The sequence below is a fragment of the Actinoplanes sp. L3-i22 genome (assembly GCF_019704555.1).
Lineage (GTDB): Bacteria > Actinomycetota > Actinomycetes > Mycobacteriales > Micromonosporaceae > Actinoplanes.
Window position 1 is genome coordinate 3,437,603 of record NZ_AP024745.1, and the last position, 113,707, is coordinate 3,551,309.

Genomic DNA, 113,707 nt, shown 5'->3' on the forward strand with positions numbered 1-113,707 from the left:
AAACGGCGAAGGGACTTCCGTGCGGATGCTGGGTGGGCGCTATCAGCTGGTGCACCGGATCGGGCTGGGTGGCATGTCCGAGGTGTGGCGCGGCCACGACCAGGTCCTGGACCGCCCGGTGGCGGTGAAGATCATGGCCCCGGCGGTGGAGGGCACCCTCGGCGCGGCCGGGGCCGAGCTGATCCGGGCCGAGGCGCGGTCGGCGGCGCGGCTGGCGCACCCGAACGTGGCCGGCGTGCACGACTTCGGCACGTCGCCGGCGCCCGGGCGGCCGGACGTGCCGTACATCGTGATGGAGCTGGTCGAGGGCCAGACGCTGAGCCAGCACCTGCGGACGGGCCGGCTCGACTGGCGGATCGGGGTGCGGATCTGCGCCGAGGTCGCGGCCGCGCTGGCCGCCGCGCACGCCGAGAACGTGGTGCACCGCGACATCAAGCCGGCCAACGTGATGCTCACCCCGAGCGGCGCCAAAGTCCTCGACTTCGGCATCGCGGCGGCGGTCGGCGCGCCCGAGTCGGACCCGGACGGGCCGGTGATGGGCACCCCGGCCTACGTCGCGCCGGAACGCTTCGAGGGGCACCCGGCCGGGCCGGCGTCGGACATGTTCGGCCTCGGCTCGCTGCTCTACCACTGCCTGGCCGGCCGGCTGCCGTGGACCACCACGTCGCACACCGAGCTGATCCGGGCCCAGCGCTACCACGACCCGGAGCCGCTGCCGCACCTCGAGGGCGTGCCGCCGGAGGTGCTCGACCTCTGCTACCGCTGCCTGCGCCGGGACCCGGCGGACCGGCCCACCGCCCTGGTCGCCGCGCTGCTGCTGGCCGAGGCGGTGGACGCCCGGGTCTACGTGCCGATGATGGACCTGAGCGCGTCCGCGCCCGCCTGGGACCAGCGGGCCGCCGACGAGCCGACCTACGCCGGCGACCGGCCGGTGGTGAACTCAGGCGCGCGGCACCACGACGAGCGGACGGCCCGCCCGTCGCAGAAGCCGGCCCGACACGCCGCCGAGTAGCACCCGCCGGGCCGGGCCGTAGCCGCGCGAGCCGCAGAACAGCACGTCCACGTCGGTCATCCCGGCGAGCTCCTCGACCACGTCCCCGGAGCGCAGCTCGCACACCACGGTCACGTCCGGGACGGTGTCCGCGGCCTTGCGCAGCGCCTCCTCGTAGATCTCCCGCGCGGTGTCCAGGAACGCCCGCTCGGCGTCGTCCCCGATCATGAACGGCAGCGCGGCGTCCCCGCCGGCCGCGACCGTGACCAGCCGCAGCGGGCTGCCGGTCCGCCGGGCCAGCTCGGCCCCGGCGGCCAGCGCCGCCCGCCCGTCCGGGGTGTCCACGTAGGCGACGCCGATCCGGCCGGCCGTGCCCGGCGCAGCGCCACCGCCGGCCGGGGTGACCGCGACCGGGCAGACGCTGCCGGCCAGCAGCCGCTCGGCGGTGCTGCCGGCGAAGATCCGGGCGGCCGGGGCGGCCGCGCCGGAGCCGACCACCAGCAGCGCGGCGCCGGTCTGCTCGGCGAGGTCGTGCAGGCCGTGCGCGGCCGAGCTGGACGCGACGATCCGGTAGTCGACGCCGGGCGGGTCGTCCAGGGTGGAGCGGGCCTCGTCGAGCACCCGCTCGGCGGCCCGGTGCCGGTCGGCGATCCACTCCGCGTCGACCCGGCCGGCGCCGATCGCGGACGGCACCGGATGGACCACCGCGACGATCAGCGGCGCCGCGGTCCGCTCGGCCAGCCACCGGCCGAGCGCGAGCGCGTCGGCGGTGCCGGCGCTGTGGTCGGCCCCGACGATCACCGGGGCGGTCATGACTCCGGCCTCCGCTCGGCCTCCTGGCGCACCCGGGAGTGCCGGTAGCCGTAGAGCCCGTAGATGATCAGGCCGACGACCAGCCACACCCCGAACCGGATCCAGGTGTCCACCGGCAGGTCGGACATCAGGTAGACGGCGAACCCGACGCCGAGCAACGGCAGCAGCGGCGACCACGGCACCCGATAGGGCCGGGGCATGTCCGGCCGGGTCCGGCGCAGGATGATCACGCCGATGTTGACCAGGACGAACGCGAACAGCGTGCCGATGTTGACCAGCTCGACGATGGTGCCGAGCGGGACCAGCGCGGCCAGGATCGCGATCAGCACGCCGAGCGTGACGGTCAGCCGGGCCGGGGTGCCGTACCGCGGGTTGACCTTGGCCATCCGGCGTGGCAGCAGGCCGTCCCGGCACATCGCGAAGAAGATCCGGGTCTGGCCGTAGAAGATCACCAGCACCACGCTGGTGATCGCGACCACCGCGCCGAGCGCGAGGATCCCGGCCGCCCAGCTCATCCCGGCGCCCTGGTCCAGCGCCGCCGCGAGGGGCGCGTCGCTGTCCTTCATCTGGTCCGGGCTGGCGATGCCGAGCGCGGCGACCGCGGTGAGGATGTAGAAGACCGTGCAGATGGCGAGCGAGCCGATGATCGCCCAGGGCAGGTCGCGGGCCGGGTTGCGGGCCTCCTCGCTGCCGGTGGAGACCGCGTCGAACCCGATGTACGCGAAGAAGATGATCGCCGCGGCCGCGGTCACCCCGTCCATGCCGGCCGGCGCGAACGGGTGAAAGTTGCCGGTGCCGAAGTTCGCGAACGCCACCACCAGGAAGAACACCAGCACGGTCAGCTTCACCACGACCATCACCAGGTTCGCCCGGGCGCTCTCGGTCACGCCGCGGATCAGCAGCAGCGTGATGGCCAGGACGATGAAGACGGCCGGCAGGTTGATGATCCCGCCGTCCTCGGGGGACTTGGCGATGGCGTCCGGCAGGGCGACGCCGAACGCGGCGTCCAGGAACGCGTTGAGGTTGCCGCCCCAGCCGATCGCGATGCCGGCCACCGACACCCCGTACTCCAGGATCAGGTCCCAGCCGATGATCCAGGCGACCAGTTCGCCGAGGGTGGCGTAGGTGTAGGTGTAGGCGCTGCCGGAGACCGGGATCGAGGACGCCAGCTCGGCGTACGACAGTGCGGAGAACACGCAGGCCACCGCGGCCAGCGCGAAGGACAGGATGACGGCCGGCCCGGCGATGCCGGAACCCTTGCCGATCACCACGAAGATGCCGGTGCCGATGATCGCCCCGACGCCCATCGCGGTCAGCTGGGTGACGCCGACCGCCTTCTTGAGCTCGGTGCCCTCCTCGGCGGTCTCGTGGATCAGTGACCCCACGTCCCGGATCGCGAACAACCCCGACCTGGCCATGCCGTTCCCCTTCCGACGCGTCAGATCACCGTCATCCCGCGTTCCGGGCCGCGCAAGCCGCGGGCCCGGCTGATCAGCGCGATGTGTGAACTTCGCCCGTTCAACTTGCGAATCCGCACCCGGCGTACGCGTTGTGCGGCTCCTCCGGTAAACCGCGCGGCAGCCTGCGAGGAGCACACCGGGACGGGTACGGTGGGGAGATCGGGCAAATCGCCCGACTCGTTTATTCGGTGGGCGAGGTCGCGATGGGCGAGGCCGTGATCACCACACGGCGGCAGGCCGACGGCTCCATGATCGTCGATGTGCGTGGCACTCTGGACTCGGCCACCGTGGAGTCACTGCGGGACACGCTCCTGGAGACGCTGCAGCGGGACCGGCCGACCCTGCTGGTCGTCGACCTGACGTTCGTGACGTTCATGGACTCGGTCGGCATCGGCGCCCTGGTCGCCGGCCAGCGCGCGGCCCGGGACGTGGGCGCCGGCTTCCAGCTGCGCAACCCGAGTGAGTTCGTGCACCATCAGTTGCGCGTCACCGGTCTGACCGAGCTGCTCGGCCTGACCGGGACCCGTCACTTCAGCCTCTGACGTCACTGTTCGCCGTGCTGTCCCGCGTGCTCCGTGGACGCCAGGACGTGAAGCATCCTTGTGATAGCGTCCGGGCCCGCAGCTGTGAGAGTCGCCCCGCCGTGTGTGCGGCCCGACCGTGGCTGTGTGACCACGGGGGGAAGACAGGATGTTCTCGTCGCGCGCGGCTCGCCGCTCGTTTCTCGGGACGCTCGCATTCGGGGCGACGGCACTCGCCGCCGGCCTGAGCGTCGCGCGCAAGAAGCCGACCCAGCGGCGCTGGCCGGACCGGTCGTCGATCAGTCCCACCATCCTGGAGAACCGCGCCGAGGGCGACGGCGGCTGGCGCCCGAACGAGACGGTCAAGGACCGGGCCCGCGAGATCCAGGGGTACGCCTCGACCACGTCGGTGAACGCGGGCGAGTGGATCGACTTCCACATCGCGGTCGCCGACGCCCAGCCGTTCACCGTCACGCTGCACCGGATCGGGCACTACGACGGTGCCGGCGGCCGGATCATGCACTCCACCGGCGAGCTGACCGGCAGCCCGCAGCCGCTGCCCGAGATCGACCCGGAGACCGGGATGATGGACTGCCGGTGGCCGGCCACCTGGACGTTCCAGATCCCCGAGGACTGGGCCTCCGGGCTCTTCCTGGCCACCTTCGCGACCCGCGACGGGCTGCACCGGGCGAGCACGCCGTTCGTCGTGCGCAACGACGACCGGCGGCCGGAGTTCCTGGTCGTGGTGCCGTTCACGACGTACGCCGCGTACAACACCTGGCCGCTCGACGGGGTGCACGGCAAGAGCCTCTACAAGGGCTACCGGCCGGACGGGTCGCTCGGCGGCCTGCCCGAGCGGGCCCACCGGGTGTCCTTCAACCGGCCGTTCTTCAACGGCGGCCGGCCCACCTGGTTCGCGCTGGACGTCGCCGCCGCACAGTGGATCGAGTCGCACGACTACGACGTCGGTTACGTGACAAGCGTCGACCTGCACGAGGGCCGGGTCGATCCGGCCCGGCACCGGGCGCTGGTCTTCTCCGGCCACGACGAGTACTGGTCGCCGGCCATGCGCCAGGTGGTCGAGACGGCGATCCGGGACGAGACCCACTGCGCGTTCCTGACCGCGAACAACGTCTACTGGAACATCCGCCTCGACGCCGACCCGCAGGGTGTCCCCGGCCGGGTGGTGACCTGTTACAAGGGTGCCCCGGACCCGGCCCCGGAGGAGCCCGGCCCGACGGTCCTCTGGCGCAGCGTCGGGCACCGCCGCAAGCACGCCGAGGCGCGGCTGCTGGGCGTGGCGTACAACGGGATCCTGCGCCAGCCGGTCCCGCTCGTGGTGAGCAAGGCCGACCACTGGTTCTGGTCCGGGACCGGCGTGCGCGACGGCGAGGAGATCCGGGACCTGGTCGCGGTCGAGGCGGACGGCTGGTGGCCGGCGCTGCCGACCGACTACGAGTCCGCGCAGACCCTGCTGTCCCGCAGTCCGTACCAGGACAAGCTCGGCCGCGGGTACCAGATCCAGCACACCAGTCTCTGCGAGACCCCGAAGAAGACGATCATGTTCGTCGCCGGGACCTTCCACTGGCCGCTGGCCCTGGCCGAGTCGAAGTACACCGACCCGCGGATCCAGCAGGCCACGAAGAACCTCTTCGACCGGTTCCGCAAGTCCACATAGGCCGGTCAGCGGGCCGGTGCCGGACGGGCCGCCGGGCGGGGCGTGGACACCGCCAGCGACAGCGGGCCGCGGATGATGCTGGCGTTGCGGCGGCGCAGCGCCCCGGCCCGGCGCAGCCCCGGCATCCGCTCGGCCAGCATCCGCAGCGCGATCCCGGCCTCCAGCCGGGCCAGCGGCGCCCCCACGCAGTAGTGGATGCCGCCGGAGAAGGCCAGGTGATCGGCCTCCGGCACGCGGTGCAGGTCGAACCGGTCGGCGTCGGCGTAGACGGCCGGGTCCCGGTTCGCGCCGCCGAGCAGGCAGACGATGAACTGGCCGCGCCGGACCGGCCGGCCGGCGATCTCGACGTCCTCCCGGGCGCACCGCGCGGTCCGCTGCACCGGCGGGTCCCAGCGCAGCGTCTCCTCGACCGCGGCGCCGGCCAGCCCGGCCGGGTCGGCGCACAGCGCGTCCCACTGCGCCGGGTGGTCGAGCAGCGCGTTCACCGCGTTGCCGATCAGGTTGACGGTGGTCTCGAAGCCGGCCACCAGCAGCAGCCGGCACATCGGCAGCAGCTCGTGCGACTGGATCTGGTCACCCTCGGCGGCCAGGATGCGGCTCACCGCGTCGTCGGCCGGCTCGCGTCGGCGCAGCGCGAACAGCCGGACGAACACCTCGTCCATCGCGTTGCTGGCGGCCCGCAGCGCCGCCGCGTGCCGCAGCGACCGGACCCCGTCGAGCGCGCTGCCGACCACCGCGCCGTGCTCGGCGAACGCGTCGGCGTCCGCGTCCGGGATGCCCAGCAGGTCGGAGATCACCGCGATCGGCAGCGGCGCCGCGAAGTCGTGCACCACGTCGAACGTCCCGGTGGCGGCGGCCGCGTCGAGCAGGTCGCCGACCACCCGCTCGACCCGCGGGCGGTAGCCGGCGATCTGCTTCGGGCTGAACGCCGGCTGCGCCAGGCGGCGCAGCCGGGTGTGCTCCGGCGGATCCTTGTCCAGCATCGACATGTCGATCTCGTCGCCCGGCGCGCCGGGCCCGTTCATCGCCACCGCGCGCGGACCGAACCGCCGGTCCCGCAGCACGGTGTTGCACACCGCGTGGGTCGCGGTGGTGAAGTCGCCGAGCCGGGTCGGCATCAGCGGCCCGAACGCCCGGACCTCGTCGTAGACGGCGTACGGATTCTCCCGGCCCTCGGCCAGGTGCAGCCGGGACAGCGGGTCCCGGCGCACCCGGCCCCAGTAGTGGATGGCGAGTTGGCGCCGGTAGAGCGCGGCGGCGAAGCGCAGAGCCTGCATATTCCGCACGTTACTGCACGAATCGCCGCCGTCACTCCACGTCAACTAGCGGATTTCCGCCACGTAACCGCTGACCCAGGCCAGCGCCGCGTTCCAGTTGATCGTCAACTCGTTCGTGGACCACGACTGGATGTCGTCGATGTAGCAGAACTGGCCCACACAACCCGTCAGCTTCTCCTGGGCCAGGGGGTCCTGGATCGAGGAGTTCGGGCCGCCGGCCAGGCTGCCGACCGGCGGGTGCGGCAGCGCCGGGTCCAGCTCGGCGGCGTACCAGCGGCTGTGCTCGTTCTGCGCGCTGACCTCGCCGTACCCGGTGACGTAGGAGCGGTTCAGCGCGTTGCGGCCGAACAGCCAGTCCAGGCCGGTCAGGACGCCGTCGCGGTAGCGGTCCCGGCCGGTCAGCTTCTGCGCGGCGGCGAGCACCACCAGGTTGTTGGCGACGATGCTGGCCGAGCCCCAGTCCCACATGTTGTTCGCGGGGGAGTAGGCGACGCCGTACGCCTGCGCCCGCTGGATCGCCAGGTACTTGTCGGCGCCGGCGACCACCTGTGCCTTGACCGTGCCCAGGCCGGGCAGTTTGTTCGGGAGCAGGGCCAGGTCGATCTTCGCGGCGGCCGCGGTGGACGCCCAGTCGAAGGCGACCGGGCCGAACACGTCGGCGGTGTGCTCCGGGGAGGCGGTCACGTCGGTCGCGTACGTCTTCTCGCCGGTGGTGAGGAACAGCTCGGCGGCCGCCCAGTAGAACTCGTCGGACACCTTCGCGTCGTTGTACGCCCCGCCGCCGACCCCGTCGGACTCCGGCGCGAGCGCGATCGGGTTCGTCTTCGCCGCGGTGTACGCCTTCCGGGCCGCGGCCAGGGCGCGCTTGGCGAACGCCGGGTCGAACTTGGCGTAGACCCGGGCCGCCTGGGCCGCGGTCGCCGCCAGGTTCAGGGTCGCCGCGGTCGAGACCGGGTGCAGCTCGCGCGGCTGCGGGTCCTGGGCGGGCAGCAGCGGCAGCCCGGTCCAGGCCTGGTCGTGGATCTTGTGGTGCACCATCCCGTTCGGCGCCTGCATGCTGAGCAGGAAGTCCAGCTCCCAGCGGACCTCGTCGAGGAGGTCCGGCGTGCGGTTGCCGCTCTCCGGAATTTTGAGATCAACTTTGCGTACGGCCTGGGACTGCTCGTACTCGCTGAGCAGTTCCCACACCGAGATCCCGCCGTTGACGACGTACTTGCCGTGGTCGCCGGCGTCGTACCAGCCGCCGCGCACGTCCAGCGTGTAGTCGCAGACGCCGGGCTGGCAGGGCACGTTGCCGTCGCCCTGGTTCGGGGCGACGTCGACGTGCCCGGCCGCGCGGCCGTAGCCGGGGCGCAGGTCGTCGCGGATCTCGATGCCGGAGCGCTGGGTGTAGTAGAACTTCAGCGCGTCGGCTCTCAATCCGACATAGGCTGATTTGTCGATGTCGAACGGGCGGGACGTCTCGCCGTCCGCGGTGATCGTGAAGCCCGTTCCGGCTTTCGTGTAACGGCTGAAGTCGATCGTCTGGACGTTCTGCCCGGAGCTCGGGTCCACGCCGTACGGCGAAGTCTTGCCCTTGAATGCGATTTTTCCGTTTTTATCCGACAAAACCCAAGGCAGCGGTGTCGTGGTCTCGGTGACCAGCGTCGCGGCCTTCGGGCCGGACGGCAGGTAGGCGACCTGGTTGACCCGGACGCGCGGCCCGGTGTCCGGCACGTAGACCTCCGGCGGCACGCCCCCGACCAGCGAGACGTTGTCCACGCAGAAGTGCCAGGGGTCGGCGCTGCCACCGATCTGGAACGCCACCTGCCCCTGCGCGGTGCTGGTCGACGCGGTGAACGTGTACGCGTAGTGCTGCGTGTCGCCCAGCACCGGTGACTGCTCGAAGTACGTGTCGTAGGGGCTGACCGCGAGCCCGGTGATCGCCCGGGCGACATGCCCGGCGTCCCCGCTCGCGTCGAAGCTGAACCGGTACGTCTCGCCGGCGACCAGGTCGATGTCGTTCTGCCCGATCGCGGCGTCCCAGCGGTTGGTGGTCCCGCCGGGCACGTCCACGCAGGCCCGGCCGTCGGTCAGGCTGATCGGCATGCCCGCGGTGGACCAGAACGGGTCGGCGGTGCCGTCGAATCCGCCGTTGACGACCTGTTCGACTTCATCGGCATGCGCCGGAGCGGCGGCTCCGACCAGGAGGAGTGCCGCAAAAGCGGCGATTGCGCGGGAGCGCTCCCATAGATGCATGGAGACATATTGATTACCCGCGTGTTACCGCGTCAACGCCCCTGGTCGCGGATCCAGGCGTCGATCAGGCCGCCGAAGTGGGCGAGGAACTTCTCGTGCTCGTGCACCGGGAACATCGCGCGGACCGTTTCGCGCAGCAGCGAGCGGAACTCTTCCGAGGTCACCCACGCGTAGACCACCTCGTCGACGTGCGCGAGATGCTTGTCGCAGAACTCGCGGTAGCGGTCGATGTCGAAATATCGGTCCGCAAGTTCCCGATAACCCGAAAGTCTTTCCTGGTACGACCGGTCCGGGTCGTCGGCGACCGCGAAATAGTCGGCCATGTCGGTGTCCAGGCGCATCCGCCGGCCGGTCACCACGCAGAACGTCGTCCACCGCAGCAGCGCCGTCATCGCCCACGGGAAGTAGTAGTGCAGCGAGGTCAGCGCCACGTCCGGGCACGCGTTCGCGTAGTCGATCGGGTAGACGTCGTCGCCGCGCACCAGCGACTCGCACGAGTTGAACTCCCACCGGAAGAACGCGTTCACCAGCCGGGAGATCGTCACCACCTCGTCGCCGGCCGGGTCCGAGAGGAAGTGGTGGTCGACCTCGTAGCGCGCGTGCATCGGCTGATCCGGGCGGAACCGCATCACCATCGTCTCCGGGCCGATCGTCAGCGACCGGGCGAACACGTCGTAGTCCTCGACCGACGCCTGCAGATGCATCAGGCGCTCGCCGGACGCGTCGTACGCCGCATGCAGTTCGTCCGGGTTTCTGATCTTCGACACGCCGACCCAGGCGCCGCCGTCGTACGGCTTCATGTACAGCGGATACCCGATCGACGCGGCCGTCGCCTCCAGGTCGAACGGCCGGTTGTAGCGGGCCGCCGTGTACGCCCAGCGGGAGTTGTCGAGCGGGTTCTTGAACGGCACCAGCACCGTCTCCGGCACCTTCAGCCCGAGCCGCATCATCGCGCAGTACGCCGCGTGCTTCTCCAGCGACTGGAACGTGAACGGGCTGTTCAGCAGGTACACGCCGTCCATCAGGGCGATCTTCTTGAGCCACTCCCGGGGGTGGTAGTACCAGTACGCCAGCCGGTCGATGACCAGGTCGTGCTGCGGCCGGTAGCGCAGGTTGAACGGCTCGATGGTGACCCGCACCGACCGCGACCGATGCGAGCGGCCGTCCGGCCCGGTGACCGTGCCGAGCCGGCGCAGCAGCGACTCGTAGGCGCGTGGCCAGTCGTCCTCGGTGCCCAGCAGTAGTCCGATGGTGTGCTCGACGTCGGCCACGGTCGCCTCCCTGTCCCGTTGTCAGTCCCGCCATGCCCGGTTCAGCAGCGTCGTCAGGTGCGCGTTCAGCGCGGTGCGCCAGGTGTCCCAGTCGTGCCCGCCCGGGCCGACCTCGAAGGCGACCGGGTAGCCCTGCTCGCGCAGGGCCCGCGCCATGTCCCGGTTGTTCGGCAGGTTCTCCTCGGTGGCGCCGCAGGTCATCGTGATCGGCACGGCCGGGCCGCGCGGGGCGGTGCGGACCCGGCGGACGTACCGGATGATCCGCGGCCAGCGCGCGAAGCCGGACTCCTGCCGGTCGTGCCGCGGCTGGAAGAAGCTGCCCGACTGCAGGAACAGGCCGGCGAACCCGGCCGGGTGCGAGCGCTGCGCGTGCAGCATCGCGAGCGCGCCGAGACTGACCCCGGCCCCGACGGCGCGCCGGGCGCCGAGCCGGGCCCGCAGCCGGGGCAGAATTTCCAGACCCAGGGCCTTCGCGTACGCCGGGCAGGCCGAATACCACTCGTCGCGGTGCTCCGCCGGGAGCAGGGCCAGGTGGTAGTCATTCGCCAGCGCGGCGTGCTCGGCGAGGCCCGCGTAGTCCGGACCGTCGTGGGCGATCACCAGCCGGTCGGTGTCCGGGCCCGGTGACCAGACGCGGGCCGTGATCGTCGCCCGGAGGGCGGGCAGCGGGAGGCGAATCCGTCGCCAGCGGCCCGCTCCCATGAACGTACGTTAACGCCGCGCCGTGGTTTTCGCCGTGTTCTTCGGTCCGGTCCCGGCCGGGCCCTTCCGCGGGTCAGGTGCCGGGCCGCCGGGCCCGGGCTCGCCGCCGATCTCGGTGATCCGGGTGGTCACGTCCCGGACCAGGGCCGGGTCGCCGGTCGCGCCGGCCGCCGCCAGCAGCACCACCAGTGCCGCGGCGCTCCGCTCGGCCGGGCAGTCCGGCAGCAGGGCCGGCAGCCGGGCGGTCATCAGCTCCACCGCGGCCCGCGGCCGGTTCCGGCGCCGGTGCAGGAAGCTCCCGCGCATGGTGGCCGCCTCCAGGGCGTTCTCCGGCGCCACCGCCCCGTGCCCGGCCACCTCGGCGGCGTGCCGGGTCAGCCGGTCCATCGCCTCGGTGTCGCCGCGCATCTCCGCCGCGTCCACCCGGTTCAGCACCGAGCGCAGGTAGTCGTCGACCCCCTCCGGCAGCACGCTCCGGAACAGCCGCTCGGCCGCCGCGAAGTACGTCTCCGCCTCGCCGAGCCGGACCCGCGCCCGGGCCCGATCCGGATCCGGGGCGGCGGCGCGGGCCAGCTCGACCTCGACCACGGCCAGGTTGTCGTAGGTGATCGCCCGCCCGACCGGGTCCCCGACCAGCGGCCCGACCTCCAGCGAGCGGACCAGGCAGCGCCGGGCCCGGTCGAAGTCCCGCTGCTGGTACGCGGTCAGCGCGAGGTTGTTGAGGATCGCCGAGTGGGTTCCCGGATCCGGGTCGCCCACCACGCCGAGCGCGGCCAGCGCCCGCTCGAAGTGGCCGGCCGCCTCGCCCGGCCGCCCGGCCCGGCGCAGCATCTCGCCACGTTCGTTCTCCGCGGCCGCGACGGCCCCGGCGGCGTGCACGCTCCGGTAGATCTCCGCCACCCGACCTCCACGGCTCCCGCTCCCACCTAGATCAAGTATAAAAGCGACAAATGCGAAAAACGGCCCGGCGTGGCCGCGATGTCAGCCCCCTCCGGCGTGCGGATCACGACTGGCTAGGTTGGTGGGATGAGCGAGGCGCCGGAGTGGCTGTCGGAACGGGCCGCGGCCGCCGAGCGGGAGACCGGGACCACCTTCGACCTGACCGCCTGCGTGCGGGAGCCGATCCACCGGCTCGGCGGGGTGCAGTCGTACGGCGCGCTGGTCGGCGTCCGGGCCGGGCGGATCGCGGTGGCCAGCGCGAACGCCGCCGCTCTCCTCGGCCGGGCGGGCCCCGGCGACGGGCTGGTCGGCGAGCCGATCGGGACGCTGCTCGACCCCGGGCAGATGGATCGGCTCGAGGCGCTGGCCGACGCGGACGCCGGGCAGACCGCGATGATGCCGGTGCGGCTGACCGGCAGCGATCAGCCGTTCGACGTGACCACGCACCGGGCCGACGGCCTGCTCGTGCTGGAGTTCGAGCCGGCCGCCGCCGGGGCGGGCGCCGCCGCCACCACGATGCTGGTGCGGCAGGCGCTGATGCGGATGCAGCGGGCGGCCACCGTGGCCGAGGCGACCGCGGCCGCGGTCCGTGAGATCAAGGCGATCACCGGCTACGACCGGGTGGTCGCCTACCGGTTCGAGTCGATCGACGGCCCCGGCGAGGTGCTCGCCGAGGACGTGGTCGCCGACTGGGAGCCGTGGCAGGGCCTGTGGTTCCCGGCCACCGACATCCCGCCGCAGGCCCGCCGGCTCTACGAGCGCAACTGGATCCGGGTGATCGCGGACGTCGCCGACACCACCGCCCGGCTCGTCCCGGCGACCCTGCCGGAGACCGGCGAGCCGCTCGACCTGTCCCTGTCGGTGCTGCGCACGGTCTCCGAGTTCCACCTGGAGTACCTGCGCAACATCGAGGTCACCTCGTCGATGTCGGTGTCGCTGCTCGCCGACGGCCGGCTCTGGGGCCTGATCGCCTGCCACGGCCGGGCCGCGAAGGCGCTCAGCCCGCAGGTCCGGGCCGCCTGCGAGTTCTTCGGGGTGGCGCTGTCGCTGCACCTGGCCGGGCTGCGGGAGCGCGACGAGGCGGCCGCCCGGGAACGGTCCCGGATCGCGATCGCCCGCCTGCTGGAGCGGATCTCGATCGACCTGGCCGCGGGCCCGTCGCCGGCCGGCCTGGAGCGGGTCGTCGAGTGCGATGCGGTGGCCGTCCGGTTCGCCGGGGTGGTGACGGTCGCCGGTGACCTCCCGGCCGGGGCGGTCGAGGAGCTGCTGGCCGGGGTGCCCGCCGGCGAGCTGTGGCACAGCGACCGGCTGGGTGGGGACGGGATCGCCGGGGCACTGGTGCTGCCGGTCGGCGGCGCCGGGGACTGCGTGGTCTGGTTGCGCCGCGAACGCACGGTGGCCCGGCGGTGGGCGGCCGACCCGCGTACCCCGGTGGTCCTCGGCCCGAACGGCCGCCGCCTGACGCCGCGCGGCTCCACCGCGGTCTTCCTCGCCACCGTGCGCGGCCGCAGCACCCCGTGGACCGTCACCGACCTGGCGATGGCCGCCGAGCTGGGCCGGTCGCTGACCGAGATCGCGCTGGCCCAGGCGCGCCGGCTGGCCGCCGTCAACATCGAGCTGACCCGCAGCAACGTGGACCTGAACGCGTTCGCGCACGCGGCCGCGCACGACCTGAAGGAGCCGCTGCGCGGGATCGCCAACTACGCCACGTTCATCGCCGAGGACACCGCGGGACGGCTGGACGAGCTGACCGAGCGCCGGCTGGCGTCCATCCAGCGGCTGGCCGGGCGGATGGACGAGCTGCTCAACGCGCTGCTCTACTACTCCCGGCTGGGTCGTACCGAGCTGCACCGGGAACGGATCGACCTGCGCGCCGCGGTGGACCGGGCGCTGGAGGTGGCCGGCCCGCGCCTGGCCGAGCAGGACGTCCTGGTCGAGCTGGCCGGCGACCCGGAGCCGCTGTCGGCCGACCCGGTCCTGTTCGACGAGATCCTGGTGAACCTGCTGGTCAACGCGGCCAAGTACGCGCGCGAGGACGGCCCCCGCCGGGTGGTGATCGGCTCCGAGGGGCCGGCCCTGTTCGTCCGGGACAACGGCATCGGCATGCCGGACCACCTGCGGGAGCAGGCGTTCGAGCTGTTCCGGCGGCTGCACCCGGGCGCGGACGGCTCGGGCGCCGGGCTGGCCATCGTGCGCCGGATCGTGGAGCGGCACGGCGGTCAGGTCTGGGCGGCGGAGTCCCCGGGCGGCGGCACCACGATGTGGGCGACGTTCCCCCAGTAGTCCAGCGTCTGCCGCAGCACGGTCTGGAACAGCGCGAAGTTGACCGGCTTGTAGATGTAGCTGTCCGCCCCGGCGGCGAAGCAGGCGTCCGCCTCGGCCTGGTCCTCGGACGAGGTGAACACGACGATTCGGAGCGCGTTCCAGGCCGGGTCGGCGCGCACCTGCCGGAGCACCGCCAGCCCGCCCTCGCCCGGCATGTTCAGGTCGAGCAGCATCAGCCAGGGTGGGACGGCGCCGGCCGCGGCCAGCCGGGGCAGCACCTCGCCGCCGGAGCGCAGGAACTCCAGCCGCGCGCCGGGGTGGGAGCGGCTGATCGCGCGTTCGATCGCCTCCACGTCCTCCGCCGAGTCCTCGACGACCAGGATGGCTGCGGTCACGGTGAAACCCCGATCGCTAGTACGGCGATGTCGTCGGCCCCGGTCACGCCGAACCCGGCCGCGGCCGTGCTCAGCTCGCGGACCAGCCGCTCCGGTGGCACGTCCCGGAGCTGTGCGAGCACCTGCGGCAGCGCGGCGTCCTCGAACATCCGGCCCTCGGCGTCCCGGCTCTCGGTCAGCCCGTCGGTGTACATGATCAGCGTGTCGCCGGGGCCGAGCCGCAGCCGGGACCGGCCGACCCGCAGCCGCGGCAGGACCCCGATCGGGGTGCCGCCGCCCCGGCCGCGCTCCGCGGGCGCGCCGCGCCGCAGGATCAGTGGCACCGGGTGCCCGCACGACATCCACTGCACGGTGAACCCGTCGCCGTCCGGCCGGAACAGGGCGATCCCGGCGGTCAGGAACCGCCACGAGTCCTCCCGGCGCAACGACGTGTTGAGCCGGCCGAGCGCCCGGGCCGGGGACAGCCCCTCCTGCAGCAGCGCGCCGAGCGTGTGCCGGGCCATCCCGGTCAGCGCGGCCGCGTCCACGCCGCGCCCGCAGACGTCGCCGATCAGGGCGCCGACCACGCCGTCGCCGCGTACCACCACGTCGTAGAAGTCGCCGCCGACCTCCACCACCCGGTCGCCGACCGTGTAGGAGGCGGCGAACTCCAGCCCGGGCACCGCCGGCAGCCGGCGCGGCAGCAGGTGCTGCTGCATCGCGACCACCTCGCGGCGCCGCTGCTCGTAGAGCTCGCCGTTGTCCAGCGCGAGCGCGGCCCGGTGGGCCAGGTCGCGCAGGAAGTGCGCGGGCGGCACGTCACCGGGGTTCCGGTCGAACATGAAGATCAACACCCCGGAGGTACGACCCCGGGCCCGCAACACCTGCACGTCGACGAACCGGGCGCCGGGGACGGCGGTCTCGGCCCGCAGGCCCGGCCGCCCGGCCACCGCGTCGGCGGCCAGCGCCGCCAGCCGCCCGGCCACCGCCTCGTCGGCGAGCAGCGCGGACAGCCGCCGCATGTCGATGTGCACCCAGCTGCGCAGGTCCAGCCGGTCGTCGTCGGCGAGGTAGACCAGACAGCCCTCGGCGATCGCCGGCACCGCCATCCGGGCCACCCGGCGCATCGTCTGCGCCCGGTCCAGCACCGCGTCCATCTGCAGCGACGCCTCGGCGAGCAGCGCGTCCCGGGTCTGCTGGGCCTGCTCGGCGCGGTGCGCGGCGAGCCGCCGGACCGCCTCCCGGGTGACGTCGGCGACCTGGTCCAGGCAGACCTGGGCGCGCCGCGGGTCACCGGTCCCGTCGAGCAGCACCATCATCGTCCCGCCGACGTCGCCGGCGCCGTCGAACCGGGTGACCACGACGTGCCGTACGCCGTGCTCCTCGAGCCAGTCGTGCTTGTCGTCGCCGGCCGCGCAGGCCAGCGCGACCGGCCGGGCGTCGCCCTCCAGGGGCAGGCCGGCCGAGCGGTAGACGGTGATCGCCGCCCCGGTGGTGTGCCGCAGGCCCCACACGCCGACCGCGCCCGGCACGTCCAGCAGCGGCGGCAGGACCAGGCCGGCCAGGTCCTCCCGGGATCCGATGGTGGCGACGCAGGCCCAGAGGCGGTGGATGGTCGCCGCCCAGTCGGGTTGCTCCGTAGTCACGGGTGGCGACTGTACAGGCCTATCGTGGGGCGCATGCGGATCCGGATCGAGGGGCGGGATCTTCCGCAGTCCTCGGAGCTGCGGCTGAACAACGTGCACGTCGGGATGCAGCGCAGGGCCGAGGTGGTCGGCCGGGTCCCGGTGACCGAGCCGGCCGCGACCTGGGAGCTGGAGGTCGCCGCCCGCGAGGTCGACGGCCTGCTCGACGTGGGCGGCCCGTGGGTGCACGGCCGGCCCGGCGCCCGGTTCCTCTACCTGAACTGGGGCGCGGTGACCGGCGACGTCTTCGCCGGGTTCCGCCGGGCCAAGCTGATGTTCGGCGACGTCCCCGGCCCGCTGCTGCGCGCGGCCGTCGAGGATCCGGACGTCGTCCTGGTCGGCCGGCTCGGCCTGACCGACGAGGTGGGCGGCCCGCGCTGCGCGCGCGTCCGCCCACCGGTGATCAGCTGGTCGCTGGAATGACCCCGACGACCTTGCCGCTGACCCGGTTCGCCTCGATGTCGCGGTGCGCCTCGGGGATCAGATCCAGGGGGTACGTCGTGACCGGCCCCAGCGAGAGCGACCCGTCGGCGAGCCGGTCCAGCACGCTCTGCAGCACCGCGGCCGGCAGGTTCGCGGCGTCCCCGCTGTAGGACGTGAGCCGCACCCCGGTCGGCAGGTACGCGATCGGGTAGAAGTCCTTGACGATCCACTCGTCGGCGAGCATCCCGGCGAAGCAGACCGTGCCGTGCACCCGGGTCGCGGCCAGCGTGTCCGGCAGCGTGGTGGTGCCGACCAGCTCCAGCGCCGCGTCCACGCCCGCCGGGACGAGCTCGCGGACCCGGGCGGCCACGTCGCCGTCGTCCAGGACCGGGTGGTCGACGCCGTGCGCGGCCAGCTCGGCGAGGCGCTCCGGGCGGCGGGTGGTGGCCAGGACGGTGGCGCCCAGGTCCCGGGCGAGCGCGGCGGTCGCGTAGCCGAGCGCGGACGTGCCGCCGCGGATCAGCAGGGTCTGACCGGCCCGCAGGTCCAGCCCGGTGGTCAGCGAGCCGTACGCGGTCTGCAGGGTCTCCGGGACCGCGCCGAGCACGTCCCACGGCAGGTCCGAGCGGAACGGGATGACCTGCGAGCGGGGGACCACCACGTATTCCGCGTAACCGCCGTCGAAGGCCCGGCCCATGCCGCCCATCATCGCCGCGACCTGCTGCCCGGGGGCCAGGACGCCGTCCGGGTCGAGGTCGAGCACGCCGGTGGCCTCGATGCCGGGGACGATCGGGAAGTGGGCGTTCTCCGCGTAGCCGAGCCGGAGGTGCAGCTCGGAGCGGTTGAGACCGAAGGCGCGCACCTGGATCCGTACCCAATCGGGTTGGGGGTCGGGTTTTTGCCAGGCACGGACCTGGAGGTTGTCGGCGGGCCCGGCACCGGAGAGCACGATCGCTCGCATCGTCGTCATGCCCGGGAAAACTACATGCCTGGGAAGATTATTCCGTGGCAGCGAAAATCTCGACCGGCTCCGGACGGCCGAAGTGGTAGCCCTGCAGCAGGTGGAAGCCGAGCTCGGTGAGCGTCTCCGCGGTCCGCTCGTCCTCCACCCCCTCGGCGACCAGGGTCAGCCCGAGCCCGTGCGCCATCCGGGCGACCGACTCGACGATCACCCGGTTCGCCGGCTGGTGCACCCGGGTCACGAAGGAGCGGTCCAGCTTCAGCTCGTCCAGCGGCAGCTGGGTGAGCAGGCCCAGCGACGTGTTGCCGGTGCCGAAGTCGTCGATCGCGACCCGGACGCCCATCGCCCGCAGTGTCCGCAACCGATCAGCGCTCTCGGCCGGCCGGGTCATCACCGCGCTCTCGGTCACCTCGACGATCAGCGCCTCGGCCGGCAGCCCGGTCCCGGCCAGCAGGTCGCCGATCGTGGCCACCACCCGGTCCGAGGCGAGGACCGGGGCGGCGAGGTTCACCGCCACCGGCACGGTCCGGCCCGCGCGGTGCCAGCGCGCCGCCTGGTGGACCGCGTCGTCCAGCACCGCGGCGGTCAGCAGGTGGATCACGTCGGAGCGCTCGGCCTGCGGCAGGAAGACGCCCGGCGGCAGCAGCCCGCGCCGCGGGTGCGACCAGCGGACCAGCGCCTCCACCGAGGCGGTCGCCCGGGTCCGCGCGTCGACCAGCGGCTGGTAGTGCAGGACCAGCTCGCCGTCGCGGATCGCGGCCCGCAGGTCGGTGTCCAGCTCCAGGTCGATGGCGTCGGTGGCGAGCGCGGCGTGCCAGAGCTCGATCCGGGTGCGGTCGCGCTTGGCCGCGTACATCGCGGCGTCCGCCCGGGCCACCAGGTCGCCCAGGTCCCGGCAGCCGGTCGGGCCGATCACCGCGATGCCCATCGAGGCCTCGACCGTGATCGGGACGCCGGCCACCGCGAACGGCCCCTGGATGGCGTGCAGCAGCTTGTGTCCCGCCTCGGCCGGATCGGTGCCCGGCCAGACGTCGGCGTCCGGGGTCAGGACCACGAACTCGTCGCCGCCGACCCGGAACGCCCGGGCCGGGGCGCACGCGCCGGTCAGCGCGTCGGCGACGTGCCGCAGCAGCTCGTCGCCCCGGCTGTGGCCGAGCGAGTCGTTGATCTCCTTGAACCGGTTGAGGTCGATCACCCAGGCGGCCGCCCGCGGGCCCGGGGCCGGCTGCTCCAGCAGGCCGCGCCGGTTGCCCAGCCCGGTCAGGTCGTCGGTGTGCGCCATCGCCTGGTACCGCCGGCTGAGGTGCTCGACCAGCGGGCCGACCGGCGCGACCCCGACCGTGCCGTCGCCGAACCGCACCACCAGCGGGATCGCCTTGACCGTGTCCGGCCGCTGCATCGCGGCGCGCGCCGCGTCCCCCCAGCCGGTGCCGGCCGGGAGCACCAGGGCCGGCCGGCGCAGCAGGCTGCGCAGCGGCTTGCGCTGCAGCAGGGCGCGACCGTAGCCGAGCCGGCCGGCCAGGATCAGGTCGAGGAAGCCGCGGTCGACCAGGTAGAGCTCGCCCTCGGCCTCGGTGACGACGCCGAGCAGCTCCGGATCGCCGCGCAGGGCGGCCTCGATCTCGCCCATCGGGGTGTCCGGCGGGGTGATCGGCACCGGTGCGGCCAGGTCCGCGAGCACGGGGGTGTGCACGTGCCCGCCTCCCCTCGACCCGCAACCATCGTGAACCGCCGATACGCCACCGGACCGGCGGATCACGATTATGCCCGGCTGTCCGATGCGCGGGCAGACTTGTAATGAATCGTTTTCGGAACGGTTGCTTGCGCCCGGCCCGCTTTCGCTTTCCGGACAGTTCGCCGCGCGCACCGGCCTTCCCGGAACTTGTCGGAGGGTCGGCCTAGAGTCGTGCGCGTGCCCGAGCTCCGCGCGATTCCTTCCTTCAAGATCAAGATCAAGACGATGGCGACGTACGCGTGAGCACCGTCCTGCCCAGCGGCGAGTCCGGCGTCCGGGTCCTGCACGGGTTCGTGAGCCGGGACGGCGGCCTGAACCTGTGGGCCGAGGCGGGCGCCCCGCTCGACGTCCCGCCGGCCGGCCGGGGCGTCCCCTGGCACCCGTTCGCCGTCCCCGCCGGTGACCTGCCGGCCGGCGACCGGCGCGAGCCGGCCCTGCTCACGCTCCCGTCCACCGGCGCCGGTCCGCTGCCCTCCCCGCAGGTCGGGCTCCCGCCCCGGCGCGGCGCCCGGCGCGCCCGGGTGTGGCGGGTCCCGTCGGTCGGCGTGCCGTTCCTCGACACCGACCTGGCCGCCGAGTTCGACGGCCGGGTCTCCCCGGCGGTCCGCTGGCTGATCGAGCTGTGCGGGTTCGCCGCGAGCCTGGTCCGGCGCGGCCGGGTGCTGCCCGGCGTGCGGCTGGACGGCCCGCGCCCGGCGGCCTGCTGGCGGCCGGTGCTGATCGGCGCCGACGCGGCCCGGCACGCCACCCTGCTGGACCGGATGCCGCCGGCCTGCCGCGCCGAGACCGCCGCCGGCGCCGAGACCCGCCCGGCCCGCCCGGGCGACCACACGCCGGACGTGGCCGCCCCGGCCGGCCTGCTCACCGCCGCGCTGGACCGGCTGGTCGACGGCCTGACCCGGATCCGGCTCGCGGAGTCCGAGGTGACCCTCGCCGACGGCGGCTGGCTGGGCGCGCTGACCGGCGAGCCCGAGTTCACCGCGCCGCACGACGAGCTGGACGAGCTGATCCGCACCCTGGACGCCTGGTTCGCGCAGGCCGCCCGCGGCGCCGAGGTGCGGGTCTGCTTCCGGCTCGGCGACCCGCGCGAGCACGAGCCGGTGCTGCCCGGCGAGGTGCGGCTGCCCAACGACGCCTGGCGGCTGGAGTTCCTGCTGCAGGCCGCCGACGAGCCGAGCGTGCTGGTCCCGGCCGCCGACGTCTGGCGCGACGCGTCCGCCCCGCTGCGCCGGTGGACCTCGCACCCGCAGGAGCGGCTGCTCGCCGGGCTGGGCCGGGCCGCCCGGCTGTGGCCGGCGCTCGGTGACGCGCTGCGCGCCGCCCGCCCCGCCGAGATGATCCTGGACACCGAGGGCGCGCACGGCTTCCTCAGCCACGCCGCGGTGCTCGAGGAGGCGGGGTACGGCGTGCTGCTGCCGGCCTGGTGGCGCCGCCGCTCCGGGCTCGGCCTGTCCCTGCGGGTCCGCACGCCGGAGACGGTCGCGCACGTGATGCGGGACCGGACGACCGGGCTGCGCGACCTGGTCGACTATCAGTGGGGGCTGGCGCTCGGCGGGCGCACGCTGACCGAGGACGACCTCGCCGACCTGGCCAAGGCCAAGGTGCCGCTGGTCCGGTTGCGCGGGCGCTGGGTGTTCATGGACGCCGACCGGCTCGCGGCCGGGCTGGCGTTCCTGCGCCGGGGCGGCGGGACGATGACGGCCGGCGACGCGCTGCGGATGACCCGGCTGCTGCCGCCCGAGGGGCTGCCGCTGCCGATCACCGACGCGCGCGGCGAGGGGTGGCTGGCCGACCTGCTCAGCGGGGAGCTGGACCAGCGGCTGGAGCTGATCGATCCGCCCGACGGGCTGAACGGGGTGCTCAAGCCGTACCAAATCCGGGGTTTCTCCTGGTTGGTCTTCATGGACTCGCTGGGACTCGGCGCGTGCCTGGCGGATGACATGGGCCTCGGCAAGACCGTGCAGTTGCTGACCCTGCTGCTGCACCGGCGGGACGGGCCGGCACTGCTGATCTGCCCGCTGTCGGTGCTCGGGAACTGGCAGCGCGAGGCCGCCCGGTTCGCCCCGGCGTTGCGGGTCACGGTGCTGCACGGCGCCGACCGGTCGGTTTCCGTCGATTCCTTCGATGATGTCGATCTGGTGCTGACCACCTACGCGACCGCGGTGCTCGACGCGGACAAGCTCGCCGAGATCTCGTGGGACCGGGTGGTGCTCGACGAGGCGCAGCACATCAAGAACAGCGCCGGCGCGGCGTCCAAGGCGGTCCGGCGCTTCCCGGCGCGGAACCGGATCGCGCTGACCGGCACCCCGGTGGAGAACCGGCTGGCCGAGCTCTGGTCCATCCTGGACTTCGTCAACCCGGGGCTGCTCGCGTCCGCGCACACGTTCCGCGCCCGGTTCGCGGTGCCGATCGAGCGGTACGAGAACGAGGAGGCCGCCGCCCGGCTGCGGCAGGCGACCCGGCCGTTCCTGCTGCGTCGCACCAAGGCCGACCCGGCGATCGCCGGCGACCTGCCGACCAAACGCCAGGTCCGGCACCTGTGCGGGATGACCACCGAGCAGGTCAGCCTCTACCAGGCGGTCCTCGACGACATGCAGGAACGCCTCGCCGACTGGAACCAGGAGCGGCACAAGGGCGTTGTGCTGGCCGCGATGACCAAGCTGAAACAGGTCTGCGTGCACCCGGCGCTGCTGCTCAAGGACGCGTCCCCGCTGCCCGGCCGGTCCGGCAAGGTGGACCGGCTGGAGGAGATCCTGGACCGCGCACTGGGGGCGGGGGAGAGCGCGCTGGTCTTCACCCAGTTCGCCCGGTTCGGCGGAATGCTCGCGCCGCACCTCGCCGCGCGGTTCGGGGTGAAGGTGCCGTTCCTGCACGGCGGCACCCCGCGCGGGGCCCGGGACGCGATGGTCGCCGAGTTCCAGGCGGCCGAGCAGCCGGGGGTGTTCGTGCTGTCGCTGAAGGCCGGCGGCACCGGGATCAACCTGACCGCGGCGAACCACGTGGTGCACGTCGACCGGTGGTGGAACCCGGCGACCGAGACCCAGGCCAGCGACCGGGCGTTCCGGCTCGGGCAGCGGCGGGACGTGCACGTGCACACGCTGGTCTGCCTCGGGACCCTGGAGGAGCGGATCGACCAGCTGCTGGTGGACAAGGGCGTGCTGGCCGAGCGGGTGGTGGGGTCGGGGGAGGGCTGGTTGACCGCGCTGTCCGCGACCGAGTTGCGGGATCTGTTCGCACTGGCTCCGGAGGCAATCGTTGACTGACTTCGCTCCCGCTTTTCTGGGCATGTTCGAGTCGCTGCGGATGGGGCCGACCTTCGCCCGGGGCCGGCGCGACGAGCGGGCCGGGCACGTGCGCAGCCTGACCGTCTCCAGCAGCCTCGCGGTCGCCCAGGTCCGCGGCCCGGACGACCCGGTCGCGTTCCGGTCCCGGATCGCGGTCCGCGCGTTCGGCGCCGCCGAGTGGGCCCGCGTCGAGTCCGCCCTGGTCAGCGAGGCCCGGTTCGTGGCCGGCCTGCTCGACGGCCGGATGCCGCCGGGCATCGAGTCGGTCTTCGACGACGCCGGGCTGACCCTGCTGCCGCTGTCGCTGGACGAGGTGGCGATGGACTGCACCTGCGAGCGCTGGCCGGTGCCGTGCATCCACCTCGCGGCGACCATCTATGCCCTGGCCCGCGCGTTCGAGGCGGACCCGTTCGAGGTGTTCACCTGGCGCGGGCGGCACCGCGACGAGCTGCTGATGCGGCTGCGGCGCCTGCGGGAGGCCGCCGCGGTAAACGCGGCCGAGGTCACCGATGATGCGAAAACGGCCACCCGGGCGGAAACTCCCGCCGAGCCGGAGGCGCCGCTGATCGATCCCGACGATCCGGCCGCGTTCTGGGGGCGCTCCCTGGATCTTGGCGAATCACCTGTTCAGGACGGGTTCGGCGGGCGTTCCGACGCGCTGCTCGACCAGCTCGACCCGCCGCGGCTGACCCATCACGGGCGGCCGTTGAACGAGGTGCTGCGGCCCGCGTACCTGCACCTTCCGGACACGTCGGGGGTCGGTCGAACGGACTAGTTCCCCGGAAACGCCGGAAGGCTCCGGACGGGCGTGATGCGCTAGTTGGGTATTGACGCTATGTCCGGAAAAGGTGTGACATGAACAGAGCACAGCGTTTCCTCGCGCTCACCGGCATGAGCCTCGCCGCCGGCGCGATGATCGGCGCGGGCCCGGTGCAGGCCGCCCCGTCCACCGGCCAGTCGTCCACCAGCGGGAGCACCGCCGGCCGGGCGTCCGGCTTCGGCGACGAGAACGTGGTCGGCTACTACCGCACCGAGTGGGCGTGCGAGCGGGCCGGGTTCACCGGCCGGCGGTTCCACGCGTGGGACGACTACGACTGCGATCCGATCCACTACGGCTGGCGGGGCTGGGTGTTCCAGCTGGTCGTCGACGATGACGACTGGGTGTGGGACGACTGGCGCGGGTCGTGGCCCGGTGGCTGGCCGTACCGGCCGGACTTCGCGGGGCGGCCCTTCCACATCCGTGGGGGTGACGGCCCGGGGCCGCACGGGCGGCCGATGAACTTCCCGCCGCGGGACATGGGTGACCGTGGGCCGCGGGACATGGGTGACCGTGGGCCGCGAGACATGGGCGACCGGGGGCCGCGGGACATGGGTGACCGTGGGCCGCAAGGTCCGGGCGATCGCGGACCGCAGGACATGGGTGACCGTGGGCCGCAGGGTGGTCAGGGGCCCAAGGGCTGGCCGAGGCCGTGACGCGTGCGGGCCACACTCCCGGCCGGGGTGTGGCCCGTTTCGCTTTTATCCGTTTTTATCGGTGTATTACCAGGCCACTGGCGCGTAGTCCTTGAGGAAGCAGCCGTACACGTCCTCGCCCTGCTCGCCGCGCACGATCGGGTCGTACACCCGGGCCGCCCCGTCGACCAGGTCCAGCGGCGCGTGGAACCCTTCCTCGTGCAGCCGCATCTTCGTCGGATGCGGGCGCTCGTCGGTGATCCAGCCGGTGTCCACACTGGTCATCAGGATGCCGTCGGCGAACATGTCGACGGCGCTGGTGCGGGTCAGCATGTTCAGCGCGGCCTTCGCCATGTTGGTGTGCGGGTGACCGGCGCCCTTGTAACCGCGGGCGAAGATGCCCTCCATCGCGGAGACGTTCACGACGTACCGTCGAGGGAATTTTGATTGGGTCATCGCCGGACGCAACCGGCTGACCAGGATGAACGGCGCGGTCACGTTGCACAGCTGAACTTCGAGCAGTTCCAGCGGGTCGACCTCGTGCACCCGGTCGCTCCAGCTGTTCGTCGGCGTCACGTCCGGCACCAGGCCGCCCGCGTCGATCGCCACCGACCGCGCGGTCAGCGCCAGCTCGGTGATCTGCTGCGCGGTCAGGGTCGAGTTCCCCGAGGTCAGCACGGCCGCCGGGGAGATGCCGGCACTGCCGAAGTACTCCAGCTCGGGCAGCTTGCCGGAGGGCAACGGCTCGGACTCGGCGGCCGCGATCGCGGCGTAGGAACCGGCCGTCCGCCGCACCGTCTGCGCCGCGTTGTTGACCAGGATGTCCAGCGGCCCGCGCGCCGCCACCGAATCGGCCAGGCCCACCACCTGCGCCGGATCCCGCAGGTCGATGCCGACCACGTGCAGGCGGTCGATCCAGTCCGCACTGTCCGGCATCGCGGTGAACCGCCGGACCGCGTCGTGCGGGAACCGCGTCGTGATCGTCAGATCCGCGCCGTCGCGCAGCAGCCGCAGCGCGATGTACATCCCGATCTTCGCCCGCCCGCCGGTGAGCAGCGCCCGCCGCCCGGTCAGATCGGTGCGCGCGTCCCGGCGCTCGTGGTTGAGCTTCGCGCAGTCCGGGCAGAGCTGGTGGTAGAACGCGTCGACAACGGTGAACCGCTGCTTGCACACGTAACACCCGCGCGCCTGCTTCAGCACCCCGGCGCTGGCCCCGACCGTCGCGCTGGTCAGCGGAATCCCGGCCGTCTCGTCGTCGATCCGCCCCGGCGCCCCGGTCGCGGTCGCCTCGGTCACCGACCGGTCGTTCTCCAGAACCGCCTGCCGCCGATCCTTGCGCCGCTGGAGCTTCGCGGTCTTGAACAGCCCCGCCGTCGCCCGCCGCAGTTGCACCGCGTCCGGATGCTCCACCGGCAGAGCCTCCGCCTCGGCCAGCACGGCGAGGCAGACCGCCAGGCGATCCGGGTCCACGCCAACGGTCGGGTCACTGCCGGTCATTCGTTGCTTCTCCTCTGCAGCCGCACTTCCGCAGGCACTTTATTACGGGCGGTCCTATCGGCCGCCATCCGGTTTGCCTTTGGTTGCGGTCGCTGCTTTCTCACGGTCCGTCCGATTGCTTGGGGGTACGGCGGTTAGCACGTCCCCTCGGATGCGGCCTGAGCAGCCAGTTCCCGGGTTTGGTGGGCTCTCTTCGGGTGGTGGCGTGCCGGCTCGGGTGTGGCGCTGAGCACGTCGGGCTTTTCGTTGCGGCCCGCCCGGGTGGTGGCCGGGCGGGCACGCTCACGCTCAGTTCGCGCTGGTCGTCCAGTTCGCGCTGGTCGTTCGGGTCGCGCTGGTCGTTCGGGTCGCGCTGGTCGTTCGGGTCGGGCTGCTCAGGACGCGGTCGGGTCCGGGTCCGCGTGGCGTTCGGCCGCGCCGGGGCCACCGTTCGTGCCGGGGCCATCGTTCGTGGGCCGGTCACCGTTTCCGGCCTGCCCGGGTCCGCCGTTGGATCGGCGGCCCCGATCCTTGTCGGGCGTGTGGTCGGCGAGCGTCGCCGGCCGGCGCCCCGGAGTCGGCGGCTTGCCCGGCAGATCACCGAGGCTCTGCGGACGAGGCAGATCCCCGAGGTTCCGGGGCCGTTGCGTCCCGGCCTCACCCGGCCCCCGCCCCGAACCAACCTGCCGGCTGTTGTCACCCTGCGGGCCACCGGCCGTCTCACCCCGAGGCCCAGCCGAGCTGCCCGGCCGGCTCTCCCCGGTCACGTTGCCTGACCCGTGCGGGCGCGGCCCGGCGGAGCTGACCGGCCGGTTGTCGCCGGCCATCCAGTCGTCGAGGCTCTGCGGACGCGGTTGCGCCGGACTTCCGTGCAGCCATTCGTCCAGCGTCTGCGGCCGCCGCATCGGCGCCGAACTGACCGGAACCGAACTGACCGGAGCGACATCCCCGAGCGTCTGCGGCCGCCGCCCATACCCGGCTCCGCTGACCGCCGCCGGACTGCTCCCATCCGCAGCCGACTCCTCGACCCCGTCACCCGATTCCTCAGCAGCCGCCTGCTCCGCCGGCCCTTCCACGACCGACTCATCAGCCGGTTCCCCTGAAACCGCCGTCTCAGCCGGTTCTTCCGAGGCCGTCGTCTCGGCCGGTTCTTCTGCGGCCGTCGTCTCGGCCGATTCTTCCGAGACGGTCGTCTCGGCCGGTTCTTCCGAGGCCGTCGTCTCGGCCGGTTTTCCGGAGACCGTTGCCTCGTCCGATTGATCGACGACCGCAGCCTCAGCCGATTCGCCAGTTTCCGCTACGGAGACAGCCTTGGGACGCCGAGGCCGCGCCGGAAGGTCCCCCAGAGTCGCCGGCCGGCTCGCCCGCGCCCCCGTCTCCTCCTCAGCACCGGTCACCGATTCCTGATCGCCAGGAATCTCCTGCCCGGAGCCGGCCGCGTCGTCCGCAGAATCGGTAGCCGCCGAGATGGTAGGCATCGCAGCGGTAGCGGCAAGCCACGTGAAATCCGGATCCGCGTCAGCCTCAGCGTCCTCAGCCCCACCCAGGATCCCGGCGATCCTAGGATCCGACACCCAGGTAAACGCATCCGCCACCTCAGCCGGAATCGCACCGGCCGCCCCAGCCCCAACACCCGCATCCAGCTCGGCTGCGCCCGCCTCTGCATCCGGCTCGGCTGCGCCCGCCTCTGCATCCAGCTCGGCTGCGCCCGCGTCTGCATCCGGCTCGGCTGCGCCCGCGTCTGCATCCAGCTCGGCGGCGCCTGCGCCTGCATCCGGCTCGGCGGTGTCCACGACTGCATCCGGCTCGGCGGCGTCCGCATCCGCATCCAGCTGGGCGGCGTCCGCATCTGCGTCCAGCTCAGCAGCTTCCGCATCCGCAACCAGCTCGACGGTGTCCACGTCTGGGGTCTGCTCGTCGGTGTCTACCTCCGCGACCTGCTCGGAGTCGTGCACGTCCGGGATCTGCTCGGCGGCGTCCGCCTCCGCCGCCTGGTCCGGAGTAGCGGTCTCTTCATCCGATACTTCGGCTTCCAGGGCCGGGGCACTCTGCGTGTCCTCCGGCGTGGCGGGCAGCTCCGGAGTGGCTGGGGTAGCGGCCTCCGGGACCGTAGGAGCGGCTGTCCTGGGTTCAGCCGGCCCATCTGTCGCCCCGGGTTCGTCCGAAGCCTCAGGGCTGATGAGCGGAGCTGTCTCGCCGTCCGACGGAAGCTCTTCGCCGGACTCCGGAGCCGTGCCGGCAGCGGTGTCCACCTCGGCCGCGACGCTGGTCTCCGTCGTGGAGGCAGTCTCTGAGACCCAGTCCTCTACCGACATTTCGGAAATGTCGGATGGGTCGGCCGGCGACTTGGGCGGGTCAGCGGCTACCGCCTCGGCGCCTGCGGCCAGAGTGGCCTCGACCTGCGCCCAGAGCGTCTCACTGTCGAACGATTCAGCCGCCTTCGCGCCGCTCTCAGGCGCCTCGTCGGCCGCCAACTCAGGCGCCTCGTCAGCGGCCAACTCAGGCGCCTCCTCAGGCGCCTGGTCAGCGGCCAACTGCGCCTGGTCAGCGGCCAGCTCCGGCGCGTCGTCGGCCGCCAGCGCAGCCTCCGGCTCGGCTTCCTGCTCCGGCTCGGCTTCTTGCTCTGGCTGGGCGTCTTGCTCTGGCTCGGCGTCTTGCCCCGGCGTAGCGTCCGCGACCTCGGCCGGGGTGGTGGCGGGGGCGGCGTTGAGGTCGTTGTCGGCGGGAGAGGCGGCCGGGCCGGTGTCGAGGTCGTTGTCGGCTGGGGTGGTAGCTGGGCCGGTGTCGAGGTCGTTGTCGGCCGGGGTGGTGGCCGGGCTGGTGGTGGCCGAGGCGGTGGCGTCGGTGAACCTGCGAGCGGCCTGGTAGATCGGCATTATCTGGGTGACGTCGAAGGCGCCGCTGCCGGCCAGGGCAAGGGAGGCCGTGTCCGTCGTCGTGGCGGCGTCCTCGGAGGTCGGATCCTGGGACGCTGTGTCCTGGGAGTGGACACCGTCCTGAGCGGCCTTGTCCTCAGACACCGTGCTTTCGGCGGCCAGGTCCTGGGAGAGCTCGTCCTGGGATGCGGCGGAGTCCTGGGAGGCCTCGTCCTGGGATGCGATGGAGTCCTGGGAGAGCTCGTCCTGGGACGCGGCGGAGTCCTGGGAGAGCTCGTCCTGGGATGCGATGGAGTCCTGGGAGGCTTCGTCCTGGGAGAGGGCCTCGGGGGCGGCCGTGTCCGAAAGGCTCGTATCCGCGGGGAGGGCGTCCTCATCGGGAGCTGACGGGCCGCCGGTCTCGGGGGAGAGGGATGCGGCCGCGTCGGTGGGGTCGGCTTCCGGGGTGGTGTCCTCGTCGGGGTCCCAGACGATGATCGAGGTTTCGTCCGGGGCCGTGACCAGCGAATCCTCGTCGTCCTTGATTACCGGCAGGAGGGTCGTCGCGTCGTTCGAGCCGGCGAGTGACTTCTCCGCCAGGTGTGCGGCGATCTCGTCGTAGTGCAGGATCTCGGTCTCGGGATCGCCGGCCCCGGACAAAGCGCCAGTCCCAGACAAAGTGCCGGCCCCGGACAAAACGCCAGCCCCAGATAGAGCGCCAGCCCCGGACAAAGCGCCGACCGTGGTCAACGCGCCGGCCGAGGATGAGGCTGCGGCTGAGGACAAAGCTGCGGGCAGGGCGGCGTGCAGGGCTGCGGGCTCGCCGGCGTGTTCGGCCAGGCCGGCCCGCTCCTGCAAGCGCCGCAGCGGCCCCGGCGCCCACCACGCCGCGTCACCCAACAGCGCCAGCACCGCCGGGACCAGCAGCATCCGGACCACCGTCGCGTCCAGCACCAACGCGATGATCATGCCGACGCCGACGAAGCGCATCGTGGTGATCGTGGAGAGGGCGAACGCCCCGGTGACCACGATCAGCAGCAGGGCCGCGGCGCTGATCACCCGCCCGGTCCGGCTGAGCCCGACGGTGACCGCCTCGGCCGTGGTGGCGCCCTTGGCCCGCGCCTCCACCATCCGGGACAGCAGGAACACCTCGTAGTCGGTGGAGAGCCCGAAGACGACCGCCGCCATCAGGACCACGATCCCGGCCTCCAGCGGCGCCGGCGTCACGTTCAGCAACCCCGAGCCGTGGCCCTGCTGGAACAGCCAGACGAGCAGGCCGAACGTGGCGCTGAGGCTGAGCGCGCTCATCACCACCGCCTTGATCGGCAGCAGGATCGAGCCGAAGGCCAGGAACATCAGCAGCAGGGTGGCCCCGGCGAGCAGGGCGACCATCAACGGCAGCTGGTCGCCGATCGCCTTGAGGCTGTCGACGTTGCGGGCGGTGACGCCGCCGACCAGGACCTGGGTGCCGGCCGGCGCCGGGAGCGCCCGGATGTCGGCGACGACCTTGCGGGCCGGCGAGCTGAACGAGTCGCTGCTGGCCAGCGCGGCGTTGAAGACCGTGACGTCCTTGCCGGCGCCGGACTGGTTGACCGACGCGACCCCGGGGATCTTGGCGAGCCGGTCGGCGAAGGTGGCCGAGGAGTCGGCCGGGCCCTGCAGCACGACCTGCACGCCGTCGCTGCTGAACTGCGGGTACGACAGCTTCAGCGTCTCGATCGCGACCCGGGACGGGTCCCCGGCGGGCAGCACCCGCTCGTCGTTCTCGCCGAACCGGACGTGCGCGATCGGCAGCGCGAGCACGATCAGCCCGGCCAGGATCGGGATCGCGACGACGACCGGGCGGCGCAGCACGAACCCGGCGAGCCGCTGCCAGCCGGTGCCGGCGCCGGCGGATCCGGGCAGCCGGACCGGCAGCTTGTCGACGCGCGGCCCGAGGATCGCGAGGATCGCCGGCAACAGCGTCAGCGACAGCAGCGCGGCGAGGAAGACCGCGGCCAGACCGCCGTACGCCAAGGATTTGAGAAAGCCCTGGGGGAAGAGCAACAGCCCCGCCAGCGCGGTCATCAGCAACGTCGCGGAGAAGACGACCGTGCGGCCGGCGGTGGCGACGGTGCGGCGGACCGCCTCGGCCGGGTCGTGCCCGGCGGCCTGTTCCTCGCGGAAGCGGCCGACCATGAACAGCCCGTAGTCGATCGCCATGCCCAGCCCGAGCAGGCTGGCCACGTTCACCGCGAACGAGTTCACCTCGTGTCCGACAGCGATCGCGTTCAGCACGCCCAGCGAGCCGAGCACCGCGCAGCCGCCGACGATCACCGGGAGGGACGCGGCGACCAGCGAGCCGAAGATGAACAGCAGCAGGATCAGCACGATCGGCATCGAGATCAGCTCGGCGGACCCGAGGTCGTCGGTGGATCGCTGGTTGGAGGTGTGCGCGAGCGGGATGCCGCCGGCGAGCTGCACGGTGGCGCCGTCGACGCTGAACCGGTTCTCGATCGCGCCGTACGCCTCGGTCTTCTCGCCGTCGTCCGCGCCGGCCAGCGTGATGATCGCGACCGCGCTGGACTTGTCCTTCGCGGCGTAGGCCGCGTTCCGTTTGTCCCAGTACGACAGCGTCCCGGTCACCGACGACTTCGGCAGCGTGCCGAGCCGCTCCTTGATCCGCCTGGTCAGCGCCGGGTCGTTGATCGTGACGCCCTGGACCGGGGTGTAGATCGCGATGACGTCGCCGCCCTGGCCCCCGGTCGCCGCCGCGACCACGTCGGCGGCGCGCGCCGACTCGCTCTGGGGATCGGCGTAACCGCCCTCGGTGAGCTGTCCGAAAACGCCCATGCCCCAGATTCCGGCGCCGATCACCACGGCCAGCGTGACGATCAGTACCGGCCATCGGAAGCGGGCGACCCGCGATCCCCAGCCCGCGAACACCCTGTCCCCTTTCCCGGTGGGTGGCGAGGCACGCGCACCGGTTCGTACAGAAATAAATCTTGGAAAAAATGTCTAGAAGAGAGTCGCCGCTTCGAGCGCGACTCCACCGCAGTCCGAGTCGAAGGACTTCTCGGTGATCCACTCGATGGAGATCTTGCCAGGCTTGGTGGAGCGGTAGCTGATCGTGTACTTGGCCGTCGTCATGGAACTTTTCTCCTCGACGATCCGCGAGGTGACCGAGTCGCCGCCGGTGATCAGCGAGCCGGTGGTGAGCTTCAGCTTGAGCAGGCCCTCCGCGCCCGAGACGCCGAGGTAGAGGCGCAGCTTGCGCGGTTCCGGCGTGGCCGGCGCGGAGAGGGTGAAGCCGTTGCCCGCGCCGCACGTGCGGACGCCGCTGGTGGTGCCGGCGTTGTCGGCCGCCGGGGCGCCGCCGGTCCAGCGGAACCGTTCCGGGCTGAGGGTGTGCCGCTGGCGGGGCGCGGACGGGGTGCCCTCCAGGATGGCGAACCCGCCGGTGGCGTTCCGCTCCAGCGAGTAGAGGCCGTTCTCGCCCCAGTGCACCCAGTCGATCTTGCCCTCGTCGCTCAGATCGACGATATCGGGCACGGTGCCCTGCTCGATGGTGATCGCGTTGATCGGCGCGGGGCTGGTCGAGACGGACGGACTGGGCAGCGGGATCGGGACCTGGTCCAGGGTCGGGTCGATCAGCGCACCGGCCGCCGGGTCGGCGTCCGAGTGGCCGCTGTTCCGGCTGACCAGGGCGGCGATGCCGACCAGGACCACGACAAGAACGCCGACCATGATCACCATGGCCGGGCCGAGATGTTCGCGCCACTGGCGTTTGCCGGGCTTGAGCAGCACATCCGGCACCTCGAGGCGACGACGGCGCAGCAACGGGTCTCCAAGAAGGGAGGAAAGATCGGACGGCAGCGGGTGAAACGATCTCATCTTCATCGGAGTGCGTGAAGGGCGGGATCAGGTACGGCCCGTACGGTTGATCATCCGCATCGGCGATTCGGCGGAGGTTTCCCGCGGCATCCCCGGCCGATCCGAGTACGGTGTCCGGAGTTTCCCCCTTTGATCGATCCCCGTCCTGACCGTCCCGAAGGAGTCAGCAGATGAGTGACCGGACCGCCGCGGCGGCCAAACGCCGCAGCCAGGCCATCATGGGCGGACTGGCCGGCGCGCTCGTCTTCGTCGTGCTGGTGGTGGTGTTCGTCGTGGTCCGCGCGGGCGGCGACGACAAGCCGGCCGCGACCACCAACGCGGCCGCGACCACCTCGGCGGCGGCGGCGGTCCCGCCCGCCCCGGCCCCGGCGTCGGCCGGCGCCGTCCCCGCCGAGCTGTCCAAGGAGCCGGACGTGCAGGCCGGCACCGGCGGGCCGCTCACCAAGCTGGTGATCACCGAGCTGGTCAAGGGCACCGGGCCGGTCGTCCAGGCCGGGCAGACCGTGACGTTCAACTACAAGCTGATCCCGTACAAGGGTGGCGCCGTGATGGACTCCTCCTGGAGCCGCGGCCAGCCGTTCACCTCGCAGATCGGCGCCGGCCAGCTCATCCAGGGCTGGGACCAGGGCATCCCGGGGCAGAAGGTGGGCAGCCGGATCCAGATGGACGTGCCGGCCGCGCTCGCCTACAAGGACCAGGACCTGCGCTTCGTCGTCGACATCCTGGACGCGAAGTAACTTCTACAGTTCCGCCACGACGACGTCGAGCTGCCGCGGCTTCCCGGCGGCGGCCGGCTGCTCCTCGACCGTGAACTTCAGGTCGCGCAACATCGTCACCAGCTCGTCGACGCTGGCCGGCGCCGCGCCCTCCACCGCGAGGGCGCGGACCAGCCGCCCCTTGGTGGCCTTGTTGAAGTGGCTCACCACCGACCGCTTCGGCACCCCGCCGACCACGCGCTCGTGCAGCACCCGCAGGGCCGCGGCGCGGCTCGCGCTCGCCGCCGGCGGCGCCCACATCGCCGCATAGGCGCCCGAGCGGAGATCCAGCACAGGTCCGCCGGCGGCCGCCTGGTCGAGGGCCTTTTGCAAACCCTTCTTCCAGTACGGCGTCAGCCCACCGACCGGCGCGGGCAGCGTGACCCCGACCGAGCACCGATAGGCCGGGATCCGGTCCCCGAGCCGGACCACGCCCCACAGCCCGGAGAAGACGATCGCCCGCTCGAACAGCCATGCCCGCGCGGCGTCATCGAGCGTCGCCGCGCCCAGCGCCTCGTAGAGCACCCCGGTGTAGACCTCGGCCGCCGGCGCCGCGGCCGCCTCCGGCAGCTCCGCGTTCCGCGCGATCTCGCCGCGCTGCCCCTCGCTGAGCCCGAGCACCCGCAGCGAGTCGGCGACCGAACGGGCACTGCCGCGCCGGCACATCGCGACCAGCCTGGTCAGCACCCGGTTGCGGGCCGGGCCGAGCTGGGGGAGCCACAGCTCGGCCGGGTCGACCGGGGACCCGGCGGTGGCGGGGGTCTTCCCCTCGGAGGGCGGCAGCAGAATCAGCACGTCGCGAGACTAGTCGCCGGGGGAGGGCGGCCCAGGAAAGCCCCGCCCGTAAAAAACAGGACCGGCCCAGAAAGCCCCGCCCGTAAAAAAACAGGACCCGCCCTCCCTGAGGGGGGCCACCGCCTCTGCCGTAATTGTCGCCCGGATCCCCAAGATCGTGCCGCCCGCCTGTGGACAGCCCCGCGGTGTGGACAACTCACCGCACCTGTCACCGCACCTGCGGCAGCACCTCCGCCGCGATCAGCTCCAGATGATCAAGGTCGCGCTGGTCGATGATCTGCAGGTAGGCCCGCCCCACCCCATACCGCCCCAGCCGGTCGACCACTTCGCCCGGCGTCCCCACGAGGCCATTTTCCCGAAGAAAAGCACCATCCTTCCCGTACGCCATGAGCCGCCGCCCGACCTCGGCGTCGTCCCGCCCCACGATCGTCGCGTGTGCCACCGACAGCGCCAGCGTCCCCGGATCCCGCCCGGCCGCACCGCACGCCGCCCGCACCCGCTCGAACAGCTCCGCACTCTCCCCGGGCGAGGTGAACGGCGCGTTGAACTCGTCGGCATACTTCGCGGCCAGCGCCGGCGTCCGCTTCTTCCCCTTGCCCCCGATGATCACCGGCGGCCGGGGACGCTGGGCGGGTTTGGGCAGCCCGGGATTGTCCTCGATCCGGTAGTGCTTCCCCTCGAAGCCGAACCGCTCCCCATCGGGGGTGTCCCACAGCCCGGTGACGATCTCCAGTTGCTCCTCGAGCCGCGCGAAGCGCGTCGCCGCGTCCGGGAACTCCAGCCCGAACGCCCGGTGCTCGGCCTCGAACCACCCGGCCCCGAGCCCCAGCTCGACCCGCCCGCCGCTCATCAGGTCGACCTGGGCCACGGTCAGCGCCAGCGTCGCGGGATCACGGAAGGTAGCCGAACTGACGAGCGTCCCGAGCCGGATCCGGGACGTCTCGCGGGCCAGCCCGGCGAGCGTGAGCCACGAGTCGGTGGGGCCGGGAAGACCGTCGCTCCAGTCGGTTTGCCGCAGGTAGTGGTCGCTGCGGAAGAACGCGTCGAACCCGCACTCCGCGGCCTGCCGGGCCAGCCCCACCTGGTCGTCGTAGGAGGCGCCCTCCTGGGGCTCGGTCATGATTCGTAGTAACACTCGGTAATTCTACTGTGGTCACTCCCGGACCGCGGTGACCGCGACCGTGACATATCGCATGGTGAAGCCGCCGCCCATCCGGTCGATCACCGCGCCGACCGTCGCCTGCAGTTCGGCGATCTGCTCGGCGGGCAGCCGGGTCAGCGCGCCCGAGGTCGGCATCTGGTCCAGGTACTCGTCCCGGGTGTACGCCTTCTCCCACGCCTCGTGCCACTCCTCGGGCTCGGCGAAGCCGCCGGCGGCCCGGATCCCGTCCGCCGCCGCGGTCAGGATCGGCCGGTAGCCGTCGAGCGCGGACCCGGCCGGCCGCTTTCCCGGGTCGAACGGCGAGTCCGGCACCAGGCGCCGGAACGTCGCCCCGAACGTGTCGGTCAGCTCGTCCGGCGGGGTGAACACGTGCCACAGCGGCGCCAGCCGGCCGCCGGGCACGAGCACCCGGGCGGCCTGCCGCGCCCCGGCGACCGGGTCGATCCAGTGCCACGCGGTGCCGGCCGTGACCAGGTCGAACGTGCGGCCGGCCGGCTCCCAGTCCTCGAGCTTCGCGAGCTCGACCGGGATGCCGGTGGCGCGGGCGAACGCGGCCATCCGCGGGTCCGGCTCGACGCCGAGGACGGTGCAGCCGAGGTCCCGGAACTGGCGCGACTCGATGCCGGTGCCGCAGCCGGCGGTCAGCACGCGCCGGCCGGGCGACGCGGCCAGGATCCGGTCGAGCAGGGCGACGGGGTACGGCGGGCGGGTGCGGTCGTACCGCGCGGCGTCGTTGCCGAAGGACTCGGCGGCCGCACGAAGATGATGAGTGGGCATGCGCCCACTTTAGTGGGCAAGCGCCCACTCGGGAAGCCGGTAAGTTGGGCGACGGGAAAACCGCAGAAGGGAACGCCGGTGCCGACAGGGGTCGCCCTCCGTGACGTACGTCGTCAGCTGTTCGACGCCGCCGACCGGATCCTGCTGCGTGACGGGCCGAGCGGCCTGACCAGCCGCGCCGTGACCACCGAGGCCGGCTGCGCCAAGGGCGTCCTGCACCGGCACTTCGAGGACTTCGACGCGTTCCTCGCCGACTACGTCCTGGACCGGGTCGAACGGCTCGCCGTGGAGGCGGCCACCCTGGAGTCGCGGGCCGGCGCCGGCACCGTCGCCGGGAACCTGACCACGGCCCTGATCGCGGTCTTCGAGTCGGTGGCGGTGGCGATCGTCGCGCTGATCACGTTCCGGGACGGGCTGCGGGCGCGGCTGCGGCGCACCTGGCCGGCCGGGGTGCCGGTGCTCACCGAGGCCGCCGAGATGATCGCTGCCTACCTGGCCGCCGAGCGCGAACGGGGCCGGATCCCGGCAGGCGCCGAGGTGGACACGCTCGCCGCGATCCTGATCGGAACCGGCCACCTGCTCTTCGCCGACCGCACCGGCGCCCGCCCCACCGAGCAGGACGTCCACCGCATGGTCACCTCGGTGCTGAACTCGGCCGGGGCGTGAGGGGAAGCCGGGGTGCGGCCGGAGGTGCTGAGCTCCACCGCCGCTTGAACAGCAGGAAGCCGATCATCACGAACTCGCCGATCGAGGCGGGAACGGCCAGTACCGTCGTGACCGTGGTCGTACCCGCCGCCAGATAGGCGACGAACGCGCTGATCACATACCCGGCGCCACCGGCGATCAGGATCCACCCGAGCAGCCGGGGCAGGTCGGGCGACCGCAGCGTCAGCCGGCCCATCGGGATCAGCCAGAGCCCGAAGAACACGCCGCCCAGCGTCCAGGCGGCGGTGTTGAGCTCGTACATCAGAAGCACCGGAACCGGATCGCCGGCCCGGACCGACGCCAGCGCCGCGGCGGTGAACATCGTCGCGACGAGCACGATCATCGAGTTGATCAGCCCGAACCCGGCGATCATGGCGGCCGGGAGAGCGCCGAGCGGCTGGAACAGGCGGAAGAACAGCACCGCGGCGAGCGCCTGGGTGACGACGACCCCGACGTCGGCGGCGACGCCGAGACCGGCGAGCGTCCCGTGCGCGGAGAGGCCGGCGATGGTCGCGGCCGCGTCGCCGGCGACGTACAGCCGACTCTGGATGATCAGGTGGCCCAGCAGCCCGAAGAGGGCAAGTCCGAGATAGGCGAGACCGGTCAGACGGGCGGTGCGCGGGGACATCGGCGCCTCCATGGGGCTCACGACTCGTCGTACTGGAAGACGTTGTCGAGGGGCTGGGCGAAGATGCGGGCGATCTGGAAGGCCAGCTCCAGCGTCGGCGAGTAACGGCCCTGTTCGATCGCGATCACGGTCTGCCGGGTCACGCCCAGCTTGCCGGCCAGGTCGGCCTGGGTCATGCCGGTGGCGGCCCGCAGCGTACGGATCCGGTTGGTGACCTTGGTGGGTTTCGGCGCCATCGGGGTCAGTAGCCCCGCCGGTAGAGCCGGATCTTGATGACCCCTTCGGCGACCGCGGCCACGAAGCCGGCGAGGAAGGCCAGGTTGCCGATCCAGAAGTAGTCCGCGCCGAGCGAGGCCAGCACGGCGACGCCGCCGATCCCGGTGCCCAGGATCGGGGTGGCGAGCCGGCCGCCCCGCCGGCTGATCTCCCGGTCCCGCACGTCGATGTCGACGCCGTCCTTCGACTCGTCGCCGCGGCGGATCACGACCACGACCTCGGTCACGATCGCGAAGATGATCGTGGCGACCAGGGCGACGAGCACCGAGAAGAACAGCGGCGGCACCCAGACGATCTCGGCGACCGGGGTGCGGAACAGCTCGGGCACGATGTACACGTAGTACAGCAGCGCGGACACCCCCATCGTCACCAGGCCGACCCAGACCTGGCGCTCCTCTCTCGTGGTGTAGAGCGGCTCGTCCTCGGCCATGTCCATCACGCCTCCCGAGTCAAAAATGTTTGACATCTCGACGGTAGGCCCATGACATGATGGAAGTCAAACTTCTTTGACATGTGAGTTGACCCCGGATTTGGGGAAGGACAGGCGCATGCATGTGTCGCTCGACCACCGGGACGGCGCGACCGTGGTGACGGTCCGGGGCGATCTCGACCTGGACAGCGCGCCGCAGCTCGCCGAGGGCCTGGCCGCCGCGCTCGATCGGCCGGCCCCGCGGGTGGTCGTCGACCTGTCCGGCGTGGAGTTCTGCGACTCGATCGGGCTGAGCACGTTCGTGGTCGGGCACCGCCGGGCCGAGGCGGCCGGCGGCTGGTTGCGGCTGGCCGCGCCGGGCGAGTTCCTGGAGCGGCTGCTCGACACGCTCGGGATCGCCGGCCGGCTCGGCGTCCACCCGACCGTGGCGGACGCCCTGGCCGGCCGCAACGCCGACTAGTCGGCAGCGGGTGGCGGAACCGTCACCGTGGTCTTCACGGTGGCCCGGTTCAGGTCGTCGACCCGGATGGTGAACGCGATCTCGTACGTCCCGGGCAGCGGGAACGACACCGACCCGAGCGCGTGGTGCGGCGGGTTCAGCCCGAGCAGCGGCTCCTTCACCGCCTCCAGGCCCTGGCCCATCAGCTGCGTGCTGATCTGCCACTCGGCCGGCGGCAGCGGCTTGCCCTCCGGCGTGTAGAGGAACGCGTGCACGGTGTTGTACTCGCCCAGTTCCACCGGATAGATGTTGAACTGCAGCGTGTAGAGCGGGCAGGTCAGCGTCTCGGACACCCCGTTGCCGGTGACCGCGCCGGCCTCGGCCCCGGCCGTCCGCCCCGGGTTGACCTGCACCAGGACCGCGCTCAGGCCGAGGATCAGCACGGTCGCGGCGACCTCGATGCCGACCGTGCGGCGCAGCCCGGTGCCCGGGCTCGACCGCCGGACGAACCGGCGCGCGACCGCCGCGGCGCCCAGCACCAGCACCAGGACGCCGAGCTTGGCCAGCAGCAGCCGCCCGTAGTCGGTCCGGATCAGCTGGCTCACCGTCCCGACCTGAACCACCGCCTGCACGGTTCCGGCGATCGCCAGCCACAGCACGGAGAGCGCGGCCCACCGGGACCAGACCGGCAGCAGCACGCCGAGCACCCGGCGGTCGGTGCCGCGCAGCAGGAAGGCGGCGAGGGTGATCAGGCCGCCGAGCCAGAGCGCCATCGTCGCCAGGTGCACGATGTCGACGGCGACCGTGATGACCGGCATCGGGCTGGCGATCGCGTGCCCGGTCAGCGGCCAGGTCGCCAGCCCGGCGGTGCCCAGCACCAGGACCAGCGCGGTCCGGACCCGGCTCAGGGGCAGATCTTTCAAGAGCAGAAAGAGAATTATCAGTACGCCGAGCCGCGCCAGCAGCGTCACCCCGAACCGGCTGGTCGCCACCTCGGCCAGCTCACCGGGGGTGACCTGCCACAGCGCGGCGCCACTGCCCTGCTGCGCCTGCGTGCCGAGCCCGCCCAGCGCCGAGAGCGCGGCCAGCCCGAAGCCCACCCGGATCAGCCGGAGCACCCCGGTCCGGGAGCGCCGGCGCGGCCAGAGGAACGCCAGGAACATCGCCGGGCCGACGATCAGCGTCAAACCGGCGTACCCAAGAAATCGAAGGGTGGGGACAGCGGCCCGGACCGAGGGATGGGTGCCGGTGGCCTCGGCGGCCGTCGGCCGCGCCGAGGGCGCGCCGACCGAGAAGGTGATCGCGCCGCCGACCGGATGGCTGTCCGCGGAGATCACCCGGAAGCTGATCAGATACGTGCCGAGCGGGTGCTTCGCGGTCCGGATCGGGATGTGCAGCACCGCGCCGCCGGCCGTGGCCAGGCCGGAGATGCGCTCGCCGTCCGGCGCGACGACCTGGATGTGCCCGCTGACCGGCGTGATCGACTCACTGAACGTGACCGTCACCTCGGTCGGTGAGGTGCCCACCACACTGCCCGGCGCGGGGGTGGAGCCGACGGTCGCGGCGTGCGCGAAGGCCGGCGCCGGCAGGGCCAGCGAGACTCCCAGCGCGAGCAAGAGCAGCACGAACAAGCGCGGAAGTTTCCCGGTCACGCAGGATAGTTCGGATGGTGGTGCGGAAAGGTTCAAGGCGTCCCGTCCTGGATACGATCCGGGAACATCCTTCAGGAGGCCAAGATGTCCGTCCACTCCCGTGCCGGTCAGCCGGCCGAGCCGTCCGATCTGATCGACGTGCCGAGGGTCGTCTCGCGGTACTACACCGGGCACCCGGACCCGTCCGACCCGGGTCAGCGCGTCGCGTTCGGCACGTCCGGGCATCGCGGGTCGAGCCTGCGGACCGCGTTCAACGAGGACCACATCGCCGCGACCAGCCAGGCGATCGTCGAGTACCGGCGGGAGCAGGGCACCACCGGCCCGCTCTTCCTGGGGCGGGACACGCACGCGCTGAGCGAGCCGGCGCAGGTCACCGCGCTGGAGGTGTTCGCCGCCAACGACGTGACCGTGCTGATCGACAGCCGGGACGGCTACACGCCGACCCCGGCGGTTTCCCACGCTATTCTCGTCTATAACGCGAAAAATGCGGTCAAAGCGGACGGGGTTGTGGTCACGCCGTCGCACAACCCGCCGGACGACGGCGGCTTCAAGTACAACCCACCGAACGGCGGCCCGGCCGACACCGACGCCACCAAGTGGATCCAGGACCGGGCCAACGCCCTGATCGCCGACGGCCTCAAGGGCGTCCGAAGGACAACCACAAAAGCCGAAAAATACGACTTCCTGGGTACGTACGTCGACGACCTCCCCGCCGTGATCGACATCGACGCGATCCGCGCGGCCGGGGTCCGGATCGGCGCCGACCCGCTCGGCGGGGCGAGCGTCGCCTACTGGGGTGAGATCGCCGACCGGCACCGCCTCGACCTGACCGTGGTGAACCCGGTGGTCGACCCGACCTTCGGCTTCATGACCCTGGACTGGGACGGCAAGATCCGGATGGACTGCTCGTCGCCGTACGCGATGGCGTCGCTGATCGCCCAGAAGGACCGTTTCCAGATCGCCACCGGCAACGACGCGGACGCCGACCGGCACGGCATCGTCACGCCGGACGGCGGCCTGATGAACCCGAACCACTACCTCGCCGTCGCCATCGACTACCTGTACCGGCACCGCTCCGGCTGGCCGGGCGCCGCCGGGATCGGCAAGACCCTGGTCTCCTCCTCGATGATCGACCGGGTCGCCGCCGAGCTCGGCCGGACCCTGGTCGAGGTGCCGGTCGGCTTCAAGTGGTTCGTGCCCGGCCTGATCGACGGCTCGATCGGCTTCGGCGGCGAGGAGAGCGCCGGCGCGTCGTTCCTGCGCCGCGACGGCTCGGTGTGGAGCACCGACAAGGACGGGATCATCCTCGACCTGCTCGCCTCGGAGATCATCGCGGTGACCGGGAAGACGCCGAGCGAGCACTACCGCGAGCTGACCGCGAAGTTCGGCGCCCCGGCGTACGCCCGGATCGACGCCCCGGCCACCCGCGAGGAGAAGGCCGTTCTCGGCAAGCTCTCCCCGGAGCAGGTGACCGCGAAGGAGCTGGCCGGCGAGCCGATCACCGCGGTGCTGACCAGCGCGCCCGGCAACGGCGCGGCGATCGGCGGCCTCAAGGTGGTGACCGGTTCCGGCTGGTTCGCCGCCCGCCCGTCCGGCACCGAGGACGTCTACAAGATCTACGCCGAGTCGTTCCACGGCCCGGACCATCTGACCCGGATCCAGGAGGAGGCCCGCGCGGTCGTCTCGGCGGCTTTGCAGCCCTGAAAATTCGCTCAGGAACCGTCGGGCCGGGCCGACTGGTGAGTCATCATGAGCGCACATGACACCGCCGGTGACCGGCGCCGGCCCGGCGGGCTCGTTCCCGCCGCGGTCGCGCTGGTCGCCACCACGTGGGTGCTGGTCTGGCTGCTGACCGGCGCCCACGGCGGCCTGTACCTGGGCTTCGCCGGCGGTCCGGTGGCGATGGGCGCGGCGCTGGCCGGCAGCCGCCTGATCAGCCGGCAGGCGCACCTGTCCGGGCCGGTGCGCTCGTTCTGGCGGCTGCTGCAGTACGCCAGCGGGTGCCTGCTGACCGCCGCGGTCGTCTCGGTCCTGCGGGCCAACAACAACACCGGGCTGTCGCCGTACGTCGGTCTCCCGATGCTGGTCGGCGTCGCGATCCTGATGACCGCGTTCATCCGCCTGCCGTTCGGCGAGCGCACCGCGCTCGGCTGGATCCGGGCGCTGCTGGACGGCGCCACCGTCGCCGTCGCCAGCACGCTGATCTTCTGGTACGTCGTCCTCGACCTCGCCCCGCCCGGCACCTCGCTGGTCGCCCGGATCGCCGCCGCGGTCGTCGGGGTCAGCGGCGTCCTGCTGCTCGTGGTGATCGGCAAGGCCGCGGCCGCGCCGGAGACCCCGGTGCACCCCACGTCGCTGCGCGTGCTCACCATCGCGCCGCTGGTCGACGCGGCCGGCAGCACCCTGCTGATCGCCGGTGGCGAATGGGGCCGCCTCGCGCTGTCGGTGCTCGCGCTCCCGCTGGTCGGCGTCTCGGTGGCCGGTGCCGCCTACCTGCAGCAGCGCGCCTTCGGCAACCCGCCGGCGAAGGTCACCGGCGCGGCCGGCCGCTCGCTCTTCAACCTGCTGCCGTTCGTCGCGGTGACCGCCACCGCGATCCTGGTGATCAGCGTCAGCACCCAGGACATGAGCTCCCGGCAGCGCACCGTGATCATCGGCGCGGTGCTGATCGCCGGGTTCGTGGTCGCCCGCCAGCTGCTCAGCCTGCGGGAGAACACCGTCGCCCTGCGCGGCATCCGTAGGCAGCAGGCCGAGCTGGAACGGCTGGCGCTCAGCGACACGCTGACCGGCCTGCCGAACCGCACCCGGTTCGCGGTCGCCCTGGGCGAGCGGATCGTCGCCCGGGAGCCGTCCAGCGCGCTGCTGATCGACGTCGACGACTTCAAGATGATCAACGACACGCTCGGCCCGGCCGCCGGTGACCAGCTGCTCTACCAGGTCTCCCAGCGGCTCCGCGAACACTGCCGGCCCGGCGAGCTGCCGGCCCGGCTCGGCGGCGACGAGTTCGCCGTGCTGCTGCCGCTGGACGACCCGGCCGGGGCCGAGGCCGCCGCGGCCCGCCTGCTGGCCGGCATCGGCCGGCCGTTCCAGGTCGGCGACCAGCAGCTGCTGCTGCACGCCAGCGTCGGCATCGCGATCGCCGCCGACGGCGAGACCGCCGACGAGGTACAGCGCAACGCGGACATCGCGATGTACGCCGCGAAGGAGTCCGGCAAGGCGTCCTGGGTCCGCTTCGAGCCGAAGATGCGTCAGGACCTGGCGCACCACGCCCGGCTGTCCGGCGAGCTGCACACCGCGATCGTCCGCGGCGAACTGCGCCTGGTCTACCAGCCGGTCTTCGACCTGCACACCGGCCTGCTCGCCGGCGCCGAGGCGCTGGTCCGCTGGCAGCACCCGGAGCGCGGCTTCGTCTCGCCCGGCGACTTCATCCCGGCCGCCGAACGCTCCGGGCTGATCGTCCCGCTCGGCTCCTGGGTGCTGCGCGAGGCCTGCGCCCAGCTGGCCCGCTGGCGCGCCGAGTTCGGCGACGGCGCGGTCGAGGCGATCAACGTCAACGTCGCGGTCCGCCAGCTGCGCGAGTCCGGCTTCGTCGACGAGGTCGCCGCGGTGCTCAGCGAGACCGGGCTGACCAGCCAGAACCTGATCCTCGAGGTCACCGAGTCGTCGGTGGTCGACGGCTGGCAGGTCCGCGCGACCCTGCAGGCGCTACACGAGATGGGCGTCAAACTGGCCCTCGACGACTTCGGCACCGGCCAGTCCTCGCTGAGCCTGCTGCGCGCCTTCCCGGTCGACGTCCTCAAACTCGACAAGTCGTTCGTCGACGGCATCGCCGAGGGCGCCGACCGCGGCCGCCTCGCGGTGGCCGCCGCGGTCGCCCAGCTCGCCGAGTACCTGCAGCTCAAGGTGGTCGCCGAGGGCATCGAGAACGAGGAGCAGCGGGACCGGCTGGTGGAGATGGGCTACCGCTACGGCCAGGGCTACCTGATGGCCAAACCCCTCCCGGCCCAGGAATGCGCCAAACTCATGGCTCCGGCCCCGCCAAACCCCGATTCGGACGTACGCCCTCAGTCGCGCGTGCCGTCGATCGCCAGCTGAAGTGACGCGTCGGTGTAGTTGGCGCCGAAGAACGTCTCCATCTCGAGGTTGGGGAGATGGCCGGCGTCCAGCTCGCGGCGGGAGTGGCCGAACGCGAACCGGACGTGGGTCTCGACGAATGTCCCCTGCTCGGCCGGCCCGCTCGTCCCGTCGGCGGTGTCGATCGAGTACTCCACCTGCAGGAGCGGGCGCCGGCGGGTCAGCGCGGCGATCCAGCTGGTGGGTTCGAGCTCCCAGACGGAACGCACCGGGCGGTCGGCGCCCATCTGCCCGGAGCGGGCATCCTGCAGCAGCCGGCCCGGGCGGAGGCGGTCCGCGAAGGCGGTGGCGAGCACCACACTGGCGCGAACGGTGTTCACCCTCCCGGCCGGAACGTTGACCAGGAAGTTCACCTGGGTCTGCTGCCCCGGGTCGAGGACGAATCCGGCCTGCAGGATGTCGAACCCGGTCTCGATCAGGGATTCGGAGCGGGGCATCTCGTAGCGTGCGCTCCACAGACTCGTGGCGACCTCGCCGGCGATCGGCCACTCCTGCTGGGTGCGGGTCTCGCGGGGCTCCGACGCACTCCCCATGAGCGCGTAGCGCGAACCCATCACGACAAGTGACTTCTTGCCGATGTTCGCGATGTCCGCCCGCACCTCGACGACCCGGTAGCCGGCGCCGTCCGGCCCGGTGCGCTCGGCCACCACCGCCAGGCGGAGCTTGATGTCGAGCACCTGGGCGTCGGTGACCGGCTGGTACGCGCCGACGACCAGGCTCATCAGCGGAACGGCCGCGGTGGCCGTGGCGGCGACGACGGCGGCCAGCACGGTCTCCGAGGGCCGGCCGCCGCTCGGTCGCCGGCCCCGGGCGAGCGTGGCGATCGCGGCGGCGGCGGGCGCGGCGGAGGCCAGCAGCCACAGCGCCGCCCGCGGGGCCTGGTCGAAGCCGGTCTGCACCGCGGCCAGCAGGAACCCGGGCATCGCTCCGGTCGCGAAGCCGAGCGTCGCCAATCCGGCCCGGTCCTGCCGGACGAGGATCATCGCGGTCAGGTTCGCCAGGCCGGCGAAGAGGATGGCGACGCCGAGCAGCCGTTCCGCGGGACGGTAGGCCAGCAGGGCGTCGTGGCCGCCGAGCAGCAGTGAGCCCGCCGCCGTCAGTGCCACCGCGACCATCAGCGTGACGAGACCCCAGCGAACCGGCCGGATCCGGGCCGGTTCACTGATGACCAGCTGGTTCATGGGAGAAGTGTGGCCGCGGCCGATCCGCCCGCGGGCTCGGACGGTGCGCGGTCCGTCCCTCGGGTGATCAGTCGTGGACGGTGAGGGTGGCGAGGCCGGCGACGGCTTCCAGGTCGATGCCGGAGGTGCCGGACCAGTCGTTGGCGGTGAACGAGCGGCCCGGGGCGATGCCCTTGTGGGTGGTGCCGTCCAGGGTGACCTGGCCGGCGCCGGACTGGACGCGGACCCGGACCGGGGTGGTGCCGGCCAGGGTCACCTGGAACTGGTCGACGCCGCCGGTCATCCGGACCGGGAGCAGGCCGTGCGGGTCCGGGAGGAGCAGGTCGATCCGGCTGGCGCCGCCGTTCAGGTCCAGGGCGGCCAGGTCGGCGCCGGTCAGGTCGAGGCGGGACTGGGCGGTGCCGCCGTCCAGGCGCAGGGACCAGCGGACCGCCGAGCTCAGCTGGACGGTGACCGCCGCCGAGCCGCCGCTGCCGTCCGAGCGCAGGCTCAGCTTGACCGCGCCGTCGCGCTGCTCGGCGGACGGGGTGAGGCCGCTGTTCGCCGGGGTGCTCACCCGGAACAGGTCGTCGCCCAGGTCGGCGGCGGTGAGCTGGATCAGGGTGGCGCTGTCCAGGATGTCGAAGGACGCGGTGTCCAGGCCGCCGCGGGCGCCGGTCACCGTGCGGCCGGACCCGGCGGCGTCGTCGTTGCCCGCGTTGTCGTTGCCGTTCGCGTGGCCGGCCGTCGCCGCCTCGGTGGGGCGGGCCGTCGCGGCGGCCGCCGATGGGTCCGGTCTGCCGCGCGGGACCAGCAGGAACGCGGCGATCAGGCCGGCCAGGCCGGCGAACGCGGCGATCGCGATCAGCACCGGGCGGCGGCGCCGTGCGGCCGGCGGCGCCGGCTCGGTCTCCGGCGGCGCGCTCCAGCCGGGCAGCGGGTACGCCGAGGTGAACGCGGGGTCGTCGAACGGGTCGGTGGCCGGCGGGTAGGGCCCGCCGGAGATCGGGGTGAAGCCGGTCGGGTCGGTGTCCTCCTCGGCGAACCCGGCCGGGTCCGGCGCCGGCCACTCGCCGGTCGCCTCCAGCGTGGGCCGGCCCCCGGAGCGGATCGTGGGCCGGCCGGCGGGCAGCGACGTGTCCCGGCCGGCCGAGAAGAGCGTGGGCCGGTTGACCGGGAACGGCACGAAGGGGTCCGCGGGGTCCTCGACGGGGAGCAGCGCGAAGGAGTCGGCCGGGGCCGGCGCGAGGTCCTCGACCGGGAGCTGCGCGTAGTGCTCGGGGGAGAGCGGCGCCGGGTGCTCGGCGGCGCTCGACGGGGCGGGCGCGGGGTGGTCGGGGGAGAACGGCGCGGGATCCTCGGCGGAGAACGGCTCCGACGGCCGGGCCGGGAACAGCTCGGGGACCGGGTGGGTGCCCGGAGCGAACGCGACCGGCTGATCACCTTCGGTCGGAGTGGTGCCGGACGGAACCTCGCTCATCGTGCCTCCCGGGCCCGTTGTCCTGGTGATGACTACGGACGCCGGGCCCCGGCGGATGGGTCCGGCGTCCAGTGGTTTGCGGACGCGCGGCTCAGGTCGTACCCAATAATGGTCTTGAATGTGAAACGCCCCGGTCGCGGGGACCGGGGCGAATCGGGGAACAGCGCAGGTCAGGCGTCGACCTCGGCGCGGTCGTCGGTCGCCCACAGGGTGTGGAACGAGCCGTCCCGGTCGATCCGGTGGTACGTGTGGGCGCCGAAGAAGTCCCGCTGGCCCTGGATCAGCGCGGCCGGCAGGCGCTTGGCGCGCAGGCCGTCGTAGTAGGCCAGCGCGGACGCGAAGCCCGGGGCGGGGATGCCCTGCTGGGCGGCGGTGACCACGACCCGGCGCCAGGCGTCCTGCGCCCCGCTGACCGCGTCCAGGAAGTAGTCGTCGACCAGCAGCGTGGTCAGCGACTCGTTCTTGTCGTAGGCCTGCTTGATGAAGTCCAGGAACTTGGCCCGGATAATGCAGCCGGCCCGCCAGATCTTGGCCATCGCGCCCGGGTCGATCGACCAGTCGTACTCCTTGCTGGCCGCCTGGATCTGCTGGAAGCCCTGCGCGTACGCGACGATCTTGGAGGCGAACAGCGCCTGCTCGACGTCCGCGCGCAGGTCGCCGCCGACGTGCTCGGCGCCGGCCGACGGGCCCGGGAGCCCGGCGTCGGCGGCCGCCTTGCGGACGTCCGCCCCACCGGAGAGCGCACGGGCGAAAACGGACTCGGCGATGCCGCTGACCGGCACCCCCAGGTCCAGCGCCGCCTGCACGGTCCAGCGGCCGGTGCCCTTCTGCTCGGCCTGGTCCAGCACGATGTCGACGAACGGCTTGCCGGTCGCGGCGTCGTTCTGCTTGAGCACCTCGGCGGTGATCTCGATCAGGTACGACCCGAGCCGGCCCTCGTTCCACTCGCCGAACGTGGTGGCGATCTCCGTCGGGGACAGCCCGCCGACCTGGCGGAGCAGGTCGTACGCCTCGGCGATGAGCTGCATGTCGGCGTACTCGATGCCGTTGTGCACCATCTTGACGAAGTGGCCGGCGCCGTCCGGGCCGACGTGCGTGCAGCACGGCTCGCCGTCGACCTTGGCCGAGATGTCCTCGAGCAGCGGGCCGAGCGCGTCGTACGACTCCTTCGGGCCACCCGGCATGATGCTCGGGCCGTGCAGCGCGCCCTCCTCGCCGCCGGACACGCCCATGCCCACGAAGTGCAGGCCCTTGGCCTTGAGCGCGGCCTCCCGGCGACGGGTGTCCGCGAAGTGCGCGTTGCCCGCGTCGATCAGCATGTCGCCCTCCTCCAGGAGGGGGGCGAACTCGTCGATCACGGCGTCGGTGGCCGGACCGGCCTTCACCATGATCACGACGCGGCGCGGGCGCTCCAGGCTCTGCACGAAGTCCTCGGCGGTCTCCGCCGGCAGGAAGGTGCCCTCGTGCCCGAACTCCTCGACCAGCTCCTTGGTGCGGCCGTAGGAGCGGTTGTGCACCGCCACGGTGTGCCCGTGCCGGGCGAAGTTACGGGCCAGGTTGCGACCCATCACCGCCAGGCCGGTGACCCCGATCTGCGCCTTCTGCGACATTCCTGCGTCCTCTCATAACCGGCCCGTAACGGGCCCCGCATTCATTTCTACGGGATCGGGCGGGCTGTGGTTCGATCACGTCCAAGTAGTGAACATGCCGGGGCGGGGCGAAACGCGGCGGAGATCCGCGCGGCGGTACGCTTCGTGCCATGTCGTTCCGGGCCGTGCCGTCATCCGGTCGAGTCTGACATGCGCCGGGGCGAGATCTGGACCATCGGCGACCGCTCCGACCTGCGATACCGCGTGTTGGTGCTCTCGGCGGACAGTTACAACGAGCGGGACAACGCGTCACCGTACTGCGCCCCGATCGTACGCCAGCGGGGGGTCACCGAGTTGCCACCGTTCGCGGTCGCCCTCACCGAGCAGGACCCGATCACCGGCGTCGTGGTGGTCAACCGGATGCGCCGGCTGCCGGCCACCACCGGCGCCGAGCGGATCGGCATGGTGACCGGGGCGAGCATGGCCCGGCTGACCGAGGCCGTGCGGGACCTGTTCGAGCTCTGAAGTCAGGTTTGGACGCCGATCTATCCTTTCGATCGCCCGAAAGCCTTACGCCCGACCGGGTGACCTGTGCGATGAACGGTGCAGTCGGGGGATGCGACCGCCCGACGCGCTGGCGTAAGCAGGAACCCGTAGGCCGGACGGGGAGGCGTTTTCAGTGGGTGGTCAGGCGTTTGCGGAGGCACTCAGCGATCGACGGGCCAGGATGGACGCCGTGGTCGAACGGGCGGTCGGGCTGCTGGCCGGCCGGGCCCGGTGCCGGGTCGCGGACGCGTATCGGCACCTTTTCCGGATCGCCGCCGAGCAGGACAGCGCTCCGGAGGACGTGGCCGGCCGGGTGATCCGGCTGCTCGACGGCACGGACGCGCCGCCGTCGCCGTTCGCCGGCGGCGACCTGGTCGTCGACCGGCTGGCCGCGGTGGAGGAGCTGGCCGCGCTCGGCTGGGGGGAGTGGGACCTGGTCACCGGCGAGGTCTACTGGTCGCCGCAGCTGTACCGGATCTACCAGCGGGACCCGGCGCTCGGCCCGATGACGGCGGCCGAGGGGAAACGGGCCGGCGACGGCGACCTGTCGCTGCGCGAGGCCGCGCTCGCCGCGGCCCACGGGCGGGACCGGATCGAGCTGGTCACCCGGGTCCGGATCGGCGGGCGGGTCCGGCGGCTGCGGACCGTCGCGACCACCGTGCGCGACGGCGACGGCCGCCCGGTGCGCCTGTTCGGCATCGTGCAGGACGTCACCGGGCAGCCGGTCAGCGCGGAACGGCTGGCCGAGGTCGAGCAGAAGCTGGACGAGCAGCGCCGGGCCGCGGCCGCCGAGCACAACCTGACCCTGCGCCTGCAGGAGATCATCCTGCCGATCCCGGACGAGCCGATCGAGCTGCCCGGGCTCAAGGCCGCGGTCCGCTACCTGCCGGCCGGGCAGGAGACGATGGTCGGCGGCGACTGGTACCACGCGGCCGCCCTGCGCGACGGGACCGTGCTGCTCGCCGTCGGGGACGTGGCCGGTCACGGCACCCAGGCGGCCAGCAACATGGCCCAGCTGCGGCACGCCCTGCGCGCGCTGACCGTGGTCGACAGCGACCCGGCCACCCTGCTCGGGCACCTCAACCGGCTCACCTGCGAGCTGGAGCGGGAGACCCCGGAGCTGACCGCGACCGCGGTGATCGCCCGGTTCTTCCCGCAGCGGCAGGAGCTGGTCTGGGCGCAGGCCGGGCACCCGCCGCCGCTGCTCTGCCGCAACGGCCGGACCGCGACGCTGACCCGCCCGTCCGGGCCGATGCTCGGCGTGGTCGAGGACGCCCGCTACCGCTCCGAGGTGATCGGCTTCCTCCCCGGCGACGTGCTGCTGCTCTACACCGACGGGCTGGTCGAGCACCGCGGCCAGGGCCTGGACACCGGGCTGGACGCGGTGATCGCCGCGGTCGACGACGCCGTGCGCACCGCGCCGCACCAGCCGCTCGCCGAGCTGGTCGGCCGGTTGCGGCGGGCCAACCCGGACGACGACACGTGCATCCTGGCCGCCCGCCCGTCCACCGGCGGCACCCGGGATCTGCGCCACCTGATGACCCGCCCATAACCGCGTTACGTGTTGCTCCCACGCCCTACCGTCGTCGGCAGTCACCAGGCGGACCTCGGGAGTGGACAGTGCCACGACTAGCCACACCGGATCTCTACCGCGTCGTCGCCGCGGCCCTGATCGTGCTCGGGCTCGCGCTCGGCGGGACGGCGCTGGCCACCGTCCAGCACCGGGCCGCGCTGACCCGGGACATCACCGAGGTGAGCGGGCCGCTGAGCGTCGGCGCGCAGGAGCTGTACCGATCACTGTCGGACGCGGACGCGACCGCGGCGACGGCGTTCCTGACCAACGGCGCCGAGCCGCCGGTGCTGCGCCAGCGCTACCTGGACGACCTCGCCCGGGCCGCCGCCGCGCTGACCGTGGCGACCCGGGACGCCGACGACGCCGACGCGGCCCGGCTCGCGGTGCTCACCGATCGGCTGCCGGTCTACACCGGGCTGGTCGAGACGGCCCGGTCGTACAACCGGCTCGGGGTCCCGCTCGGTGGGGCCTACCTGCGGGAGGCCTCCGCGCTGATGCGGCAGACGCTGCTGCCCCAGGCGGCCGGGCTGTTCACCGCGGCGCAGGCCCGGCTGAGCGACGCGCAGCGCGGGGCGTCCGGGTTCGCCTGGCCGATCGTGGTGCTCGGGCTGCTCCTGGTGGCCGGGCTGATCGCCGCGCAGGTGCTGGTCGCCCGGCGTACCCATCGGGTGTTCAATGTCGGTCTGGTGGCCGGCAGCCTGGTCGCGCTGATCGTGCTGGCCTGGTCGTCGGCCGCGCTGGGCGTCACGGCCGGCCGGGTGGACGTCGGGCGGACGCAGGGCTCGGTCCTGGTCGACGTGCTCGCCGGCGCGCGCCGGGCGGCCCTGCAGGCCCGCGCCGACGAGTCGCTCACGCTGGTCGCCCGGGGCGGCGGGGCGACCTTCGAGAAGGACTACGGCGCGGTGGTCCAGCAGCTGACCGCGCTGCTCGAGCGGGCCGCCCACGACGCGCCGGCCGCCGACCGGCCGGTCATCCTCGCGGCCGGCGCGCACGCGGCCCGGTGGAACGGGCTGCACGCCGAGCTGCGGGCGCTGGACGACAAGGGCGACTACCTGGCGGCGGTGGCGAAGGCGACCGCGACCGGCCCGGCCGACTCCGCCGCGGTCTTCGCCGACCTGGACGCCGCGCTGACCACCGCGCTGGCCACCGCCAACCACCGGGTCGAGGGGCAGGACGGGCTCGGCGTGCGCGCCCTGACCGCCCTGGAGGTCGCGTTGCTGCTGCTCACCGTGGGCCTGCTCGCCGCGGTCGTCCTCGGGTTCCGGCCCCGGATCGGAGAATACCGATGAAACGCGTCGCCGCCCTGCTCGTCCTGGTCACCCTGCTCGCCGGGTGCGCTTCCGAAGATCAACCCCAGGCTTCGACGTACGGCGGGAAAGCCGCCCTCCCGGTGCCGGAGAACGTCCAGGACCCCGCCGAGGTGCCGAAGCCCGGCCCGGCCCCGGACTGCGTACCCCGCGCCAGCCTGCGCCCGTCCGGTGCGCTGCCCGCCCCGGGGAAGATGCCGGCGAAGAGCACGATGGCCAGGATCGCCGCGCGTGGCCGGCTGATCGTCGGCGTCGACCAGAACGCGTACCTGTTCGGCTTCCGCGACCCGGCCAGCGGCGACCTGGTCGGCTTCGAGATCGACCTGGCCCACGAGATGTCCCGGGCGATCTTCGGCGACCCGGACAAGGTCCAGTTCCAGGCGATCACCACGGCCGACCGGATCCCGGTGCTCCAGGACGGCCGGGTCGACATGGTGATCCGGACCATGACGATGACCTGCGAGCGCTGGCAGCAGGTGTCGTTCTCCAGCGAGTACCTGGCGTCGCACCAGCGGCTGCTGGTCCGCCGCGGCTCCGGCGTCAAGGAGTTCGGCGACCTGGGCGGCCGCAAGGTCTGCGCGACCCGGGGCAGCACCAGCATCCGGACCATCGCGGCGCAGCCCTCGAAGCCGATCGCGGTCGCCACCGACAGCACCCTGGACTGCCTGGTGATGCTCCAGCAGGGCCAGGTCGACGCGGTGTCCACCATCGACGTGCTGCTCGCCGGGCTCGCCGCGCAGGACCCGACGACCGAGGTGACCGGTGAGTTCGTCTCCGACGAGCCGTCCGGGATCGGCATCGCCAAGGACTCGCCCGACCTGGTCCGCTTCGTCAACGGGGTGCTGGAGAAGCTCCGCGCGGACGGCACCTGGACCCGGAGCTACCAGCACTGGCTCACCGCCCTCGGCCCGGCCCCGGCACCCCCGAAGCCGGTCTACCGCGACTGACCGGGCTCAGCAGGCTTTCGTCAGGTGGACCAGGGTCAGGTCGGGGCGGACCTGTTCGCGGTGCGTCTCCTCGTAGCCGTGACGTTCGTAGAGGCGGATGTTGGCGCTGCTCAGGTGGCCGGTGAACAGGGCGAGCCACTCGGCCCGGCCGGCCGCGGCGGTCTCGATCGCGGCCAGCAGGCGGGTGCCGATGCCACGGCCCCGCAGGTCCGGGGCGACCACCAGGCGGCCGATGCGCAGCACCGAGCCGTCCACCCGGCCGCGGACCGCGCCGACGATCCGGTGCCCGAGAACCGCCTTCAGCGCCAGGTCGCCGGTCAGCTCCGCGGTCAGATCGGGCAGCGACTGGGTCAGGGCCGGGAGGTGCGGATCGTCGTACAACTGGGCCTCGGCGACGTAGGCCGCCAGCTGCAGGGTGAAGATCTCCCCGGCGTCGGCCGGCGTCGCGGGGCCGATCTCGATTCCGTCCATCCGTCCATCATTCGCCGAGACCGGCGGCGTTTGGCAGGATGTCGCGAGTGCAACCCTCGGTCTCGTGCGTTTTCCTCTGCCACGACGGCGCCGGCCGGATCCTGCTGGCCCGGCGGTCCGCCCGGGCCCGCGACGAGCCGGGCGCCTGGGACTGCGGGGCGGGCGCGCTCGAGTTCGGCGAGACGTTCGAGGCGGCGGTCACCCGCGAGGTGATCGAGGAGTACGTCGCCGCGCCGCGGGAGATCGTCCAGCTGGGCGTGCGGAACGTGCTGCGCGTGGATCCGCCGTCGCACTGGGTCGCGGTGATCTTCGCGGTCCGGGTCGACCCGGCCGAGGTACGGATCGGCGAGCCCGACAAGTTCGACGACCTCACCTGGTGCACCCCGGACCGGCTGCCGTCCCCGGCGCACTCCCAGCTCGCCGGCACCCTCGCGCTGTTCCCGGTGGATTAGCCTCGTCGTCGATGGACGTGGAGCTGCGGCTGCTGTCGCGGGTGCGGCACGGCGGGACGGAGATCAGCGGGGCCCGGCTGGCCGGCCTGCTGGCGCTGCTCGCCGGGGACCTCGCGGCCGGGTGCGGGGCCGGGCGGCTGATCGCCGAGCTGTGGCCGGACGAGCAGCCCGAGCATCCGGCCAAGGCGCTGCAGACCCTGGTGGCGCGGGCCCGGGCGCGGCTCGGCGCCGGCGTCATCGTGAGCACGGCGACCGGGTACCGGCTGGCGCTGGACGCCGAGCGGGTGGACTCGTCGGCGGTGCTGCTGCGCGCGGCGGCGAGCGAGCGGCACGCCCGGGCCGGGGAGCACGGGCGGGCGCTGGCCGAGGCCGAGGCGGGGCTGGCGCTGTTCGAGGGCGACGAGGGCGGGGGAGACGGGCCGCTCGGCGACCTGCGGGCGGCGCGGGCGTCCACCCGGGGTGAGCTGCGGCGGGCGCGGGCCCTCGCGCTGGGGCGACTGGGGCGCGGCGAAGAGGCACTGGGGGCGCTCGCGGCGCTCGCGGCGGATCGGCCCCGGGACGAGGAAGTGCTGCTGGAGCTGCTGCGCGCGGAGGCGGCGACCCGGGGGCCCCGGGGCCGCGCTGGGCCGGTACGACGAGTACCGGCGCGGGCTGCGCGACGACCTGGGCACCGAGCCCGGGGCGGCGCTCCGGGCCGCGCACCGGGACCTGCTGCTCAGCGCCGCGCCGGTGGTCCGCCAGGGGCTGCGGTACGAGCCGAACGAACTGCTCGGGCGGGACGACGACGTGCGGGTGGTGGGGGGCTTGGTCCGTACCGCAAGGGTGGTCTCGATCGTCGGGGCCGGAGGCCTCGGAAAGACCCGCCTGGCGCAGGCGGTCGGCCGCCGCGCCGCGCACCGCCTGGTCTTCTTCGTCGAGCTCGCGGGCGTCAGCCGGGACCGGGACGTGCTCGCCGAGGTCGCCTCGGCGCTCGGCGTGAACGAGGCGGCCGGCCTGGTCGACGGGGTGATCGGCGCGCTCGACCCGGGGCCGGCGCTGCTGATCCTGGACAACTGCGAGCAGGTGATCGGCGGCGTCGCCGCGCTGGTGCGGGCCCTGGTCGCGCGCAGCGCCGGGACGACCGTCCTGACCACCGGCCGGGCGCCGCTCGGGCTCACCTCGGAGTCGGTCCACCCGCTGCCGGAGCTGGACCTGGACACGACCGTGGAGCTGTTCACCCAGCGGGCCCGGGCCGCGCGGCCCGGCGCCGACCTGCCGGCCGGGACGGTCCGGGAGTTGTGCCGCGGCCTGGACGGGCTGCCGCTCGCCGTGGAGCTCGCCGCCGCCCGGATCCGGGTGATGTCGCCGGCCGAGATCGCCCGGCGCCTCGACGACCGGTTCGCGCTGCTCCGGGGCAACGGGCGGGACGCGCCGGAACGGCATCGCACGCTGCACGCGGTCATCGAGTGGAGCTGGCACCTGCTCGAACCGGACGGGCGGGCCGCCCTGCGCGCCCTGTCGATCTTCCCGGGCGGGTTCACCGCCGACGTGGTCGGCGACGACGCGGTGCTCACCCAACTGGTCGACCAGTCGCTGGTCAAGGTGGTGGACGGCCCGGCCGGGACGCGGTTCCGGATGCTGGAGACGGTCCGCGAGTTCTGCGCGGCGCGGCGGGACGAGGCCGGCGAGACCGGGGCGGCGACCGAGCGGTTCCTGACCTGGGCGCGGGCGCTCGGCAGCCGGGACCTCGGCGACGACCTGATCACGACGGTCGAGGCGATCCGCGCCGAGCAGGACAACCTGGTCCGGGCGCTGCGCTGGGCGCTGGACCGGGCGGACGCCGCCACGGTCGCCGCGGCCGCGTCGCTGCTCGGCACGCTGTGGCTCACCGACTCGAACATCAACCGGCTGATCGGGCTCGCCGAGGAGGTGCCGGACCTGCTGGTGCGGTTCCGGCCCGGCCCGGAACTGGTCGAGGCGACCCGGGCGGCGGCCGTCTGGTGCGCGATGATCACGTTCGTGATCCGCGGGCCGCGGCCGGTCCGGGCCCTGGCCGTGCTGCGCCGGCTGCCGCCGCCCGCCCCCGGCACGATGGTCGGCGCCGCGCAGACGGTGCTCTGCGCCGACGATCCGGACACGCTGCTGGACAGCCCGGATCCGGCGGTCGCCGGGCTGGCCTGCTACGCGCTCAGCTATCGGCTGGAGACCGCGAACGACCTGGACGGGGCGCTGCGGGCGGCCCGCCGGATGCTCGATCACCTGGGGGCCGGGGATCCGTGGCTGCGGGCGTTCGCGCACTCGCGGGTCGGGGAGCTGTGCCTGCAGTCGGCGCCCGGCGAGGAGGCGTTCCGGCATCTCGACGCGGCGTTGTCGATCATGGAGGGGCTCGGGGCGTGGGCCAGCGCGGGGCGGGCCCGGTGGGCGATCGTCCTCGCCGACCTGCAACGGGGGGCGTTCGACCGGGCCGAGGAGGGGCTGGAGCGGCTGAGTCGCGGGGTGCTCGGTGAGGAGGCCGGGCGGATGCGGTTCGAGCTGTGCGGGCGGGCGGAGATCCTGCTCGGGCGGGGGGACGTCGACGGGGGACTGCGGGTGTGGCGGGAGGCCGCCGGTGGGCTGCGGTCGGCCGAGGGGCTGTGGGAGAGCGAGATCCTGGCGGTGACGGTGATCGCGCACTGCCGGTACGGGCGGCTCGATCTTGTCGCCGATCTCGCGGAGGAGTTGCCCGGGCGGGTGCGGGGGATGCTGGCCGGGGCGCCTCCGGTGGCGTTCCGGGTGTGCGGGGTGCTGCTGGTGGCGCTGGGGATGGTCGCGTCGGTGCGGGAGCCCGGGGCGGGGCGGGAGCTGATCGACCTCGCCCGACATTTCGGATATTCAGCGACTTTTCAGTCCGTTTCCGAAGCGATCGACGCTTTCCCGGGCCCGGCGTCGCCGGCCGACCCCGGCACGCCCAGCCCGGCACGGCTGGCTGACCCCGGCACGCCCAGCCCGGCGTCGGCCGCCGACCCGGGCGGGTCCAGCCCGGCGTCGCTCGCCGGCCTGGACCACGACGGCCTGCGCGCCGCCGCCCTCGCCCTGGTCGAAATCCCCAAAAACGCTCTTTAATCCGGATCCCGCCGGAACAGCAGCCGCGCCCACAGATAGCCCCCACCCGCCATCCCCAGACACCACAGCACAGCCACCCCGCCGTCCCCCACCGAACCCCCGAGCAACAGCCCCCGCAACGTATCGATGACCGGCGTGAACGGCTCGTGCCCCGCGAACCACCGCACCGCCCCCGACATCGCCCCCGGCTGCACGAAGGCGCTGCTCAGAAACGGCAGCAACTGCACGACCAGGGTGAACGGCGCCACCCCCTCCGCGGTCCTCGCGGCCAGCCCGACGGCCACCGCGATCCAGGTCAGCCCCACGGTGAACACCGCGAGCAGCCCTGCCGCCCCGAGCCACCGCACCGGGTCCCCGTCGCCCCGGAAGCCGAGACCGGCCGCCACGACCACCACCAGCCCGGCGCTGACCAGCGTGCGGGCGGTCGACCCGAGCACGTGCCCGGTCAGCACCGCGGTCCGGGCGATGTTCATCGTCCGGAACCGGTTGATGATCCCCGCGGTCATGTCCCGGTTGACGGCGAGGGCGGTGGTCGTCGCCCCGTACCCGACCGTCATCACCAGCACCCCGGCGACCACGTAGTCGATGTACCCGCCGGCCGGCCCGCCCACGTCCAGCGAGCCGCCGAACACCTCGACGAAGAGCAGCAGCAGGATCACCGGCAGCCCGACGGTCATGATGATCGCGCCCGGGTTCCGGGACGTGTGCCGGACGTTGCGCCGCAGCATCGTCATCGCGTCGCTCATCGGGCCGTCTCCGTCCGGGTCAGGGCCAGGAACACGTCGTCCAGGTCGGGCGAGTGCACGGACAACCCGGCCACCTCGATCCCGGCGGCGTCCAGCTCGCGCAGCGCCTGGACCCCGCCCCGGTGCGCGACCCGCAGCTCCAGCGTCTCGTCGTCCCGGGCCGATCCCGGGAACAGGTCCGCCGCCGCGTCCAGCGCCGCGACCTCGAAGAACTCCAGCCGTACGTGCCCACCCGGCACACCCCGCTTGAGCTCGGCCGGGGTCCCGGTGGCGACCAGCCGCCCGCCGTCCAGCACGGCGACCCGGTCGGCCAGCTGATCGGCCTCCTCCAGGTACTGCGTGGTCAGGAAGATCGTGACGCCGTCGGCCACCAGGTCGCGGACGGTCTGCCAGAGCATCCGGCGTCCGCGCGGGTCGAGTCCGGTGGTCGGCTCGTCCAGGAAGATCAGCCGGGGTCGCCCGACCAGCGTCATCGCCAGGTCGAGCCGCCGCCGCATCCCGCCGGAGTAGGTCGCCGCCGTCCGCCCGGCCGCCTCCACCAGGTCGAACCGTTCGAGCAGCTCGCTGACCCGGGCCTGCTTGACCGCCCGGTCCAGGTGGTGCAGGTCGGCCATCAGGGCCAGGTTCTCGGCGCCGGTCAGCAGGTCGTCGACCGCCGAGAACTGGCCGGTCACGCCGATCAGGGCGCGGACCGCCGCCGGTTCGCGCACCGGGTCGTGACCGCCGACGCGCACCTCGCCGCCGTCGAACCCGATCAGCGTCGACAGGATCCGGACCGCCGTGGTCTTGCCCGCGCCGTTCGGGCCGAGCAGGGCAAACGTCGTACCCTCGGGAATCTCGAAATCGATCCCGTCGAGCACCGTCGTGCCGCCGAAGGACTTGCGCAGCCCGCGGACCGCGACCGCTGTGCCATCCATGCCTTCCCCCTCATCACCGTGACCGTCGGGGGAGAGCGTGCGCGGGGCCGGCTTCACGCCGGTGTCGGCACGGCTTCACGGCGGTCCCGAGATCCCCGTCACTGCGGCGCGAGATCGACGGTGACCAGCGGCTATCGTCACGCGCGCATACCTGCGGGGGGCGGTCGGCACACCGGTCGCGCCCGCCTTCAGACGGGGACCAGCACATCATGAAGTCTGTTTCGCGCGCCGGCCTGGCCGCGCTCACCATGTCCGCCGCGCTGCTCGCCGGCTGCGGCAGCGGCGACGGCGACGCCGCCACGACGGCCGCCGCCACCTCGGCCGCGCCGGCCGCGAACGGCGTCGCGGACCTCCCCGCCGACGCGATCGTGGCGAAGGCGGCCGCCGCGCTGAAGGCCGCGAAGTCGTTCCACGTCAAGGGCGCGATGACCGACAACGGCGACGTGACCGACATCGACATGAAGATCTCCGGTGCGGACGTCATCGGCGCCCTCGAGTTCGGCGGCGCGAAGCTGGAGATGCTCGCGGTCGGTGGCCAGCGCTACATCCGGCCGAACGAGGCCTTCTGGACGATGATCGACTCCAGCGGCGCCACCGCGAAGCTGATGAAGGACGCCGTCGGCACCAAGTGGATCAAGCCGAGCGCCACCGACACCAGCTTCAACGACTTCTTCAGCATCACCAACGTGGACGACATGCTCAAGGCGACCGGCACGATGAGCAAGGGCGAGGTGAAGACGGTCGAGGGCGTGCCCGCGATCGGCCTGCTCGACAGCGGCGACGCCAAGAGCACGCTCTACATCGCGACGACCGGTGAGCCGTACCCGGTCAAGCTGGACCGCCCGGCGCCCGAGGGCCTGACGTTCAGCGAGATCGGCGCGACGTTCGCCGAGCTCAAGGCCCCGGCCGCGACCGAGGTCATCGACCAGTCGGCCCTCAAGAAATAAAGATCCGCTCGGCGTACGGCGTGGGCCGCCACCCCTGACGGTCCACGCCGCACCGATCGATCGGTTACCGTCTCCTCGCCCCTGTCGCCGAGAAGCCCGGGAGAGCGCTGATGACACCCGGCCTCACCTACACGCACCCTGACGGCACGGAGATCTCCCTGCTGGTCAGCCCGGCCGGCCGGCTCGTCGCCCAGGTCGTCGACGCCGTCCTGATCTGCCTCACCGCCGGTCTCGGCTGGCTGATCTGGGCCCTGTTCCTCTTCGGCCGCGGCCAGACCCCGGCCCGCCAGATCATGGGCCACACGATCGCCGACGCCCGAACCGGCCACCCGCTCGCCTTCTGGCGAATGGCCTACCGCGAACTCCTGATCAAATTAATCCTCGGCGCCCTGATCGGCGCGGCGACTTTCGGCCTCTATCCAGTCGTCGATTCCTTGTTCGTCTTCAGCGACCGAAACCGCACCCTGCACGACAAAATCGCCGGCACCGTCGTCATTCACCGATAGGCGAATCATCGGGGCCGTACCTCTCAATGAATTGACCTCGACCGAAGCGGACCCGCCGCCCTAGTAGCGGCAGCGCAGGACGACCATGGCGTGGCGGATGACCTCCACGCGGCTGCCGGCGCGGGCGGTCTTGCGGCGGCGGGCCAGCAGCGGGTCGGCGGTGTGGGCGACGATCTCCCAGGTCTTGCCGTAGTCGCGGACGGGCAGGGTGAACGACACGTCCTCGTCGAGCGGGTTGAACAGCAGCAGGAACGAGTCGTCGGTGATCTCCTCGCCGAGCGGGCCGCGTTCCGGGATGCCGTGGCCGTTGAGGAAGACCGTCATGGTCATGCCGCTGCGGGTGTTCCAGTCGTCGTCGGTCATCACCTCGCCGTCGCGGCGCAGCCAGGCGATGTCGGGCAGCTTGTTCTCGTCGGAGAACGAGCCGGTGAAGAACCGGCGGCGGCGGAAGATCGGGTGGTCGGCGCGGAGCTTGGTGAGCAGGCGGACGAAGTGGGTGAGCACGTCCTCCTCGCGGGCGCTCTCCCAGTCCATCCAGCTGAGCTCGTTGTCCTGGCAGTAGACGTTGTTGTTGCCCTGCTGGGTGCGGCCGAACTCGTCGCCGTGGGCGATCATCGGCACGCCCTGGCTGAGCAGCAGGGTGGCGAGGAAGTTGCGTTTCTGCCGCTCGCGGAGCGTCACGACGTCCGGGTCGTCGGTGGGGCCCTCGATGCCGCCGTTCCAGGAGCGGTTGTGGCTCTCGCCGTCCCGGCCGCCCTCGCCGTTGGCGTCGTTGTGCTTCTCGTTGTACGACACCAGGTCGTGCATGGTGAAGCCGTCGTGCGCGGTGACGAAGTTGATCGACGCGATCGGGCGGCGGCCGTCGTCCTGGTACAGGTCGGAGCTGCCGGTGAAGCGGGACGCGAACTCGCCGAGGCTGGACGGCTCGCCGCGCCAGAAGTCGCGGACCGAGTCGCGGTACTTGCCGTTCCACTCGGTCCAGTTCGGCGGGAAGCCACCGACCTGGTAGCCGCCGTCGCCGACGTCCCACGGCTCGGCGATCAGCTTCACCTGGGAGACCACCGGGTCCTGGTTGACCAGGTCGAAGAACGCGGCCAGCCGGTCCACCTCGTGGAACTCGCGGGCCAGCGCGGACGCCAGGTCGAAGCGGAAGCCGTCGACGTGCATCTCGGTCACCCAGTAGCGCAGCGAGTCCATGATCAGCCGCAGCGACTCGTGGTGCCGGACGTTCAGGCTGTTCCCGGTGCCGGTGGTGTCGTAGTAGAACTTCTTGTCCTGGTCGACGAGCCGGTAGTAGGCCGGGTTGTCGACGCCCCGGAACGACAGGGTCGGGCCCAGGTGGTTGCCCTCGGCGGTGTGGTTGTAGACCACGTCCAGGATGACCTCGATGCCGGCCTGGTGCAGGGCCTTGACCATCGACTTGAACTCCTGCACCTGGCCGCCGTGGCCGCTGAACGACGCGTAGCCGTTGTGCGGGGCGAAGAAGCCGATGGTGTTGTAACCCCAGTAGTTGGTCAGGCCCCGCTCGATCAGGCCGCTGTCGTGCACGAACTGGTGCACCGGCATCAGCTCGACGGCGGTGATGCCGAGACCCTTCAAGTACTTGATCATCTCGGGGTGGGCCAGGCCGGAGTACGTACCCCGTACGTCGTCAGGGATCTTGGGGTGTCTGATCGTCATGCCCTTGACGTGGGCCTCGTAGATCACCGTCTCCCACATCGGCACCTTGAGCGGCCGGTCGTTGCCCCAGTCGAAGAACGGGTTGATCACCACCGAGCGCGGGGCGAACGGGGCCGAGTCGAGGTCGTTGTACGACTCCGGGTCGCCGAACTCGTACGAGAACAGCGCCTGATCCCACCGGTAATCGCCGTCGATCGCCTTCGTGTACGGGTCGAGCAGCAGCTTGCTGGGGTTGCAGCGCAGCCCCTGGGACGGGTCGTACGGCCCGTGCACGCGGAAACCGTACTGCTGACCGGGCACGATCCGGGGCAGGTAGCCGTGCCAGACGAGCGCCTCGCGCTCGGGCAGGTCCACCCGCGTCTCGTTGCCCTCGTCGTCGAACAGGCACAACTCGACCCGGGACGCGACCTCGCTGAAGATGGCGAAGTTGGTCCCGCCGCCGTCGTAGGTCGCACCCAGCGGGTACGGATTGCCCGGCCAGATTTTCATGCCGCCCACCATGCCCACATCATGTCCGCCGGAAAACCCCGTGTCGCTGTGAGCAACATCCTGCGAGTCATCCATTAGTTATACGGGTACAACTAACCTCGTGCCCCGCCGCTACCTCGTCCTGGCGATCTGCTGCATGAGCCTGCTGATCATCAGCCTGGACGTCACCATCGTGAACATCGCCCTGCCGGCCATCCGGGCGGATCTCGGGTCCTCGGTCTCCGGCCTGCAGTGGACCATCGACGCGTTCGCCGTGGTGATCGCGAGCCTGCTGGTGCTGTCCGGGTCGACGGCCGACCGGGTGGGGCGCCGCCGGATCTTCCAGACCGGCCTGGCGATCTTCACGGTGGCCTCCCTGCTCTGCAGCGTCGCCCCGGGTCTGAGCTGGCTGATCGCGTTCCGGGTGCTGCAGGCGATCGGCGCGTCGATGATGAACCCGGTCGCCATGTCGATCATCACGAACACCTTCACCGAGCCGCGCGAGCGGGCGAAGGCGATCGGCGCGTGGGGCGCGGTGAACGGCTTCGGCCTGGCGCTCGGCCCGGTGGTCGGCGGGTTCCTGGTGCACGCCCTCGGCTGGCGGTCGATCTTCTGGGTCAACGTGCCGGTCGGCGTCGCGGCGCTGATCCTGACCGCGCTGTTCGTCCCGGAGTCCCGGGCGCCGAAGCCGCGCCGCCTCGACCCGGTCGGCCAGATCCTGGTCCTGGTGCTGCTCGCCGGGGTCACCTTCGCGATCATCGAGGGCCCGGGCACCGGCTGGTCCTCCCCGGAGATCCTCGGCTGCTTCGCCCTCGGCGCGGCCGCGCTGGCCGGCCTGCTGTGGTGGGAGCCGCGGCGCGCTGAGCCGCTGATCGACCTGGCCCTGTTCCGCGGCCCGCCGTTCTCCGGCGCGGTGCTGATCGCGATCTGCGCGTTCGCGGCGCTGAGCGGCTTCCTCTTCCTGAACACGCTCTACCTGCAGGAGACCCGCGGGCTGTCGGCGCTCGCCGCCGGTCTCTGGACGCTGCCGCTGGCCGCCGCGAACGTGCTGATGTCGCCGGTGTCCGGGCGGCTGGTCGGGGCGCGCGGCACCCGGTTGCCGCTGCAGCTGGCCGGCGCCGGGATGGCGCTCGGCATGCTGCCGCTGATCTGGGCCGGGCCGGACACCCCGATCTGGCCGCTGCTCCTCGGCTACCTGGTCTTCGGCCTCGGCTTCGGCCTGGTCAACACCCCGATCACGAACACCGCGGTCTCCGGGATGCCGCGCGAGCGGGCCGGCGTGGCCGCGGCGATCGCCTCGACCAGCCGCCAGGTGGGCAGCGCGCTCGGCGTCGCGGTGATCGGGGCGGTGCTGGTCTCCGGCAGCATGCGGGCCGGCTGGTGGATCCTGTTCGCGCTGGGCGTCGCGGTGCTGGTGCTCGGCCGGCTCAGCACCGGCGCCTGGGCGCACCGCCGGGCCCGCGAGCCGGTGGAGGTCCCGGCATGATCCCGGCGGAACACGCCTGGCGGGCGATGCGCGCCCTGGTCACCGAGCAGCACGACGCGAAGGCCCGGGTCTGCGCGGCGCTCGGCATGAGCTTCGTCCGGGTCAAGGCCCTGCTGCTGCTCGCCGCCGGCCCGCGCACGCTCCGCGAGATGGCCGCCACGCTGGCCTGCGACCCGCCCTACGCCACCGTCATCGCCGGCGATCTCGAGGCGCGCGGCCTGGCCGTCCGCGAGCCGAACCCGGCCGACGGCCGCTCCCGCCTGGTCACCCTGACCCCCGCCGGGCACGAGGCCGCCGACCGGGCCGACCGCATCCTGAGCACGCCCCCGCCCGAGCTGCTGGCTCTGACCGAGGACGAGGTCGCGACACTGTCCCGGCTGCTTACCCGACTGACCAAGATCAAGATCTGACAACCCGATTTCCCGTACGCGGGCAGGCCGCGGCCCGGCGTGGGCAGACGCCGGGCCGCGGGTTCCTCGCACCGGTCAGGAGAAGTGCGCCGCGATCCAGTCGGCGACCAGGCCGGCGGAGAGGGTCACCGAGGTGTCGTGGGTCGCCCCGGTGAGCGTCACGAAGTCGACCGGCTGGCTGTACGCCTCGAGCTGCGGGATCAGCAGATTCGCGGTGATGTCGTAGGGCACCGCCTCGTCCGCCGTGCCCTGCACCACCAGGATCGGGGCGGTCGGCGCGGTCTGCGCCGGGTTGTCGTACTGTCCGAGTTTGGTCAGCACCGAGTTCGGTAGCACGCCGCCGACCACCAGCTGGGTCGCGGTCAGGTTCTGGTAGGCGGCGAGGATCTCGTTGAGGCAGCCGGTGGACAGCACCCCGACCTTGGCCTTGGCCGGGGTGGCCAGGATGGTCAGCGGCTGCACGCTCGAGTCGACGGCGTTCAGGCCGTAGAGCGCCATCACCAGATAACCCTGGGCGGGCGTCCCGGGGATGAACGGGGCGAGGTAGTCCGCGTTCGACAGCGGGGCGATGCTGGCGGTGCCCTTGAGCACCAGGTTCCCGTCGTAGGCCGGGGCCATCTGGCTGGCGAACAGGGCGCCCTGGCCGCCCTGCGAGTGCCCGTCGATCACGTACTGGGTGCTGAGCGCGGAGTCCAGGTTCCGGGCGGCCTTGACGCTGTCGATGATCGCCCGCCCCTCACTGGCGCCGATCAGGTACGGATGCTGCCCGGCCGACCCGAGCCCGGGATAGTCGGTCGCGGCCACCGTCCAGCCGCGGCTGAGCAGCTCGGCCACCGCGGTCCGGGCCTCCGCCCAGAAGACCCCCTGGTTGGTCGAGGGCGCGCACTGGTAGGCGAGCCCGGTCGTGCCGTGCGCCCAGGCGACCACCTTGTTCTTCTTGCCGGTCTTCGGGGTGAGGACGAGCCCGGTGGAGGTGATGGTGCTGCCGGTGATCGACGTGGACAGGTACTGGATGCGTTTTCCGGTCGCGAGCGTGGACAGTTCGGCCGGAAGGGTGGCGGTCGAACTGGTCAGCACGTACCCGGGCGCCAGCGCCGCGGTCGCCGGTCCGGCGACCGCGACGGTCACCCCGAACGCGCTCAGCAGCGCGACGAGGAGCAGGCGGACGATCTTGTTCATGAACACCCCGTTCTCAGCTGGGAAGACTCCGATGTGGATAATCGGAGAACGCTGAGCGTAATGCGGATCACACTGCGGCGAAGCGCATTCCCGGGCAGGAAGTCCTGGACCTTCAGGCATCCGCGCACGTCACTAGGCCGATGGACGCGCGTCATTGCAAAGATCGATTTAATCGCCACTTCAAATGCGATTACACACCGCTCGGGTACGTCTCCGGCTCGTGCAGGTCGACCCGCAGCGTGTGCAGCGGCCGCAGGGCGTGCGACTCGTCGAAGAAGAGGAACGCGTCGTACCGATCAGCCAGCACGGTCGGTGCATAATTCGACCAGCGCTCGCGCTCCGGGCGGTAGACGACGCCGATCGCCCGGTGCGGCAGCACCGTGGTGAGCAGATCCGGTCGCGCGTCCCCGGCCGGGAACACGAACAGCGCGTTCGGCGGCGTGGTCAGGTGCAGGATCTCCTCCAGCGACCCGGCGCGGGCCGGCGGCACCACCATCGCCGCCATCGGCTCGCCCCACTGCGGCGCGGCCACCACCCCGCCGCGGTAGGAGCCCATCCCGATCAGCAGCACCTCGTCCCAGCCGAACCGGTCCCGGGCCAGCTGCCCCAGCGTCACCTCACCCTGATCGGCCTGGTCGGAGCCGCGAGCGTCGCCGATGTGCGAGTTGTGCGCCCAGACCACCGCCTTCGAGCCCGGGCCGTACCGGGTGAGCAGCCGGTCCAGGGTCTCGTCCATGTGCCGGTCCCGGCCGTTCCAGGCGGCCGGCCCGCCGTGCACCATGGCCCGGTAGTAGCTCTCCGCGCCGGCCACCACGGCCGCGTTCTGCCCCACCCCGAAGTCCCGGCCGCGCAGCTCGGCGAGCATCGCGGCGACCTTGTCCGCGCAGGTCCCGGTCCCGGACCGGGCGGCCTGCCCGTACGCGTGCGGATCCTCGGCGAACGGCTCGAAACAGCGGTAGGCGTCCAGCGCGACCGGCACCAGATCCGGGTCGTGCTCGCGCAGCCAGGTGAGGATCTCCCGCATCGACTGCCACAGCGAGTAGACGTCCAGACCGTGGAAGCCGACCCGGTCGTCCGGCGGGCGTGTCCGATTGTGTTCATGCAGCCAGCGGGTCAGGTCGACGGTCTCCTCGTTCGCCCACATCCAGGTGGGCCAGCGGTCGTACCGCACCAGCGCGGACCGCGGATCGGCCGGCGCGCCCGGACCGCCGCGCACCGCCGCGTTCACCCGCTCGCAGTCCGGCCAGTCACCCTCGACCGCGACGAAACTGAAGCCGCGCTCCGCGATCAGCCGCCGGGTCAGCGCGTTCCGCCACGCGTAGAACTCGTGTGTGCCGTGGGTGGCCTCGCCGATCATCACGACGCGTGCGGACTCCGCACGGTCCAGCAGGATCTCCAGATCGCCCGGATCCCGCAGCTCACGGGCTATCGACGCCACCCCGTCCCGGTATCGGATCATTCCCCGGCGATTACCCACCGCCACCGTCCCCATACGTCGGAGTTTTTCCCGGCGGCGCCGCGCGCGATGATGGACCGATGGGACGCCCCACGCTCTACGAAGCCGCCGGCGGAGCGCCGGCCATGCAGGCCCTGGCCGCCGACTTCCACGCGCGCTGCCTGGCCGACCCGGTCCTGGAACACCCGTTCTCGCACGTCGACAACCCGGAGCACGTCCGGCACCTGGCCGAGTACTGGGGCGAGGTGCTGGGCGGGCCGCCGGTCTTCTCGGAACAGCACGGCGGCCACCCGGCGATGCTCCGGATCCACGCCAACCAGTGCGACGAGGACCCGTTCACGCCCCGCTTCCGCGAGGTCTTCGACGAGGCGGTGGCGAGCACGCTGCCGGACGACCCCGAACTGCGGGCCGCCCTGCACGACTACATGACGACGGCCGCCGCCGAGGTCGCCGCCATCTTCCCGACCACAGCCACCGTCCCGGACACCCTCCCGATGCCCCACTGGACCTGGTCCGGCCCGGCCCCGGCCCGGTAGGGGACAGTGGGTGCATGGCGATCTTGGCGGTGGAAGAAGCGGCGACCAGCGACGCAGGCTTCGTAGCCCGCCGGCGACGGAAGCTGTGCGCTGCGGGAGCGGCCCTGGTCGCGCTGCTGCTCAGCGGTTGCGAGGCTGATCAGGCCGATCAGGACGGCTATTTTCCGCTCGGCCCGGGCGAAAGCCTCGGCGAACTCCGGCAGCAGGCGGCTCAGGCTCTCGACCGCTACGACAAGGCGGCCGCTGCCGCCGGTCCGTCGGCCTCGGTCGACGTCAGCCCGCCCCCATGGGACGCGTACAACACGCCGCCGGGCTTCGCCATCCAAGCCGCGAAAGGAGACCCGGCGGCCACCCGGATGACCGTCACCTTCACCGGCGCGGTCCGCCCGGCGACCGAACCGTGTGGCATCGACTATGTCGCGGAGGCGGTTGAATCCGCCAGAGCCATCGTTGTCATCGTCCTGTCGCAGAACCACGCCTCCGGCGAGACCTGCACGCTGGTGGGCGCCGAGCGCACCGCCGACGTGAACCTCGCCCAGCCCCTGGGTCAGCGGGCAGTCCTGGAGGTGCAACAGGGCCAACCCGTCCCGGTGGAACGCGCCCCGATCACCAAGTAGCGTCCCACCTAACGCTTACGACATGGTCACACGACATCGTTACCCCGGCCGCCGCACGACAAGTCGGTGTGATCGGCGGTTTGCTGTGCGTCGTGGTGTCCGCGGAACAGCTCGATCAAGTAGCCCGACCGGCGGCCGTGGTAGGGGTCGAGCACGTCGACGTCGATGGCGGCCCGGCGCGGATCCGGCCAGCTGCGTGCCCATAGCGGCGGAGCTGTGTCCGGGAAGAGGTGCGGAAGAAGCCGCAGGAACTCAGCCGTGGTCAGCAGGGCGATTCCGCTCTGGTGCCGGCCGAGACCGGCGAGTTCGCCGGGGAGCGGAAGCTGCAGCAGCCAGGTCGGGTGAAGCGCGACGAAGGCCCGGGCCTGGTCCAGATGTTGCTGCAGCGGGCCGTCATCGGGCCGGAGGGCCGCTTGCCGGTGCCAGGTGAACCCGGCCGGGGGTTGTCCGCCGGGTTCGGCGGTTTCCAGCGTCCGGGCCAGTGCCAGCCAGTCCGGTTCCGGGGCCGCCAGGTCCGGCAACACGGCGGACAGCACAGCCAGCACGTGGGGGAACGTCAGACGGCAGTGATTCGCACGCAGGCGTACCCGAAGCTCATTCACGGTGGCGGGTCTTCCGTCATTCTGCTGGTTCGCGGTTACCGCCGGCCGCGCGGCGGCTAGTAGTTGTTGTACTGGACCGAGTGGTTCCAGGCGCCGCACGGGGTGTCGTAGCGCTTCTTGATGTAGTCCAGGCCCCACTTGATCTGGGTCGCCGGATTGGTCTTCCAGTCCGAGCCGAAGGCGGCCATCTTGTTGCCCGGCAAGGACTGGGGAATGCCGTAGGCGCCGGAGCTGCGGTTCTCGGCGCGGTAGTTCCAGCCGCTCTCCTTGTTCCACAGCTTGTTCAGGCAGGCGAACTGGTCGAGCCCGAAACCGGCGCTCAGGGTGAGCGCGCAGCCGACCGCGCGACTGCCGCTGAACTCGTTGCAGGAGCTCGGGATCGGCCCGGCGAAAGCGACCGGCCCGCTTGACGCCTGCTGCGCGGCCTTCTTCGCGGCGACGACGCTCTTGTCCAGATCCTTGGCGTACCCGGAGGCGGTCTTCGCGGTCGTCTTCGCCTTCGCCGCGGCGTTGCCCTCGGCGACCGTCCACCGGGCGCGGGCCGCGGCGTGCTCGTTCTGCCGGTCCTTCAGCAATTGCATGTCGGCGGCCTCGGCCTGCACGACATCCAGCACCGGCGTGGTCTGCGGCGGCCGTTTCTCGCCCAGATAGGCCCCGCCGGCGAGACCGGCGAGCAGCACGACGACGGCTGCGCCACGGATGACGTTCCGGATCACGGGGCCTCCTTAGGAACCGGCCGGGCGAACGGTCTGGGAACGGTACCAGGCGATCTTCTCGCGCACGCGCTCCTGTTCCCGGCGGAGCCGGGCGACCTTCTCGTCGATCTCCCGGTCGTGCTCGGCGAGCAGCAGAACGCGCTGCTCAGCGGCGTCGTCCCCGTCGTGCAGGAGCTCGGCGAAGCGGCGCAGCCGGGCGATCGGCATGCCCGAGTCGCGCAGGCAGCGCAGCAGCCCGATCCGCCCGAGGTCGTCGTCGGAGAACACCCGCTGGCCGGCCGAGTTGCGCTCGATGCCGTGCAGCAGCCCGATCCGCTCGTAATAGCGCAGCGTGTCGATGCTGACCCCGAGCCGCCCGGCGACCTCACCCGGTGAATAAGGCATCGATCAACCTCCCCCGTCGGAAAGGGAGACGGTACCCGGATAGCGTGTCCTCGTGCGATCCGGTGTCCAGGCCCTCCACGTGGGCTGCGCGATGTGGTCCCTGAAGCCGTGGCAGCGCCGTTTCGCCCCGGGCGACAAGCTGCGGGCGTACGCGGAATGGTGCAACGCGGTCGAGGGGAACACCACGTTCTACGCCACTCCGGCGCGCGCGACGGTGGCCGGCTGGGCAGCGCAGACCGATCCGGAATTCCGCCTGATCCCGAAGATTCCGAAACGGGTCACCCACGAACTGCGCCTCACGAACGCGGAGGAGCCGCTGCGCCTCTTCCTCGACGCGATCGAGCCGCTCGGGCCGCGCGCGTCGGCGCTGTGGATTCAGCTTCCCGGGTCCTTCGGACCCGACGATCTCGCGGTTCTCTCCCGCTTCCTGCGCTCCATGCCGACAGATTTCCGGTACGGCGTGGAGGTCCGCCACCCCGATTTCTTCACCGATCCACGGCGCCTGGAAGAACTGTTGTCGCGGCACCACGCGGAATGGATCCCGTTCGACACGACGGCGTTCTTCGACACCCCGCCGACCAGTGCCGCCGAGCGCGACGCCTGGATGAAGAAGCCCCGGATGCCGCGCCGCGACACCGCGCTCACCGACCGCCCGATCGTCCGCTACCTGGGCCGTGACGACCCGGCCCGGACCGTGGCCGGCTGGCGCCGGTGGGTCGGGACGACGGCCGGCTGGCTGCGCGAGGGCCGTTCGCCGACCGTTTTCGTGCACACCCCGGACAACGCCGACGCCCCCGAGCTGGCCCGCCGCTTCCACGACGAGGTGCGCGCGCTGGTCCCGGAGCTGGCGCCGCTGCCCGAGCCCGCCCCGCCGATCGCCGGGGACGAGCCGCTGACCCTGTTCTGAGCGGGCGTTGTCGAGCGCACGTTCCGCCGCACGTGCAGCAACGTGCCGTTCTGTTCCGGAGACGGATCTCGGACAGTCTCCCGCCGGGCGAGATGCTGAGAATGTGCCCCGGAGGTGCGCGATGACAGAGAAGACCTACGCCGCGAGCTTTGACCGGAAGAGGGCGGCGTGGCGCAGGAGCACCCGCAGCTACTCGGACAACTGCGTCGAGGTGGCCGAGCTGCCCGACGGCGGCCGCGCGGTCCGCGACTCGAAGGACCCGGACGGCCCGATCCTGTTCTTCACCCCGTCCGAGTGGAGCGCCTTCGTCGGCGGCGCCAAGGACGGTGAATTCGACAACTGATTGGCACCGTACGGTCTGGCGCCCGCGCCCCGGTGATGTTACGCAGAGGCATGGATGTCGGACCGGTTGTCGGGCTGCGGCCCCGGATGCACTTCACCCCGCGCGACGGCCGGGTCGGCGACCTCTTCGGGGTGCTCCGGGTCGACGGGCGGTACCACCTCCACTACGAGCACCGGACCACGGACGAGCAGGTCACGCGGTGGGGGCTGGCGGTCTCCGACGACCTGGTGATCTGGCGGGAACGCGCGGTCGACGCGGTGCCGGACCCGTCCGCCGACCCGCGCTGCGGTTCGGTCGCCGAAGGCCCGGAGGGGACGGTGCTGTTCCACTCCCGTACCGGGGAAGGGGTCTGGCGGGCCGTCTCCGGGCCGGAAGCGGACAGCTGGCGCGCCGAGCCGGAACGACCGGTGCTCGGTCCGGATCCGGCGGGCTTCAGCGGCCTGCGCGACCCGTTCGTCTGGGCGGTGCCCGGCGGCGGGTGGCGGATGCTGGTCGCGGCGTCCCCGGCGGCGGGTGGCTCGGCGGTGCTGCAGTACCGCTCGGGCGACCTGCTGACCTGGGACTACGACGGGGTGCTGAGCGCGCGCGCGGACGCCAGGTGGGGCTGCCCACGGCTGTTCGAGGTGGACGGCGAGTGGGTGTTGTTCGTGGCGGGCGGCGATGCGGCGTACGCGATCGGGTCCTATGACGGGCTCGCCTTCACCGCCCGTACCTGGGGAGTTTTTGAATGGGGTGATCTCGGCCCGGCCACGCCGTTCCTGGACGCGGCCGGGCGCCGGTGTTTCGTCGCCCCGATCGGCGGGTCGTCGTGCAGCGTGCCGTGGATCCTCTCGCTGCGGGCCGACCGCCTGCTGGTCAGCCCGCACCCGCACCTGGACCGGTACCTGGTCACCGGGGTGGCCGGCCTGACCGCCTCCGGTGGCGAGGTCCGGGACCACGGCGACGTGATCCTGCGGATGCCGGCCGGCGGCGAGACCACCGTCCTGGCCGACGCGGACCTGGTCGAGGTGACCGTCGAGGGGGTCAGCGGGCTGGGTGCGGCCCGGCGGGCGTTCCCCGGCGATCCGGGCGCGCACATCGCCCGGCTCGCGGAATGAGCGACCGGTAATTCCCGGGGTTTCTCAAGTGGGTGGGGCACGCTGCCGACCATCAGCGGCGTGACTGAGAACGAGCCCGGGAACGTCTTCGCCTTCGCGAACCGGGACGCCGGCCGGCATCTGCCGAAACCGAGCGCCCCCGACGAACGGCCCCGCTGGGTCGGCCGTGCCGCCTGGGCCGGCGCGGGCACCGCCGTCGTCCTGCTGATCGGCGGCGGGGCGGTGTACGGCGCCGCCCAGTACGCCCGCGGCAACGTCTGCGCCAGCATCCAGGGCATCCGGGCCAACGCCACCGGCATGACCAGCGGCGACTCCCTGGTGATCCCGGACAGCGCGCTGGCCGCCACCGGCCAGAAGCTCAGCGACCAGGCCCAGTTGCTGATCCTGGACCGTGACCTGGAGAACGCCGTGCAGCGGCTGTCCGTCGACACCGTCCGGCTCCAGGAGGTCGGCGACGCGGGCACCGGGCCGACCAGCATGCCGCAGCTGATGATCCTGTTCCAGTCGGTCGACGAGCACTTCAAACAGGCGCAGCAGGCGTGCGGGCAGACGGCCGACGGCCTGCTCGCCACCGGTCTCGGCGGCGCGGTGCTGACCGGCGCGAACAACGCGGCCACGGGCCTCACCCCGGCCCCGGCGGTGACGCCCACGCCGGTGCCGGCGCCGGCCTATACCGCCTCGCCGGGCGAACTGACCGCGGCGCGCAACGATCTCGCCGCGCGCCGGGACGATCTCACCGACCTGCGCGCCGGGGGCTCGGCGAGTGCGGCGGACCGGGCGGTCGCGACGTACGAGGTGGCGGCGGCGAAGCAGCGGCTGGCCGACCTCGAGGCGGGCCGGCCCGGGGACTTCCACCAGGCGCTGGAGTTGCGCGGGGCGACGGCGTACCTGGCCCGGGCCCGGGAGAGCCTGCGCCAGGTCCGGGCGGACGCGTCGGCGGTCGACGCGGACCGGGCGAACGCCCGCGCCGATGTGACGAAGTGGCAACGGCGGGTCACCGAACTGTCGTAATCCGGTAGGGCTGGCACTACCTCGAAGACTCACGATGGCAGGAGTGTGCCCGGGCCGCGGCCCGAGCAGGATCTGAGGCATGGATCCCCTGCTCGACCTGCGTGGAGTCCGCCGCCGGCACGGCCGCGGAGCCGGCGCGGTCACCGCCCTCGACTCGCTCACCCTGGGCTTCGGGGCGGGCACGTTCACCGCCGTGATGGGCCCGTCCGGCTCCGGCAAGAGCACGCTGCTGCAGTGCGCCGCCGGGCTGGACAAACCCGACGCGGGCACGGTGACGCTCGACGGCGCCGAGCTGACCACGCTGTCCGAGACCGAGCTGACGTTGCTCCGGCGCGACCGGATCGGGTTCGTCTTCCAGTCGTTCAACCTGCTGCCCTCGCTGACCGCGGAACAGAACGTCGCGCTCCCGCTGCGCCTCGGTGGCCGCCGGCCGGGCCGCCGCCAGGTGCGGGACATGCTCGCCGCCGTCGGCCTCGCCGACCGTGGTGGGCACCGCCCGGCCCAGCTCTCCGGCGGCCAGCAGCAGCGGGTCGCGATCGCCCGCGCGCTGATCACCCGCCCGGCGGTGCTGTTCGCCGACGAGCCGACCGGCGCGCTCGACTCGTCGACCGGGCGCGGCGTCCTCGACCTGATGCGGGACATGGTCGACCGGCACGGCCAGACCATCGTGATGGTCACCCACGATCCGGTCGCCGCCGCCCGGGCGGACCGGGTCGTCTTCCTGGTCGACGGGCGGGTCGCGGGCGAGCGCCCGGCGATGTCCGCGGCCGCCGTCGCCGACCTGATGACCAGCCTCGAGTCCGGCCTGGCGGTCGAGTCGTGCTGAGCCTCGCCGTGCAGACGCTGCGGGCCCGGTGGGCCGGGTTTGTCGGCGTGTTCGTGGCGCTGGCGCTCGGGGTCGGCCTGCTCACCGTGACCGGGCTGTCGATCGCCGCGACGATCCGCGCGGAGCGCTCCCCGGTCTGGTTCACCGGGGCCGCCGTGGTCGCCGTCCCGTCGGACACGATCACCGTGCGGGTGGGGGAGGGCGACGGCTCGTTCGAGACCTCGAACACCGTCGGGGAGCGGCCGGGGATCCCCGCCGCCGCGGTCGCCCGGCTCGCCGCGCTGCCCGGTGCGGTGACCGACCGGCGGATCCCGGCGATGGCCGGCGACGTCGCGGTCGACGTGCACCCGTGGGCGAGCGCGGCGCTGCATCCGGCCGCGCTGACCGCCGGGCGTCCGCCCGCCGCCGAGGGGGAGGCGGTGGTCACGGCCGCTTCCGGGCGGCGGGTCGGTGACCTTCTCGGGGTACGGACCGGGCAGGGCACGTTCAGCTGGCGGGTCACCGGCGTGGCCGGCGGGCCGGACGCCGTCTACGTGAGCGATGCCGCGGCGGCCGGGCTCGCCGGTGGGCGGGTCGACGCGATCGGGTTCGCCGATGCCGGGGCGGCCGATCGCGTACGGGAGGCGGGTCTCGAAGCGCTGACCGGCGACCGCCGCAGCCGGGCCGAACCGGACGGTGATCGCGCCCTGCTGACCGACACGGTGGCGCTGCTCGGGACGTTCAGCGGGATCGCGGTCTTCGTGTCGATCTTCGTGGTGGCCGGGACGTTCGCGTTCGCGGTCAGCCAGCGGCGACGGGAGATGGCGCTGCTGCGTGCGGCCGGAGCTACCCCGCGGCAGGTGCGGCGGCTGGTCCTCGGCGAGGCGCTGCTCGCCGCCGGGCTCGCCACGATCGCCGGGTCCGCGCTCGGGCTGCTGGTCGCGCCGGGGTGCGGGCGCTGGCTGGCCGGGCACGGCCTGGCGCCGGCCGGCTTCGCCGTCCGCTACAACCCGTGGGCGATGCTCGCCGCCGCCGGCGCGGGCCTGCTGGTCGCCTTTCTCGGTACGTGGGCGGCCGCGCGCCGGGCCGGCAAGGTGCGGCCGGTCGAGGCGCTGCGCGAGGCGTCCGTGGACCGGCGGGTGATGACCGTCCCGCGGTGGATCTTCGGGCTGCTCTTCGCCGGCGGGGCGACCGCGATGGTGGCCGCCGGTGGCTCGGTCTCCGGGGAGGACGCGATCGCGCTGACGTTCTTCTCGGCGTACCTCGCGCTGATCGCGGTCGTGCTGTTCGCGCCGCTGATCGCCCCACTGATGATCCGGGTGCTGACCGGCCCGCTGCCCGGGGTGACCGTGCAGATCGCCCGGAGCAACGCGCTCACCTCCGTCCGGCGGACCGCGTCCACGGCCGCCCCGGTGCTGATCACGGTCGGGCTGGCCGCCACCATCCTGTCCTCCAGCGCGACCGCCCAGCGGGCCGACGAGCTCGCCTCCCGCGCCCGGATCTCCGCGTCGTCGCTGGTCAGCGCGGCGGACCAGGTCGGCGTCCCGGCCGCCGCGGTGACCGCCCTGCGCGGGGTGCCCGGGGTCACCGCGGCGGTGCCGGTGCACAGCACGTCGGCGTTCATGCTCACCGGGGACACCGTCGAGCTGATCTCCGCGGAGTACGTCGGCGCCGGCATCGAGCAGGTCTGGCACCTGCCGGCGGCGGCCGGCTCGCTGCGTGACCCGGACACCGTCGTGGTCAGCTCGGACCTGGCGCGGTCCCGGGGCTGGCGGGTGGGGGACCGGATCCTGCTCTGGCAGGCGGACACGACACCGATCCGGCCGCGGGTGGTCGCCGTCCTGCCGCCGAGTCTCGACCTCGGCTACACGGTCCTGCTGCCCTATCCGCCCACCGCCGCCACCGCCGCCGCCACCGCCGATGCCACCGCCACCGCCACCGCCACCGCCGCCACCGCCGCCGCCGATGCCACCGCCGCCGCCGCTGCTGATGCCGCTGCCGTTGATGCAGCCGCTGCTGCTCAGGGTGCGGGTGCTGTCGAGCAGGGTGCCGGGGCCGGGGCTGGTCACCGGGCGGTTGGCGCTGATGCCGTCTACCTGGCCGGGGATGCGGATCCGGCGGCGCTCGCCGCGGTCGTCGGGCCGGCCGGGGAGATCGCGACGCCGGACGCCTACTTCGCCGCGCTGGCCGACCAGGCGAACCGGATGAACAACGTCGCGATGCTCGCCCTGCTCGGCCTGACCCTGCTCTACACCGCGATCGCCATCGCGAACACGCTGGTCATGTCCACCGCCGACCGGGCGCGCGACATCGCGGTCCTGCGCCTGGGCGGCGCCACCCCACGCCAGGTCCTGACCCTGATCGCCGCCGAGACCGGCACGGTCGTCGCGGTCGCCGTCCTGCTCGCCGCCGGCGTCACCACGGCGCTGCTCCTCGGCCTCCGGGCCCGCCTGCACGACCTGATCGCCACCGTCGAGATCACCGCACCGTGGGCCCTGATCGGCGGCATCACCGCGGCCTGCGTCCTGGTCGCCTTCGCCGCAAGCCTGATCCCGGCGGCGCTGCTGCTGCGCACCCCACCCATCGCCCTGGCCTCACTCCGGGACGCTTGATGGCCCGCGCCGGCCCCCGCGCCCGCGCCGGCCCCCGCGCCCGCGCCGGCCCCCGCGCCGGCTCTTGCGCCCGCGCCGGCTCTTGAGCCGGTTCCTGCGCCGGCCCCAGCCCCAGCGCCGGCCCCAGCGCCAGCGCCCGCGCCCGTTCCGGCGGCTGCGCGCCCGAGTCCGGGTCGGCGCTCTCGCCTGTGCTGGCGCTCTCGTCCTCGTCCTCGCCGGCATCCGCACGCCGCTCGGTGAGGCCGGCCGTGTGGGCTCGGCCGGTTCTTCGCGGACCACCAGCGGTGCCGGAGTGATGTCGGCCGTTGCCGGGTCGCTCTCGGGCGCTGGACATGCTGCCGAGGACCTCCTGCCCGGGAGCTGGAAGCTTGAGGGCGGTGGTGGGGCCGGGGTGTGTGCCTGGCCACGGCGGGGAGGTGGGGTGGGCGGTTAGGGTCGGCGGCATGCTGGAGGACGCTGGGCTGCCGTTTGACGCTGTGCTGTTCGACTGTGACGGGGTGCTGGTCGACTCGGAGCGGATCACGAACGCTGTGCTGCGGGGGATGTTGCACGAGCTGGGATGGCTGGTCAGCGAGGCGGACTGTTTTCGGCTGTTCGTGGGGCGGGCGCTCGTGGACGAGGTCGGGGTGATCACCGCGCGTACCGGGTTCACGGTCACCGACGAGTGGATCGCCGAGTTCCGCCGGCGTCGGAACGAGGCTCTCCTGCTTGATCTGGAGGCCATTCCGGGGGCGGTGGCGGCGGCCCGGGAGATTGATCGGGCGTTCGGCGGGCGGCTCGCCTGTGCCAGCGGGGCGGATCGTCCGAAGATCGAACTGCAGCTTCGCAAGGTGGGGCTGGATCAGGTCTTCGCCGGCAAGATCTTCAGTGGCATGGAGATGGCCCGCAGCAAGCCCGCGCCGGATGTCTACCTGGCCGCGGCGGCCGCGCTGGGTGTGGACCCCGCCCGTGCCGCTGTTGTCGAGGACACCGCTACCGGTGTCCGGGCCGGGGTGGCGGCCGGTGCGACGGTGTTCGGCTACTGCCCGGCCGGGAGTCCGGCGCACCACGCGCCGCAGGTGCTGCTGGAAGCCGGTGCCACCCACATCTTCGCCGACATGGCCGATCTTCCTGGCCTGCTCACCCGTCGCTCAGCCCCGCCGCTGACGGCGACCGCCCTCTGACCGCCCCGCCCGACCGAGGGCCCGCCGCCGATCCGCGCACCCGACCCGACGGGGCCGGGGGGCCGGGCAGGGCGGCAGGGGCAGGGCTGAGACCGGCAGGGCAGGGCAGGGCAGCGCAGGGCGGCGGCTGGCAGGGCAGCGCAGCGCAGGGCGGCGGCTGGCGGGGCAGCGCAGGGGGCGTCGGCCGGGTTGGGGCAAGGTGGGGCTGGCCAGCAGCGCAGGCCCAGGCCGGGCTTGGGGCGGCAGGGCAGCGCAGGGTGCGGGCTGGAGTTGGGGCAAGACGGGGCTTGGGCGGCAGGGCAGCCCCGGGCGCGGGCCGGGCTGGGGCTGGGTGGTCAGGTGGTCAGGTAGGCGTTGGACCAGACGGTGAAGCTGTCGCCGAATTCGGACTGGGCCTGGGCCAGGAGCGCGTCCGGGTTGTCGGTGGGGGAGAGGGCGAAATTCTCCGCCAGCCAGGTGACGAACTGGGCGTGGGCGTCGCTGGGGGTCTGGTCCTCGGTGCGGTAGTAGTAGGCGTCGTCCCAGTCGACTGAGATTTCTGTGTCGTAGGCCAGCAGCTGGAACAGTTCGCGCAGGTTGCGGGCGACCACGTGCTGGCCGCCCTCGTCGCCGAAGACGACGACCGGGAGGGTGGCCAGGTCGGTGCGGCTGTCGACGTGCCACAGGGCGTAGAACGAACCGCCGCCGGTGGCCCGGGCGAACGGGGTCAGCCGGGCCAGGAAGTCCGGGTCCTTCGACCAGCCGGCCGCCAGCCCCGATCGATCGCCGAAGTCGTCGAGGCCGAAGCCGTCGGCATACGCCTCGTAGCCCACCTCGTCCTGAAATGCCTTGAGCAGGTTCAGCTCAGGCACCGGCGAATACTCGGCCACGGCCGCCTCCCACATCCTCGCTTACCGCCCCGAGCCTATCGCCCACCCCCGACAGAACCCTCGCCGATCGATTTCGGACACGCCCGGGACGTGAACCGGGGCCGCTGCGGCTGAAGGTGACAGGACGAGCGGCGAGAGCGGGCGGCAAAGGCCCAAGGCCAAGGACGCGAGCGGCGGCAAAAGGCCCAAGGCCGAAGACGCGAGCGGCGGCAAAAGGCCGAAGACGAGAGGGAAGACGAGAGAGGGAAGACGAGACCTGGGTCACTGGCGTCACAATCCGGCGGGGAGCGGTGTCTGGATGCCGAATCCGAACAACAACCGGGAGCGCCCCATGAACACCGCACTCTGGATCGCCGGCGGTCAGCTCGCCTTCGTCGCGCTGGTCGGCGGCATCTCCAAGACCTTCGTCCCGAAGGAGAAGCTCGCCGCCGCCCCCGGCGGCCAGTGGACCAGGAACGCGAGCACCGGCTTCGTGAAAACCCTCGGCGTCCTCGAGATCCTGGCCGCGTTCGGTCTGATCCTGCCGGCCCTGACCGGCATCGCCCCGGTACTCGTGCCGATCACCGCGGCCTGCTGGATCCTGCTGATGATCGGTGCGCTGATCACGCACTACCGGAACGAGGGAATCAGCCGGATCATGCTGTTGAACATCGTCTATCTCGGCCTCGCCGCGTTCATCGCACTGGGCCGCCTGACGGTCGCCGCCTGAACAGAGCCGCCTGAAAACAGAGCCGCCTGAAAACAGAGCCGCCTGAAAACAGAGCCGCCTGAAAACAAAGCCGGCTGAAAACAAAGCCGGCTGGTCGAGAGAACCACCCGCTGGGAAAGGATTCACGTCATGGCCGATCCGGCGACCGACGCCTTCGTCGCGCATCGCAACCTGCTCTTCACGGTCGCCTATGAGATGCTCGGTTCCGCCGCGGACGCCGAGGACGTCCTCCAGGAGACCTGGCTCCGCTGGGTCGACATCGATCACGACCACATTCAAGACCCCAGGGCCTATTTGGTACGGATCACCACCCGCCAGTCCCTGAACCGCCTCCGCACCGTGACCCGCCGCCGCGAGTCCTACGTCGGCCCCTGGCTCCCCGAGCCGATGCTGACCACCCCCGACGTAGCCGAGGACGTCGAGCTCGCGGAGAGCGTCTCGATAGCGTTGATGCTGGTCCTGGAGACCCTGTCGCCGACCGAGCGGGCGGTCTTCGTGCTCCGCGAGGCGTTCGACGTGCCGTACGGCGAGATCGCCGAGGCGGTCGGCAAGACGCCCGCCGCGGTCCGCCAGATCGCCCACCGTGCCCGCCTGCACGTGGACGAGCGCCGCCCCCGCACCCCGGTCCCGGCGAGCGAGGCCCGCGCCGTGCTGGACTCGTTCCGCCGCGCCCTGGACACCGGTGACCTGCAGCGACTGATGGACGTGCTGGCCCCGGACCTGGTCCTGATCGCGGACGGCGGCGGCATCAAGCAGGCGTCGGTGCGCCCGGTGACCGGCGCGAACAAGGTGGCCCGGTACCTGCTCGGCGGGATCGGCAAGACGGTCGAGACGGTCACCGTCGAGATCGTCCTGGCCAACGGCCACCCGGCGCTGCTGCTGCGGCTGAACGGCGAGCTCGACGGCATCCTGGCGGTCCGGGTGGAGGCGGGCCGGATCGCCGGGATGTACTACGTCCGGAACCCGGAGAAGCTCTCCCACGCGCGGGCCGCGACGCCACTCAGCCGCCGGTGAACGCGACGCCGCCCAGCAGCCGCCGCCCAGCCGACGCGGCCCAGCCGACGCCGCCCAGCTGAAGCCGCTCAGCCGCCGGTGGTCAGCCGGCTCTCCAGCTCCTCGGGGGCGCGCATCCGCCAGGCGTCGGTGATCAGCTCGGCGAGCCGGCCGACGGTGACCGGCGGCAGGCGGAGCATGACCAGCGGCAGGCCGTCGTAGCCCGGCGTGGTGAAGAACAGCTCCGGCTCGCCGAGCACCAGGGCCTGCTTCTCCGCCTCGTCGCCGACGTAGAGCACCGCGACGTCGGTGCGGATCACCCGCGGCTTGCCGGGCACGCGCTCCGGGTACGACCAGACGAAGCCCTTGTTCGCCACCCGGAAGTCGAAGCCGTCGCTCTCGATCTCGGCCACCTCCGGGAGCGCCAGGGCGAGCCGGCGTACGTCGTCCGCGTCAGCCATACCGCGAGCCTAGCGACCCGGTATGACAACTTCGACGAGCCGCGACTGATCGTTCACGGCGTTCCCGGCAAGCGTGACGATCCGCACCCCCGTCGTCCGCCGCGGCGCGAAGACCGACATTTTCCGATCAAGAGCATTTTCCCGTACGGACGTGACCGTCACCCAGCCACCCGGAAGAGCGACCTGCACGTCCCAGTCCCGCAACCCCCGGTCCCGGGTCGTGACGACCTCCACCCGGCTGATCGTGTGCGGCGCCGGCCAGTCCAGTTGCCACCAGTCCGGCCAGCGCTTGCCGGTGGCGTCGGTCCACATCGTGCCGGCGTCGCCGTCGACCGCGGCGCACGCGGAGCCACCGGCCCGGGCCGACGACGCGGTGACCGTCGACGCGAGCCGGATCAGTCCGGCGCCCGCGGGCGGGTCGGTGACCGTGACCGGCACGTCGACCGTCTCGCCACGGCTGGCCACGGTCAGGTGGTACGTGCCGGGACGCGTCCCGGTCGGCGCGGTGACCGCGACGGGGACGCTGCGGGTGTAGCCGGGCGGCAGCCAGGTGGCGATCAGGCTCCGCGGGAGGTGCAGCTCGGCGGGCGCGGTCAGGGTCCCGTACGCGTAAATCGGGTTGGGGGTGGGGTTTTTGAGGTTGATCGTGACGTCGCGACCGTTGCACTGCCCGGTCATGATCGCCGGCGTGGGCGGCTCGACGGTCAGCCCGCCGGTGGGCGGCGGGGACGGCGGGCCGCCGGGCAGGACCAGCAGGAGCGCGGCGAGCCGGATCATGCCGGCACCAGGCCCGGCCGGGTCCGCTCGGAGACGAACGACGCCCGCGTCGAGATCGTCCCGCCGTGCCGGGTGACCTGCGACATCACCCGGTAGTCGGCGCGCAGGGCATCGCGCCCGAGCGTGCACCGGACGTAGCCGCGCTGCCCGTTCGCGAGGCGCAGGTGCGGGTTGTACCGGCGCTGCAGGTCGAGCTGCGGGGTGGTGTCGGCGCCGTCGCCGCCGCTGGAGATCGACGTGCCGACCAGCTCGACCGCGACCGCCGCGGTCTCCGGCCGGCCGAAGTCGGGTCGCAGGTCCGCCGCGTAGTGGTAGTGGATGTCGCCGGAGATCACCACGGTTCCCGGCATCCGGGCGGCGGTTTCCAGAATGCGGCCGCGGTCGACGGTGTAGCCGTCCCACTTGTCCATGTCGAGGCGGTTGGCCGGACCGCCGTACCTGCACTCGGCCATCATGATCTGCTGCGCCAGGATGTTCCAGCGCGCCTCGGACCGGCCCATCCGGTCGAGCAGCCAGTCGCGCTGGCCGGCGCCGAGCAGGGTGCGATCCGGGTCGTTCCGGGCGTCGCAGCCGGCCCGAAGGTTGTCGCCGCAGGCCTGATCGGTCCGGTACTGCCGGGTGTCCAGGACGTAGGCGTGGGCCAGGTCCCCGAAGCGGAACCGGCGGTACAGCGACATGTCCGGCCCGATCGGCTGCCGGGGCCGGCGCAGCGGCTGGTTCTCCCAGTAGGCGCGATAGGCGTTCGCCCGGCGAACCAGAAAATCCGGCGACGGTACGGTCGCCGCCCGCGGCACCCCGTCCGCGTAGTTGTCCTGGACCTCATGGTCGTCCCAGGTCAGCACCCAGGGGAACGCCGCGTGGGCGGCCTGCAGGTCGGGATCGGTGCGGTAGAGCGCGTACCGCATCCGGTACAGGTCGAGCGTGTCGGTCTCCAGCTCGAACGTGTCCGGCAGCCGGAGCGCGGGATCCATCCGGTTCCCGCCGGCGCTGGTGATCGCGCCCTCGTAGATGTAGTCGCCGAGGAAGAACACCACGTCGAGGTCCTCCGCCGCGAGGTGCCGCCACGCGTCGTAGTACCCGTCGCCGTACGCCTGGCAGGACGCGATCGCGAACCGCAGCGCGTCGGGGGACGCCGCCCGGCCCGGCGCGGTGCGGGTCCGGCCGACCGGGCTCAGGTGCCCCTGGCTGCGGAACCGGTAGAAGTAGTCGCGGCCCGGGCGCAGGCCCTGGACGTCCACGTGCACCGAGTGGCCGTACTCCGGCGCGGCCGTGGCGGTGCCGGACCGGACCACCCGGGTGAACCGCTCGTCGTCGGCAACCTGCCACCGCACCGGGAACCGGACCGCCGGCAGGCCGCCGGCCGGCTCCAGGGGCTGCGGCGCCAGCCGGGTCCAGAGCAGCACGCCGTCCGGCAGCGGATCCCCGGAGGCGACGCCGAGCGTGAACGGGTCGCCGGTCCGCGGGGCGGGGATCGCTCCGATCAGCGCGGTGCCGCCGAGCGCGAACAGCCGCCGTCGAGTGACCCGCACGCCGTACCTCCAATGTCTTGATATTTCGGATAATGCTAGTGACCGCCGGGGGATTTATGCCGTTTGGTTAGCCCGTTGTACATGCGCTGGAAACCCCGGCGAATCGGTCTTCGCGCTCAGGCAACAAGAAGTTCACGGCAAAACCCATCCATGGATGTCGAATTCCCGTAATCCTTTGGTGTCCCGTTTCATCCCCGATGGGAGCACCACATGCGTACCGTCACCCGTCTCCTGGCCACGCTGGCGACCGCCGCGATCGCCGCCGGCCTGCTCGCGTCCCCGGCCCAGGCCACCCCGCCGAACATCCCCACCAAGGCCACCGCGCAGACCGAGCTGAACTCGCTCACCGTCGCCGCCGAGGCCAACGCGAGCACGTACGACCGGGACCTGTTCCCGCACTGGATCACCATCAGCGGCACCTGCAACACCCGCGAGACCGTCCTCAAGCGCGACGGCTCCAACGTGGTGGTCAGCTCGGCCTGCGCGGCGACCAGCGGTTCCTGGTTCTCGCCGTACGACGGCGCGACCTGGACCGCGGCGAGCGACCTGGACATCGACCACGTCGTCCCGCTCGCCGAGGCCTGGCGCTCCGGCGCCTCCGCGTGGACCACCGCCAAGCGGCAGAGCTTCGCGAACGACCTGACCCGCCCGCAGCTGATCGCGGTCACCGACAACGTCAACCAGTCCAAGAGCGACCAGGACCCGTCGACCTGGCAGCCGTCGGTGACGTCGTACCGGTGCACCTACGCCCGGATGTGGATCGCGGTCAAGTACTACTGGGCCCTGACCCTGCAGTCCACCGAGAAGACCGCGCTGCAGACCATGCTCAACACCTGCAGCTGACCGGTTCCGCTCGCGCTCCACACACGGCCGTCGCACTGCGTGCGGCGGCCGTGTCACCAACTCGTCTCCCGGTACGGCGGGAGCGGCCCGGCCCGGGTAGGGTCCCGGCTCGCGAAGCGGGACTTCCTCGCCGCGATCGAGCGGTTCCGGACCGTCAGCTACCGGCTCGACGTCTCCGCCGACCTGACCGGGGGCCAGCGAATCCACGCGTCCGGCGCCCACGATCCGAAGGCGCGGCGGCTCACCCGGACCGTCGAGGCCTCCGGTCGCACGACGAACCTCGTCATCTCCGGCAAGGACATCTATGTCCGGGACGGCAAGGACGAGCGGTGGATCCACGCCGTCGGCGGCGGGTCGAACCCGTCCGGACTCGATGTGGACGACCCGAGCGGGCTGGCCGCCTTCGGGAAGGCGCTGAACTGGATCGACCCGGACGGGCCGCACGCGTTCAAGGGCGCCTTCGACCCGATGGCGCGGCGCATCCTGCCGGTCGGGGCGCCCAGCCTGACCGCCATCGGGATGGGGGGCGGCTCGTTCACCGCCACCACCGACGACGCGGGCAACCTCACCTCGGTCGTGGTCACCCTCAAGACGGTCACCGGGACCTCGACGATGACCAGCAGGTTCAGCGATTTCGGCAAGCCGGTCAAGGTCACCGTGCCGAAGAACGCCGCGGAGGGCACGCTCTTCTGAGCCGCGCCGCGTATCGTATCGATGCTGATCATGGCGTTACGGGGGGACGATGCACGTACCGAAAGCGCTGTTCCTGGGTCTTGCCCTTGCCGGTGTGCTCGGCGGGTGTGCCGAGCCGGTCCGGCGGCCGCCGGACACGTCGTATGCCGAGGCCAGCGCGGCCGCGGCGGCGCACGCCGTGACGAAGGACGAGTTCGTCGCGGCGCTGGGGCGGTTCGCGAAGACCACCTACCGGTACACCGTCGAGGGCAACGTCACCGCCGACCAGCGGATCGACGTGACCGGCGCGCACGACCCGGGAGCCGGCGCGCTCAGCCGGACCATCAAGGTCACCGACGGCGCGACGACCGGCACCCGCGAGCTGATCCTCGTCGACAAGGCGCTCTACCTGCGGACCTCCGAGCGGAAGAGGTGGGCGCGGGTCGACCCGGACACGTTCGACCCGAAGAGCGTCTTCTTCCTGGTGAACCCGGCGGACCCGAACGGGCTGGGCGACTTCGCGGACGCGGTGGCCTGGGTGGAACAGACCGGGCCGGGCGCCTACGACGGCTCGTTCCGGGTGGCGAAGAAGGACGGCGGCGTCTTCATCCCGGTGGGCGCGCCGGCGCTGAGCCTGTCCGGATCGAGCGGCGCGCGGTTCACCGCGACGGCCGACACCGAGGGCAACGTCACGTCGATCGTGGTGATGCTCAGGACCTACACCGGCGACCTGACGCTGACCACCCGGTTCAGCGATTTCGGGAAGCCGGTCGTGGTCACCCGGCCGAAGGTCGCGGCCTGACGCCTTTTGGAGGGGGCCCGGGCGGGCGGGTAGCGTTCGAGGGGACATGCCAGACCTCACGCACGCCCATCTGTCGCGTCGGAGGCTGGCACTCGTCTTCGGCGTCGTCCTCGCGATTCTCGCCGCGGTCAACGTCGCCGACAAGTTCGGTCCGCACCACACCGGGCTGGTCGCCGGGCCGGTCGTCGCGCTGGCCCTGGTCCTGATCGCCCGCGGGGCCGGCCTCACCTGGCACGACCTGGGCCTGTCCCGGCGGACGTTCCTGCCCGGCCTGAAGTACGCGCTGGGCGCCGTCGTGATCGTCGCGGTGGTCTACACGGCCGGCGCCGCGATCCCGGCCACCCGGGTCGCCTTCCACGACGTCCGTTACCACCTGCACCCCGGGGCCGCCCTGCTCACCGCGTTCGTGGTGGTGCCGCTGGGCACGGTCCTGCTGGAGGAGGTGGCGTTCCGCGGCGTCCTGCTCGGCCTGGTCAACCGGCACCGCGGCGCGACCTGGGCGAGCATCACGTCGTCGGTCCTCTTCGGGCTCTGGCACATCCTGCCGTCGCTGCGCCTGGCCCAGGTCAACGCGGCGGTCGGGGCGACCCTGGGGGTCGGCGCCACCGGCCGGGTGCTGGCGATCCTCGGCGCGGTCGCCTTCACCGGGCTGGCCGGGCTGCTGCTCTGCGAGCTGCGCCGGCGGTCCGGCAGCCTGCTCGCGGCGGCGGCGCTGCACTGGGCCACGAACGGCCTGGGGCTGCTGATCGCCGCCGCGCTGGCCACCACCAGCTTCAGCTGACCACCCGCGGCGGTAGGGTCGGGGGCATGCGTGTTCCCACCGCGGTGATCACCGCAGGCTCTCTCATCGGCGGGTGGCAGATCGCCCGCCGGACCGGTGTCCGGCCGCTCGGCGGGGCGGTGCTCGCCGCCGGGGGTGTGGTCGCGGGGCGGGAGTGGGCCCGGCGCACCAGCCCGGTCGTGACGGCGGCGCTGGCCGCGACGTATGTCGGCGCCTTCGGTCTTTCGCATCCCCTGGCCAAGCGGATCGGCTCGTGGCCGGCGGTCCTGGCGGTGTCGGCCGTGACCGCCGCCGCCTCCTATCTCGCCGCCGACCGGAAGCCCTGAGGCCCGGCCGTGCGGGAGACGCCGGAGGAGATCGCTGAGCTGCAGCGACTGCTGGATGCCTCGCTGAGCGGGGCGACCGCGCACCTGCGGTCGATCGTGGCCGAGCGGACCATCACGGCCGAGCGGCTCGCCGGGGTGCTGACCGGGATGTGCGTGCTGTCGCTGGCCACCGTGACCGCGAAGGGGGAGCCGCGGATCAGTGCCGTCGACGGGCACTTCCTGCACGGGTGCTGGGTCTTCGGGACGGCCCGGACCGCGGCGAAGGCCCGTCATCTGGCCGCCCGCCCGGCCGCCAGCGTGTCGCATCTGCGCGGCGAGGACCTGGGCGTCTTCGTGCACGGGACGGCCGAGGCGATCGATCTGACCGTCGAGACCGGTCTGCTGGACTACTTCAAGGGGTTCTACGGCGACGACGCGTTCGACTGGGTGAACGAGGTCGTCTACTTCCGGCTGCGCCCGCACTTCGTCACGGTCTACGCGCCGGACGTCACCGAACTCCAGTGACCGCGGCAGGGCCTGGGGGAATGCCCTGCCGCGGATCATCTCACTGGTAGACGTGCACGTAGTCGACCAGCATCTGACTCGGGAACGGGGTGCTGGCGTCGATCGGGCCGGGGAAGTCGCCGCCGACCGCCAGGTTCAGGATCACGTAGAACTGGTGGTCGTAGATCCACGGGCCGCGGGTGTTCTCCACGGTGTCCTTGGCGGCGTTGAAGACCAGCGTGTTGTCGAGGAAGAAGCGCATCCCCTTGCTGTCCCACTCGACCGCGTAGACGTGGAAGTCCTGCGACAGGTCCGCGCCCGAGGTGTACTTCTGGCCGTAGCCGCCGGCCCCGTTGTACGCCGGCGCGTGCAGCGTCGTGTACAGCTCGTTGGTGTTCCGGCCGAGGATCTCCATGATGTCGATCTCCCCGTTGTACGGCCAGGGCCGTCCCTGCAGGAAGTCCGAGCCCATCATCCAGAAGGCCGGCCACAGGCCGTTGCCCTTCGGCACCTTGATCCGGGCCTCGACCCGGCCGTACTGGACGCTGAACTTGTTGCTGGTGTTCATCCGGGCCGAGGTGTACTGCCGGCCCTCGTAGTCCTGCTTCTTGGCCTGGATGACGAGTTGGCCGGCGCCGTTCATCGCGGCGTTCTCGCTGTTCGGCGTGTAGTACTGGACCTCGCCGTTCTGCGGGACGCCCGGGTCGTAGGTCCACTTAGCGGTGTCCGGCTTGGCGCCGTTCCCGCCGTTGAACTCGTCGGCGAAGACCAGGCGCGAGGCCGGGAAGCTCGGGTCGGCCGGCTTCGCGGGCGGGTCGACCGGGCTGCCGCCGGTGCCGTACACGCTGAACTCCCAGAGCGAGTAGCCGTACGGGCCGCTGCGCGCCGTGCCGTACATCCGCACGTAGCGCCCGGTCCCGGTGGCGTTGATGACGTCCTTGAGGCCGTCACCGGTGGTGGTCGAGTAGATGCTCGTCCAGTTCGTGGCGTCGTTGGAGACCTGGATCTGGTACGCCTTCGCGTACGCCGGGTCCCACTGCAGTACCACCTGGGTGACGTTCGCGGACGCGCCCAGGTCGACGTAGATCCAGCCCGGGTCGACCCAGCCGGTGGTCGAGCTGGTCGCCCAGCGGCTCGCCGGGTCGTTGTCGAACGCCTTGTCGGCCGTGCACGGGTTGCAGTTGACGTCGTTCTGCTCGGTCGAGGCGCGCGCCGGTTTGGCGTACGAAAGCAGCTTGTTCGTAGGGTTCGTCACGACGCTGCCGGAGAAGACCTGAAATTCCCAGAACGAGTATCCGTACGCCTCCAGGGCGCGCTGCGTGAGGTTGATCCGCACGTAGCGGGCGGTCCCGGAGACCGTGATGCTCTGCTGGCCGCCGGTCGCCGTGGTGGTCGCGTAGGCCTGCGTGTAGGTGCCGCCGTCGGCGGAGAACTGGATGGTGAACGCCTTGGCGTACGCGTTCTCCCAGTTGATCGCGATCCGGCTGACCGCGGTGGCCGCGCCGAGGTCGACCTGGAACCACTGCGACGCGGCGAACGCGCTGGACCAGCGGGTTCCGTTGTCACCGTCGACCGCGGCGGTGGCCGGCGTGCCGGCCCACTCGGACGACGAGGCGGTGACCGCCTTGTTCTGCGAGACGAGGGTCTCCGCGGCGCTGGCGCTGGTCGGCGCCACGCAGAGCGCGCCGAGCAGGCCGGCCGCGGCCGCCGCGACGAGCCATCTTCGGGGACGTTTCTGGGCAGGGGCCATCGACATGGGGGACTCCTGAAGGATGTGTCGAAGTCGTTTCCACCAGGGGAACAAGCTGTGAAAACGCTCTCTTGCGGGACACTGTGTCGCCGCCGTGAACAAGTGTCAATGGGTGCCCGGAACCGGTTCCGAGAGCGGTTCCGGCATCGGCGCAGGTCAGCGCGGAAGTCGGCGGCGGTACGGCTGGTAGGTTCCGGAACCGTCCGCCGTGGTGGGGTCATGTGTACGCTCGTACGCATGACCACGCCTGACACCCGCTCGATGCGCGAGCGGATGCTCGCCGGGGACCTCTACCTCGCCGACGACCCGGAGCTCGGCGAGGCGGCCCTGCGCGCATTCGACCTGATGGACGAGTACAACGCGACCCCGATCCGGAACGCAGGCGAGCGCCGGCGACTGCTGACCGACCTGCTCGGCGCGGTGGGTGAGGGCGTCGAGATCCGGCCGCCGCTGCGCGTCGACTACGGCACGAACCTCCGGATCGGCGCGCGGACCTTCGTTAACTTCGGGCTCGTCGCGCTGGACGTCGCGCCGATCACCATCGGCGCCGACGTGCAGATCGGGACGAACGTCCAGCTGCTCACCCCGACCCACCCGATCGAGCCCGGCCCGCGCCGCGACAAGTGGGAGGCGGCGAAACCGATCGTGATCGGCGACAACGTCTGGCTCGGCTCCGGCGCGATCGTCCTGCCCGGCGTGACCATCGGGGCGAACACCGTGGTCGGCGCCGGCTCGGTGGTGACCCGGGACCTGCCGGCCGACGTCGTCGCGGTCGGCAACCCGGCCCGCGTCATCCGTAGCATCGCGTGAGCGAGGTCCGGCGCACCCGGCGGCACGATCCGGGCCGGCGGGACCGGCTGATCGACGCGGCCCGGCGGGTGATCGCGGAGCGCGGCGTCGCCGGGACCACGCACCGGGAGATCGCCCGGGCCGCCGACGTCCCGCTCGGGTCGATGACCTACCACTTCGCGTCGCTCGACGAGGTGCTCGCCGAGGCGTTCAGCCGGCACGCCGCGGCCGCCGCCGACGTCTTCGACGAGCGGCTCGGCGCGGCCACCGACCGGGACGGCGCGATCGAGGCGGTCATCACGCTGATCCGCGACGACCTGATCGGGTCGCCGAACGACCTGGTGATGGCCGTCGAGCTGTACGTCGCGGCGGCCCGCAACCCGGCGCTGCGGGCGGTCACCCAGGGCTGGATGCAGCGCAGCCGGGACGCGCTGGAACGGCACTTCGACCCGACCACCGCCCGGGAGGTGGACGCGCTGATCGAGGGTCTGGTCCTGCACAGCGTGCTGTCCACCGACCCGATGACCCCGGAGCAGATCCGGCACGCGGTCGAGCGCTACCTCCGCTGACCGTCGTTTCCCGGCGGCACTGTGACGCCTGCTATTCCCGGCGTGTCCGGGCTGCCGGGCCCGGATCCCTTACTGCAATGATTGTTTAATGATCGCCTTCGAGCTCGCCGTTCAGGACGCGCATGGTCTCCACGTCGCCACCCGTCTCCGGGTGGACCGGGTCGAATTGTGCTCGGCACTGGCGCTCGGCGGCGTCACCCCGTCGTTCGGCCTGCTCGACGCGGCCGTGTCGACGCCGGGCGCGCCGCCGATGCACGTCCTGGTCCGGCCCCGGCCCGGCGACTTCGGCTACGCGCCGGACGAGCTGGCGATCATCGTCCGGGACGTGCGGCACGCGGTCGCGGCCGGCGCCGCCGGCGTGGTGGTCGGCGGCGTCCGCGACGGGCAGGTCGACACCGACCTGGTGGAACGCGTGATCGACGCCGCGGGCGGGGCGAGCGTCACCTTCCACCGGGCCTTCGACCTGCTGGCCGACCCGGAGAAGGCGATCGAGACGCTGCTCGGCCTCGGCGTCCGGCGGATCCTCACCGCGGGCGGCCCGACCACGGTCGGCGACTCGCTGCCCGGCCTGGCCCACCTGGTCGCGGTGGCCGGTGGCCGGCTGGAGGTGATGGCCGGCGGCGGCGTCCGGGCCGACCTGATCGAGCCGCTGGTCCGGCTCGGCGTCCCGGCCGTGCACGCCTCGGCGAAGCACACCGTGCCGGACGCCGCCGCGCTGACGCTGGGCACCGCCGCGCAGGGCGAGTCCGGCCGGGAGACCACCGACGAGCACGAGGTCGAGCGCATCCACGCCGCCCTGCGCGCCGCCGGCGCCCGCCCCTGACTCAGACCCTTCCGCCTGGCTCAGGCCCATCTGCCTGGCTCGGGCCCATCTGCCTGGCTCAGACCCATCTGCCTGGCTCAGGCCTTTCTGCCTGGCTCAGGCCCATCTGCCTGGCTCAGGCCCGGAAGGCGGCCAGCTCGCGGACGGCGGTGTCCAGGGCGGTGTCGGTGCCCGCGGTGATCATGCGGGCATAGGTGGGGTCGCCGCCGGCCGCCGTGGCGCGCAGGCGCCGGGCGGTGGCGGTCACCCGGGCGCGGATCAGGTCGACGAAGTCGCTCGGCGCGGAGGTCCAGCCGTAGGTGTCCAGGAACAGGCGCAGGCGGCGGGGCCGGTCCTCGAACGCGGTGAAGCCCTCGGCCGCGACCACGTGCCGGGCGTGCAGCGGGACCCAGCTGAACGCGATCATCGCCAGGTCGTCGCCGGCGGTGGCCGGGCCGGCCAGGTCCCAGTCGAAGAAGCCGGTGAGGTGGGTGCCGGACCAGGCCGCGTTGTACGGCGCGGCGTCGTTGTGGCCGATGATCAGATCCGGTCGCCAGGTGCCGCCCTCGCGCCAGACCGCGCCGGCCGGGGGCACGAAGCCGGCCACCGCGGCGTGATAGTCCCGGGCCCACCCGGCGACCTGCCGCAGGGCCTCGTCGCCGTGCGCCCAGGCCGGCCACGGGCGGCTCGCGCCGATCACCGTGCCGGGCAGGTACGACAGCATCTCGCGCCCCTGGTCGTCGAGGCCGAGGACGGTCGGGGCGCGCTCGAAGCCGGCCTCCGCGAGGTGTCTGAGCAGCGCGTGCACCGCCGGCGTCCACGGGCCGGCCTGCCGCCGCACGGTGTCGCCGACTCGCACCGCCCCGTTGTCGAAGCCGCCGGGCAGCCGGCCGCCCTGGACCTCAGCGGCGCCGGGTGCGGAAAGGCGGTCGGGCGGGGAGGCGGCGCCGGGTGCGGGGGTGGCGTCAGGCGAGGAAGGGGATGCCGGCATAGCCCAGGGCCTCCAGGAACAGGTCGGCCGGATCGCCGACGTCGGGCAGTTGCTGGTTGAGTTCCAGGTTGACCATCCCGTGGGTGACCGCCCACAGGTGCAGGGCGATCCGCTCCGGGTCGTCCCCGTGGAAGACCCCGGCCCGCTGGCAGCGGGCGACGGCCAGGACCAGGGGCTGGTAGGTGAGGTCGGCCGCGGTGCGGCTCTCGGTGTCCGGGCTGAACTCGGCGGTGATCCGGCCGAACATCAGGCCGTACAGGTTCGGGCTGGCCAGGGCCGCCGCCCGGTAGGCCACCCCGAGGGCGATCAGGTCGGTCATCGGGTCGTCGGTCGGCTCGACCGCGGCCAGTGCCGCGCCCAGGCGGCGGAAGCCCTCCCAGTGCATGGCGGCGAGCAGGCCCTGCTTGTCGCCGAACAGCGTGTACACCGGCATCGTCGACACCCCACAGGCCGCGGCGAGCTTGCGCAGGGACAACCCGGCCGGGCCCTGCTCGACGAGCATCCGCGCGGCCTCGTCGACGAGGCGGGCGGTCAGGTCCGGGCGATTGACGGGTGGCACGCGAGCGACTATAACAGCGTTATGGCGAATAACGTTGTTATCGCGCTGCACGCCGGCGGGGCCACGGTCGCGCTGGCGCTGGGGGCGTGGAACCTGCTCCGGCCGGTCAAGGGGGACCGGCCGCACCGCTGGGTGGGCCGGGTCTGGGTGGTCTCGATGTACTGGGTGGTGCTCAGCTCGTTCGTGATCAAGAAGCTGCGGCCCGGGCACTTCTCCTGGATCCACGGGCTGTCCGTGTTCACCTTCGTGACCCTGTCGATCGGGCTCTGGGCCGCCGTCACGCACCGGATCGACCTGCACCGGCAGTTCATGACCGGGTCCTATCTCGGGCTGGTCGGCGCCCTGATCGGCGCGGTCGTGGTCCCGCAGCGGGACATTCCGCAGTGGTTCCGGCACGAGCCGCTCGGGCTGGCGACCGGCGCGGCCCTCGCGCTCGGGCTGGCCGGCGCGGTGATCCTGCTGGCCCGGCGGCCCGCCCCGGTGGGAGCGGGCCGGCCGGAGCGCTGACCGGTCAGGCGGCGGCGGCCGGCTGGGGTTCGAGGGACTCCTGCCAGATCGCCCAGCGGGTCTGCGGGCCTAGTGCCTTGGCCCGGTACATGGCCAGGTCGGCGCGGTGCACGATCTCGTCGTGGGTGAGCTCGCCGGGCGCCGAGACGGCCACCCCGATGCTCGCCGCGAGCGGGATCAGCTTGTTGTCGATGGCGACCGGGCCCATCGCCGCGGCGATCCGGCCGGCCACGTCGTAGGCCTGCTCCGGGTAATCCAGATCGGTCAGCACGACGGAGAACTCGTCGCCGCCCATCCGGCACGGCAGGCCCGGCGCGGGGACGCACTGCTTGAGCACCTCGGCGAACTCGACCAGCACCAGGTCGCCGGACTTGTGGCCCAGGGTGTCGTTGACCTCCTTGAACCCGTTCATGTCGATGACCAGCACCGCGGACCAGCGCCCGGCCCGGGCGTTGCGGGCCAGGTTCCGGTACGACGTCGCCCGGAATCGCGAGCGGTTGGCCAGCCCGGTCAGCCCGTCGGTGAGCGCCCGCTCGTCGCTCTCCCGCTGGACCAGCATCTGGCGCCACAGCACGAGCGCGCTGAGCACCGTCGCGCCGATCGCCAGCCCGCCCCACGGGTAGAGGTTCTCCTCCTGGAGCGCGGCGGTCAGCATCAGCGCGTGCGCCATGGCGACCGCGGCCAGCGGCAGGTGGCGGCTGGCGCCCAGGTCGCCGCGCGCCTCCCGGCGGCCGGCCGAGATGGCCCGGCACTGTTCGGCGGCGGCCGCCGCGAGCAGGGCGTCGGTGGTGATCCAGCAGACGAACTGCCACGGCGAGTGCATCGAGATCTGGCCGTGCCCGTGCAGGTAGCCGTGCACCCCGTCGCCGGCGAACAGCACCAGCGTGCCGGCCGCGAGCAGCCGCAGCGGGCGGGTCGCGGACGGGTCGGAGCCGCGCAGCATGGCCCGGGCCACCACGAACAGCAGCGCCAGGTCGACGATCGGGTAGAAGCCGGCGGCGACGACGACGGCGAGGGACAGGCCGTGCGCGTCGACGTACGGGCCGAACGACACGTACCAGAGCAGCACCATGCCGCCGGTCAGCACCGTTCCGGCGTCCAGCGCCGCCTTCCACCGCTCCCGGCTGTTCGTCGCCGCGAGCGGGAAGCGCTGCAGGGCGACCAGCAGCGCCGCCACGAACGCGACGTGCGTGACGTCGTCGGCGGCCACGATCCCGGCCGCCCGCAGGCCGGCGACCAGCAGCGGGGACAGGATCAGCACGGCCAGGCTGACGGTGACCGCCCGCCACGCCTGCCGGAGCCGGGGGAGCAGGGCCGGGGCGCGGGCGGCGCGGATCGCGGCGACCATGCCGATCACCCCGAACACCACCCGGGCGCCCTCGGCGACCTGCTCGTAGGAGACCGAGCCGCCGCGCAGCGTTCCGGTGGACAGGGCCAGCACGGTGACATAGAGGACCCCGAGTGCGAGATGCACCGGTGGGACACGTCTGTTCCAGGCGTGCAAGACCCCTCCTCCGCCGTGACGAGCCGTGACGAGCCGTGATGACCCGCGATGACCTGCGTTTGATCGGTCGGCCCGCGGGCCACTTGAGGAACGGCGGAGCCCTACGATCGGTGAATGCCCGCCCCACAGACGCACGACGAGGCCGTCGCGGCCGCCCACCGGCTCGCCGCGGACCTCGCCCCCGGTGCGATCCAGCGCGATCGCGACGGCGCGACGGTGATCCCGTCCGCGGCCCTCGCCGCGCTCGACGCCTCCGGCCTGCTCGCGATCACCGTTCCGGCCGCCGACGGCGGGCCCGGGCTCGGCCCGCGCACGCTGGCCGAGGTGGCCCGGGTCGTCGCGGCCGCCGACCCGTCCGTCGCCCAGGTCCCGCAGGCGCACTTCCTGCTGGTCGACGTGCTCGCGGTGCACGGTTCCGCGGAGACCCGCAAGCGCCTGTTCGGCGAGGTCCTGGCCGGCCGCCGGTTCGGCAACGCGCTCGCGGAGCGCGGCGGAAAACATGCCCAGGACTTGCGTACGAAGATCAGCGCCGGTCGCCTGGACGGGGTGAAGTACTACACGACCGGGGCGCTGACCAGCGCCTGGATCGCGGTCAGCGCCCTGGACGAGGACGGCCGGCTGGTGCTCGCGTTCGTCGCCCGGGACGCCGACGGGGTGGCCGTCGACACCGACTGGGACGTGATCGGGCAGCGGGCCACGATCAGCGGCACGGCCACCTTCACCGGGGTGCCGGTCGAGCCGGGGCTGCGCCTGGACTACGCGCACGCCTACGAGCGGCCGCAGCAGCTCGGCGCCCGGGCGCAGCTCTACCACGCGGCGATCGAGGTGGGCATCGCCGGCGCGGCGCTGGCGGACGCGCGCGGCTATCTGCGGACGAAGGCCCGCCCGTCCACCGAGGCGGTCCGGGCCGGCGCGTCGTCGGCCGCCGAGGACCCGCACGTGCTGCACCGGTACGGCCGGCTCGCGGCGCGGGTGCGGGCGGCCGAGGCGTTGCTCGACTCCTCCGCCCGTACCCTCGAAGAAGTGACCCTGACCCCGGCGGACGCCGAGGCCGCGGCCCGGGGCTCACTCGCCGTCGCGGCCGCGAAGGCCTTCGGCAGTGAGGTCGCCGTGGAGGCCGGGTCGGAGCTGTTCCAGATGTGCGGGACCAGCGCGGCCGCCGCGAAGTACGACCTGGACCGGCACTGGCGCAACGCCCGCACGCACAGCGTCCACGACCCGCTGGACTGGAAGTACCACCACCTGGCGGCCTACGAGCTCGCCGACGTGCTGCCCCCGAACCACGGGCAGCTCTAGGCGGCCTCGCCGGTGTGGCGGAACGACGCGAAGACCACGTCGGCGTTGTGGTCGAAGCCGAGCCGGCCGTAGAGGCGGATCGCGTTCTCGTTGTCGTGCACCGCGTGCAGGAACGGCAGCTCGCCGCGGGCCAGGATGCCGGCCGACACGGCCAGGGTGAGCCGGGCGCCGAGGCCCTGGCCGCGGAACTCCGGGTCGGTGCAGACCGCGGAGACCTCGGTCCAGCCGGGCATCCGGAACCGCTCGCCGGCCATCGAGATCAGCCGGCCGTTCCGGGCGCGGATGCCCAGGTAGCGCCCGAGGTCGAGGGTGCGTTTGCGGAACGGGCCGGGTTGCGCGCGGGCGACCAGCTCCAGCATCTCGGGGACGTCGTGCTCGGTGAGCGGGATCGCCTCCGGGTCGCCGACCGCGGACATCGCGGTGCCGACCATCTGCACGCCCTTCATCCGGGACTCCTCGACCCAGCCGGCCGGCGGGCTGAGGGCGGGACCGGTGAGCAGCGCGTGATCGGTCAGCGTGGCCAGGTCGCGCCAGGCGGCCGGGTCGGCCGGGTCGCTCACGGCGCAGAACGGGGCGATGTCGGGCAGATATCGGGCGGCTTCTCCGGCGGCCTCGGCATAGCCGGCCTGCGGCCCGGAGAGGGCGGCCCACACGGGGTTGTTCAGCACCCCTGTGACCCTGCCCCCTCCCGGCCGGTCGCGCCAGTCGATAACCGCGGCGCTCACCCTGTGAGTGAGTGTTCGGTAACCGACAGTCAATAACAAATCGGATTTCCCGTACGTAAGGTGGATCGTTGCGTGGTCGGCAGGCTCAGCTCTCAGGCGCTGAGCGCGGCCGCCTCGCGCGGGGCCGAGGTGGTCAGCGCCGGGATCTCGGCCGGCCACAGCGGCTTGGCGAAGTGATAGCCCTGCCCGTAGTGGCAGCCCATGGTGTCCAGCGCGATCATCTGCCCGGCCTCCTCGATGCCCTCGGCGACGACGGCCAGGTCCAGGTTCCCGGCGAGCGTGACGATGGCGTCGACGAGCGCGTGCTGCTGCCGGCTGGTCAGAATGTCGTCGATGAACGACTTGTCCAGCTTCAGCACGTCCACCGGCATCTGCCGCAAGTAGCTGAGCGACGAGTACCCCGTACCGAAATCGTCGATCGCCACCCGGACCCCCATGGCGCGCAACGCGCGCAGATCCTGGACCACCTTGTCGGCGTCCTTGAGGACCAGGCTCTCGGTGATCTCCAGCAGCAGCCACTCCGGCCGGGCCCCGGCCGCCTCCAGTGCCTCGCGCACCTGCGCCACGAAGTCGGCCGCGCGGAACTGCAGCGGCGACACGTTCACGCTGACGTAGCGCAGCGTGGTCTCCGGGTCCTGCGCCTTCCACGCGGCGATCTGCCGCAGCGCCTCGCCCAGCACCCAGCTGCCGATGCCGACGATCGCGCCGTTCTCCTCGGCGGCCTCCACGAAGTGGAACGGGCCGAGCAGCCCGCGGGTCGGGTGCTGCCAGCGGACCAGCGCCTCGACGCCGGTGACCCGCTGGTCGGCGAGCTCGACGATCGGCTGGAACTGCAGCATGAACTGCTCGTCCTCGATCGCCTCGTGCAACTGGGTGCGCAGCTCCAGCCGCTGCACCATGGAGTGCGCCAGGTCGCTCTGGTAGCGCTGCCAGCCGCCCTTGCCCATCCCCTTGGCCAGGTAGAGCGCCAGGTCGGCGTGGCGCAGCAGCTCGGTGGCGTTGTCCGCGTCGCGGTTGATCGCGATGCCGACGCTGACCTTGCCGCTGACCATGTGCAGGCCGCCCTCGCCGTCCGGCACCTCCAGCGGGGTGGCCAGCTCGGCGACGATCCGGGCCGCGAGGTCCTCGGTGGCGTCCGCGCTGTTGCTCTGCTCGACCAGGATGGCGAACTCGTCGCCGCCCATCCGGGCCGCGGTGCTGCCGGCCCCGATGATCGAGGAGATCCGGTGGGCCACGGCGAGCAGCAGCTGGTCGCCGACGGCGTGCCCGAGCGTGTCGTTGACCTCCTTGAAGTCGTCCAGGTCGACGAAGAGCACACCGAGCGTCGCGGCGTCCCGCTGGGCGACGATGAAGGCCTGCTCGAGCCGGTTGCGGAAGAGCACCCGGTTGGCGAGCCCGGTCAGTGAGTCGTGGAACGCCTGGTGGGTCAGGTCGTCCTCGAGGCGGCGCTGCTCGGTGACGTCGCGCATGGTGACGACCAGCCCGGCCACGCTCTGGTCGTCGCGCAGGTCGCGCAGGTCGCACTCGACCAGCATGGTGCGCCGGCCGGCGCCCTGCGCGGTCAGCTCGACGCCGTCCAGCTCGCCCTGGGTGTGCCGGACCCGGGCCAGGGTGTCCCGCAGCGCGTCCTGGCCCTCCGGCGCGACCAGCAGCGACAGCGGCGTGTCGACCTCGACCGGGCCGCCGAACAGCTTGTCCGCGGACGGGCTGGCGTACCGGATGGTGTCGTCGTCGCCGATGATCAGGATGACGTCCGCGGTGCTCTGGATCAGGGTGCGGAAGTACGCCTCGCTGTCCCGCTGGTTGATCTCCGCGGTCAGCGAGATCCGCTCCAGCACCACCGCGACCTGCGCGGCCAGGGTCTGCAGCGACGGGCGTACGGCGTGCAGCACGTCCTCGGCCGCGCCCAGCACGGTCTGGCCCTGCCGGTGACCGGGCAGCGGCTGGGTGACGAACAGGGCCAGCGGGAAGCCGCCGGCGCCACCGGGCAGCTCCGCGGCGGTCCGCCAGTGCACGGCCAGCTCGGGGGCACCCGCCAGCGGCGGGCTCAGCTGCAGGTAGTACGGCGTGCCGACCGGCATCAGGCGCACGATCGCGTCGTGGACGGCGTTCTTCACCTCGTCCTCGGTGTTCGCCGCGAACAGCAGGGTGCCGGCCTCGCGCAGCGCCCGCTCCCGGGCGCCGGCCTGCCGCTGGGACAGGGCGAGATCCGCGACCCGGGCCAGGACCAGGACGAACATGACGGCGGCGGCGGCCGCGATGACCGGGGCGTCGACGATGCCGCCGCGGGCGATCTCGGCCGGCCGGCCCTGGATGTACTCCAGGCAGAGCACCGCCGGGGCGATCAGCGCGGCCGCGGCCAGCCAGATCAGCCGGGACTGGCCGATGATCGCGCGGGAGCGCTCGGCCGGCTCGGTCAGCTGGGCCATCGCCGGGCGCAGCGCGGTGTAGCCCATCGTGGTGTAGAAGACGATCCAGCCGAGGTCGACCGGGCCGCCCAGCGTCCAGTCGCTGCGCAGCTGGGACTGGCCGTAGAAGACGTCCGAGACGAGCAGGCCGACCATGGCCAGGCCGATGCTGGACAGCGCCTTGGGCCGCTTGCCGATCGCGGTCACCATCCGCAGGATCATCGCGAGCACCAGCACGTCGCCGAGCGGGTAGCCGATCGAGACGACCTTCTCCAGCACCGACAGGTCGGCCGCCCGGGTGAACGGGGCGATCCAGTAGACCCAGGCGAGCAGGCCCATCCCGACCGTCGGGACCAGCGCGTCGAGCAGCGCGGCCCGGTTGTCCCCGCGGCCCGAGCGGGCCCGGATGAACAGCGGGAACGCGCCGGTCAGCAGCGGGTAGACGAGCAGGTAGAACAGGTCGGCGAGGCCCGGGAAGCCGGGCTGCCGGCCGAGCGCCAGGATCAGGTTGTACCAGCTGTCGCCGGTGGTGAAGCAGGCCAGGGCGGCGCTGGTGAGATACCAGGGCAGCCGCTGGGCCGGCCGGTAGAGCCGCACCCCGACGAGGACCGCGACGGCGGACGAGTACCCGAGCAGGGCCCACGTGTACAGATGCGCTCCGGGGAACGCGTAGTACAGGGTGACCAGCGCCAGGGACCAGGCGCCGAAGCACGCGCGAGCGGTCCGCGTCGTCATGCGTACTCCGTTCGTGTGTTTGGTTCCGACGAACGCGATATCGGGCAGTCCGGCGCGGACCTGAGGGCCGGGGGCGGGGTCGCACCCGGTTGGCAATCAATAGACGTACGTCGTTACTTAACCTTTCGGCCACGTATCGTGTCGAAACTCGTCGATGATCTTGGCGAGGATGGTCGGTATGTCGTCCATCAGGCGTATCGGGACTGTGCTCGCGTCCCTCGCTCTCCTCGGCGCCGGCCTCACCGCCGCGTCCTCCCAGGCCCAGGCCGCGACCAGCGTGCCCGCCTTCGACCACATCGTGCTGGTGATGTTCGAGAACAAGGCGTCCTCGCAGATCACCGCGTCCTCGGCGGCGTACTTCACGTCGCTGGCGGCACAGGGCGCGAAGTTCACCCAGTCGTACGCGATCACCCACCCCAGCCAGCCCAACTACATCGCCCTGTTCTCCGGCGCGACCCAGGGCGTGACCAACGACGACTGCCCCAAGACGTTCACCACCGGCAACCTCGGCGCCCAGCTGATCTCGGCCGGTAGGACGTTCAAGGGCTACTCCGAGGCGATGCCGTCGGACGGCTACACCGGCTGCTCCAGCGGCACCTACCGGCGCAAGCACAACAGCTGGGTCGACTTCAGCACCGTGCCCGCCGCCGGCAACGTCCGGTACAGCACGTTCCCCACCGACTACACCAAGCTGCCGACGGTCTCGTTCGTGACCCCGGACATGTGCAACGACATGCACGACTGCTCGGTCGGCACCGGCAACACCTGGCTCAAGAACAACCTCGACGGGTACGCCCAGTGGGCCAAGACCCACAACAGCCTGCTGATCGTGACGTTCGACGAGGACAACTCGCTCTCGCTGAACCACATCTGGACCGCGTTCGTCGGCGCGAACGTCAAGACCGGCTCCTACACCGAGAAGATCACGCACTACACCGTGCTGCGCACCATCGAGTCCGCGTACGGGCTCGCCGCGCTGGGCGGCGCCGCGAGCGTCTCGCCGATCACGGACGTCTGGCAGTAACCGCATGTATCTAGCCTCGGTGGAACGGCCGGTCGCGGGGCGCGCCGACCGCACCAAGCGGGTCGCCGGCACGGTCCTCGCCCTCGGCACGGTCAGCCTGATCACCGACGTGTCCAGCGAGATGGTCTCGGCTATCCTGCCGCTGTACCTGGTCGCCGGACTGGGGCTCAGCCCCGCCGTCTACGGGCTGATCGACGGCCTCTACACCGGGGCGACCGCACTGCTGCGCCTGGTCGGCGGCTACGTCGCCGACCGGGCGCGGCGCCGCAAGACGGTCGCCGGGATCGGCTACGGACTCTCCGCGCTGATGAAGTTCGGCCTGCTCGCGGCCGGCACCTCGGTGCCCTGGCTGAGCGCCGCGATCATCGCCGACCGGGCCGGCAAGGGGCTGCGCACCGCGCCCCGCGACGCCCTGATCACCCTCGCCACCCCGGACGGGCAGCTCGGGCGGGCGTTCGGTGTGCACCGGGCGATGGACACCGCGGGCGCGTTCGCCGGCCCGCTCGTCGCGCTGGCCGTGCTCGCCGCGTCCGGCCAGGCCTACGACGCGGTCTTCGTGGTCAGCGGCTGCGTCGCGCTGATCGGCGTGCTCGTCCTCGTGCTGTTCGTCCGCGACCACCGGGCGCCGCGCCCGGCGTCCGGCACGGTCAGCCTGGGCGCGGCGTTCGCGCTGCTGCGCCGGCGGCCGATCCGGATGCTGCTGCTCGGCGCGGTGCTGCTCGGCCTGAGCACCATCGGCGACGGCTTCGTCTACCTGGTGATCCAGCGCCGGGAGGACCTCGCCACCGGGTGGTTCCCGCTGCTCGCGGTGGGCACCAGCCTGGCCTACCTGCTGCTCGCCGTGCCGCTGGGCAACCTCGCCGATCGGCTCGGCCGGGCCCCGGTCGTCGTCGGCGGCTACGCCGCCCTCCTGATCATCTACCTGCTGCTCGGGTCCGGCTGGGCGGGTCCGCTCGCGGTCAGCCTCGTTCTTCTGCTGTACGGCGTCTACTACGCGGCCACCGACGGCGTGCTGATGGCGCTCGCCGGGCCGTTGCTCCCCGCCGAGCTGCGGACCACCGGTCTCGCCCTGGTGCAGACCGGCCAGGCGCTCGCCTACCTGGTCTCCTCGGTGCTCTTCGGTCTCGCCTGGCAGTGGTGGGACGCGAGCGGGGCGATCCACGCGTTCGCCCTCGTTGCGGTCCTGGCGCTGCCGGTCTCCGCCGTCCTGCTGCGGGGTGCCCGCAACGTCGTGCCGTCGGGGGGTGCCGGTGTCCACTGACCTGTCCCTGCGCCGGCGGCTGCTGCTCGCGGCGCTGGTCTCGGTGGTGCTGATCGGCGGGGCGGTGGCCTACGTGGTGATCGCCGGGCACCGGGGGGACGCGCCGGCCGCGGCCGCCTCCGCGGTGGACGCCGGGCCGGGCGACCGGGTGCTGTTCCGGAGCACGGCGCCCGCCGGCTACGGCCGGGTCGGCACCGTGACCCGGACGGCGCCCGGCGGGCCGCGGGCGCTGTCCGCGCTCGACTGCGTGCGGGTCTACGCGGCCGCCGGCCGGGGCATCTGCCTGCGGCCGGACGGCCCGCTCGCCACCTACCAGCTGGCCGTGCTGGACGCGTCGCTGCGGGTCGGGGAGACCTATCCGGTGGTCGGGGTGCCGAACCGGGCGCGGGTGTCGCCGAGCGGGAACGTGCTGGCCTGGACGGTGTTCGTGACCGGCGACTCGTACAACGGGGGGAAGTTCTCCACCCGGGCCGGCATGATCAACTTTGCCACCGGGGAGACGGTCGACTCGCTCGAGCTGTTCTCGGTGACCCGGGACGGGCGCCCCTACCGGGCGGTGGACCTCAACTTCTGGGGCGTCACGTTCCTGGACGACCAGCACTTCTACGCGACCATGTCGACGGCCGGGAAACGCTATCTGGTCAGCGGGGACATCGGGGCGCAGACCGTGCGGACGCTCGCCGAGAACGTGGAGTGCCCGTCGCTGTCACCGGACCGGACCCGGATCGCCTTCAAGGAGGCGATCGGCGGGAACCCGGCCAAGGGCTGGCGGCTGACCGTGCTCGACCTGGCGACCATGCGGCGGACCCCGCTCGCCGAGACGCGCAGCGTCGACGATCAGGCGGCCTGGTTCGACGACCGGACAGTGATGTACGGGGTGCGGCGGGGGACCCGGGAGTCGGACGTGTGGGCCGTGCCGGCCGACGGGTCGGGCGCCGCCCGCCTGCTGATCCCGGACGCGGAGTCGCCGGCCGCGCTCGGGAACTGACTTTCGCACGCCGCGTTTCGTGGCATTCTCCGCCGGGCACAGCCACAGCATGTTCCCGGCGGAGAATCTGCGTGACTGGCGAGGCCAGAAGGTCATCGACCCGGACGGCGGCAAGATCGGCGACCTCGAGGCGGTGTACGTCGACACCGCCACCGACGAGCCGTCGTTCATCACCGTGCGGGTCGGCTTCATCGGCCGGCACCGGCTGATCTTCGTGCCGCTCGACGGCGCGACCGTCAAACCGGACGCGGTGCGGGTGCGGTACGACAAGAAGCTCGCCGGCGACGCGCCGGCCATCGACCTCGACGGCGAACTGGCGGCGGCCGACGAGCCGCGGGTGTTCGCGCACTACGGGGTGCCGTACGCGCCCGGGGCCGGCGGGGAACGCCGCCTCGCCCGGCGCTGACCGGGGTCGTCCGGACGATCCGAGGCGGCCGGACGAACGGCCAGTGGTGGTTCGTGGCCGTTGTCGGCGGTTCTGGTGCTTTGTACCGTGGACCGCCATGGAGTTGGATCTACTCGACAGTGCGTGCCTGGCCCTCGACCAGTGGGCCGGGCGGCTCGGCGTGCCCGTGGATCCGCCGCCGGGGCTGGTGGCGCTCGCCGACCGGCATGCCGCGCGGATCAGGGTGGCGATCGGCGCGGTGACGCCGGTGAATCTGGCCGCTTACGCGGACGGGGTGGCTGATGCGGCCGGGGCTCGGGGGTGGGTGCCGGGGCCGGTGGTGGACTGGCGGGTGGCGTCGTGGGCTTCGGTGCATCTGCTCGCGGTGTGCCTGATGGCTCGGGGGGTTTGCTGAGCTCGGGCGTGTCACTTGGCTGGTATTTGCTCGACGGGCGCTGCTCGGGTTCCCAAACTGCTGACCAGGTTGTTGGTCATTGTTGGCCGCCGTCGAACGGATGTACTATTCGCCGGGTGGCAACGAGGCGGCGGAGGAAGGCGTTGCGGCCGATCGCGGCGTCGTTCGTTGTCGCCGCGCCTGCGGGCACCCGCATTCGGACGAGGCTGCGGCCCAGCACCGGGGAGGCTGCTGTCCTGACACAGGTCGCAACCTTTTTGGGTGGGCTGTATCGGGCTGATCTGGCCGTCCGGGTCCGGCTCGGCAATGTGTCCGGCAAGGACACCCAGCGCGCGCGGCGTAAGCGGGAGTTGACCGCGGTGACGACCTCCCGGTGGGCCGGCTCGATCACCCGGGCCGCCGAAGACCAGTACCAGCTCGGGATGCGGGCTCTCAGAGCTGACGTGTCGAGCCTGGGTCAGGCCCTGATTACCTTGGACGCGCGGATCGGCGCCCCGGTCGGCGGCCGGGCCGGCCGGACATCCGGTTATGCCAGCCGCCGCGAGCGGGCCGCCAAGCAACAGCGCCGCCAAGTCCTCGCTGCCCGCCAGACCGCAGCACAAAACCGGCTGGCCGCCGGTCGCCCGGCGATCGTTGCGGGCGGACGGCGGCTGGCCAAGACCCGCCACCGGCTCGGCAGCGCCGGGCTCACCCAGGCGCAGTGGCGGGCCCGGTGGGACGCGGCCCGCATGTTCCTGACCGCCGACGGCGAGACCGGCGCCCCGCACGGCAACTACACCATCACCGTCACGCCCGGCGGCATCGTGTCAATCGCACTCCCGTCCCAGCTCAAGCATCTGGCGAACGCCGGACGCGGCAGATACCGCCTTGCCGAGCCGGTCGCGTTCACGCATCGGGCCGGGCAGTGGGCCGACCGGGTCACCGCCGACCAGTCGGTGCGCTACGACATCTGCTTCGATGCGGTGCGGGGCCGCTGGTACCTGGATGCATCCTGGACAGCCCCGGCCTACACGCCCGGCCTGGACGCGCTCGCCGGCGGCAGACTACTGGGCATCGACCTGAACGCCGACCACCTCGCCGCGCACGTCATCGACGCGCACGGCAACCCGGTCGGCACCCCGATCACCATCCCGCTCGACCTTTCCGGCCCGGCTTCACAGCGTGACGGACGGCTACGTGCCGGGATCAGCCACGCCCTGCACCTCGCGCACCTGCACGGCTGCCCGGCGATCGCGGTCGAGAACCTGGGCTTCGCCGACGCCCGTGCTACCGGCCGGGAGACCATGGGGCGCGGTGCGCGGGGTAAGCGGTTCCGGCGTACGGTCGCAGGGATCCCCACCGCACAGTTCCGGGATCGCCTTGCCGGCATGGCCTCCACCGCGGGGATCGCGGTGATCGCTGTCGACCCGGCCTATACCTCCAGGTGGGGCGGCCAGCATTGGAAGCCCGCTCTGACAACGAGGATTCCCACCGCGACCCGGCATCATGCCGCGGCGGTGGTGATCGCACGACGTGCCCACGGCTTCACGGCGCGGCGACGGTCAGGTGTCACCCGGACACGACCAGCGGATCGTGCCCGGGAAACTACCGGCCAGGCCGCACCCCACACCACGGGCGCGAGGGAACAACAGTTCGGGCTGGTCGAGACGGCACGCACCACACCCGTGGACAAGACGCGCCCGGCCCCGACCAGAGACCCCGGCGTTCCCCGGCCTCGAAGACCGCTCGCGAGGCCCCCGACCCCCCCGGTCGGGACCAACGCATTGACCAACTATGGCCAATACGCTGAGGAACGGTGTTTCTGCTTGGCGGGCGCGCTTGACCTCGTACCGAATAAATCGGTTTTGTCGTGAAAAAGCCCTGGCCGTTCGCAGCGGCCAGGGCTTTCACGTGGTGGTGGGTCAGCCGAGGCGGCCGTCCTCGGTGCGGTCCTCGCGGGGGGCCGGGATGTCGATCCGCTCCTGCTCGGTCGTCACGTAGCGGCGCAGGCCGGGCCGGTCGGAGCGCTCCTCGGGCCGGGTGACCCGCTCGTCGGCGTAGGAGGTCGGGTAGCGGCCGTTGCCCTGGCCGGCGCCGGCCTCGTAGTCGGTGCCGCGCGTCTCGTAGTGGGTGTCGTCATGCTTGGCGCCGATGACGCCGCTGGTCTCACCGGCGCTGTCGGAGCCGCGGGCGAAGTCGGCGTCGCGGCTGTGGTCGGCGCCGCGGCCGTAGCCGGACTCGCCGCCCGCGTAGTACTCGTTGCTCGCCGCCGCGCCGGCCTGATACGACTGGTAGCTGTCGTGCGGCTGCACGCCGTAGTAGGAGTAGAGCTGGGCCACCTCGGCCTGCGACAGCGGTTCGTCGTTCTCGGCGTCCACGTTCGGCGCGTCCTTGACCGTCGCCTTGTCGAACGGCACCACCAGGCGATCCTCGGCCAGATCCGCGTCCTGCAGCGGAACCAGCGACTCGTTCAGCCCGAAGAGTCCGGTCTTCACGCTCACCCAGGTGGGCATCCCGGCGGCGTCGGTCCACACCTGCCCGGCCGTACCGATCTTGTGGCCGTCCCGGTCGTGGACTTCCCGGCCCTGCAGCGTGTGAATGTGCTCCTGCGTGATCACGGAGGGTTCTCCCATCATCGGTTGCTCGTGCTTTTCACATCTTTTGTAGGGATGTGTTTGGGTTTGAGCACCCGGTCTGGTTCATGCCCGTTGCTGCCCGGTTCTAACAATTCAGCGGGACTCATTCACGGTTGGTTCACTTTCGAGCTACTCGGACCCGCGGCGCCGCGACGACGAACCCTGCTCGGGTGAGCCCGAGGGGCAGCTCCCGGCAGCCCGGCCCGGAGCCGCCGCCGATGACGATCGCGACCCGTTCAGTGTTTACGGATCTATGTTGCCCACCCGGGGGTGATCCACTCCGGTTGTCCACACTGGCGGGTTGTCCACAGGCCGCCGGCATGATCTTGAACTTTGCCGCCATACTGACCTCGGGGGGCGCCCCTGGGAGAAAGGTGCGCTCTGCCGAGATCGTCCAGGCGGTCGTCCCTGGTCAGCCCGCCGCCACGTCGACCTGCCGGCCCGCGGGTGAGCCGGCCGCGGGTGAGCCGGCCCCGTGTGAGCCGGCCCGCCTCAGCCCGGCCTGGGCCTGTGCGTCAGCCCGCCGGGAGCGTCAGCCCGCCGGGAGCGTCAGCCCGCCAGGGCGTCGACCAGGCGCCGGGCCGAGCCGGCCAGGTTCCAGCGCTCGGCCAGGGCCAGCAGCGCGTCCGGGTCGCGGGGCGCCGTCGGCAGGGCCGGGTCGAAGTCGGGCAGCTTCACGTCCAGCGCGACCAGGCACACCGGCAGCGCCCGCGACAGATACTCCCGGCCGGCTTCGAGCTTGGTGCGCACGCCCGGCGCGAACCCCGACGCCGGGTCGTCGAGCGCGGCCATGATCTCGGCGATCCCGCCGTACCGCTCGATCAGCCGGGCGGCGGTCTTCTCCCCGACCCCGGCCACGCCGGGCAGGCCGTCGCTGGCGTCGCCGCGCATCGCCGCGAAGTCCGCGTAGTGCCGCGCGGCCACCCCGTACTTCGCCTGCACCAGGGCCTCGTCGGCATCCTCCAGCTTCGCCACGCCGCGCCCGCAGTAGAGCAGCCGGGTCCGGCGTTCGTCGTCGACCAGCTGGAACAGGTCACGGTCGCCCGAGACGACCTCGACCGGCGCGGGCTGGGTCGCCGCGAGCGTGCCGAGCACGTCGTCCGCCTCGAAGCCCGGCACGCCGAAGGCCGGGATGCCGACCGCGGCGAGCACCTCGAGCAGGATCGGCACCTGCCGCTCGAGCGAGGCCGGCACCTCCTCGACCGCACCGTGCGCGACCCGGTGCGCCTTGTACGTCGGCACCAGCTCGACCCGCCAGGCCGGTCGCCAGTCCGCGTCCAGCGCGCAGACCAGGCGGTCGGGCCGCCTGGTCCGCACCAGCTGCGCGATCATGTCGAGGAACCCGCGGATCGCGTTGACCGGCTCACCGGCCTCGGTCTGCGCCGCCTTCTCCGGGATGCCGTGAAACGCCCGGAAGTACAAGCTCGGGGCGTCGACGGCCAGCAGTGGTCGAGTCACGCGTTCACCCTGCCACACCGGTACGACAACCTCGGGGATCGGCGGCGCGCTCACATCCCGAGCGGCTCCGGAGGGACGCTGCCCAGGCCGGCGCCGCCCGTGGGCGGCAGGTACTGCTGCTGCTGGGGACGTTTGTGGTCGCGCAGGTACTGCCGCAGCTGGTGGATCATGTCCTCGGGGGCGGGGAACTCCGGCGGCTGCCCGTTGGCGATCCGGAACCGGGCGTCGCCGGAGATGCCCATGACCATCTCGATGGCCGGCTGGCCGGAGACCATCAGGCGCAGCAACTGCCGCTGGGTGAACTCCACCGGTTTGTCGTCCTCGGAGCCCTCCTCGGTCAGGCCGGTCCGGTGCAGCGGGAAGCTGATCCGGTTGCTCTCCGTCTCCAGGCCGCCGACGTCCTGCAGGTGGTACTCCTTGGTGCCGTCGGCGATGGTCGCCCCGGTGCTCATCTCCCAGATGCACTCGTACGTCGAGAAGCGGTAGTTCGTCGCGAACACCACGAGGATCTTGTAATGCGAGGCCCGGACCGCGTTGTCGTCGCCGATCGCGAACCGCAGGTTGAAGCCGTTCGCCGAGGCCGGGAAGCCGGAGAAGACCAGCAGGTTCACGCCCCGCTGGATGGTGAGCTCGCCGCTGGGGTTGATCTTCAGCTGGCGGTGGGCGTTCCCCACCGCCAGGTTGGTGCCCTCGGTGAGGTAGCCGTCCATCTCCTCGTCGGTGGCGCGGGGGTACGCGCGGGCCATCGCCTCGTTGTACGCGTTGCGCCGGTTGATCAGGTCGCGGGCGCCGCGGAACCCGGCCACGCCGCCGGCGATGAGCATGACCAGGCCGAGGCAGGCGCCGCTGCCGGCGTTGCCGGCACTGGCCGTGATGATCCCGATCAGGACCAGCACCCCGCCACCGACGGCGAGGATCCCGGGCTTGGTGTAGTCGGGCGGCTGCGGAACGCGGACGAAGTACTTGTCGACCCGCTCGGCGCGGGCGGTCAGCTGCTGGGGGTACATATTGGTCCTCGTTCCCTAGTACCGGTGGAGAAGTTGCCAGACCCGGCATTCCTGCGCGGGTACGTGCCGTCGGATCTCGTCGGCGTGGGCGGTGTCGACCTGGCCGACGCCGGTCAGGTCGGGCCGTGGGCCGGGTACGTGGCCGCGGACGTAGTAGTCCTCGAACAGCAGCGCGAGCAGCGCCTTGGCGTGCGGCGAGCGCGGATCGCGCCGCAGGGCCGCGTTCAGGACCCGTTCAACCGCTTCGACGACGACGGCCGAGTGCTGTGCCGGACGGCGACCGCCGAGCATCGTGAGCGCCCAGTAGTAGTAGGTGTCCGAGGCCGTGCCGTGGCGGACCTCGACGCCGCGGAGCGTGTCGAGCGCCTCCGCGTACCGGCCGGCCCGCAGCTGATCGAGGAACCGGAGGAAGTCCGGATCGGTTCGCAGCGGGTCGCCGGTCACCGCGGCCACCCACGGTTCGTGGTCGATGACGGTGCTCAGCGGGATCAGCCAGGCCGCCGTCCCCGGCAGCGACGCGACGACCATGCCGATCACCCGGCCGGTCTCCTCCTCGACCACCGCGCCCCCGCTGAACCCCGGGTCGATCGGGCTGGTGTGCGCGTCGAGCGGGTCCATCTGCACCCATCGCCCGGTCGGGTCGGCGCCGGCCACCCGGGCGCGGGCCCACCGGCCGAAGTCGTCGCCCGCCCGCAACGGCAGGCCGAGCAGGCGCACCGTGCTGCCGATCCGGGGAGCGGACGGCGGGCCCATCGGGGCCAGCGCGCCGGTGTGCCCGGTGATGTCGATGACCGCGATGTCGGCCCGGGTGCCGGGGTCGCCGGGGTCGTAGGCCGAGCTGACCCGCACCTTGCGCTCGCCGAGCGACCTCACCACGCAGGTCGGCTCGGTCCCGACCACGTGCGCGCAGGTCAGGCCCTGAGTCGGGGTGACCGCGAAACCGCAGCCGGCGTTTTCGACGACCAGACGCCAGGACGCGTCCGGCGAGGTCATCGAGAGCCCTGCTTCCAGACCATCTCGACGCCGATGTTGGCCTCGACGCCGGTCCGGGCGATGACCGCCCCGGCCTCGGCGTTGAACTTGATCCCGAACACCAGCTTGATCTCGTCCGGCTGGGTGCCGGACCGCAGCGTCGCCAGCACGGTCCGGGTGGCGTCCCGGATCCGGACCAGGTTCTCGTCGAGGATCTGCTGGGCCTCGCGCATCTGATGACGCCCGCCGACCCGGACCGCACCCGCGTCGCGATCGTCCACCTCGACGATCACGGACTCCCCGTCGGAAAGTCGGAAACGTACTAGATCAACCGTAGTTTGATCACTCATCGGGGCCGCCTCCGTCGATATGAGTTACCAACTCGACGGCAAGTTACCAACGTGCAAAGTGGACGGAAACGGCTGACCGGACGACCTCCGGGGCGCGGCCGGTCAGCCCGGCACGGCCGCACGGTCCGATCGACCTTCTTAGCTGTCAGTCCGGTCGGCCGAACGGCGAACCTCGGGCGGCGGGTGGCCGTACGCGGCGTGTTCGCTCAGTGTCCGATCACGACGTGTGGCCGATGGCCGGCAGCGGTCGGGTCACGCGCCGGCGCATGTAAAAGGACCGGCGTCCACGGGGGGAGACGCCGGTCCGGGCACCAGAGTACACGGTGTTCATCGATAATCGGTTGTGGAGGGGCAGTCGCACGGAACCCGGCATCCGTTCGGGATGGACCGCCCCCGTTGTCAATGCGGCCATCCGGTCGCGGCGTGCCGTTCCGGCGAACGATCACGAAGAATGCCGCAGGGCGGCGACCGTCCGCCATGTCCGGTGTCGTCCGGTCTGTATCATCGCTGCTCGATCGAGGGTTCCCGGTTTTCCGGTCCGGATCCGGACCGGGCGGATCCGTCAGCGACAGAGGGGGGTCATGGGCGGGACGCAGCCGGACCCCGAGCCGCGGGCGGCCTTCGCCGAGCGCTTCGCGCTGCTGTACGCGCAGGCCGGAAATCCGACGCTGGCCCGGGTGGTCGCCTCCGTCACCCGCGCGCGATTCCTGGACGATCAGGGCCGGCCGATCCGGGTGTCGGTGCAGCGGGTCAGCGACTGGCGGCGCGGCACCAACGTCCCCGCCCGGTTCACGCCGCTCTCGGCCGTGCTGCGGATCCTCATCGGCGAGGCGCGCAAGAAGCGGCCGCAGCCCGTCGTCGAGAGCCTCTACGACATCCGGGACTGGCAGTCCCGGTGGGAGGACGCGCTGGCCAGCCCGGCCTCCGTCCCCGAATCCGACGTCTGCCCGTACCGTGGGCTCGCCGCCTTCCGCGAGGAGGACGCCGCGTGGTTCTTCGGCCGGGAGCGCAGCACGACGGCCCTGCTGGAACGGATCACCGACGCCGCCGGGTCCGGGGGCCTGGTGATGCTGGTCGGTCCGTCCGGCGCGGGCAAGTCCTCGCTGCTGCAGGCCGGTCTGGGCGCCTCCGTCCTGGGTGGCCGGCTCCCGCTGCCGGGGTCGAGCGGGTGGCCGGTCGTGGTGCTGACCCCGGGCGCCGATCCGCCGGCCGAGCTGGCGCGGCACATGCCGGAGGTCGCGGCGCTGGCCGAGGGGCCGACGGCCGATCGGCTCGCCGAGGCGATCGCCGCCTTCGGACGCCGGGCCGGTGGCGCCGAGGGCCGCACGGTGCTGGTGGTCGACCAGTTCGAGGAGGTGTTCACCCTCTGCGAGGACGAGCGGCTCCGGCGGTTGTTCATCACCGCCCTGGGTGTGGCGTCCACCGGGGACACGCTGGTGGTGCTCGGGGTGCGGGCGGATTTCTACGCCCGGTGCCTGGACCATCCCGTACTGTCATCGGCTCTTCAGCATCGGCAGATGGTCCTGGGGCCGATGGCCCCGGCCGAGCTCCGCGAGGCCGTTCTCGAGCCGGCCGGCGCGGCCGGTCTGCAGGTGGAGGCCGGCCTCCCCGAGCTGATCCTGCGGGATCTCTCGATCACCGGGGAACAGGCCGAGGCCACGTACGACGCCGGCGCCCTCCCGCTGCTGTCGCATTCGCTGCTCGCGACCTGGCAGCGACGCGAGGGCGGCCGGCTGACCGTGGCCGGGTACCGGGACGCGGGCGGGATCCAGGGCGCCGTCGCCACGACCGCCGAGCAGGCCTGGGCCGACCTGTCACCGGCCGGGCAGGCGGCCGCGCGCCGCATGCTCCTGCGCCTGGTCCGGGTCGGCAAGGACACCCGCGACACGCGCCGGCGGGCGACCCGGGACGAACTCGTCGAGTCGGCCGGGGACGGCGCGGCGGCCGCCGCCGCGCTGGAGGTCCTGGCCAAGGCCCGCCTGGTGACGCTGGACGCGGACGCCGTCGAGCTGACCCACGAGGCCCTGCTGTACGCGTGGCCCCGGCTGCGCGACTGGATCGAACAGGACCGCGCCGGCAACCTGGTCCGGCAGCGGCTGGAGGAGGACGCCGCGGTCTGGCACGACGAGGGCCGGGACGCCTCGCTGCTGTACCGGGGCATGCGCCTGGAGGCGGCCCGGCAGTGGGTGCGCGGCGAGGGGCTCGGGGGCCTGACCGCGGTCGCCCGCGACTTCGTCACCCGGTCCGGGCGGCAGTGGCGGCGGACCGGGTGGATCCGGCGCGCGGTGATCGCCGCCATCTCGGCCTTCGCCCTGCTCGCGGTCGGCGCCGCCGCGGTGGCGATCGACCAGCGGGACGACGCGCTGTTCGAGCAGTTGCTCGCGCAGACCGACCGGATGCAGCAGCCCGACCCGTCGCTGTCCGCGCAGCTGGCGCTGGCCGCCGACCAGTCGCGCCCGGACGACGGCCGGGCGCAGGCCAGGTTGCTGTCGACGCAGGACGCTCCGCTGGCCATGCCGCTGTCCGGGCACAGCGGCGCGGTGTACCTGACGTCCTTCAGCCCCGACGGTCGTACGCTGGCCAGCACCGGTTTCGACCGCACCGTCCGGCTGTGGGACGTCCGGGACCGCGGCCACCCGAAGCCCCTCGGCGAGCCCCTTCGCGGCCACACCAGCTGGGTGACCTCGGCGGTGTTCAGCCCGGACGGCCGGACCCTGGCCACCGCCGGGGACGACACGACGATCCGGCTCTGGGACGTGCGGGACCCGGCCCACCCGAGGGCGCTGGGCACGCTCGACGGCGCCGGCGGCACGATCTACCTGATCGCGTTCAGCCCGGACAGCCGGACCCTGGCCGCCGCCGACCAGGACCACACGGTCGGGCTCTGGGACCTGCACGACCCCGGCCGGCCGGTCCGGCTGCCGGCCCTGGCCGGGCACACCGCGGCGGTACGCGCGGTGGCGTTCAGCCCGGACGGGCGGACCCTGGCCAGCGGCAGCGACGACCGGACCGTCCGGCTGTGGAACGTCGGCGACCCGGCACACGCCCGCCCGGCCGGCTCCCCGCTGGTGGGACACGCGGACACGATCCACTCGGTGGCGTTCAGCCCGGACGGCCGCACCCTGGCCAGCGGCAGCGAGGACCGGACGATCCGGCTGTGGAACGTGGCCGACCCGGCCCGGCCGGTCGCCCTGCCGCAGAGCCTGACCGGGCACGACGGGCCGGTGTGGTCGGTCGCGTTCAGCCCCGGCGGCCGGGTGCTGGCCTCCGGCAGCAGCGACGGCACGGCCCGCCTGTGGACGGTCAACGACCCGGGCCGGCCGCAGCCGATGGGCCAGCCGCTCGCCGCCCGGTCCGGGATCGTCTACGCGGTGGCGTTCAGCCCCGACGGGGCGAGCCTGGCGACCGGCAGCGACGACGGCACCGTCCGGCTCTGGACCGTGCCGGCCCGGATCCTGATCGGGCACAGCGCCCGGGTGACGGCCACGACCTACCGCCCGGACGGGCAGCTGCTGGCCACCGCGGGCGCGGACGGCACGGCGCGGCTCTGGGACGTCCGCGATCCCGACCACCCGGTCGCGGCCGGGCCGCCGCTCACCGCCGGCGGGAGCGTCTCCGGGGTCGCCTTCAGCCCCGACGGCAACCTGCTCGCCATGGGCAGCACAGATCAAAAAGCCACCCTCTGGGACGTACGGGATCCGAGCCGCCCGCAGCGTGTCGGCACGCCGCTGACCGTGCACGCGGGTGGCCAGGTCGCGTTCAGCGCCGACGGGACGGTCCTGGCCACCCAGAACGAGGAGACCGTCCAACTCTGGGACATCCGCGACCCGGTGCACCCCCGGCCGCTGGGCGTGATCGAGACCGGGCACGCGGGATACGTCACGACTGTCGCGTTCAGCCCGGACCGGCACACCCTCGCCACCGCCAGCTTCGACAGCACGATCCGGCTCTGGGACGTCACCGACCCGGCCGCGCCGGCCGCGCTCGGGCCGGCGCTGACCGGCCACGACGGGCCGGTGTGGTCGGCGGCGTTCAGCCCGGACGGGCGGACCCTGGCCACGGCCGGCGGCGACAAGACCGTCCGGCTCTGGGACGTGCACCGCCCGGACCGGCCGGAACCGCTGGGCGCGCC

Annotated in this window: 100 protein-coding genes and 1 pseudogene (1 of these 101 only partly in view); 53 read left to right on the plus strand and 48 right to left on the minus strand. The window is 72.5% G+C overall.

All coding sequences use genetic code 11. The features are described 5' to 3' along the window. The first annotated feature begins 19 nt into the window (after positions 1-19). Positions 20-1,012: a serine/threonine-protein kinase gene (locus tag L3i22_RS15200; protein WP_221327613.1), complete on the plus strand. Its 993-nt coding sequence runs from the start codon at positions 20-22 to the stop codon at positions 1,010-1,012. On the opposite strand, the gene L3i22_RS15205 is transcribed toward L3i22_RS15200, so the two are convergent. Continuing rightward, positions 941-1,804 carry a universal stress protein gene (locus L3i22_RS15205; protein WP_221327614.1) on the minus strand — a complete coding sequence of 288 codons (864 nt, stop codon included), beginning with the start codon at positions 1,802-1,804 and terminating at the stop codon, positions 941-943. The genes L3i22_RS15200 and L3i22_RS15205 overlap by 72 nt on opposite strands. Further along, entirely contained in the window at positions 1,801-3,222 is a 1,422-nt protein-coding gene (locus L3i22_RS15210) for an amino acid permease (protein WP_221327615.1), read from the minus strand. Before L3i22_RS15210 ends, L3i22_RS15205 begins: the two co-directional genes overlap by 4 nt. 257 nt (positions 3,223-3,479) lie before the next feature. Between L3i22_RS15210 and L3i22_RS15215 the strand changes: the two genes are divergently transcribed. Then, a complete protein-coding gene (locus L3i22_RS15215; protein ID WP_255658250.1) occupies positions 3,480-3,806 on the plus strand; it encodes an STAS domain-containing protein in 327 nt (108 codons plus the stop codon). Between the two features lie 148 nt (positions 3,807-3,954). Then, complete coding sequence (locus L3i22_RS15220; protein WP_221327616.1) at positions 3,955-5,463, plus strand: N,N-dimethylformamidase beta subunit family domain-containing protein; 1,509 nt, start codon at positions 3,955-3,957, stop codon at positions 5,461-5,463. A 5-nt stretch (positions 5,464-5,468) separates the two neighbouring features. Here the strand turns inward: L3i22_RS15220 and L3i22_RS15225 are convergent, their stop codons facing one another. Genes L3i22_RS15225 through L3i22_RS15245 form a run of 5 tightly spaced genes read right to left on the minus strand, consistent with a single transcriptional unit; the run spans position 5,469 to position 11,851 of the window. Next, positions 5,469-6,740: a cytochrome P450 gene (locus L3i22_RS15225; protein WP_221327617.1), complete on the minus strand. Its 1,272-nt coding sequence runs from the start codon at positions 6,738-6,740 to the stop codon at positions 5,469-5,471. A gap of 45 nt (positions 6,741-6,785) precedes the next feature. Further along, a complete protein-coding gene (locus L3i22_RS15230; RefSeq protein ID WP_221327618.1) occupies positions 6,786-8,978 on the minus strand; it encodes a glycoside hydrolase family 9 protein in 2,193 nt (730 codons plus the stop codon). Positions 8,979-9,010: 32 nt separating this feature from the next. After that, on the minus strand, positions 9,011-10,249 hold the full coding sequence (locus L3i22_RS15235) for a RimK family alpha-L-glutamate ligase (protein WP_221327619.1): 1,239 nt from the start codon (positions 10,247-10,249) through the stop codon (positions 9,011-9,013). Positions 10,250-10,270: 21 nt separating this feature from the next. Then, positions 10,271-10,951: an esterase family protein gene (locus L3i22_RS15240; protein ID WP_221327620.1), complete on the minus strand. Its 681-nt coding sequence runs from the start codon at positions 10,949-10,951 to the stop codon at positions 10,271-10,273. A 9-nt stretch (positions 10,952-10,960) separates the two neighbouring features. Next, a complete protein-coding gene (locus L3i22_RS15245) occupies positions 10,961-11,851 on the minus strand; it encodes a tetratricopeptide repeat protein (protein WP_221327621.1) in 891 nt (296 codons plus the stop codon). 126 nt (positions 11,852-11,977) lie between these two features. Here L3i22_RS15245 and L3i22_RS15250 point away from each other — a divergent pair, with 126 nt between their 5' ends. Next, positions 11,978-14,173: an ATP-binding protein gene (locus tag L3i22_RS15250; protein WP_221327622.1), complete on the plus strand. Its 2,196-nt coding sequence runs from the start codon at positions 11,978-11,980 to the stop codon at positions 14,171-14,173. Here L3i22_RS15250 and L3i22_RS15255 read toward each other — a convergent pair. Beyond that, on the minus strand, positions 14,110-14,550 hold the full coding sequence (locus tag L3i22_RS15255) for a response regulator (RefSeq protein WP_221327623.1): 441 nt from the start codon (positions 14,548-14,550) through the stop codon (positions 14,110-14,112). The genes L3i22_RS15250 and L3i22_RS15255 overlap by 64 nt on opposite strands. After that, complete coding sequence (locus L3i22_RS15260; RefSeq protein WP_221327624.1) at positions 14,547-16,175, minus strand: PP2C family protein-serine/threonine phosphatase; 1,629 nt, start codon at positions 16,173-16,175, stop codon at positions 14,547-14,549. The genes L3i22_RS15255 and L3i22_RS15260 overlap by 4 nt, the downstream gene beginning before the upstream one ends. 33 nt (positions 16,176-16,208) lie before the next feature. Between L3i22_RS15260 and L3i22_RS15265 the strand changes: the two genes are divergently transcribed. Beyond that, the gene (locus L3i22_RS15265; protein WP_221327625.1) at positions 16,209-16,637 is read left to right on the plus strand and encodes a DUF5990 family protein; all 429 of its coding nucleotides are present in this window, start codon (positions 16,209-16,211) and stop codon (positions 16,635-16,637) included. Here the strand turns inward: L3i22_RS15265 and L3i22_RS15270 are convergent. Both L3i22_RS15270 and L3i22_RS15275 read right to left on the minus strand, forming a co-directional pair. After that, positions 16,618-17,607: a zinc-binding dehydrogenase gene (locus tag L3i22_RS15270; protein WP_255658252.1), complete on the minus strand. Its 990-nt coding sequence runs from the start codon at positions 17,605-17,607 to the stop codon at positions 16,618-16,620. The genes L3i22_RS15265 and L3i22_RS15270 overlap by 20 nt on opposite strands. 28 nt (positions 17,608-17,635) lie before the next feature. Continuing rightward, positions 17,636-19,291 carry a bifunctional diguanylate cyclase/phosphodiesterase gene (locus tag L3i22_RS15275; RefSeq protein ID WP_221327626.1) on the minus strand — a complete coding sequence of 552 codons (1,656 nt, stop codon included), beginning with the start codon at positions 19,289-19,291 and terminating at the stop codon, positions 17,636-17,638. A gap of 281 nt (positions 19,292-19,572) precedes the next feature. On the opposite strand from L3i22_RS15275, the gene L3i22_RS15280 reads away from it, so the two are divergent. The 3 genes from L3i22_RS15280 to L3i22_RS15290 all read left to right on the plus strand — a co-directional run bounded on the left by L3i22_RS15280 (position 19,573) and on the right by L3i22_RS15290 (position 24,090). Continuing rightward, on the plus strand, positions 19,573-22,596 hold the full coding sequence (locus tag L3i22_RS15280) for a DEAD/DEAH box helicase (protein WP_221327627.1): 3,024 nt from the start codon (positions 19,573-19,575) through the stop codon (positions 22,594-22,596). After that, entirely contained in the window at positions 22,589-23,392 is an 804-nt protein-coding gene (locus L3i22_RS15285) for a hypothetical protein (protein ID WP_221327628.1), read from the plus strand. The genes L3i22_RS15280 and L3i22_RS15285 overlap by 8 nt, the downstream gene beginning before the upstream one ends. Before the next feature lie 80 nt (positions 23,393-23,472). Further along, positions 23,473-24,090 (plus strand): hypothetical protein, encoded by a 618-nt coding sequence (locus L3i22_RS15290; protein WP_221327629.1) that lies wholly within the window; start codon positions 23,473-23,475, stop codon positions 24,088-24,090. Between the two features lie 66 nt (positions 24,091-24,156). Here L3i22_RS15290 and L3i22_RS15295 read toward each other — a convergent pair whose 3' ends face one another. From L3i22_RS15295 to L3i22_RS15305, 3 genes are all read right to left on the minus strand, one after another. After that, positions 24,157-25,566, minus strand: a complete 1,410-nt coding sequence (locus L3i22_RS15295) for an SDR family NAD(P)-dependent oxidoreductase (protein WP_221327630.1) — start codon at positions 25,564-25,566, stop codon at positions 24,157-24,159. A gap of 374 nt (positions 25,567-25,940) precedes the next feature. Then, the gene (locus L3i22_RS53475; protein WP_255658253.1) at positions 25,941-31,325 is read right to left on the minus strand and encodes an MMPL family transporter; all 5,385 of its coding nucleotides are present in this window, start codon (positions 31,323-31,325) and stop codon (positions 25,941-25,943) included. A gap of 72 nt (positions 31,326-31,397) precedes the next feature. After that, on the minus strand, positions 31,398-32,273 hold the full coding sequence (locus tag L3i22_RS15305; protein WP_255658254.1) for a hypothetical protein: 876 nt from the start codon (positions 32,271-32,273) through the stop codon (positions 31,398-31,400). A 170-nt stretch (positions 32,274-32,443) separates the two neighbouring features. Between L3i22_RS15305 and L3i22_RS15310 the strand changes: the two genes are divergently transcribed. Then, entirely contained in the window at positions 32,444-33,010 is a 567-nt protein-coding gene (locus tag L3i22_RS15310; RefSeq protein ID WP_221327631.1) for an FKBP-type peptidyl-prolyl cis-trans isomerase, read from the plus strand. A 3-nt stretch (positions 33,011-33,013) separates the two neighbouring features. Here L3i22_RS15310 and yaaA read toward each other — a convergent pair whose 3' ends face one another. The 3 genes from yaaA to L3i22_RS15325 all read right to left on the minus strand — a co-directional run bounded on the left by yaaA (position 33,014) and on the right by L3i22_RS15325 (position 35,762). Beyond that, on the minus strand, positions 33,014-33,823 hold the full coding sequence (gene yaaA, locus L3i22_RS15315; RefSeq protein ID WP_221327632.1) for a peroxide stress protein YaaA: 810 nt from the start codon (positions 33,821-33,823) through the stop codon (positions 33,014-33,016). A 208-nt stretch (positions 33,824-34,031) separates the two neighbouring features. Then, positions 34,032-34,958, minus strand: coding sequence for an LLM class F420-dependent oxidoreductase (locus L3i22_RS15320; RefSeq protein ID WP_221327633.1), 927 nt, complete (start codon positions 34,956-34,958; stop codon positions 34,032-34,034). A gap of 18 nt (positions 34,959-34,976) precedes the next feature. Then, the gene (locus L3i22_RS15325) at positions 34,977-35,762 is read right to left on the minus strand and encodes a class I SAM-dependent methyltransferase (protein ID WP_221327634.1); all 786 of its coding nucleotides are present in this window, start codon (positions 35,760-35,762) and stop codon (positions 34,977-34,979) included. A 78-nt stretch (positions 35,763-35,840) separates the two neighbouring features. Here L3i22_RS15325 and L3i22_RS15330 point away from each other — a divergent pair, with 78 nt between their 5' ends. Further along, the gene (locus L3i22_RS15330; RefSeq protein ID WP_221327635.1) at positions 35,841-36,428 is read left to right on the plus strand and encodes a TetR/AcrR family transcriptional regulator; all 588 of its coding nucleotides are present in this window, start codon (positions 35,841-35,843) and stop codon (positions 36,426-36,428) included. On the opposite strand, the gene L3i22_RS15335 is transcribed toward L3i22_RS15330, so the two are convergent. From L3i22_RS15335 to L3i22_RS15345, 3 genes are read right to left on the minus strand one after another with little or no spacing between them, the layout of a single operon-like run. Next, the gene (locus L3i22_RS15335) at positions 36,397-37,095 is read right to left on the minus strand and encodes a DUF4386 domain-containing protein (RefSeq protein WP_255658255.1); all 699 of its coding nucleotides are present in this window, start codon (positions 37,093-37,095) and stop codon (positions 36,397-36,399) included. The genes L3i22_RS15330 and L3i22_RS15335 overlap by 32 nt on opposite strands. A gap of 17 nt (positions 37,096-37,112) precedes the next feature. Continuing rightward, complete coding sequence (locus L3i22_RS15340; protein ID WP_221327636.1) at positions 37,113-37,331, minus strand: helix-turn-helix transcriptional regulator; 219 nt, start codon at positions 37,329-37,331, stop codon at positions 37,113-37,115. 5 nt (positions 37,332-37,336) lie between these two features. Further along, positions 37,337-37,807, minus strand: coding sequence for a hypothetical protein (locus L3i22_RS15345; RefSeq protein WP_221327637.1), 471 nt, complete (start codon positions 37,805-37,807; stop codon positions 37,337-37,339). A gap of 112 nt (positions 37,808-37,919) precedes the next feature. Between L3i22_RS15345 and L3i22_RS15350 the strand changes: the two genes are divergently transcribed. Next, on the plus strand, positions 37,920-38,261 hold the full coding sequence (locus L3i22_RS15350; RefSeq protein WP_221327638.1) for an STAS domain-containing protein: 342 nt from the start codon (positions 37,920-37,922) through the stop codon (positions 38,259-38,261). Here L3i22_RS15350 and L3i22_RS15355 read toward each other — a convergent pair. Beyond that, complete coding sequence (locus L3i22_RS15355; RefSeq protein WP_255658675.1) at positions 38,258-39,865, minus strand: copper resistance CopC/CopD family protein; 1,608 nt, start codon at positions 39,863-39,865, stop codon at positions 38,258-38,260. The two genes, L3i22_RS15350 and L3i22_RS15355, sit on opposite strands and share 4 nt — an antisense overlap. 111 nt (positions 39,866-39,976) lie before the next feature. On the opposite strand from L3i22_RS15355, the gene pgm reads away from it, so the two are divergent. After that, positions 39,977-41,596, plus strand: coding sequence for a phosphoglucomutase (alpha-D-glucose-1,6-bisphosphate-dependent) (gene pgm, locus L3i22_RS15360; protein ID WP_221327640.1), 1,620 nt, complete (start codon positions 39,977-39,979; stop codon positions 41,594-41,596). 45 nt (positions 41,597-41,641) lie between these two features. Beyond that, positions 41,642-43,987 carry a bifunctional diguanylate cyclase/phosphodiesterase gene (locus L3i22_RS15365; protein ID WP_221327641.1) on the plus strand — a complete coding sequence of 782 codons (2,346 nt, stop codon included), beginning with the start codon at positions 41,642-41,644 and terminating at the stop codon, positions 43,985-43,987. Here L3i22_RS15365 and L3i22_RS15370 read toward each other — a convergent pair. The 3 genes from L3i22_RS15370 to gndA form a co-directional block, all read right to left on the minus strand. Next, positions 43,957-45,207: a hypothetical protein gene (locus L3i22_RS15370; protein WP_221327642.1), complete on the minus strand. Its 1,251-nt coding sequence runs from the start codon at positions 45,205-45,207 to the stop codon at positions 43,957-43,959. The two genes, L3i22_RS15365 and L3i22_RS15370, sit on opposite strands and share 31 nt — an antisense overlap. Positions 45,208-45,274: 67 nt before the next feature. After that, complete coding sequence (locus L3i22_RS15375; protein ID WP_221327643.1) at positions 45,275-46,666, minus strand: hypothetical protein; 1,392 nt, start codon at positions 46,664-46,666, stop codon at positions 45,275-45,277. Between the two features lie 170 nt (positions 46,667-46,836). Then, on the minus strand, positions 46,837-48,276 hold the full coding sequence (gene gndA, locus L3i22_RS15380) for an NADP-dependent phosphogluconate dehydrogenase (protein WP_221327644.1): 1,440 nt from the start codon (positions 48,274-48,276) through the stop codon (positions 46,837-46,839). A 189-nt stretch (positions 48,277-48,465) separates the two neighbouring features. On the opposite strand from gndA, the gene L3i22_RS15385 reads away from it, so the two are divergent. The 4 genes from L3i22_RS15385 (at position 48,466) to L3i22_RS15400 (ending at position 52,628) form a co-directional block, all read left to right on the plus strand. Further along, positions 48,466-48,780 (plus strand): type II toxin-antitoxin system PemK/MazF family toxin, encoded by a 315-nt coding sequence (locus L3i22_RS15385; protein WP_221327645.1) that lies wholly within the window; start codon positions 48,466-48,468, stop codon positions 48,778-48,780. Positions 48,781-48,982: 202 nt separating this feature from the next. Then, on the plus strand, positions 48,983-50,353 hold the full coding sequence (locus tag L3i22_RS15390; protein WP_221327646.1) for a PP2C family protein-serine/threonine phosphatase: 1,371 nt from the start codon (positions 48,983-48,985) through the stop codon (positions 50,351-50,353). A 68-nt stretch (positions 50,354-50,421) separates the two neighbouring features. Next, positions 50,422-51,663 carry a hypothetical protein gene (locus tag L3i22_RS15395; protein ID WP_221327647.1) on the plus strand — a complete coding sequence of 414 codons (1,242 nt, stop codon included), beginning with the start codon at positions 50,422-50,424 and terminating at the stop codon, positions 51,661-51,663. Continuing rightward, complete coding sequence (locus L3i22_RS15400) at positions 51,660-52,628, plus strand: glutamate ABC transporter substrate-binding protein (protein WP_221327648.1); 969 nt, start codon at positions 51,660-51,662, stop codon at positions 52,626-52,628. Before L3i22_RS15395 ends, L3i22_RS15400 begins: the two co-directional genes overlap by 4 nt. Before the next feature lie 6 nt (positions 52,629-52,634). Here the strand turns inward: L3i22_RS15400 and L3i22_RS15405 are convergent, their stop codons facing one another. Next, a complete protein-coding gene (locus L3i22_RS15405; protein ID WP_221327649.1) occupies positions 52,635-53,099 on the minus strand; it encodes a GNAT family N-acetyltransferase in 465 nt (154 codons plus the stop codon). A 47-nt stretch (positions 53,100-53,146) separates the two neighbouring features. On the opposite strand from L3i22_RS15405, the gene L3i22_RS15410 reads away from it, so the two are divergent. From L3i22_RS15410 to L3i22_RS15415, 3 genes and pseudogenes are all read left to right on the plus strand, one after another. After that, complete coding sequence (locus L3i22_RS15410) at positions 53,147-53,551, plus strand: NUDIX domain-containing protein (RefSeq protein ID WP_221327650.1); 405 nt, start codon at positions 53,147-53,149, stop codon at positions 53,549-53,551. An 11-nt stretch (positions 53,552-53,562) separates the two neighbouring features. Then, positions 53,563-54,087: pseudogene (locus L3i22_RS53480) on the plus strand (AfsR/SARP family transcriptional regulator); the annotation flags it as partial. Then, the gene (locus L3i22_RS15415; protein ID WP_255658258.1) at positions 54,011-56,632 is read left to right on the plus strand and encodes a BTAD domain-containing putative transcriptional regulator; all 2,622 of its coding nucleotides are present in this window, start codon (positions 54,011-54,013) and stop codon (positions 56,630-56,632) included. The pseudogene L3i22_RS53480 and the gene L3i22_RS15415, both read left to right, overlap by 77 nt. On the opposite strand, the gene L3i22_RS15420 is transcribed toward L3i22_RS15415, so the two are convergent. Next, positions 56,629-57,378 (minus strand): ABC transporter permease, encoded by a 750-nt coding sequence (locus tag L3i22_RS15420; RefSeq protein WP_221327651.1) that lies wholly within the window; start codon positions 57,376-57,378, stop codon positions 56,629-56,631. The two genes, L3i22_RS15415 and L3i22_RS15420, sit on opposite strands and share 4 nt — an antisense overlap. Next, on the minus strand, positions 57,375-58,295 hold the full coding sequence (locus L3i22_RS15425) for an ATP-binding cassette domain-containing protein (protein WP_221327652.1): 921 nt from the start codon (positions 58,293-58,295) through the stop codon (positions 57,375-57,377). The genes L3i22_RS15420 and L3i22_RS15425 overlap by 4 nt, the downstream gene beginning before the upstream one ends. A gap of 209 nt (positions 58,296-58,504) precedes the next feature. On the opposite strand from L3i22_RS15425, the gene L3i22_RS15430 reads away from it, so the two are divergent. Both L3i22_RS15430 and L3i22_RS15435 read left to right on the plus strand, forming a co-directional pair. Continuing rightward, positions 58,505-59,242: a hypothetical protein gene (locus L3i22_RS15430; protein WP_221327653.1), complete on the plus strand. Its 738-nt coding sequence runs from the start codon at positions 58,505-58,507 to the stop codon at positions 59,240-59,242. Between the two features lie 110 nt (positions 59,243-59,352). After that, entirely contained in the window at positions 59,353-59,748 is a 396-nt protein-coding gene (locus tag L3i22_RS15435) for an RDD family protein (protein WP_221327654.1), read from the plus strand. A gap of 60 nt (positions 59,749-59,808) precedes the next feature. Here the strand turns inward: L3i22_RS15435 and glgX are convergent, their stop codons facing one another. Continuing rightward, positions 59,809-61,917 carry a glycogen debranching protein GlgX gene (glgX, locus tag L3i22_RS15440; protein ID WP_221327655.1) on the minus strand — a complete coding sequence of 703 codons (2,109 nt, stop codon included), beginning with the start codon at positions 61,915-61,917 and terminating at the stop codon, positions 59,809-59,811. Between the two features lie 100 nt (positions 61,918-62,017). Between glgX and L3i22_RS15445 the strand changes: the two genes are divergently transcribed. Both L3i22_RS15445 and L3i22_RS15450 read left to right on the plus strand, forming a co-directional pair. Next, positions 62,018-63,382 (plus strand): MFS transporter, encoded by a 1,365-nt coding sequence (locus L3i22_RS15445; RefSeq protein ID WP_221327656.1) that lies wholly within the window; start codon positions 62,018-62,020, stop codon positions 63,380-63,382. Then, on the plus strand, positions 63,379-63,792 hold the full coding sequence (locus L3i22_RS15450; RefSeq protein ID WP_221327657.1) for a MarR family winged helix-turn-helix transcriptional regulator: 414 nt from the start codon (positions 63,379-63,381) through the stop codon (positions 63,790-63,792). Before L3i22_RS15445 ends, L3i22_RS15450 begins: the two co-directional genes overlap by 4 nt. A 75-nt stretch (positions 63,793-63,867) precedes the next feature. Here L3i22_RS15450 and L3i22_RS15455 read toward each other — a convergent pair whose 3' ends face one another. Together L3i22_RS15455 and L3i22_RS15460 are read right to left on the minus strand one after the other, a co-directional pair. Beyond that, positions 63,868-64,971, minus strand: a complete 1,104-nt coding sequence (locus tag L3i22_RS15455; RefSeq protein WP_221327658.1) for an alpha/beta fold hydrolase — start codon at positions 64,969-64,971, stop codon at positions 63,868-63,870. Between the two features lie 190 nt (positions 64,972-65,161). Then, complete coding sequence (locus L3i22_RS15460) at positions 65,162-66,430, minus strand: erythromycin esterase family protein (protein ID WP_221327659.1); 1,269 nt, start codon at positions 66,428-66,430, stop codon at positions 65,162-65,164. A gap of 77 nt (positions 66,431-66,507) precedes the next feature. On the opposite strand from L3i22_RS15460, the gene L3i22_RS15465 reads away from it, so the two are divergent. Next, complete coding sequence (locus L3i22_RS15465) at positions 66,508-66,963, plus strand: group II truncated hemoglobin (protein ID WP_221327660.1); 456 nt, start codon at positions 66,508-66,510, stop codon at positions 66,961-66,963. A gap of 14 nt (positions 66,964-66,977) precedes the next feature. After that, a complete protein-coding gene (locus tag L3i22_RS15470; RefSeq protein WP_221327661.1) occupies positions 66,978-67,580 on the plus strand; it encodes a hypothetical protein in 603 nt (200 codons plus the stop codon). A gap of 26 nt (positions 67,581-67,606) precedes the next feature. On the opposite strand, the gene L3i22_RS15475 is transcribed toward L3i22_RS15470, so the two are convergent. The 3 genes from L3i22_RS15475 to L3i22_RS15485 all read right to left on the minus strand — a co-directional run bounded on the left by L3i22_RS15475 (position 67,607) and on the right by L3i22_RS15485 (position 69,282). Next, positions 67,607-68,125, minus strand: a complete 519-nt coding sequence (locus tag L3i22_RS15475; RefSeq protein ID WP_221327662.1) for a hypothetical protein — start codon at positions 68,123-68,125, stop codon at positions 67,607-67,609. 113 nt (positions 68,126-68,238) lie between these two features. Then, positions 68,239-68,898, minus strand: coding sequence for a lytic transglycosylase domain-containing protein (locus L3i22_RS15480; protein WP_221327663.1), 660 nt, complete (start codon positions 68,896-68,898; stop codon positions 68,239-68,241). A gap of 9 nt (positions 68,899-68,907) precedes the next feature. Further along, positions 68,908-69,282: a MerR family transcriptional regulator gene (locus L3i22_RS15485; protein ID WP_221327664.1), complete on the minus strand. Its 375-nt coding sequence runs from the start codon at positions 69,280-69,282 to the stop codon at positions 68,908-68,910. Positions 69,283-69,373: 91 nt separating this feature from the next. On the opposite strand from L3i22_RS15485, the gene L3i22_RS15490 reads away from it, so the two are divergent. The 7 genes from L3i22_RS15490 (at position 69,374) to L3i22_RS15520 (ending at position 77,220) form a co-directional block, all read left to right on the plus strand. Further along, positions 69,374-70,189, plus strand: a complete 816-nt coding sequence (locus tag L3i22_RS15490) for a DUF72 domain-containing protein (protein WP_221329976.1) — start codon at positions 69,374-69,376, stop codon at positions 70,187-70,189. 121 nt (positions 70,190-70,310) lie between these two features. Further along, positions 70,311-70,532, plus strand: coding sequence for a DUF397 domain-containing protein (locus L3i22_RS15495; protein WP_221327665.1), 222 nt, complete (start codon positions 70,311-70,313; stop codon positions 70,530-70,532). A gap of 50 nt (positions 70,533-70,582) precedes the next feature. After that, positions 70,583-71,629, plus strand: coding sequence for a hypothetical protein (locus tag L3i22_RS15500; RefSeq protein ID WP_221327666.1), 1,047 nt, complete (start codon positions 70,583-70,585; stop codon positions 71,627-71,629). Positions 71,630-71,689: 60 nt separating this feature from the next. After that, positions 71,690-72,640, plus strand: a complete 951-nt coding sequence (locus tag L3i22_RS15505) for a hypothetical protein (protein ID WP_221327667.1) — start codon at positions 71,690-71,692, stop codon at positions 72,638-72,640. A 79-nt stretch (positions 72,641-72,719) separates the two neighbouring features. After that, a complete protein-coding gene (locus L3i22_RS15510) occupies positions 72,720-73,466 on the plus strand; it encodes an ABC transporter ATP-binding protein (RefSeq protein ID WP_221327668.1) in 747 nt (248 codons plus the stop codon). After that, on the plus strand, positions 73,460-76,057 hold the full coding sequence (locus L3i22_RS15515) for an FtsX-like permease family protein (protein ID WP_221327669.1): 2,598 nt from the start codon (positions 73,460-73,462) through the stop codon (positions 76,055-76,057). The genes L3i22_RS15510 and L3i22_RS15515 overlap by 7 nt, the downstream gene beginning before the upstream one ends. A 443-nt stretch (positions 76,058-76,500) precedes the next feature. Then, a complete protein-coding gene (locus tag L3i22_RS15520; protein ID WP_221327670.1) occupies positions 76,501-77,220 on the plus strand; it encodes an HAD family phosphatase in 720 nt (239 codons plus the stop codon). A gap of 335 nt (positions 77,221-77,555) precedes the next feature. On the opposite strand, the gene L3i22_RS15525 is transcribed toward L3i22_RS15520, so the two are convergent. Continuing rightward, on the minus strand, positions 77,556-78,071 hold the full coding sequence (locus L3i22_RS15525; RefSeq protein WP_221327671.1) for a hypothetical protein: 516 nt from the start codon (positions 78,069-78,071) through the stop codon (positions 77,556-77,558). Positions 78,072-78,420: 349 nt separating this feature from the next. Between L3i22_RS15525 and L3i22_RS15530 the strand changes: the two genes are divergently transcribed. Next, positions 78,421-78,798 (plus strand): DoxX family protein, encoded by a 378-nt coding sequence (locus L3i22_RS15530; protein ID WP_221327672.1) that lies wholly within the window; start codon positions 78,421-78,423, stop codon positions 78,796-78,798. A gap of 129 nt (positions 78,799-78,927) precedes the next feature. Continuing rightward, positions 78,928-79,812 (plus strand): RNA polymerase sigma-70 factor, encoded by an 885-nt coding sequence (locus tag L3i22_RS15535; protein ID WP_221327673.1) that lies wholly within the window; start codon positions 78,928-78,930, stop codon positions 79,810-79,812. Between the two features lie 68 nt (positions 79,813-79,880). Here L3i22_RS15535 and L3i22_RS15540 read toward each other — a convergent pair whose 3' ends face one another. From L3i22_RS15540 to L3i22_RS15550, 3 genes are read right to left on the minus strand one after another with little or no spacing between them, the layout of a single operon-like run. Then, the gene (locus L3i22_RS15540; RefSeq protein ID WP_221327674.1) at positions 79,881-80,252 is read right to left on the minus strand and encodes an MmcQ/YjbR family DNA-binding protein; all 372 of its coding nucleotides are present in this window, start codon (positions 80,250-80,252) and stop codon (positions 79,881-79,883) included. Positions 80,253-80,261: 9 nt separating this feature from the next. Continuing rightward, complete coding sequence (locus tag L3i22_RS15545; protein WP_221327675.1) at positions 80,262-81,029, minus strand: discoidin domain-containing protein; 768 nt, start codon at positions 81,027-81,029, stop codon at positions 80,262-80,264. Next, positions 81,026-82,558, minus strand: coding sequence for an alkaline phosphatase (locus tag L3i22_RS15550; RefSeq protein WP_221327676.1), 1,533 nt, complete (start codon positions 82,556-82,558; stop codon positions 81,026-81,028). Before L3i22_RS15550 ends, L3i22_RS15545 begins: the two co-directional genes overlap by 4 nt. 210 nt (positions 82,559-82,768) lie before the next feature. Between L3i22_RS15550 and L3i22_RS15555 the strand changes: the two genes are divergently transcribed. From L3i22_RS15555 to L3i22_RS15580, 6 genes are read left to right on the plus strand one after another with little or no spacing between them, the layout of a single operon-like run. After that, positions 82,769-83,401, plus strand: coding sequence for an HNH endonuclease family protein (locus L3i22_RS15555; protein ID WP_221327677.1), 633 nt, complete (start codon positions 82,769-82,771; stop codon positions 83,399-83,401). 39 nt (positions 83,402-83,440) lie between these two features. Then, the gene (locus L3i22_RS15560; RefSeq protein WP_221327678.1) at positions 83,441-84,094 is read left to right on the plus strand and encodes a hypothetical protein; all 654 of its coding nucleotides are present in this window, start codon (positions 83,441-83,443) and stop codon (positions 84,092-84,094) included. Between the two features lie 49 nt (positions 84,095-84,143). Continuing rightward, positions 84,144-84,875 (plus strand): hypothetical protein, encoded by a 732-nt coding sequence (locus L3i22_RS15565; protein ID WP_221327679.1) that lies wholly within the window; start codon positions 84,144-84,146, stop codon positions 84,873-84,875. A 46-nt stretch (positions 84,876-84,921) separates the two neighbouring features. Beyond that, on the plus strand, positions 84,922-85,656 hold the full coding sequence (locus tag L3i22_RS15570) for a CPBP family intramembrane glutamic endopeptidase (protein WP_221327680.1): 735 nt from the start codon (positions 84,922-84,924) through the stop codon (positions 85,654-85,656). 26 nt (positions 85,657-85,682) lie between these two features. Next, entirely contained in the window at positions 85,683-85,982 is a 300-nt protein-coding gene (locus L3i22_RS15575) for a hypothetical protein (RefSeq protein ID WP_221327681.1), read from the plus strand. 9 nt (positions 85,983-85,991) lie between these two features. Next, positions 85,992-86,486, plus strand: coding sequence for a pyridoxamine 5'-phosphate oxidase family protein (locus L3i22_RS15580; RefSeq protein WP_221327682.1), 495 nt, complete (start codon positions 85,992-85,994; stop codon positions 86,484-86,486). 40 nt (positions 86,487-86,526) lie between these two features. On the opposite strand, the gene L3i22_RS15585 is transcribed toward L3i22_RS15580, so the two are convergent. After that, positions 86,527-88,221, minus strand: coding sequence for a discoidin domain-containing protein (locus tag L3i22_RS15585; protein WP_221327683.1), 1,695 nt, complete (start codon positions 88,219-88,221; stop codon positions 86,527-86,529). Positions 88,222-88,452: 231 nt separating this feature from the next. Here L3i22_RS15585 and L3i22_RS15590 point away from each other — a divergent pair, with 231 nt between their 5' ends. From L3i22_RS15590 to L3i22_RS15600, 3 genes are all read left to right on the plus strand, one after another. Beyond that, entirely contained in the window at positions 88,453-89,025 is a 573-nt protein-coding gene (locus L3i22_RS15590; protein WP_255658259.1) for a sugar O-acetyltransferase, read from the plus strand. Continuing rightward, a complete protein-coding gene (locus tag L3i22_RS15595; RefSeq protein ID WP_255658260.1) occupies positions 89,022-89,573 on the plus strand; it encodes a TetR/AcrR family transcriptional regulator in 552 nt (183 codons plus the stop codon). The genes L3i22_RS15590 and L3i22_RS15595 overlap by 4 nt, the downstream gene beginning before the upstream one ends. A gap of 88 nt (positions 89,574-89,661) precedes the next feature. Further along, entirely contained in the window at positions 89,662-90,396 is a 735-nt protein-coding gene (locus L3i22_RS15600) for a copper homeostasis protein CutC (RefSeq protein WP_221327684.1), read from the plus strand. A gap of 115 nt (positions 90,397-90,511) precedes the next feature. Here the strand turns inward: L3i22_RS15600 and L3i22_RS15605 are convergent, their stop codons facing one another. Together L3i22_RS15605 and L3i22_RS15610 are read right to left on the minus strand one after the other, a co-directional pair. Next, positions 90,512-91,366, minus strand: a complete 855-nt coding sequence (locus tag L3i22_RS15605; RefSeq protein ID WP_221327685.1) for a phosphotransferase — start codon at positions 91,364-91,366, stop codon at positions 90,512-90,514. Then, complete coding sequence (locus L3i22_RS15610; protein WP_221327686.1) at positions 91,341-91,925, minus strand: TetR/AcrR family transcriptional regulator; 585 nt, start codon at positions 91,923-91,925, stop codon at positions 91,341-91,343. The genes L3i22_RS15605 and L3i22_RS15610 overlap by 26 nt, the downstream gene beginning before the upstream one ends. A 21-nt stretch (positions 91,926-91,946) precedes the next feature. On the opposite strand from L3i22_RS15610, the gene L3i22_RS15615 reads away from it, so the two are divergent. Beyond that, a complete protein-coding gene (locus tag L3i22_RS15615) occupies positions 91,947-92,432 on the plus strand; it encodes a DUF2306 domain-containing protein (RefSeq protein ID WP_221327687.1) in 486 nt (161 codons plus the stop codon). A gap of 4 nt (positions 92,433-92,436) precedes the next feature. On the opposite strand, the gene L3i22_RS15620 is transcribed toward L3i22_RS15615, so the two are convergent. After that, positions 92,437-93,906: a GGDEF domain-containing protein gene (locus L3i22_RS15620; protein ID WP_255658261.1), complete on the minus strand. Its 1,470-nt coding sequence runs from the start codon at positions 93,904-93,906 to the stop codon at positions 92,437-92,439. A gap of 144 nt (positions 93,907-94,050) precedes the next feature. On the opposite strand from L3i22_RS15620, the gene L3i22_RS15625 reads away from it, so the two are divergent. Beyond that, positions 94,051-95,232, plus strand: a complete 1,182-nt coding sequence (locus tag L3i22_RS15625) for an acyl-CoA dehydrogenase family protein (protein WP_221327689.1) — start codon at positions 94,051-94,053, stop codon at positions 95,230-95,232. On the opposite strand, the gene L3i22_RS15630 is transcribed toward L3i22_RS15625, so the two are convergent. Together L3i22_RS15630 and L3i22_RS15635 are read right to left on the minus strand one after the other, a co-directional pair. Next, positions 95,229-95,900 carry a GNAT family N-acetyltransferase gene (locus L3i22_RS15630; RefSeq protein WP_221327690.1) on the minus strand — a complete coding sequence of 224 codons (672 nt, stop codon included), beginning with the start codon at positions 95,898-95,900 and terminating at the stop codon, positions 95,229-95,231. The genes L3i22_RS15625 and L3i22_RS15630 overlap by 4 nt on opposite strands. A gap of 149 nt (positions 95,901-96,049) precedes the next feature. Beyond that, the gene (locus tag L3i22_RS15635) at positions 96,050-99,100 is read right to left on the minus strand and encodes a bifunctional diguanylate cyclase/phosphodiesterase (RefSeq protein ID WP_221327691.1); all 3,051 of its coding nucleotides are present in this window, start codon (positions 99,098-99,100) and stop codon (positions 96,050-96,052) included. Between the two features lie 178 nt (positions 99,101-99,278). Between L3i22_RS15635 and L3i22_RS15640 the strand changes: the two genes are divergently transcribed. From L3i22_RS15640 to L3i22_RS15665, 6 genes are all read left to right on the plus strand, one after another. After that, positions 99,279-100,124, plus strand: a complete 846-nt coding sequence (locus L3i22_RS15640; RefSeq protein ID WP_221327692.1) for an alkaline phosphatase family protein — start codon at positions 99,279-99,281, stop codon at positions 100,122-100,124. A 4-nt stretch (positions 100,125-100,128) separates the two neighbouring features. Beyond that, a complete protein-coding gene (locus tag L3i22_RS15645; protein ID WP_221327693.1) occupies positions 100,129-101,385 on the plus strand; it encodes an MFS transporter in 1,257 nt (418 codons plus the stop codon). After that, entirely contained in the window at positions 101,375-102,373 is a 999-nt protein-coding gene (locus tag L3i22_RS15650; RefSeq protein ID WP_255658262.1) for a hypothetical protein, read from the plus strand. The genes L3i22_RS15645 and L3i22_RS15650 overlap by 11 nt, the downstream gene beginning before the upstream one ends. A 19-nt stretch (positions 102,374-102,392) precedes the next feature. Further along, a complete protein-coding gene (locus L3i22_RS15655; RefSeq protein ID WP_255658263.1) occupies positions 102,393-102,779 on the plus strand; it encodes a PRC-barrel domain-containing protein in 387 nt (128 codons plus the stop codon). A 97-nt stretch (positions 102,780-102,876) separates the two neighbouring features. After that, positions 102,877-103,173 carry a DUF6401 family natural product biosynthesis protein gene (locus L3i22_RS15660; RefSeq protein ID WP_221327694.1) on the plus strand — a complete coding sequence of 99 codons (297 nt, stop codon included), beginning with the start codon at positions 102,877-102,879 and terminating at the stop codon, positions 103,171-103,173. Positions 103,174-103,316: 143 nt separating this feature from the next. Beyond that, the gene (locus L3i22_RS15665) at positions 103,317-105,026 is read left to right on the plus strand and encodes a hypothetical protein (protein ID WP_221327695.1); all 1,710 of its coding nucleotides are present in this window, start codon (positions 103,317-103,319) and stop codon (positions 105,024-105,026) included. Positions 105,027-105,074: 48 nt separating this feature from the next. Here the strand turns inward: L3i22_RS15665 and L3i22_RS15670 are convergent, their stop codons facing one another. The 5 genes from L3i22_RS15670 to L3i22_RS15690 all read right to left on the minus strand — a co-directional run bounded on the left by L3i22_RS15670 (position 105,075) and on the right by L3i22_RS15690 (position 109,518). Then, on the minus strand, positions 105,075-105,770 hold the full coding sequence (locus L3i22_RS15670) for a PRC-barrel domain-containing protein (protein ID WP_221327696.1): 696 nt from the start codon (positions 105,768-105,770) through the stop codon (positions 105,075-105,077). A 567-nt stretch (positions 105,771-106,337) separates the two neighbouring features. Further along, the gene (locus L3i22_RS15675) at positions 106,338-107,246 is read right to left on the minus strand and encodes a 5'-3' exonuclease (RefSeq protein ID WP_221327697.1); all 909 of its coding nucleotides are present in this window, start codon (positions 107,244-107,246) and stop codon (positions 106,338-106,340) included. Positions 107,247-107,296: 50 nt separating this feature from the next. Beyond that, positions 107,297-108,253 carry a hypothetical protein gene (locus L3i22_RS15680; RefSeq protein WP_221327698.1) on the minus strand — a complete coding sequence of 319 codons (957 nt, stop codon included), beginning with the start codon at positions 108,251-108,253 and terminating at the stop codon, positions 107,297-107,299. A gap of 15 nt (positions 108,254-108,268) precedes the next feature. Then, the gene (locus tag L3i22_RS15685; RefSeq protein WP_221327699.1) at positions 108,269-109,246 is read right to left on the minus strand and encodes a serine protease; all 978 of its coding nucleotides are present in this window, start codon (positions 109,244-109,246) and stop codon (positions 108,269-108,271) included. After that, entirely contained in the window at positions 109,243-109,518 is a 276-nt protein-coding gene (locus L3i22_RS15690; RefSeq protein WP_221327700.1) for a CU044_2847 family protein, read from the minus strand. The genes L3i22_RS15685 and L3i22_RS15690 overlap by 4 nt, the downstream gene beginning before the upstream one ends. Before the next feature lie 638 nt (positions 109,519-110,156). Between L3i22_RS15690 and L3i22_RS15695 the strand changes: the two genes are divergently transcribed. After that, positions 110,157-113,707, plus strand: the 5' portion of a protein-coding gene (locus L3i22_RS15695) for a hypothetical protein (RefSeq protein WP_221327701.1). Its footprint extends 367 nt past the window's final position; 3,551 of the gene's 3,918 nt are visible here — the first part of the coding sequence; the start codon lies at positions 110,157-110,159; the stop codon falls past the right edge of the window.

Bases quoted from the DNA above. Each gene is read 5' to 3' on its own strand.
- L3i22_RS15390 (WP_221327646.1), top strand. From the start codon at position 48,983: ATGGACGCCGTGGTCGAACGGGCGGTCGGGCTGCTGGCCGGCCGGGCC.
- L3i22_RS15430 (WP_221327653.1), top strand. From the start codon at position 58,505: ATGAAGTCTGTTTCGCGCGCCGGCCTGGCCGCGCTCACCATGTCCGCC.
- L3i22_RS15570 (WP_221327680.1), top strand. From the start codon at position 84,922: ATGCCAGACCTCACGCACGCCCATCTGTCGCGTCGGAGGCTGGCACTC.
- L3i22_RS15375 (WP_221327643.1), bottom strand. From the start codon at position 46,666: ATGAGCGAGGTTCCGTCCGGCACCACTCCGACCGAAGGTGATCAGCCG.
- L3i22_RS15420 (WP_221327651.1), bottom strand. From the start codon at position 57,378: ATGAGCGACGCGATGACGATGCTGCGGCGCAACGTCCGGCACACGTCC.
- L3i22_RS15600 (WP_221327684.1), top strand. From the start codon at position 89,662: ATGATCGCCTTCGAGCTCGCCGTTCAGGACGCGCATGGTCTCCACGTC.
- pgm (WP_221327640.1), top strand. From the start codon at position 39,977: ATGTCCGTCCACTCCCGTGCCGGTCAGCCGGCCGAGCCGTCCGATCTG.
- L3i22_RS15340 (WP_221327636.1), bottom strand. From the start codon at position 37,331: ATGGCGCCGAAACCCACCAAGGTCACCAACCGGATCCGTACGCTGCGG.
- L3i22_RS15660 (WP_221327694.1), top strand. From the start codon at position 102,877: ATGGAGTTGGATCTACTCGACAGTGCGTGCCTGGCCCTCGACCAGTGG.
- L3i22_RS15270 (WP_255658252.1), bottom strand. From the start codon at position 17,607: ATGACGACGATGCGAGCGATCGTGCTCTCCGGTGCCGGGCCCGCCGAC.
- L3i22_RS15575 (WP_221327681.1), top strand. From the start codon at position 85,683: ATGCGTGTTCCCACCGCGGTGATCACCGCAGGCTCTCTCATCGGCGGG.
- L3i22_RS15435 (WP_221327654.1), top strand. From the start codon at position 59,353: ATGACACCCGGCCTCACCTACACGCACCCTGACGGCACGGAGATCTCC.
- glgX (WP_221327655.1), bottom strand. From the start codon at position 61,917: ATGAAAATCTGGCCGGGCAATCCGTACCCGCTGGGTGCGACCTACGAC.
- L3i22_RS15425 (WP_221327652.1), bottom strand. From the start codon at position 58,295: ATGGATGGCACAGCGGTCGCGGTCCGCGGGCTGCGCAAGTCCTTCGGC.
- L3i22_RS15625 (WP_221327689.1), top strand. From the start codon at position 94,051: ATGCCCGCCCCACAGACGCACGACGAGGCCGTCGCGGCCGCCCACCGG.
- L3i22_RS15490 (WP_221329976.1), top strand. From the start codon at position 69,374: ATGTGGTCCCTGAAGCCGTGGCAGCGCCGTTTCGCCCCGGGCGACAAG.
- L3i22_RS15325 (WP_221327634.1), bottom strand. From the start codon at position 35,762: ATGCCCACTCATCATCTTCGTGCGGCCGCCGAGTCCTTCGGCAACGAC.
- L3i22_RS15335 (WP_255658255.1), bottom strand. From the start codon at position 37,095: ATGTCCCCGCGCACCGCCCGTCTGACCGGTCTCGCCTATCTCGGACTT.
- L3i22_RS15350 (WP_221327638.1), top strand. From the start codon at position 37,920: ATGCATGTGTCGCTCGACCACCGGGACGGCGCGACCGTGGTGACGGTC.
- L3i22_RS15635 (WP_221327691.1), bottom strand. From the start codon at position 99,100: ATGACGACGCGGACCGCTCGCGCGTGCTTCGGCGCCTGGTCCCTGGCG.
- L3i22_RS15305 (WP_255658254.1), bottom strand. From the start codon at position 32,273: ATGAGATCGTTTCACCCGCTGCCGTCCGATCTTTCCTCCCTTCTTGGA.
- L3i22_RS15535 (WP_221327673.1), top strand. From the start codon at position 78,928: ATGGCCGATCCGGCGACCGACGCCTTCGTCGCGCATCGCAACCTGCTC.
- L3i22_RS15510 (WP_221327668.1), top strand. From the start codon at position 72,720: ATGGATCCCCTGCTCGACCTGCGTGGAGTCCGCCGCCGGCACGGCCGC.
- L3i22_RS15295 (WP_221327630.1), bottom strand. From the start codon at position 25,566: ATGACCGGCAGTGACCCGACCGTTGGCGTGGACCCGGATCGCCTGGCG.
- L3i22_RS15225 (WP_221327617.1), bottom strand. From the start codon at position 6,740: ATGCAGGCTCTGCGCTTCGCCGCCGCGCTCTACCGGCGCCAACTCGCC.
- L3i22_RS15540 (WP_221327674.1), bottom strand. From the start codon at position 80,252: ATGGCTGACGCGGACGACGTACGCCGGCTCGCCCTGGCGCTCCCGGAG.
- L3i22_RS15465 (WP_221327660.1), top strand. From the start codon at position 66,508: ATGGGACGCCCCACGCTCTACGAAGCCGCCGGCGGAGCGCCGGCCATG.
- L3i22_RS15370 (WP_221327642.1), bottom strand. From the start codon at position 45,207: ATGAACCAGCTGGTCATCAGTGAACCGGCCCGGATCCGGCCGGTTCGC.
- L3i22_RS15385 (WP_221327645.1), top strand. From the start codon at position 48,466: ATGCGCCGGGGCGAGATCTGGACCATCGGCGACCGCTCCGACCTGCGA.
- L3i22_RS15400 (WP_221327648.1), top strand. From the start codon at position 51,660: ATGAAACGCGTCGCCGCCCTGCTCGTCCTGGTCACCCTGCTCGCCGGG.
- L3i22_RS15485 (WP_221327664.1), bottom strand. From the start codon at position 69,282: ATGCCTTATTCACCGGGTGAGGTCGCCGGGCGGCTCGGGGTCAGCATC.
- L3i22_RS15530 (WP_221327672.1), top strand. From the start codon at position 78,421: ATGAACACCGCACTCTGGATCGCCGGCGGTCAGCTCGCCTTCGTCGCG.
- L3i22_RS15685 (WP_221327699.1), bottom strand. From the start codon at position 109,246: ATGACCTCGCCGGACGCGTCCTGGCGTCTGGTCGTCGAAAACGCCGGC.
- L3i22_RS15470 (WP_221327661.1), top strand. From the start codon at position 66,978: ATGGCGATCTTGGCGGTGGAAGAAGCGGCGACCAGCGACGCAGGCTTC.
- L3i22_RS15545 (WP_221327675.1), bottom strand. From the start codon at position 81,029: ATGATCCGGCTCGCCGCGCTCCTGCTGGTCCTGCCCGGCGGCCCGCCG.
- L3i22_RS15605 (WP_221327685.1), bottom strand. From the start codon at position 91,366: ATGCCGGCATCCCCTTCCTCGCCTGACGCCACCCCCGCACCCGGCGCC.
- L3i22_RS15210 (WP_221327615.1), bottom strand. From the start codon at position 3,222: ATGGCCAGGTCGGGGTTGTTCGCGATCCGGGACGTGGGGTCACTGATC.
- L3i22_RS15220 (WP_221327616.1), top strand. From the start codon at position 3,955: ATGTTCTCGTCGCGCGCGGCTCGCCGCTCGTTTCTCGGGACGCTCGCA.
- L3i22_RS15265 (WP_221327625.1), top strand. From the start codon at position 16,209: ATGCGGATCCGGATCGAGGGGCGGGATCTTCCGCAGTCCTCGGAGCTG.
- L3i22_RS15585 (WP_221327683.1), bottom strand. From the start codon at position 88,221: ATGTCGATGGCCCCTGCCCAGAAACGTCCCCGAAGATGGCTCGTCGCG.
- L3i22_RS15365 (WP_221327641.1), top strand. From the start codon at position 41,642: ATGAGCGCACATGACACCGCCGGTGACCGGCGCCGGCCCGGCGGGCTC.
- L3i22_RS15680 (WP_221327698.1), bottom strand. From the start codon at position 108,253: ATGTACCCCCAGCAGCTGACCGCCCGCGCCGAGCGGGTCGACAAGTAC.
- L3i22_RS15405 (WP_221327649.1), bottom strand. From the start codon at position 53,099: ATGGACGGAATCGAGATCGGCCCCGCGACGCCGGCCGACGCCGGGGAG.
- L3i22_RS15250 (WP_221327622.1), top strand. From the start codon at position 11,978: ATGAGCGAGGCGCCGGAGTGGCTGTCGGAACGGGCCGCGGCCGCCGAG.
- L3i22_RS15205 (WP_221327614.1), bottom strand. From the start codon at position 1,804: ATGACCGCCCCGGTGATCGTCGGGGCCGACCACAGCGCCGGCACCGCC.
- L3i22_RS15555 (WP_221327677.1), top strand. From the start codon at position 82,769: ATGCGTACCGTCACCCGTCTCCTGGCCACGCTGGCGACCGCCGCGATC.
- L3i22_RS15290 (WP_221327629.1), top strand. From the start codon at position 23,473: ATGAACAGAGCACAGCGTTTCCTCGCGCTCACCGGCATGAGCCTCGCC.
- L3i22_RS15450 (WP_221327657.1), top strand. From the start codon at position 63,379: ATGATCCCGGCGGAACACGCCTGGCGGGCGATGCGCGCCCTGGTCACC.
- L3i22_RS15520 (WP_221327670.1), top strand. From the start codon at position 76,501: ATGCTGGAGGACGCTGGGCTGCCGTTTGACGCTGTGCTGTTCGACTGT.
- L3i22_RS15615 (WP_221327687.1), top strand. From the start codon at position 91,947: ATGGCGAATAACGTTGTTATCGCGCTGCACGCCGGCGGGGCCACGGTC.
- L3i22_RS15590 (WP_255658259.1), top strand. From the start codon at position 88,453: ATGACCACGCCTGACACCCGCTCGATGCGCGAGCGGATGCTCGCCGGG.
- L3i22_RS15460 (WP_221327659.1), bottom strand. From the start codon at position 66,430: ATGATCCGATACCGGGACGGGGTGGCGTCGATAGCCCGTGAGCTGCGG.
- L3i22_RS15455 (WP_221327658.1), bottom strand. From the start codon at position 64,971: ATGAACAAGATCGTCCGCCTGCTCCTCGTCGCGCTGCTGAGCGCGTTC.
- L3i22_RS15565 (WP_221327679.1), top strand. From the start codon at position 84,144: ATGCACGTACCGAAAGCGCTGTTCCTGGGTCTTGCCCTTGCCGGTGTG.
- gndA (WP_221327644.1), bottom strand. From the start codon at position 48,276: ATGTCGCAGAAGGCGCAGATCGGGGTCACCGGCCTGGCGGTGATGGGT.
- L3i22_RS15640 (WP_221327692.1), top strand. From the start codon at position 99,279: ATGTCGTCCATCAGGCGTATCGGGACTGTGCTCGCGTCCCTCGCTCTC.
- L3i22_RS15310 (WP_221327631.1), top strand. From the start codon at position 32,444: ATGAGTGACCGGACCGCCGCGGCGGCCAAACGCCGCAGCCAGGCCATC.
- L3i22_RS15500 (WP_221327666.1), top strand. From the start codon at position 70,583: ATGGATGTCGGACCGGTTGTCGGGCTGCGGCCCCGGATGCACTTCACC.
- L3i22_RS15345 (WP_221327637.1), bottom strand. From the start codon at position 37,807: ATGGACATGGCCGAGGACGAGCCGCTCTACACCACGAGAGAGGAGCGC.
- L3i22_RS15495 (WP_221327665.1), top strand. From the start codon at position 70,311: ATGACAGAGAAGACCTACGCCGCGAGCTTTGACCGGAAGAGGGCGGCG.
- L3i22_RS15240 (WP_221327620.1), bottom strand. From the start codon at position 10,951: ATGGGAGCGGGCCGCTGGCGACGGATTCGCCTCCCGCTGCCCGCCCTC.
- L3i22_RS15645 (WP_221327693.1), top strand. From the start codon at position 100,129: ATGTATCTAGCCTCGGTGGAACGGCCGGTCGCGGGGCGCGCCGACCGC.
- L3i22_RS15230 (WP_221327618.1), bottom strand. From the start codon at position 8,978: ATGCATCTATGGGAGCGCTCCCGCGCAATCGCCGCTTTTGCGGCACTC.